89 protein-coding genes and 1 tRNA gene are annotated in these 83,969 nt (G+C 65.5%); 47 read left to right on the forward strand and 43 right to left on the reverse strand.

The features are described 5' to 3' along the window. The coding region (locus tag G3572_RS21925) for a hypothetical protein (RefSeq protein WP_205518809.1) at nt 1-283 on the forward strand (283 nt) is incomplete at its 5' end. A gap of 191 nt (nt 284-474) precedes the next feature. Here the strand turns inward: G3572_RS21925 and G3572_RS19055 are convergent. Then, complete coding sequence (locus tag G3572_RS19055) at nt 475-1,446, reverse strand: agmatinase (protein ID WP_164614886.1); 972 nt, start codon at nt 1,444-1,446, stop codon at nt 475-477. A gap of 180 nt (nt 1,447-1,626) precedes the next feature. On the opposite strand from G3572_RS19055, the gene G3572_RS19060 reads away from it, so the two are divergent. Further along, entirely contained in the window at nt 1,627-2,001 is a 375-nt protein-coding gene (locus tag G3572_RS19060) for a bactofilin family protein (RefSeq protein WP_164614888.1), read from the forward strand. 53 nt (nt 2,002-2,054) lie between these two features. Here the strand turns inward: G3572_RS19060 and G3572_RS19065 are convergent, their stop codons facing one another. Next, entirely contained in the window at nt 2,055-2,474 is a 420-nt protein-coding gene (locus tag G3572_RS19065; RefSeq protein WP_164614890.1) for a PaaI family thioesterase, read from the reverse strand. Nucleotides 2,475-2,530: 56 nt separating this feature from the next. Between G3572_RS19065 and G3572_RS19070 the strand changes: the two genes are divergently transcribed. Next, complete coding sequence (locus tag G3572_RS19070) at nt 2,531-3,328, forward strand: enoyl-CoA hydratase (protein WP_164614893.1); 798 nt, start codon at nt 2,531-2,533, stop codon at nt 3,326-3,328. 79 nt (nt 3,329-3,407) lie between these two features. Here G3572_RS19070 and G3572_RS19075 read toward each other — a convergent pair whose 3' ends face one another. From G3572_RS19075 to G3572_RS19100, 6 genes are all read right to left on the reverse strand, one after another. Continuing rightward, nucleotides 3,408-4,589, reverse strand: coding sequence for an MFS transporter (locus tag G3572_RS19075; protein WP_164614895.1), 1,182 nt, complete (start codon nt 4,587-4,589; stop codon nt 3,408-3,410). Further along, nucleotides 4,589-6,073 carry a carboxypeptidase M32 gene (locus tag G3572_RS19080; protein WP_164614897.1) on the reverse strand — a complete coding sequence of 495 codons (1,485 nt, stop codon included), beginning with the start codon at nt 6,071-6,073 and terminating at the stop codon, nt 4,589-4,591. Before G3572_RS19080 ends, G3572_RS19075 begins: the two co-directional genes overlap by 1 nt. After that, nucleotides 6,070-7,236 (reverse strand): heme A synthase, encoded by a 1,167-nt coding sequence (ctaA, locus tag G3572_RS19085; protein WP_164614899.1) that lies wholly within the window; start codon nt 7,234-7,236, stop codon nt 6,070-6,072. Before ctaA ends, G3572_RS19080 begins: the two co-directional genes overlap by 4 nt. A 250-nt stretch (nt 7,237-7,486) precedes the next feature. Next, the gene (locus G3572_RS19090; RefSeq protein ID WP_164614901.1) at nt 7,487-8,176 is read right to left on the reverse strand and encodes an AbiV family abortive infection protein; all 690 of its coding nucleotides are present in this window, start codon (nt 8,174-8,176) and stop codon (nt 7,487-7,489) included. Nucleotides 8,177-8,381: 205 nt separating this feature from the next. Then, nucleotides 8,382-8,855, reverse strand: a complete 474-nt coding sequence (locus G3572_RS19095) for a hypothetical protein (RefSeq protein WP_164614903.1) — start codon at nt 8,853-8,855, stop codon at nt 8,382-8,384. A gap of 113 nt (nt 8,856-8,968) precedes the next feature. Then, the gene (locus G3572_RS19100) at nt 8,969-9,706 is read right to left on the reverse strand and encodes an RNA methyltransferase (RefSeq protein WP_164614905.1); all 738 of its coding nucleotides are present in this window, start codon (nt 9,704-9,706) and stop codon (nt 8,969-8,971) included. A gap of 116 nt (nt 9,707-9,822) precedes the next feature. Between G3572_RS19100 and G3572_RS19105 the strand changes: the two genes are divergently transcribed. After that, nucleotides 9,823-10,443 (forward strand): thiamine phosphate synthase, encoded by a 621-nt coding sequence (locus tag G3572_RS19105; RefSeq protein WP_164614907.1) that lies wholly within the window; start codon nt 9,823-9,825, stop codon nt 10,441-10,443. An 18-nt stretch (nt 10,444-10,461) separates the two neighbouring features. On the opposite strand, the gene olsA is transcribed toward G3572_RS19105, so the two are convergent. The 3 genes from olsA to G3572_RS19120 all read right to left on the reverse strand — a co-directional run bounded on the left by olsA (nt 10,462) and on the right by G3572_RS19120 (nt 12,383). Next, the gene (gene olsA / locus G3572_RS19110) at nt 10,462-11,280 is read right to left on the reverse strand and encodes a lyso-ornithine lipid O-acyltransferase (protein WP_164614909.1); all 819 of its coding nucleotides are present in this window, start codon (nt 11,278-11,280) and stop codon (nt 10,462-10,464) included. After that, entirely contained in the window at nt 11,277-12,065 is a 789-nt protein-coding gene (gene olsB, locus G3572_RS19115; protein WP_164614911.1) for an L-ornithine N(alpha)-acyltransferase, read from the reverse strand. Before olsB ends, olsA begins: the two co-directional genes overlap by 4 nt. 120 nt (nt 12,066-12,185) lie before the next feature. Further along, nucleotides 12,186-12,383, reverse strand: a complete 198-nt coding sequence (locus tag G3572_RS19120; protein ID WP_164614913.1) for a DUF3553 domain-containing protein — start codon at nt 12,381-12,383, stop codon at nt 12,186-12,188. Nucleotides 12,384-12,414: 31 nt separating this feature from the next. Between G3572_RS19120 and G3572_RS19125 the strand changes: the two genes are divergently transcribed. Further along, nucleotides 12,415-13,014, forward strand: coding sequence for a histidine phosphotransferase family protein (locus G3572_RS19125; protein WP_164614915.1), 600 nt, complete (start codon nt 12,415-12,417; stop codon nt 13,012-13,014). 9 nt (nt 13,015-13,023) lie between these two features. Here the strand turns inward: G3572_RS19125 and G3572_RS19130 are convergent, their stop codons facing one another. From G3572_RS19130 to G3572_RS19165, 8 genes are all read right to left on the reverse strand, one after another. Further along, nucleotides 13,024-14,283: a glutamate-5-semialdehyde dehydrogenase gene (locus G3572_RS19130; RefSeq protein WP_164614917.1), complete on the reverse strand. Its 1,260-nt coding sequence runs from the start codon at nt 14,281-14,283 to the stop codon at nt 13,024-13,026. Between the two features lie 74 nt (nt 14,284-14,357). Then, nucleotides 14,358-15,485: a glutamate 5-kinase gene (gene proB, locus G3572_RS19135; protein ID WP_164614919.1), complete on the reverse strand. Its 1,128-nt coding sequence runs from the start codon at nt 15,483-15,485 to the stop codon at nt 14,358-14,360. Beyond that, nucleotides 15,473-16,495, reverse strand: a complete 1,023-nt coding sequence (gene obgE / locus G3572_RS19140) for a GTPase ObgE (protein ID WP_164614922.1) — start codon at nt 16,493-16,495, stop codon at nt 15,473-15,475. Before obgE ends, proB begins: the two co-directional genes overlap by 13 nt. 130 nt (nt 16,496-16,625) lie before the next feature. Continuing rightward, nucleotides 16,626-17,165: a GNAT family N-acetyltransferase gene (locus G3572_RS19145; RefSeq protein WP_164614924.1), complete on the reverse strand. Its 540-nt coding sequence runs from the start codon at nt 17,163-17,165 to the stop codon at nt 16,626-16,628. Between the two features lie 4 nt (nt 17,166-17,169). Further along, entirely contained in the window at nt 17,170-17,733 is a 564-nt protein-coding gene (locus G3572_RS19150; RefSeq protein ID WP_164614926.1) for a GNAT family N-acetyltransferase, read from the reverse strand. Between the two features lie 239 nt (nt 17,734-17,972). After that, nucleotides 17,973-18,242: a 50S ribosomal protein L27 gene (gene rpmA / locus G3572_RS19155; protein WP_164614927.1), complete on the reverse strand. Its 270-nt coding sequence runs from the start codon at nt 18,240-18,242 to the stop codon at nt 17,973-17,975. 12 nt (nt 18,243-18,254) lie between these two features. After that, nucleotides 18,255-18,710 (reverse strand): 50S ribosomal protein L21, encoded by a 456-nt coding sequence (gene rplU, locus G3572_RS19160; RefSeq protein ID WP_164614929.1) that lies wholly within the window; start codon nt 18,708-18,710, stop codon nt 18,255-18,257. 209 nt (nt 18,711-18,919) lie between these two features. After that, on the reverse strand, nt 18,920-19,816 hold the full coding sequence (locus G3572_RS19165; protein WP_164614931.1) for a DUF2059 domain-containing protein: 897 nt from the start codon (nt 19,814-19,816) through the stop codon (nt 18,920-18,922). Between the two features lie 184 nt (nt 19,817-20,000). Here G3572_RS19165 and G3572_RS19170 point away from each other — a divergent pair. Beyond that, nucleotides 20,001-20,090, forward strand: a tRNA-Ser gene (locus G3572_RS19170). A gap of 383 nt (nt 20,091-20,473) precedes the next feature. Continuing rightward, nucleotides 20,474-21,586, forward strand: a complete 1,113-nt coding sequence (locus G3572_RS19175; RefSeq protein WP_164614933.1) for a tetratricopeptide repeat protein — start codon at nt 20,474-20,476, stop codon at nt 21,584-21,586. A 57-nt stretch (nt 21,587-21,643) separates the two neighbouring features. On the opposite strand, the gene G3572_RS19180 is transcribed toward G3572_RS19175, so the two are convergent. The 7 genes from G3572_RS19180 to G3572_RS19210 form a co-directional block, all read right to left on the reverse strand. Then, the gene (locus G3572_RS19180) at nt 21,644-22,024 is read right to left on the reverse strand and encodes a hypothetical protein (protein WP_164614935.1); all 381 of its coding nucleotides are present in this window, start codon (nt 22,022-22,024) and stop codon (nt 21,644-21,646) included. Then, nucleotides 22,024-23,346 (reverse strand): recombinase family protein, encoded by a 1,323-nt coding sequence (locus G3572_RS19185; protein WP_164614937.1) that lies wholly within the window; start codon nt 23,344-23,346, stop codon nt 22,024-22,026. Before G3572_RS19185 ends, G3572_RS19180 begins: the two co-directional genes overlap by 1 nt. Then, nucleotides 23,343-23,843: a DUF2924 domain-containing protein gene (locus tag G3572_RS19190; protein WP_164614940.1), complete on the reverse strand. Its 501-nt coding sequence runs from the start codon at nt 23,841-23,843 to the stop codon at nt 23,343-23,345. Before G3572_RS19190 ends, G3572_RS19185 begins: the two co-directional genes overlap by 4 nt. Continuing rightward, complete coding sequence (locus G3572_RS19195; RefSeq protein ID WP_164614942.1) at nt 23,840-24,058, reverse strand: hypothetical protein; 219 nt, start codon at nt 24,056-24,058, stop codon at nt 23,840-23,842. The genes G3572_RS19190 and G3572_RS19195 overlap by 4 nt, the downstream gene beginning before the upstream one ends. A 219-nt stretch (nt 24,059-24,277) precedes the next feature. After that, the gene (locus G3572_RS19200) at nt 24,278-26,068 is read right to left on the reverse strand and encodes a hypothetical protein (RefSeq protein WP_164614943.1); all 1,791 of its coding nucleotides are present in this window, start codon (nt 26,066-26,068) and stop codon (nt 24,278-24,280) included. 113 nt (nt 26,069-26,181) lie between these two features. Next, nucleotides 26,182-26,913: a hypothetical protein gene (locus tag G3572_RS19205; RefSeq protein WP_164614945.1), complete on the reverse strand. Its 732-nt coding sequence runs from the start codon at nt 26,911-26,913 to the stop codon at nt 26,182-26,184. A gap of 1 nt (nt 26,914) precedes the next feature. Continuing rightward, nucleotides 26,915-27,592, reverse strand: coding sequence for an XRE family transcriptional regulator (locus tag G3572_RS19210; RefSeq protein WP_164614947.1), 678 nt, complete (start codon nt 27,590-27,592; stop codon nt 26,915-26,917). Nucleotides 27,593-27,701: 109 nt separating this feature from the next. Here G3572_RS19210 and G3572_RS19215 point away from each other — a divergent pair, with 109 nt between their 5' ends. From G3572_RS19215 to G3572_RS19290, 16 genes are all read left to right on the forward strand, one after another. Beyond that, nucleotides 27,702-28,385 carry a hypothetical protein gene (locus G3572_RS19215; protein WP_164614884.1) on the forward strand — a complete coding sequence of 228 codons (684 nt, stop codon included), beginning with the start codon at nt 27,702-27,704 and terminating at the stop codon, nt 28,383-28,385. A 211-nt stretch (nt 28,386-28,596) separates the two neighbouring features. Then, a complete protein-coding gene (locus G3572_RS19220) occupies nt 28,597-28,803 on the forward strand; it encodes a helix-turn-helix transcriptional regulator (RefSeq protein ID WP_007425318.1) in 207 nt (68 codons plus the stop codon). Next, on the forward strand, nt 28,800-29,165 hold the full coding sequence (locus tag G3572_RS19225; protein WP_205518810.1) for a hypothetical protein: 366 nt from the start codon (nt 28,800-28,802) through the stop codon (nt 29,163-29,165). The genes G3572_RS19220 and G3572_RS19225 overlap by 4 nt, the downstream gene beginning before the upstream one ends. A gap of 27 nt (nt 29,166-29,192) precedes the next feature. Continuing rightward, entirely contained in the window at nt 29,193-29,681 is a 489-nt protein-coding gene (locus G3572_RS19230) for a hypothetical protein (protein ID WP_164614949.1), read from the forward strand. Beyond that, complete coding sequence (locus G3572_RS19235) at nt 29,678-30,568, forward strand: AAA family ATPase (protein WP_164614950.1); 891 nt, start codon at nt 29,678-29,680, stop codon at nt 30,566-30,568. The genes G3572_RS19230 and G3572_RS19235 overlap by 4 nt, the downstream gene beginning before the upstream one ends. Nucleotides 30,569-30,581: 13 nt before the next feature. Beyond that, complete coding sequence (locus G3572_RS19240) at nt 30,582-31,184, forward strand: hypothetical protein (RefSeq protein ID WP_164614952.1); 603 nt, start codon at nt 30,582-30,584, stop codon at nt 31,182-31,184. Between the two features lie 7 nt (nt 31,185-31,191). Continuing rightward, nucleotides 31,192-32,859: a DEAD/DEAH box helicase gene (locus tag G3572_RS19245; RefSeq protein WP_164614953.1), complete on the forward strand. Its 1,668-nt coding sequence runs from the start codon at nt 31,192-31,194 to the stop codon at nt 32,857-32,859. Nucleotides 32,860-33,083: 224 nt separating this feature from the next. Beyond that, nucleotides 33,084-33,284 (forward strand): DUF6511 domain-containing protein, encoded by a 201-nt coding sequence (locus tag G3572_RS19250; RefSeq protein ID WP_164614955.1) that lies wholly within the window; start codon nt 33,084-33,086, stop codon nt 33,282-33,284. Further along, nucleotides 33,284-34,042 carry a PD-(D/E)XK nuclease family protein gene (locus tag G3572_RS19255; protein ID WP_164614957.1) on the forward strand — a complete coding sequence of 253 codons (759 nt, stop codon included), beginning with the start codon at nt 33,284-33,286 and terminating at the stop codon, nt 34,040-34,042. Before G3572_RS19250 ends, G3572_RS19255 begins: the two co-directional genes overlap by 1 nt. Next, the gene (locus G3572_RS19260) at nt 34,039-36,336 is read left to right on the forward strand and encodes an AAA family ATPase (RefSeq protein WP_164614959.1); all 2,298 of its coding nucleotides are present in this window, start codon (nt 34,039-34,041) and stop codon (nt 36,334-36,336) included. The genes G3572_RS19255 and G3572_RS19260 overlap by 4 nt, the downstream gene beginning before the upstream one ends. Nucleotides 36,337-36,803: 467 nt before the next feature. Next, nucleotides 36,804-37,340, forward strand: coding sequence for a hypothetical protein (locus tag G3572_RS19265; protein ID WP_164614961.1), 537 nt, complete (start codon nt 36,804-36,806; stop codon nt 37,338-37,340). Next, nucleotides 37,337-37,543, forward strand: coding sequence for a hypothetical protein (locus tag G3572_RS19270; protein ID WP_164614963.1), 207 nt, complete (start codon nt 37,337-37,339; stop codon nt 37,541-37,543). Before G3572_RS19265 ends, G3572_RS19270 begins: the two co-directional genes overlap by 4 nt. Continuing rightward, nucleotides 37,540-37,968 (forward strand): DUF6362 family protein, encoded by a 429-nt coding sequence (locus G3572_RS19275; RefSeq protein WP_164614965.1) that lies wholly within the window; start codon nt 37,540-37,542, stop codon nt 37,966-37,968. The genes G3572_RS19270 and G3572_RS19275 overlap by 4 nt, the downstream gene beginning before the upstream one ends. Nucleotides 37,969-38,380: 412 nt before the next feature. After that, entirely contained in the window at nt 38,381-39,700 is a 1,320-nt protein-coding gene (locus G3572_RS19280; RefSeq protein WP_164614967.1) for a site-specific DNA-methyltransferase, read from the forward strand. Continuing rightward, entirely contained in the window at nt 39,700-40,689 is a 990-nt protein-coding gene (locus G3572_RS19285) for a DNA cytosine methyltransferase (protein ID WP_164614969.1), read from the forward strand. The genes G3572_RS19280 and G3572_RS19285 overlap by 1 nt, the downstream gene beginning before the upstream one ends. Further along, the gene (locus G3572_RS19290) at nt 40,686-40,910 is read left to right on the forward strand and encodes a DUF7220 family protein (protein WP_164614971.1); all 225 of its coding nucleotides are present in this window, start codon (nt 40,686-40,688) and stop codon (nt 40,908-40,910) included. Before G3572_RS19285 ends, G3572_RS19290 begins: the two co-directional genes overlap by 4 nt. 54 nt (nt 40,911-40,964) lie before the next feature. Here the strand turns inward: G3572_RS19290 and G3572_RS19295 are convergent, their stop codons facing one another. Beyond that, nucleotides 40,965-41,537: a DUF3489 domain-containing protein gene (locus tag G3572_RS19295; protein WP_164614973.1), complete on the reverse strand. Its 573-nt coding sequence runs from the start codon at nt 41,535-41,537 to the stop codon at nt 40,965-40,967. Nucleotides 41,538-41,627: 90 nt separating this feature from the next. Then, entirely contained in the window at nt 41,628-41,852 is a 225-nt protein-coding gene (locus G3572_RS19300) for a hypothetical protein (protein ID WP_164614975.1), read from the reverse strand. Between the two features lie 111 nt (nt 41,853-41,963). Here G3572_RS19300 and G3572_RS19305 point away from each other — a divergent pair, with 111 nt between their 5' ends. The 8 genes from G3572_RS19305 to G3572_RS19340 all read left to right on the forward strand — a co-directional run bounded on the left by G3572_RS19305 (nt 41,964) and on the right by G3572_RS19340 (nt 49,681). Continuing rightward, on the forward strand, nt 41,964-42,560 hold the full coding sequence (locus G3572_RS19305; protein WP_164614977.1) for a hypothetical protein: 597 nt from the start codon (nt 41,964-41,966) through the stop codon (nt 42,558-42,560). Beyond that, nucleotides 42,508-44,514, forward strand: coding sequence for a phage terminase large subunit family protein (locus G3572_RS19310; RefSeq protein WP_205518811.1), 2,007 nt, complete (start codon nt 42,508-42,510; stop codon nt 44,512-44,514). The genes G3572_RS19305 and G3572_RS19310 overlap by 53 nt, the downstream gene beginning before the upstream one ends. A 2-nt stretch (nt 44,515-44,516) precedes the next feature. After that, complete coding sequence (locus tag G3572_RS19315) at nt 44,517-44,726, forward strand: phage head-tail joining protein (RefSeq protein ID WP_164614979.1); 210 nt, start codon at nt 44,517-44,519, stop codon at nt 44,724-44,726. Beyond that, nucleotides 44,726-46,270, forward strand: coding sequence for a phage portal protein (locus G3572_RS19320; RefSeq protein WP_164614981.1), 1,545 nt, complete (start codon nt 44,726-44,728; stop codon nt 46,268-46,270). The genes G3572_RS19315 and G3572_RS19320 overlap by 1 nt, the downstream gene beginning before the upstream one ends. Before the next feature lie 4 nt (nt 46,271-46,274). Next, on the forward strand, nt 46,275-48,329 hold the full coding sequence (locus tag G3572_RS19325; RefSeq protein ID WP_164614983.1) for a prohead protease/major capsid protein fusion protein: 2,055 nt from the start codon (nt 46,275-46,277) through the stop codon (nt 48,327-48,329). 76 nt (nt 48,330-48,405) lie between these two features. Beyond that, nucleotides 48,406-48,741 (forward strand): DUF2190 family protein, encoded by a 336-nt coding sequence (locus G3572_RS19330; protein ID WP_164614985.1) that lies wholly within the window; start codon nt 48,406-48,408, stop codon nt 48,739-48,741. Beyond that, complete coding sequence (locus G3572_RS19335; RefSeq protein WP_164614987.1) at nt 48,741-49,052, forward strand: head-tail joining protein; 312 nt, start codon at nt 48,741-48,743, stop codon at nt 49,050-49,052. Before G3572_RS19330 ends, G3572_RS19335 begins: the two co-directional genes overlap by 1 nt. Next, a complete protein-coding gene (locus G3572_RS19340; RefSeq protein WP_164614989.1) occupies nt 49,049-49,681 on the forward strand; it encodes a DUF6441 family protein in 633 nt (210 codons plus the stop codon). Before G3572_RS19335 ends, G3572_RS19340 begins: the two co-directional genes overlap by 4 nt. On the opposite strand, the gene G3572_RS19345 is transcribed toward G3572_RS19340, so the two are convergent. Both G3572_RS19345 and G3572_RS19350 read right to left on the reverse strand, forming a co-directional pair. Then, nucleotides 49,682-50,065 carry a helix-turn-helix domain-containing protein gene (locus G3572_RS19345; protein ID WP_164614991.1) on the reverse strand — a complete coding sequence of 128 codons (384 nt, stop codon included), beginning with the start codon at nt 50,063-50,065 and terminating at the stop codon, nt 49,682-49,684. It lies immediately after the preceding gene. Beyond that, nucleotides 50,062-50,415 carry a type II toxin-antitoxin system RelE/ParE family toxin gene (locus G3572_RS19350; RefSeq protein ID WP_164614993.1) on the reverse strand — a complete coding sequence of 118 codons (354 nt, stop codon included), beginning with the start codon at nt 50,413-50,415 and terminating at the stop codon, nt 50,062-50,064. Before G3572_RS19350 ends, G3572_RS19345 begins: the two co-directional genes overlap by 4 nt. A gap of 75 nt (nt 50,416-50,490) precedes the next feature. Here G3572_RS19350 and G3572_RS19355 point away from each other — a divergent pair, with 75 nt between their 5' ends. The 4 genes from G3572_RS19355 to G3572_RS22190 all read left to right on the forward strand — a co-directional run bounded on the left by G3572_RS19355 (nt 50,491) and on the right by G3572_RS22190 (nt 52,573). Next, a complete protein-coding gene (locus G3572_RS19355) occupies nt 50,491-50,910 on the forward strand; it encodes an acyl-CoA transferase (protein ID WP_164614995.1) in 420 nt (139 codons plus the stop codon). A gap of 24 nt (nt 50,911-50,934) precedes the next feature. Then, nucleotides 50,935-51,876 carry a phage tail tube protein gene (locus tag G3572_RS19360; protein WP_164614997.1) on the forward strand — a complete coding sequence of 314 codons (942 nt, stop codon included), beginning with the start codon at nt 50,935-50,937 and terminating at the stop codon, nt 51,874-51,876. Continuing rightward, nucleotides 51,876-52,331, forward strand: coding sequence for a phage-derived protein YdaY family protein (locus G3572_RS19365; RefSeq protein ID WP_164615000.1), 456 nt, complete (start codon nt 51,876-51,878; stop codon nt 52,329-52,331). Before G3572_RS19360 ends, G3572_RS19365 begins: the two co-directional genes overlap by 1 nt. 71 nt (nt 52,332-52,402) lie before the next feature. Then, nucleotides 52,403-52,573: a DUF7697 family protein gene (locus tag G3572_RS22190; protein WP_435530992.1), complete on the forward strand. Its 171-nt coding sequence runs from the start codon at nt 52,403-52,405 to the stop codon at nt 52,571-52,573. Here the strand turns inward: G3572_RS22190 and G3572_RS19375 are convergent. Beyond that, nucleotides 52,563-52,943, reverse strand: coding sequence for a type II toxin-antitoxin system VapC family toxin (locus tag G3572_RS19375; RefSeq protein ID WP_164615002.1), 381 nt, complete (start codon nt 52,941-52,943; stop codon nt 52,563-52,565). The two genes, G3572_RS22190 and G3572_RS19375, sit on opposite strands and share 11 nt — an antisense overlap. After that, nucleotides 52,943-53,155: an AbrB/MazE/SpoVT family DNA-binding domain-containing protein gene (locus G3572_RS19380; RefSeq protein WP_164615004.1), complete on the reverse strand. Its 213-nt coding sequence runs from the start codon at nt 53,153-53,155 to the stop codon at nt 52,943-52,945. The genes G3572_RS19375 and G3572_RS19380 overlap by 1 nt, the downstream gene beginning before the upstream one ends. A 70-nt stretch (nt 53,156-53,225) precedes the next feature. Here G3572_RS19380 and G3572_RS19385 point away from each other — a divergent pair, with 70 nt between their 5' ends. The 11 genes from G3572_RS19385 (at nt 53,226) to G3572_RS19435 (ending at nt 64,513) form a co-directional block, all read left to right on the forward strand. Further along, the gene (locus G3572_RS19385; protein WP_164615006.1) at nt 53,226-55,643 is read left to right on the forward strand and encodes a phage tail tape measure C-terminal domain-containing protein; all 2,418 of its coding nucleotides are present in this window, start codon (nt 53,226-53,228) and stop codon (nt 55,641-55,643) included. Further along, nucleotides 55,643-56,269 carry a DUF2460 domain-containing protein gene (locus G3572_RS19390; protein WP_164615008.1) on the forward strand — a complete coding sequence of 209 codons (627 nt, stop codon included), beginning with the start codon at nt 55,643-55,645 and terminating at the stop codon, nt 56,267-56,269. Before G3572_RS19385 ends, G3572_RS19390 begins: the two co-directional genes overlap by 1 nt. Further along, on the forward strand, nt 56,266-56,616 hold the full coding sequence (locus tag G3572_RS19395; protein ID WP_099649433.1) for a hypothetical protein: 351 nt from the start codon (nt 56,266-56,268) through the stop codon (nt 56,614-56,616). The genes G3572_RS19390 and G3572_RS19395 overlap by 4 nt, the downstream gene beginning before the upstream one ends. A gap of 128 nt (nt 56,617-56,744) precedes the next feature. Continuing rightward, on the forward strand, nt 56,745-57,401 hold the full coding sequence (locus G3572_RS19400; RefSeq protein ID WP_164615010.1) for a lysozyme: 657 nt from the start codon (nt 56,745-56,747) through the stop codon (nt 57,399-57,401). Nucleotides 57,402-57,455: 54 nt separating this feature from the next. Further along, on the forward strand, nt 57,456-57,635 hold the full coding sequence (locus tag G3572_RS19405; protein WP_058864046.1) for a hypothetical protein: 180 nt from the start codon (nt 57,456-57,458) through the stop codon (nt 57,633-57,635). Then, nucleotides 57,628-57,729, forward strand: coding sequence for a DUF3789 domain-containing protein (locus G3572_RS19410; protein WP_164615012.1), 102 nt, complete (start codon nt 57,628-57,630; stop codon nt 57,727-57,729). The genes G3572_RS19405 and G3572_RS19410 overlap by 8 nt, the downstream gene beginning before the upstream one ends. 110 nt (nt 57,730-57,839) lie before the next feature. Then, nucleotides 57,840-58,082, forward strand: coding sequence for a hypothetical protein (locus G3572_RS19415; protein ID WP_164615014.1), 243 nt, complete (start codon nt 57,840-57,842; stop codon nt 58,080-58,082). Continuing rightward, entirely contained in the window at nt 58,079-58,963 is an 885-nt protein-coding gene (locus tag G3572_RS19420; protein WP_164615015.1) for a phage/gene transfer agent baseplate hub protein, read from the forward strand. Before G3572_RS19415 ends, G3572_RS19420 begins: the two co-directional genes overlap by 4 nt. Continuing rightward, a complete protein-coding gene (locus G3572_RS19425; protein WP_164615017.1) occupies nt 58,960-59,394 on the forward strand; it encodes an NlpC/P60 family protein in 435 nt (144 codons plus the stop codon). The genes G3572_RS19420 and G3572_RS19425 overlap by 4 nt, the downstream gene beginning before the upstream one ends. A gap of 33 nt (nt 59,395-59,427) precedes the next feature. Then, complete coding sequence (locus G3572_RS19430; protein WP_164615020.1) at nt 59,428-63,426, forward strand: baseplate multidomain protein megatron; 3,999 nt, start codon at nt 59,428-59,430, stop codon at nt 63,424-63,426. Nucleotides 63,427-63,436: 10 nt separating this feature from the next. After that, the gene (locus G3572_RS19435; protein WP_164615022.1) at nt 63,437-64,513 is read left to right on the forward strand and encodes a DUF2793 domain-containing protein; all 1,077 of its coding nucleotides are present in this window, start codon (nt 63,437-63,439) and stop codon (nt 64,511-64,513) included. A 42-nt stretch (nt 64,514-64,555) separates the two neighbouring features. Here G3572_RS19435 and mcrC read toward each other — a convergent pair whose 3' ends face one another. From mcrC to G3572_RS19485, 10 genes are all read right to left on the reverse strand, one after another. Then, a complete protein-coding gene (gene mcrC, locus G3572_RS19440; RefSeq protein ID WP_164615023.1) occupies nt 64,556-65,707 on the reverse strand; it encodes a 5-methylcytosine-specific restriction endonuclease system specificity protein McrC in 1,152 nt (383 codons plus the stop codon). Then, on the reverse strand, nt 65,701-67,905 hold the full coding sequence (locus tag G3572_RS19445; RefSeq protein WP_164615025.1) for an McrB family protein: 2,205 nt from the start codon (nt 67,903-67,905) through the stop codon (nt 65,701-65,703). Before G3572_RS19445 ends, mcrC begins: the two co-directional genes overlap by 7 nt. A gap of 17 nt (nt 67,906-67,922) precedes the next feature. Then, entirely contained in the window at nt 67,923-71,177 is a 3,255-nt protein-coding gene (locus tag G3572_RS19450) for a DEAD/DEAH box helicase family protein (protein WP_164615027.1), read from the reverse strand. Between the two features lie 3 nt (nt 71,178-71,180). Then, complete coding sequence (locus tag G3572_RS19455) at nt 71,181-74,414, reverse strand: site-specific DNA-methyltransferase (protein WP_164615029.1); 3,234 nt, start codon at nt 74,412-74,414, stop codon at nt 71,181-71,183. 29 nt (nt 74,415-74,443) lie between these two features. Then, entirely contained in the window at nt 74,444-77,293 is a 2,850-nt protein-coding gene (locus tag G3572_RS19460) for an SNF2-related protein (protein ID WP_164615031.1), read from the reverse strand. 1 nt (nt 77,294) lies between these two features. After that, entirely contained in the window at nt 77,295-78,200 is a 906-nt protein-coding gene (locus G3572_RS19465) for a BrxR family helix-turn-helix transcriptional regulator (protein WP_164615032.1), read from the reverse strand. Between the two features lie 157 nt (nt 78,201-78,357). Then, complete coding sequence (locus G3572_RS19470; RefSeq protein ID WP_240335644.1) at nt 78,358-78,546, reverse strand: helix-turn-helix transcriptional regulator; 189 nt, start codon at nt 78,544-78,546, stop codon at nt 78,358-78,360. Between the two features lie 711 nt (nt 78,547-79,257). After that, nucleotides 79,258-80,166 carry a plasmid partitioning protein RepB C-terminal domain-containing protein gene (locus G3572_RS19475; protein WP_164615036.1) on the reverse strand — a complete coding sequence of 303 codons (909 nt, stop codon included), beginning with the start codon at nt 80,164-80,166 and terminating at the stop codon, nt 79,258-79,260. Further along, nucleotides 80,163-81,071 carry a plasmid partitioning protein RepB C-terminal domain-containing protein gene (locus G3572_RS19480; RefSeq protein WP_164615038.1) on the reverse strand — a complete coding sequence of 303 codons (909 nt, stop codon included), beginning with the start codon at nt 81,069-81,071 and terminating at the stop codon, nt 80,163-80,165. Before G3572_RS19480 ends, G3572_RS19475 begins: the two co-directional genes overlap by 4 nt. Next, nucleotides 81,071-82,588: a recombinase family protein gene (locus G3572_RS19485; protein ID WP_164615048.1), complete on the reverse strand. Its 1,518-nt coding sequence runs from the start codon at nt 82,586-82,588 to the stop codon at nt 81,071-81,073. The genes G3572_RS19480 and G3572_RS19485 overlap by 1 nt, the downstream gene beginning before the upstream one ends. A gap of 151 nt (nt 82,589-82,739) precedes the next feature. Between G3572_RS19485 and G3572_RS19490 the strand changes: the two genes are divergently transcribed. Beyond that, nucleotides 82,740-83,126, forward strand: coding sequence for a hypothetical protein (locus G3572_RS19490; RefSeq protein WP_164615040.1), 387 nt, complete (start codon nt 82,740-82,742; stop codon nt 83,124-83,126). Between the two features lie 444 nt (nt 83,127-83,570). On the opposite strand, the gene G3572_RS19495 is transcribed toward G3572_RS19490, so the two are convergent. Continuing rightward, nucleotides 83,571-83,840 carry a type I restriction enzyme endonuclease domain-containing protein gene (locus G3572_RS19495; RefSeq protein ID WP_354004071.1) on the reverse strand — a complete coding sequence of 90 codons (270 nt, stop codon included), beginning with the start codon at nt 83,838-83,840 and terminating at the stop codon, nt 83,571-83,573. Nucleotides 83,841-83,969 lie beyond the last annotated feature (129 nt).

The following is an 83,969-nucleotide window of genomic DNA, read 5'->3' on the forward strand; positions in this document are numbered from 1 at the left end:
ACAAACCGTGAAGCTTTCACCAGGATCATCGGGCAAAAACCCTACCTGGCCGATATGCAAACAGTCAGACGCCGATGCGCCCAAACCGCCCACATATCCCTTCATTCATCAAATTTTCAAAGATCATGAAGACAAAAATTTCAGGACCACCAATCTCTTGGTGCTTCCTGCAACCCTACCTTCAGATGTCAACAGCAGCTTCCGCCACCGCACCAACCGCTTCGTTCCGCGTTCCCGCATCACTTCCGCTTCGGTGAGGCGCTGTTTAGGTCCAAGAAAATAAACACGCAAGCAGAAAAGTTCCCGCTCATGTCGATTTTTTCGCGGACCCCTTATTTCCTTGGGCGAAATGCCCGAATTTTCTGCAACGCACCCCCTGCTGCGGGCCCGGTCGTCCCCCCTTTGACGCGCAGCGCCCCCGATTTGGGGTCCGAATCCCCGCGACTCGGGCGCCGCGCGGCCCCTTCCGGCGACTCAAACCCCGTCGCGCAGGGCTCCGGCCATCACGCAGAGCAGCTCGAACATCACCGTCGCGCCCAGATAGGCGGTGGCGCCGTTCACATCGAAGGGCGGCGAGACCTCCACCACGTCCGCCCCCGCGATCCGCACGCCAGCCAGTTCGCGCACCACCTGCAGCGCCTGAAAGCTGTTGGGTCCGCCGATTTCCGGCGTGCCGGTGCCGGGGGCGAAGGCGGGGTCGATGAAGTCGATGTCATAGGAGACATAGGTCTCCCCCTGCCCCGCCCGCCCGCGCGCCTCGGCCATCACATCGGCCACACCGCGCGCATGGAATTCCTCGATGGCAATCACCCGGATGCCCACCGCTTCGGCGAAGTCGCGATCCTCGCGGTCATAGGCAGTGCCGCGGATGCCGATCATCGTCACCCGATGCGGGTCGAGCAGCCCCTCCTCGACCGCGCGCCGGAACGGGGTGCCGTGGGTATACATGGAGCCGTTGAAGTAGCTGTGGAACAGGTCGGTGTGGCTGTCGAAATGGATCATGCCCAAAGGACGCCCCTTGGCCAGCGCCCGCAGGATCGGCAGGCTGCACAGATGGTCGCCCCCCGCCGTCAGCGGCACGATGCCAGCGGCGCGGACGTTTGTGTAAAACGCCTCCATCCGCGCCATGCTGTCCATCAGATCGGCGGGGTTCGGCCCCACATCGCCCAGATCGGCGCAGCGCACCGCCTCGAAGGGGCGCACGCCCGTTGCACCATTCTCGGCGCGGATCATGGTAGAGGCGTCGCGCAGCGCGCGCGGCCCATGGCGGGGGCCGGGGCGGTTGGTGGTGCCGCCATCCCACGGCGCGCCCACCAGCCCGATCTGCACCTCGGCAAAGCGCGGATGGTCGGGCGTGACCAGCGGAAGGCGCATGAAACTGGCAACGCCCGCGAATCGCGGCAGCTCGAAACCGGAAACCGGCACGAAAAACGGGTCTTGGGGCATGGGCGGCTGTCCTTCTGTCTGATCGTCCCGGCGATCAAACCACCCCCGACCCCGGCTGTCAGGCCCAGCCGCGACACCATTCCGGCCAATGCGCGCCCGTTTGCCGATCGGGATCAGCCCGGCCCTTGACCGATCGGGCGCCATCCTCCCTTATCAGGAAAAGCCACCAATGGATGGATCATGTTCAACAAGACCTCAGACCAGACCGCTGCCCCCGGCGGGGTTCCCGCCGCACGGCCCTCGAACACCAAATCGGTGTTCGCCAGCGACCTGAAGATCACCGGCGAGATCTCGTCGATCGGCGATATCGAGATGATGGGGGATATCGATGGCAACATCACCGCCCGCAGCCTGAGCGTCGGGGCCGAGGGCCGGATGAACGGCACCATCACCGCCGAGTCGGTCGATGTGCGCGGCACTGTCGACGGGCAGATCAGCGCAAGCACCTTCACCTTGCGCGCGGCGGCCCATGTGGCGGCCGATGTCACCTACAAGACGCTGGTCATCGAAAGCGGTGCGCAGATCGAAGGGCGCTTCGCCCGGCACAAGGGCTAGGCCCGCCCCCTGCCACAGGCGGCCCCCCTCGGGGGCCGTTTGCGGCTGGCGGGCTATTTCGGCGGGATCGCATAGGTCAGGCTCGCCCGCGCCACCGGATCGGCACCGCCTTCGGAAAACAGCAGCACATCGCCCACCGCCAGCGACCGCCCCAGCTTGAGCAGCCGCGCCTCGGCCAGAAGGTCCACACCCGCCCGCGGCTTGCGCATGAAGTCGATCGCGCAATTCGTCGTCACCGCAAGGGCCACCGGACCGATCCGGCTCAGGATCGCCAGATACATCGCCACATCCGCCAGCCCGAACATCGCCGGCCCCGAAACCGTGCCGCCGGGGCGCAGGTGGCGCTCTGCCACCCGCAGGCGCAGGGTCACCCCCGCGGCCCCGACCCGTTCCACCACGAAATCCCCGGCCACCTGACCGAAATCACGCTGCAAAAACTCTTGTAGCGCTGCCGCATCCATCACAACCGTCATGCCTTCCCCCCGCGTCCTGCCGCGCCTAAGCTGCCCGCAAAGAGGAGGAAGATGCAATGCAAGACAGCCCCCTGCTGCGCCAAGACAGCGGCGGCATCGCCACGCTGACGCTGAACGCGCCGGGCAGCCTCAACGCGCTGTCCAATGCCATGCTGGCGGCGCTGTCCGGCCAGCTGGCCGCCCTCGCCGCCGACCGCAGCATCCGTGTGGTGATCCTGCGGGCCGAGGGCCGCGCCTTTTGCGCAGGCCATGACCTGCGCGAGATGCAGGCCGCGCGCGCCGCCCCCGATCAGGGCAAGCGCGCCTTTGCCGACCTGTTCGCCACCTGCGCGCAGGTGATGCGGGCCATCACCGCCCTGCCCCAGCCTGTGATCGCCCAGGTGCATGGCATTGCCGCCGCCGCCGGATGCCAGCTTGTCGCCTCTTGCGACATGGTGGTCGCCTCGGATCAGGCGCGCTTTGGCGTCAACGGGGTGAACATCGGCCTGTTCTGCTCGACCCCGATGGTGGCGCTGACCCGCAAGGTGCCGCCCGCCATCGCCTTCGAGATGCTGACGACGGGGGCCTTCCTTGATGCGGCCCGCGCGGCGCAGGTGGGGCTTGTCAACCTTGTCACCCCGCCCGAAACGCTGGGCGCGCAAACCCGCGCCCTTGCCGAGACGGTGGCGGGCAAGCTGGATGCCGCCGTCAAGATCGGCAAGCGCGCCTTTTACGACCAGATCGGCCTGCCGCTGGAAGCGGCCTATGCGCAGACCGGAGAGGCGATGGTGGAAAACATGCTCTGGCGCGACACCGACGAAGGCATCCGCGCCTTTCTGGAAAAGCGCCCGCCCGACTGGGCCGACAAGGGCTGAAACCGGCGCGCCGGTGGCAAGGGCGGATGCCTCCGGCGGGAGTATTTGGGAAAGCAGCAAGCCATAGGCGCCTCGCGACCTAGCGCGCCGCCCGTCGCCGCAAGGCCAGCACCAGAACCAGCGCCGCCAGCGCCAGACCAAAGCACAGGCCGACCAGCGCATGGGGCCCGCCCTGCCCCATGATCCATGTGCCAAGGAGCGGGGCCACGGCGGTGGAAACCATCGCCGGCAAGGAGATGGCGGCTGCCGAGGCGGCGTAATCGGCAGGCCCGTTCACCTCTGCGATCAGCAGCGGCCGCAGGATGGTGAGGATTCCCATCGCCGCGCCCTGCGCCAGCGCAAAGCCGAAGACCAAGGGCGCGCCACCGCCCGAAAGCAGCAACAGCACCGGCCCCGCCAGCATGGCCAGCACCGTGAGCCGCGCCGCAAGCGCGGTATCCAGCCGCGCCCCCGCCGCCATCAGCGCCATCCGCCCCAGCACCTGCGCCGGACCGATCAGCGCCGCCGCCACGACCGCGCGGGCGTCATCCATGCCAAGTTCGGCAAGGATCGGCCGGATCAGGCTGACCAGCATCCAGTGATCGAGGTTCAGAAGCGCGAACAGCGCCATCAGCCCCACCACCCCCGGCCGCGCCAGAATGCTGCGCCACGAGGCGGCGGCGACGGGGTTCGGTGCGCCCTTGCCGCTCCCGCCGCCCAGGACCTGCGCGCCCCAGACCTGCAGCGGCAGCATCAGCCCGATGACCGCCGCCACCGCAACCCAGACGGCCGTCTGCCAGCCATAGGCCGCCGCCAGCGCCGCCCCCGCCGGAAAGGCCAGCGTCGAGGCAAGGCCCGCCACCAGCGTCACCCGCGTGATCGGCCCGCGCGCCTGCGATCCGAAGCGGCGGATCAGCAGGGCAAAGCACACTTCGTAAAGCGTGGCCGAAGCCGCCGCCCCCAGCCCCGCGAACGCCAGCAGGTAAAGCGCCGGATGAAAGGCCAGCGCCAGCAGCACCAGCGAGAGCGCGCCGAGCAAGGTGCCAAAGCCCATCAGCCGCAAGGCATGGCCGCGGTCGACCCAGCGCCCCACCTGCGGCGACAGCACGGCGGTCACCCCGATGGCCAGAAACGGGCCCAGCGCCAGCACGCCGTTGCCCCAGGGCAATTCGCGCTGCCACACCAGCACCAGCGCCGCGAAGATATAGAAAAAGCACGCATAGCCCAGCGTCTGCCCCAGCGCCAAGGCCCAGACCGCAAGGGTCTCGCGCCGCGACGGCATCACAATCTGTAAAGCGCCGTGAACTTGCCTTCCAGATAATCGAGCAAGGGCGCCTCGCTCGGCTCGAAGCCGCAGGCCCGCCGCACCACCTCGCGCGGTTCGTAAAGCCCGCCGTGGCGTTGCAGGTTCTCGCGCAACCAGTCCGTCGCCGGGCGCGCGTCGCCCCGCGCCAGATGGTCGTCAAGGTCCGGAACCGCGCGGCGCAGGGCAAGGTTCAGACAGCCGGCATAGACGTTGCCGAGGGAATAGGTGGGGAAATAGCCGAACAGCCCGCAGGACCAATGCACATCCTGCAGCATCCCCAGACTGGCGCGCGGCACCTCGACGCCGAAATCGGCGCGGAAGCGGTCGTTCCACGCCGCCTCCAGATCGGCCACCGCCAGATCACCGCGGATCAGCGCGCGTTCCAGATCGAAGCGCATCATCACATGCAGGTTGTAATGCACTTCGTCCGCCTCGGTGCGGATGAAGCCCGACTGCACCCGGTTGACCGCGCCATAGAAGGCATCGGCGTCGGCGATGCCAAAGGCGTCGAACCGGCCCTGCATCTGGCCGAACATCCAGCCCGTGAACGCGCGCCCGCGCCCGAGCTGGTTTTCATAGATCCGGCTCTGGCTTTCATGCACCCCCATGCTGACGCCCGATCCGAGCGGGGTCAGCCGGTAATCGGGGTCGATCCCCAGCTCGTAGCAGGCGTGGCCCACCTCGTGGATGGTCGAATAGAAGCAGTTGAACGGATCGCTCTCCACCACCCGCGTGGTGATGCGCGCATCATCGCCGGAGCCCGAGCTGAACGGATGCACCGCCAGATCCAGCCGCCCGCGCGCCCAGTCATAGCCGAAGGCCGCCGCCAGATCGCGCGCCATGCGCATCTGCGCCTCCTGCCCGAAATGCCCCTCCAGCCGTGCAGGCTGGTGCGCCGCCCCCAGCACCGCCGCGCGCAGGGCCACCAGACGCGGGCGCATCGCATCGAACATCGCGCCCAGACTGGCCGCCGTCGCCCCCGGCTCGTAATCGTCGATCAGCGCATCGTAAAGATCGCCCCCCCCGGCCAGACAGGCCGCCTCCTCGCGCCGCAGCCGGATCACCTCGGCCAGCACGGGCAGGAAGGCCGCCACATCGTCCTTCGCCCGCGCGTCCGCCCAGATCCCCTGCGCCCGGCTGGTCACCCGCGCCAGCTCTTGCGCCAAGGCCCCCGGCACCTTCACCTGCCGTGCGTAAGACCGGCGGATGTGGCGCAGGTTCGCCTCGGCCACCGCATCCGGCGCCTCGGCCTGTGCCAGCCATTCCGCAAGGCGCGGATCGGTGCGCCGCGCATGCAGCACGCCCTCCATCGCCGACATCTCCTCGGCCCGCTGCTCGGCGGCCCCGCGCGGCATCATCGTCTCCTGATCCCAGCCCAGACGGCCTGCGACCTGCGCCAAGGCCTCCGTCTCGCGCTGGAACGCCATCAGCTCCGCATAGGCGGTGTTGTTCGCAGTCATGCCGTGCCCTTCCGGATCGACCCGGCCAGCGGGTATTGTGACAGATAGCGGGCGCGCAGGATCAGCACCCAGAGAATGACCGCGCCCAGCTGATGGGTGATCGCCACATGCAGCTGCGCCGCCGTGACCACCGCAAGGATGCCCAGCAGCACCTGCGCCACCAGCATCGCCATCACCATGTGGAAGGCAAAGCGCGTCGCCCGATGCGCCGATTTGCGCCCGCGCAGCCAGACCACCACGCCAAAGGCAAACAGGGCATAGCCCGCCATCCGGTGCATGAACTGCACCAGACCGGGGTTCTCGAAGAACGCATGCCAGATCGGCAAGGCCCCGCCCTGCCCGTCCGACACATAAAACGCATCCGCCGGAAAGAACTGCCCGTTCATGTCAGGCCATGTCGGAAAGGCGCGGCCCGCGTCGATCCCCGCCACCAGGGCCCCCAGCACGATCTGCAGGAAGGCGAAATGCAGCAGCCCCGTCGACAGGCCGAACAGCTTGCCCTCCCGCGCCCGCCGCGCCTGCAAGAGCGCCGCCTCGCTGCGCTCCAGCAAGAACACATACCAGGCGATGAAGCCGAGGATCACGAAGGCCAGCCCCAGATGGGTCGCCAGACGGTAAGACGCGACCGAAGTCATCGTCCCCGTCAGACCCGAGGCCACCATCCACCAGCCGATCGCGCCCTGCAAACCGCCCAAGGCCCCCAGCAACACCAGCCGCCCCGTCCAGCCCGGCGGAATCCGCTTCGTCGCCCAGAAGAACAAAAAGCCCACCGCCCAGACCAGCCCCACCGCGCGGCCAAGCTGCCGATGCCCCCATTCCCACCAGTAAATCACCTTGAAGGCCGACATCTCCATGCCCGCATTCATGTGCAGGTATTGCGGACTGGCCCGGTATTTGTCGAATTCCGCCTGCCAGTCGGCCTCGTTCATCGGCGGCAAGGCCCCGGTTACCGGCCGCCATTCGGTGATGGAAAGGCCAGAGTCGGTCAGCCGCGTCAGCCCGCCGACCACGATCATCGCCATCACCATCAGGAACAGCATGATCAGCCAGCCCCGCACCGCCCCGCGCGCGCCCTTGGGGGCGGCATCGATCAAGCCGCCCTGCGCCTTGGGGGCCGCGCCCGCGCTGCCCACCTCCTCGAAAATGCTGCGTTTTCCAGCCATAGCCGCCTCATATCTTGCTGGCCCGGACACTAGGCCCCCGCCGATGCCGCTTCAAGGGGGGTGCGGCGATGGCGCGCCCCTCGCCCACATTCCCCGCAAGCGGTGCGTTGACCCGCTCGCAAGCGAGCAGAACACTCCACGCTAGGACTCCATTCTTCATTCAACCCTGTATCGTCCGGAGCGAGAACGAAGACCTGCGTAAAGAGCCCTATAGCAGCCGCTCAGGACGAGCGCATAAGTACGGCGCTCGTTACGGCGCAGCACAAAACGGCATGCCAGTTTTGATGTGATCTTGTTCGTATCCGAGCACCGCTTCCGCAAGGTCTTGTTGGCCAGCTTCCATTCGCCAAATGTAATACCACCAGAAGTCTTCGATTTTCAGTAACTCTTGAAACCTGGCCGACTTCATCGAGAAGAGCCTATCCTGAGCAGTCGTGAACGTCGCTGGCGTTTTCTCGACACCGTGGCGGTGCGCATACGCGAGGCAATCCTTTGCGAGCCTGACACAATCCCGTGCGGCACTATCGCGGACAACTTCGCGCGGCGTCTGCACTCGATCCGGATCTGTGCGTAGGTCGCTGTACATCGAGGGTTCGCGCCCATGCTTAATGTCAACTATTATAATTGAAGCCACCTTAATCGATTCACGCTGATCCGGGCTACTCAAGGCCCACACGCTTAAAGCGTGGCTTTCCATTACCTTCTTCAGCTTAGTGCAGACTGCTGGGTCGGAAAGGTTCCGGTTCTGTGAGTCGAAAGCGAACAGCGCTTTACCCGCTTCCTCAATACACGCCACGGCCAAAAAGTAAGCCCGGGCAATATGGCCATATTCACATAAGAGCGAAGCTTCAGCGAGCAGTTCATCGGCGTTGCGGAGGGCGGCTTCACTATATGAGAGCAGAAGCGCTGCCGTCAGAGTGGGCAGATTAGGTGAACCCATGGGTACTCCTGAAGTGTCGTGGAATCAGAACTGTACCTTAAGCGCGAACGGCAGCTATGTCCCGCAAAGCCACCTCCCGCACCCAAAGCTGCCACCGCCCTCCTGCCAAGGCACATGTTGTCCCACGACCTTCCCCCATTCATCTGTTCCCAAATATCCCGGGGGTCCGGGGGCTGGCCCCCGGCGGGTGGCCGCAGGGGCCGCGTCAGGACGGCTCGCCAAAGCCCTCCGGCACCAGCCGCCCCGCCGCCGCCGCCATACCGGCGTCCTCCAGCAGATCGGCCAGCATCGCCTCCACATTCTGCCCGGCGGCGGAAAGATGCGCCCAGATCTCGCGCACGGGCGGTGCGATGCGCGGCTCGGCCACCGCCCGCGCCGTGTGCAGCCAGACGGCCAGCCCGTCGCTGCTCACATAGTCCCGCGCCTTGCGCAGGGCGGCGATCCTGGTCTGCGCGCCGCGCACGAACCGCGTGACCTCCGCCGCTTTCCATGACGCCAGCGAGGTCAGGTCCACCCCTTCGGCCAGATGGACCTGCGCCCAGAACTGGGCCGCCGCCGCGTGCTGCTCTACCGCATGCGGCTTGCCGCCGGCCAGCCGGTCGGCCACCGCCTGCGCCTCGTCCACCAGCGCCTGAACCGCCTTTTCCTTTTGCCACTTGCCGAAATCGGTGCCAGCCATCAGCGTCTCCTTATCCAGTCAAAGCGCGGCAAAAGCGTTAAGGTTCCGTAAATCCCGCAAGCCAAGCCATTGAGATCACATGCCCCCCCGCCCTGTAACACAGGGGGCGCCCCTCATTCCCCCTGCTGGCGCAGCTTGTAGGCAATCTGCTTGAGCATGCCGTGAAAGGTCTGCACCTCGGCCCGCGTCAGGTTCAGCCGGGCCCACATGTTGCGCAGATTGAGGCGCATGTTGGCGGCCTTGGTCTCGGGAAAGAAGAAGCCCGCCGCCTCCAGCCGCTCCTCGAAGTGGTCGGCCAGCCGCTCCACCTCGACGCGCGCGGCAAACTCGGTGCGGGCCAGCGCCATCACCTCGGGCGCGACAGCCTCGGTCTGCCGCCGCCATTCATAGCCCATCAGCAGCGCACATTGGCCGAGGTTCAGGCTGGGAAAGTCCGGGTTGACCGGCACCGTCACGATGGCATTGGCCAGCGCCACGTCGTCATTCTCCAGCCCCGCCCGTTCCGGCCCGAACAGCACACCCACCTTCTTGCCCTCGGCCGCCATCGCGCGCGCCATCTCCATCGCCCGCTCCGGCGTCACCACCGGCTTCACAAGTTCGCGCGGGCGGGCGGTGGTGGCGAAGACATAGTCGCAGTCCGCGATGGCCCCCGCCACATCGTCAAACAGCCCGGCATGGTCGAGCAGCCGCCCCGCCCCCGAGGCCATCGCCACCGCCTTCGGGTTGGGCCAGCCATCACGCGGGGCCACGATGCGCATGCGCGTCAGGCCGAAGTTCAGCATCGCCCGCGCGGCGGCGCCGATGTTCTCGCCCATCTGCGGGCGCACGAGAATGAAGGCAGGTTCGATCATGCGAGGGGCACCCCTGTGTTTACTGGCCTGTTACGCCAGCCCACCCCTGCGGGCAAGACATGGTCAAGCCAGAAAAAGGCTGGTAAGCCAGCCAAAACCCGACGCGAGGATTTGTCATGGCCGCCGAAGACCGCCCGCAACTCACCCTGATCACCCCGCCCAGCTTTGACCTTGACGTCTTCCCGGCGCAACTTTCCCGCGTGCTCGACGCGGTCGAGGTGGCCTGCCTGCGCATCGCGCTGGCCAGCCGGGAAGAGGACAACCTGCTGCGCGCAGGAGACGTGCTGCGCGAGCTCGCCCATGCCCGCGACGTGGCGGTGGTGATGGACAGCCACCTGCTGCTGGTGGACCGTCTTGGGCTGGACGGCGTGCACCTGACCGACGGCGCCCGCACCGTCCGCAAGGCCCGCAAGGATCTGGGGGCGGATGCGATTGTGGGGGCCTATTGCGGCAACACGCGGCATGAGGGCATCAACGCGGGCGAAGGTGGCGCCGATTATGTGGCCTTTGGCCCGATGGGCACCTCGGCGCTGGGTCAGGGGACACAAGCCGACTTCGAACTCTTCGAGTGGTGGTCCGAGATGATCGAGGTTCCGGTGATCGCCGAGGGCGCGTTGACGGTGGAACTGGTCGAACGCTTTGGCCCGGTGACCGATTTCTTTGCGGTCGGCTCTGAGATCTGGGGCAGCGATGATCCTCTTGCCGCGCTCAAGGCGCTGCTCGCGCCGCTGGGCTGACGCGAGGCTTGCCCTGCGTCAGCCATCGGGAGCCGGATGGCTTGCCGCGACGACGCGCTGGCAATAGCCTGACAGGTCCTTGCGTCCGTCGAAGGCCTGCACGGGAACCGGGGCGTGAAAGATCACCTCTGCCTGCCCCTGCCGCCGTGCGGACAGCACCAGCCCGAAATGGCTGGCAAAGTCCATATCGCCCCACCAGCCGTAAAATCTCGGGTCGGTCCCCTCGGGCGCGCGGTAGATGACGGTGACCGGCTGGATATGCAGCCCTTCTTGCAGGCCCGGCGCGAAGAAGGCGGCGAACAGGGTCGATTTGAAGGGCAAGACCCGCAGGCTGTCGGTGGAGGTGCCTTCGGGAAAGAACATCAGCCGGTGTCCCGCGCGCAGGCGATCTTCAAACACGGTTTGCTGACGCTTCGCCTCGGTGCCTTTGCGGGTGATGAAAACGGTGCCGGTGGCCCGCGCCAGCCAGCCGATGCCTGCCCAGCCCGACACTTCCGATTTCGCGACGAAATACATCGGGGCGCAGGCATTCAGCACAAAAATGTCGAGCCATGAGGCATGGTTGGCGACCATGGCGCCCTGCTGGGTCATCGGCGTTCCGCGCACCGACAGGCCAAGGCCCATGATGGCCAGCGACAGGCGGCAGACGCGCCGGGTGATATGCGGTGTCCAGGGCCGCGCCGCGCCGAACAGCGGTCGTTCGACACAGCGCACGAGCAGCAAAAGCACCAGCCCGCCATAGGTGACGCCGCCCATGACCAGCCCTCGCCAGACGAGCCGAAGCCACCCCGCCCCGGTGATCGCCATTGGCAGCGGACGGTCACTGCGCCAAGTCATGCGGATTCGCCCTTACGGACATAAAAATCCTTGTGTTTCCGGCTCATGGCGGCGGTATCCATCACAAGGCAGACATCGGTGGTGTTGAAGGCGTGATCGACGAAGACGCCATCGCCGACGTAGCCGCCCAGTCGCAGATAGGCTTTTATCAGCGCCGGGGTCTGCGCAAGGGCAAGGCGGCGGTCGACCTGCGCGGCGGGCAGCAGATGCTGGCGTGCCGGATCATCGCCAAGCGCGCGGACCCGCAGGGCGGGCGGTGCCAAATGGGCGTGATGCAGTAAGGACAGGGGGGCCGCCAGACGGGCCAGATCGGTGCCGGGAAAGCTGGCCGCGCCAAAAAGGATCTCGATCTCGCGTTCGATCACATAGCGCGCGAGGGCGTTCCACAAATGGAACATGCCCGTGCCGCCGCGATGATCGGCGTGGATGCACGAGCGGCCGAGTTCCAGCAACCTGCGCCCGGAAGCAAGGAGCGGGGCAAGATCGAACTCGCTTGCCGAATAGAAGCGCCCGATCTGGCGCATCCGGTCGCAGGGCAGCAGGCGGTAGACGCCGACCACATGCTCGCCCTGCGCCGGATCGGCCCAGCGGTCTACCAGCACCAGATGGTCAAAGACCGCGTCGAATTCATCCCGCTCCACCTGAAGGACATGGTCAACACCCGGGCCATCGGCCCCCAGTTCGGTGACAAAGACGCGGTAGCGCAGACGAAGCGCAGAGGCGATATCCGCCTCATCCGTGGCAAGGCGTGCTGTATAGCGGTCTTCGGCCTGCCGTTTTGTCACGGTTTCGTCTCCACCTGTCGCGTTAACCAGCGGTTAATCATGACGGGAATAAAAGCGGGGGAAGCGCAAGGCAACCGGAATGGGACGCGAGACAGCTTATGATTGAACCAAGCTCGCCTGTTACAGGCTGCCCGGGCGGTCTTGCACATCGCCGAACACCGGCAAAAGCTCGATCTGCCGCCCGTCAATCACGACCTTGCCAACATGTTCAAAATTCACCGTTATACGCGTGCCGATGTTAGACTGAACCTGCCCAAGCCCCCAGTCGGCCCGCTCGGGGTGGCGCACCATCATTCCCGGCTCCAGAAGTGCGTTCATCGTCAAACCTTTCGTTCTCAGGATTTCGCCCATGTCCGACAAGCCTGATCTGACCGCCCTTCTGGGTTCGCGTATCTGCCATGACCTTATCAGCCCGATCGGTGCCATCGGCAATGGGGTAGAACTGCTGATGATGGATGGCATGGCGGCCAGCCCCGAACTGGCGCTGATCGTCGACAGTGTCGCCAATGCGAATGCGCGCATCCGGTTTTTCCGCATCGCCTTTGGCGGGGCCGGCGCGAATGAACAGCGTATCGGCAGGGCAGAGGTGGTCAGCATCCTTGGCGATCTGACGCGGGGCGGGCGGATGACGATGGATTGGAGCTCGCCCGCCGATCTGTCGCGGCGCGAGGTGAAGCTTGCCTTTCTCGCCATCCTTTGTCTTGAAAGCGCGATGCCGCATGGGGGCACACTCGGGATCGAACGCGGCGAAAGCCGGTGGACGCTGCGCGGCACCGCTGCCCGCCTGCGGGTGGACCCGTCGATGTGGGAACTCCTCTCGAACCCCGCCATCAACGTCGAACTTGGCCCCAATCAGGTGCATTTCGCCCTTCTGCGTGACGAGATTGCCCGCCAGCACCGCCGGTTGACCGTGGAACTGGGGGAGGCCGCGCTGCGCCTGTCTTATTGACGCGCCGTTTCAGGGGCGGCAGGTGCCATCGCCGCGCACCAGATACTTGAAGCTGCACAATTGCTCGGCCCCCACGGGACCGCGCGCATGCATCTTGCCCGTGGCGATGCCGATCTCGGCCCCCATGCCGAACTCGCCGCCATCGGCAAACTGGGTCGAGGCGTTGCGCATCAAAATCGCGCTGTCCAGCCGCTGGAAGAACCGCTCGGCAGCGGCATCGTTTTCGGTCAGGATGCTTTCGGTATGGCTGGAGCCATAGCGCCGGATATGGGCGATCGCGTCGTCGACCCCGTCCACCAGTTTGGCGGCGATGATCATGTCCAGGAACTCGCGTCCGAAATCCTCGGGCGCGGCCTGCACCGTGCCCGGCACCTTGAGCAACTCGCCTTCGGTGCGCACCTCGACCCCGGCGGCCAGCAGATCCTCGATCAGCACCGCGCCGTGGCGGGTATAGAACTGCCAGTCGATCAGCAGACATTCCGCCGCCCCGCAAATGCCCGTGCGCCGCGTCTTGGCGTTCAGCACCACCGCGCGGGCCTTTTCCAGATCGGCATCCTTGTCGGCATAGACGTGGCAGATCCCTTCCAGATGCGCGAACACCGGCACCCGCGCCTCGCGTTGCACAAGACCGACCAGCCCCTTCCCCCCGCGCGGCACGATCACGTCGATATGCTCGACAGCCTGCAACATCGCCGAGACCATCACCCGGTCGCGTGTCGGCACCAGCTGGATAGCGGTTTCGGGCAGACCTGCGCCGCGCAAGCCTGCAACCATGCAAGCGTGGATGGCAGAGGAGGAGTGAAAGCTTTCGGACCCGCCCCGCAAGATGACCGCATTTCCGGCCTTGAGGCACAAGGCCCCTGCATCGGCAGTCACGTTCGGGCGCGATTCATAGATCACCCCGACCACGCCCAAGGGCGTTGACACCCGCTGGATGTTCAGCCCGTTCGGGCGGTCCCATTCCGCCAGCACCCGCCCGACCGGATCGGCCTGCTCGGCAACCGCGCGCAGCCCATCGACAATGGCGCGGATGCGGCCCTCATCCAGCCGCAGGCGGTCCATCATCGCGGCGGACAGTCCCTTTTGCGTGCCGAATTCAAGGTCCAGCGTGTTGTCATCCAGAATTTGCTGACGCGCGGCCCAAACCGCCTCTGCGGCGCCGATCAGCGCCGCATGTTTGCGCTCGGCGCTGGCACAGGCCAAGTCTGCCGCCGCCGCCCGCGCTGCCGCCCCGATCTCGGCCATCAAGCTGATGCTTTGCCCATCCATCGCCAAGCCCTTTCATCTGTTCAAAAACATCCGCAGAGGGGCCGGAGGGGCAAACGCCCTGCGGCAGCTGCGGATCAGATCACCATATCGTCGCGGTGCACCAAGGCGGCGCGCCCCTGATACCCCAGTATTCCTGCAATATCGCCCGAGCGATGCCCCGCAATTGCCTTGGCCTCGGCGGCGGTATAGCGCACCAGACCCTTGCCCAGCACCACACCTTCTGGGGAAAGGATCGACACCGGCTCTCCCCTGCCAAAGCTGCCTGTCACCCGCGTAACCCCCGCAGGAAGCAGCGACTTTCCCGCCTGCAGCGCCGTGACCGCACCGGCATCGAGCACCAGCTCCCCTCGCGGCTTCATCGCGTTGATCCAGCGTTTGCGGGCCAGTTGCGGATCGGCCTGCGCCACGAACCATGTGCGCTGCGCACCATTGGCAAGGGCCGTGAGTGGCCGCAGCACCGACCCTTCCATGATCGCCATGGCGCAGCCGCCCGCAATCGCGGTTTTTGCAGCCAGCAATTTTGTCTTCATGCCGCCCTTGGACATGCCCGAAATGGGATCACCCGCCATCGCCTCGATCTCGGGGGTGATCTGTTCCACCAGATCAAAGCGTTGCGCGGTCGGGTCTTCCTTGGGGTTGGCGGAATAGAAGCCATCGACATCCGACAGCAGGATCAGCTGGTCGGCCCCCACCGTCACCGCGATCTGCGCGGCCAGACGGTCGTTGTCGCCAAAGCGGATTTCATCGGTGGCCACCGTGTCATTCTCGTTCACGATCGGCACGACGCCGAGGCCCAGAAGGGTTTCCATCGTGGCGCGGCTGTTCAGATAGCGGCGGCGGTCGGTCGTGTCTTCCAGCGTGACCAGCACCTGCGCAGTGGTGATGCCATGCGGGGCCAGCACTTCTTCATAGGCGCGGGCCAGCCGGATTTGTCCGACCGCCGCCGCCGCCTGACTCTGCTCCAGCGTCAGGACACCATTGCCAAGGCCAAGCACCTTACGGCCAAGCGCGATGGAGCCGGAGGAGACCAGCACCACATCGGTGCCGCGCACCTTTGCCTCGGCCACATCCATCGCAAGGGCCGACAGCCAGCCCTGCTTCAATCCGGTAGTGCGGTCAACCAGCAGGGCAGAGCCGATCTTGACGACGAGCCGCTTTGCCGCGCGCACATCGGGCGCGGTCAGGGGTTTCAGGGCTGCCACGGGCCAGCCTCCTCTTGCGGAGCCTCACCCTGAACCGTGCCGTAGATCGCGCGCAACACGTCCTGCAGGCCCTTGCCGGCGACGCCAGAGATCACATGCACGGGACCACCGCTTGCCTTTTCCAAAGCGCGGCGGCGGTCGGAAATCTGCTTGGGGTCCATCGCATCGCATTTGTTAAGAGCGACGATCCGCGGCTTGTCGCCCAGAATCTCGGAATAGGCCTCCAGTTCGGTGACGATGGTCTTGTAGTCCTTGGTGATGGTGCTGGAGGTGCCATCGACCAGATGCAGCAAGACCTTGCAGCGTTCGACATGGGCCAGAAACTGCATACCAAGGCCGCGCCCTTCGGAAGCGCCTTCGATCAGACCGGGGATATCGGCCATCACGAATTCGGCGCCATCAATGCCCACGACACCAAGGTTGGGGATCAGCGTGGTGAAGGGGTAATCGGCGATCTTGGGCCGCGCGTTGGACACAGCAGCCAGAAAGGTGGATTTGCCCGCATTGGGCAGGCCGACCAGACCGGCATCGGCGATGAGTTTCAGGCGCAGCCAGATTGTCCGTTCCACCCCTTCCTGGCCCGGATTGGCCCGCGCGGGGGAACGGTTGGTCGAAGATTTGAAGCGCAGATTGCCCCAGCCACCGTTGCCGCCTTGGGCGAGGATGACCTTTTGGCCCACCTCGGTCAGATCGGCGATGACGGTTTCTTCATCCTCGTCCAGAATCTCGGTGCCAACCGGCACGCGCAGCACGATATCGTCTCCGGTCTTGCCGGTGCGCTGAGAGCCCATGCCGGGCTGACCCGACTTGGCAAAGAAATGCTGCTGGTAGCGAAAGTCGATCAGGGTGTTCAGCCCCTCCACCGCCTCGACCCAGACCGAGCCGCCATTGCCGCCGTCGCCGCCGTCGGGGCCGCCGAATTCGATGAACTTCTCGCGCCGGAACGACACGCAGCCGCCGCCGCCGCCGCCCGAACGGATATAGACTTTGGCGAGGTCGAGGAATTTCATGGCAGCGGGCTTTCGGAAAAAACGGTGATCTGCGCAAGGCGCGGGTGATTGTGCGATACAGGATTGGGGCCCACACCTCAAGCGCGCGTGGCGCAGGGGCCAAAGGCAGGTGAAAACGCGCCGCGGCGCCTCAGCCTGCCGGGCCGGTCTCGGACGGTCGCGGATGAAGCGTGCGAAAGGCAACGCGCGACAGCGTCATGTCGACATGGTCCATGTCCTGCCCCAAGGGGCGGCAGAACTTGCGGCTGCGCGCCACCTCGACAAAGCCGAGCCGGTGCAGAACACGCGCCGAGGCGGCGTTCCCGAGGAAATAGCCCGAGGTGACCGGACCGGGGTAGAATTCGAACACCGCGTGCAAAAGGCCCACCGCCGCTTCGGACGCATAGCCGCGCCCCTGCGCGCGGCGGGCGATCCAGAACCCCAGCTCCGCCCCGCCCCCGATCAGCCCCGCGAAGCCGGTAGCGTCGTGAATGGCAAAGGTTTCACCCTCGGGCGCGGTGGCGACGTAGTCGCGGAAGTGCTGCGGCGGGTAGGGAAAGGGCGTGGTGGCCAGCCATGTGGCGATCTCAGGGTCATTCAGCCCCGCCAGAACGCCCGCCTCATCGGCGAGCGTCAGGGGGCGCAGGCGCAGGCGCGCTGTCTGAAGCCAGATGCCCGCGCCCTGCCCCATCGCCCTAGCCCAGCTTGCGGATATAGGTCCAGGTCGGAACCTGTGCGCCGCGCGCCACGCTGAAGGTTTCGGCATCGCCCAGATACTGGAAGCCTGCATTGGTCAGCACGCGGGCAGAGCCGGGATTATCCTGAAACACTTCGGCAAACATCGTGCGGTTGGCCTGCGGATTGGCATCGACCAGCGCCTGCACAGCAGCCGAGGCGATGCCGAGGTTCCAGAACGCAGGCGCGACCCAATAGCCGACTTCGGACTGGTCGCGATTGTATTTGGCCACGTCCATGCGCTTGAGGCTGATCACGCCCAGCACTTCGGGCAGCGCCGATTGGCTGCCGTCCATCACCCAGATGTCTTCATCCGCCGGACGTTTGATCGCGCGGGCAACGAAACCTTCGGCCGCGCCGGGCGGCAGCGGATGCGGGATCGAGCGGGTGGCTTCGGCGACCCGCCGATCACCGGCATAAAGCGCAAAAAGACCCGCATCGGATTTTCGCACCGGACGCAATACAAAGCGCCCTGCGTCTATCACTGCCTGTGCCGCCGTTGTGGCGATTACGTCCAACGTCATGGCTTCCCTCCTTCGAAGCGCATGAAGGGCCTTACTGGCCCCACAAGAAAACCCCCTGCCCACCAATCGGCTGCGTGCGCTGCCCCATCGCCCAGTTGGGCCGTTGCAATCACCATGCTAAGGCTTGATGGCAAAAGAGTGAACATTCTCCTGCAAATCCCGGCAATTGCCACGGAAATGCAAAAGGGACCGGCCGTTTGGCCGATCCCCTGTTTACATCTGGAATGTAAAGGTTCGGCTTACTCGGCTGCCTCCGCGACCGGGAGAACCGAAATGAAGGTGCGGCCTTTGAGGCCCTTCTTGAAGGTCACCTTGCCTTCGACGGTCGCAAACAGGGTGTGGTCAACGCCCATGCCGACGCCCTGACCCGGAAACCAGGTGGTGCCGCGCTGACGGACGATGATGTTGCCCGGAATGGCGTGCTGACCGCCAAAAAGCTTCACGCCCAGACGACGGCCCGCAGAGTCGCGGCCGTTGCGGGATGAGCCGCCTGCTTTCTTGTGTGCCATGGATATTACTCCTTATTCAGCAACAGCTTCAGCGGCCTTGGCGGCGCGCTTGGGCTTGGCGGGGGCTTCGGCTGCCGGAGCGGCCGCAGCATTATGGGCAGCGCGACGCGCATCGGCGGTGCCGGTGGCGGCTGCGACGCCCGACTTCTCTGCGCCCGAGGCGAGAACCTCGGTCACGCGAACCAGCGTCAGTTGCTGACGGTGGCCCTTGGTGCGCTGCGACGAATGCTTCCGGCGGCGCTTCACGAAGTGAATGACCTTCTCGCCCTTGATCTGGGCGATCACTTCGGCCTGAACCGCGGCGCCTGCCACGAACGGCACGCCAACGGTCACCGACTCACCGCCGACCATCAGGATGTCATTGAACTGGATCTTGTCACCAGCATTGGCAGCCAGCTTTTCAACGCGCAGAACGTCACCCGCCTGCACCTTGTATTGCTTGCCACCGGTCTTGAGGACCGCGAACATGGGTCTTTCCTTTTCTTAACCCGCGTCCTGCGGCCCCCGTTTCCGGAAGTTGTCTGGGGCAAGCCCCGCCTTCGGACAGCGCGCCCCGGAGGGGCGTCATTGCAAATATAGAACCCGGCCAAGATTCGCATCTTTGCCGAGATGCGCGCTTATCAGGGGAAAACAGGGACGAGTCAAGCCATCCCTGCCCACGAGAGTGCCGCCGGACGCTAGATATCTTCGCCCATCATCTGTGCGGCTGCGGCGCGGCCCAGATCATAGGAAATCTGACTGAACACCGCATCATAGGCCGAAAACAGCGCCGCGTTCAGCTTTTGCCCGGCAGGCGTTTCGGAGAAGCCGATATAGGCGTCCAGATCCTGTTCGGACAGGGGCTGATAGGCCAGCATGAGGAAGGGGAACAGCCAATCGGTCGTCTCGGTCCGCACATCGGGTTCTTGCGCCCAGACATCGGCCAGCATCTGATCTTCCGTCATCGCCTGCGGGAAGGCCCCGCTTTCGGAAAGGCCGCGATAGAAAGCCAGATTCGCGTTCATCGCGCCCATCACGTTCGATTCGACCAGATCATTGACGCTGGCAAAGCGCATCAGCCGATCCACCCTGTCACCGCCCGAAGCCTGCATGTCTTGCCATGCCAACTTCGCAGCATCCTCGATGTCATCATCGAGCATGGCGCGGCGGGCCTCGATCTCGAGCTGCAAGATGGCCTGCCCCTGCGCTGATCCGAAAAACCCTTCCATCGCCGCAAGCTCTGGCTCCGAGGTCGCAAGCGCTTCGGTCAGGGCGGCAGAAAAGCGGCTGCGCATGGTCTCGGCATCATAGATCTTGGAGACCGTCGCCTGCCATTGCGCGCCGCCGTTGCCGGGAAACATCTCGTCGGCGAGGGTCTGCCCATATTCCAGCCCCTCTTCGCGCATCACGGCAAAGATGGCATCCATCTTGAGCGTCTGGGCCAGCGCCGCGACACGCGCCGCGTCCACCGCCGGCGCAACCTGCCCCGCAACGGTTTCGGCCCGCGCGGAGAAGGAGCCAGCCGGAATCACGGCAAGGCCGAAGCCGAGCGCGAGTGACAGTCCGAAGGCGGAAACGGCTTTGGGCAAGGACATGGCGGGCCTGTCTGACAAACATTCTCTTCCCGAACAGCTAGTGGTTTCAGACCCGCTTGCCAAGCCAAGCCACCGCACGCCCGCGTGATGGGCAATGACTGGCCGAGTCATTTTACGCGAATGGGGGCTTGCAAGCGCCGGAAAGCGAAGATAGGAACCACGCCACGAAGACCACACCAAATGCGGAGAGGTGCCGGAGTGGTCGATCGGGGCGGTCTCGAAAACCGTTGTGGGTTTGCGCCCACCGTGGGTTCGAATCCCACCCTCTCCGCCACTATCCCTGTTGCGAACACGGTCAGGCGCCCCACGCGGCGCGGAAATAGTCGTGTTTTCAAAGGGCATTGCTTCCCCCATGCGAACCTTCGAGACTGCGCGCCAGGCCCGTTCCGGGCTCTGAACGGCGCTCCGTCTCTGTTCGGGCGAACCTCGCCAAATTCGGTTCGGTCGGATTTTTCCTCGTCATTCCAATGCCGTGAGTTTCAACTCCGCCAAAACTTCGGGCCGTGTGTCAATCACCTTCGAGGGGAACAGAGCCGCAACACGCAAGAGGCGCAGCCGCTGGGTGCGCTGGCCGAATGGCGCGTAGCGATGGCGGTGAGGTTGGGCCTGATCTCTCTGATTTCTTGAGTTTTTTGGATTGCCTTCCGACCAGCCACCGTGCTTGGCTCCAGCGGTATATTTGAAGGCGTAGGTTGTCTGATGCCCGGATCGTCTCAGACCGGTTTGGCGGAAAAGTATCTTGTCGATGACCTGCCGGGCGCCGCGCTCGTCGGGGCGCGGTTGAACGGAATTCTGCAGAAGATCGAGGCAGGCGAGACGCTGACCTCCTTGGCGCAGGCGTTTCTGACCTCCGGCGGGCTCAACTCTCTTCTGGCGCTGGCAACCGGTCAGATCGATCGCCCTGCCTTCGAGGAGGCTGCGGCGCGCGAGCGATCAACCCGTATCCAAAGCGCGAAGGACGAAGCCGACAGGGTGGCAGCCGAACAGGCCCGAAAGGCCGAGGCGATTGATGCCGCGGTCAAGGCGCGCTTCGCTGCAATGGAGAATGACCCCGTGCTGCGCCGGAAGCGCGAAGCCCGCGAGTTGCGGGATCGGTTCGGGATCGGCTTCATCGAGACCGAGCACTACCCGCGTGCAATGCGGCTGCTGAAGCAGGTGGCAAGCGGTAACCGCCTGGCGCCCGAAGATGTCGCCTGGCTGTCGACCGAGGCGGTGGACTGCTGGACCGATGCGTTGCAGCAAGCGTGGCATCGGCTGGAAGCCGAAGAGCTCACCAAGGCATGGGAAGAAAGCCGCGATCCGTGGGATGCCGTAAATGCCAGTGCGCATTGGCGGAAGGCTGATGAACCCCAGCAGGCGTTGGAGGTAACGGAGGCGGCGCTCGGCAAGGCGGGACGGAGCCCGAAACCGAGATCGGCGCTCTTGACCACGCGCGGAGGCGCGATGCGCGATGCTGGCCGCCTCACCGAAGCCAGGACACTCGGGCTGGAGGCGCACGAACTGACCCCGGCCGACTTCAGGCCGTGCACGCTGCTTGGCGCTGTCTCGATGGGGCTTGGGGATCTCGCAGCCGGTTACGAGTGGTATGCGAAAGCCGAGGCACTGGGCGCCGAGCGCCGGGCCATTGACCAGGATCTGCGGGCGCTGCTGATCCGTTCGGAACCCGATGCGCGAGATCGTATCCGGCACTATCTGCTCGAGCAGGATTCAGAGCGTTTCGCGTGGCTGCGAAATTGGAACCACAAGATCGCCGCGACGCATCGACGATAACCTGTGCAGGCGCCAGTTCATCGCTCGACCCCCGGTCGAGCGGCGAAGGCCACTCGATCAGTCGAACACCCGGCCTGGCTGCTCGTCCCACGGCAGGGACGCCACGAAGCACAGGTCGTAGATACTGATCGTGCTCGGCTCGCGGTGGACGACCATGCGCTCGAGCACATCGGGCGCGAGCCAGGCGAGGCGCAGGAGGCGGCTGACATAGCGGTCGGACAGGCCCTCGTCGGCGGCGAGGTCGGCGAGCGTGGCGACGTCGCCGCGTTCCAGCCGCTGCCGCCAGCCCCATGCGCGGCCGATGGCGCGCAGAAGGTGAGGATCCTGCCCGCGACCCATGGCGGCCTCGACATGCTTCGGCGGCAGGATCCGGGGGCGGCCGCCGCGACGGCGCAGTTCGAGCGGGATGTGGATGCGCAGGGTCTCGGGCGCGGGCATCAGGCGACCTCCTTCTTCGGCGGGGCCATAAGGGCGGCGATGGCGCCGAGGCCATCATGGCGCAGGTCAATGGCGAGGCCCGCCTCGCTTACCGTGATGCGCGCGACCAGCAGTTGGACGATGCGCGCCTGCTCGGCCGGGATGAGCGCCTTCCACAGGTCGTCGAACTGCGCCAGCGCGGCGACAACGGTGGTCTCATCGAGATCGGGGCGGTCCTTCCGCACCGCCCGCGCGGTGCGCGCCGCGACCTCGGGCGTGCGTAGCATCCGGCGGATTTCGCCGATGACGGCCTCCTCGACCATGGCACCCGGCAACCGCTGGGGCCCGCGCAGCTCGGCCGCTGGGCGCTTCCGGATCACGTCCATCGAGGTGTAGTAGCAGTACCGCTTGCCCTTCCGCTTGGTGTGGTGGGGCGTCATGGCGGCGCCCGTCTCGGTGAAGATCAGCCCGCGCAGGAGCGCCGGTTGCGCCGTGCGTGCCACCGCCGCCCGGGCGACACGATTGTTAGCCATGACCTCGTGGACCTCGTCCCACAGCTTCTGGTCGATGATCGCCATGTGCTCGCCGGGATGGACTTCGTCCTTGTGCACGGCGAGGCCAAGATAGACCTTGTTGTGCAGGAACTTCAGCAGGTAGCCCCGGTCGAACACCGCGCCGCGCTTGGTGCGGATCCCGCGGGCATGCAGTTCCTTCAGCACCTGCGCGGTAGAGCTGGACCGGGCATAAAGGCGGAAGATCGTCCGGACCTGTTCCGCCTCGGCGGGCTCGATCACCAGCTTGCGGTCCTTCACCACGTAGCCGAGCGGCACCGGACCGCCCATCCACATCCCCTTCCGGCGCGAGGCCGCGAACTTGTCGCGGATGCGCTCGCCGATCACCTCGCGCTCGAACTGCGCGAAGCTGAGCAGGATGTTCAGGGTCAGCCGCCCCATCGACGTCGTGGTGTTGAAGGACTGGGTGACCGACACGAAGGTGACGCCGTGACGGTCGAAGATCTCGACCAGCTTCGAGAAGTCCATCAGCGCGCGGCTGAGGCGGTCGATCTTGTAGACCACGACCACGTCGATCAGCCCGGCCTCGATGTCAGCGATCAGCTGCGTCAGCGCGGGACGGTCCAGCGTGCCGCCAGAGAAGCCGCCATCGTCGTAGCGGTCGCGGAGCGCCACCCAGCCTTCGGCGCGCTGCGAGGCGATGTAGGCTTCGCAGGCCTCGCGCTGCGCGTCGAGGCTGTTGAACTCCATGTCGAGCCCTTCCTCGCTCGACTTGCGGGTGTAGATGGCGCAGCGCAGGCGGCGGACGGGTTCGGGCTTGGCGCGGCTCATGGGCGGGCTTCCGCGCCATGGGCCAGCCCGAAGAACTTCCACCCGTTCCAGTGACTTCCGGTGATCGCGCGCACCGCGGCCGAGAGCGACTTGAAGCGCCGCCCCTGCCATTCGAAGCCGTCGGTCAGCACCGTGACGACCTGCTCCTCACCCTGCCACTCGCGCACCAGCTTGGTGCCGGGGATCGGGCGGCGGGGATCCGCGATCAGCCGACCCGGCGCGCCCGTGGCGACCTCGGCTGCCAGCGCGTCCAGCGTGCGCCGCGTCGCGGGCTTGATGCCGCCATGGGCCAGTTCCTGGATGCGATAGCCGATCCGCAGCTCCAGGTTCCCGCGGCTGGCGTTCGGCGCGGGCTCGCCGAACATGACCCGCCAATTGGCCTGCAGCTCGGGCACCGTCATCGCCTTCAGCGCCGCCAGTTCAGCCAAGACGTCGATCCCATCAGCCTGGCGCGCAAGCGCGGCCTCTTCGCCTGATTTCCTTGTGTTTTTCCTCATGCCTCGTCTCCAACTCGGTTTTGCACCTGTCTCCGACGACGGCGTCTGAGGGCGAGAATGTCCAGCGAACTGACTCCGTCGAGCGGAGAATTCTCGTTCGTTTCCCGTGCGTTGGTGCGCGCGATAGCGCTGGCGAGGATGGCGGCCAATTCCGCAAGCCGCTCATCAGTCGTGAGCGTCTCGGCAGGCGGCGCGAAGGCGATGTCGTCTTGCATGGGGAGTGAACCTCCTGAGGCGGTTTGCTCCGTGTTGGCCGGTCGCGGCGAGGGAATTCAAGTCAAAACAAGGGGTTGTCGTAGGAGCGCGTAAGCAGGCGAAATCGACAGCGCACGAGCACATCGCTCGTCGAGAGATCCGGATCACTATGCGGGTCGCCAAGAAAGAATCTCCGATATGCCCGGTATTCAGAAATGCGACGTGCTATGCCTCATCAGCTATCTGGATAGAGCGTCGGGCTCTGGGACGTGTTTCCTCAAGTCGCCACCCGTCACCCCAATGGCTTCGGCTACGTTCTCAATCATCTGCGCTGCCTGCTGAATATGCGGCACTGTTCGGTCAATCCCGATCCTAACGTAGCAGTCTTCGATGTCTGAACTAGAGAGGTGCGCGTCTGCACCGCGCAGATCATAAATGCCAAAGAGGGGGCTCATTCTGCGATACGCATAGCCTTCTTCTGTGTATTTTGCGAGTAAGCGCTGCAAAAGTTTGAGCGTGCCCAAATCGGATTTTCCCCCATCGATCGCCCTAACGAGACTGGCCTTATTGATCCGCTCAATGGAATATTTCACAATATCTTTCGCCAGAGAGCGAAGCCCATGTTCGTCAAGCCCGCGAAACCTATGAATTCTTTCTGAAAGATCAGATACTTCATGGTGGTCTCGTAACAGTGACTCACCGAATTTCTTCATAAAGACGTGGTCTAGCCATGATACGGCGCTCTGGATAAGGAATTCGGGTGACTTCGTGTTAGCCGGCTTGCATGCCATCTGTGCTTCCAGGAGCTCCGAGGCTACACCCCCATCTGGTCTGCAGTTGTGGGCAACCCATATCCGCCGTTCCCATAGCGGCTTGCGCGCAACATCGTATGCATAAGCATTAACCAAACCAAGTTTATTGACGCCAAAATGAAGCGGCGTACTTGGAGAAGGCGATACGCCACCTGTGTCTCTCGTGTACCACCTTAGATTACCCCCACGCCTCGAGAGCAGTGCAGTGACTACATCGGGTTTGAACCACAGGTACTTCCCCACCTCTTCAACATTCAACGTTTCGAGATCAACACGTCCTCCGTCACCGTCAGGCTGAACCATAAGCGTCTCTTTAGGCTCATTGAATCCTACTCGGCAGGACGCCGCTGCGGGCTCGATCCATTCTCCGCGCCACATCTCGCCGCTTACCAGGAAGCGGCCTCCTTCGACACCACGCACGCCGCTGGTTGACTCAGTTGCCGTGGCTTCGTCATCATTACCAGAAAAGTCCGGAACCTCTTCATCGGGGTCGACATCCGTTCGCCAAGCCTTGAAGACGGCCCAAGTTGTCCCGGGGAAATCGCCTGACGCATCGATTTCGTGGCATCTAACCTCGCACGAATAATTCTTCTCTGAGACAAGCGAGAAATCGCTCGGCCATCCAAATTGGGGGTCCTTGTCGAGTATCGCGCGACGTTGTCGATAATAGTAAAGCCGGAGGGCGGCTTTCCGCGCAGCCAAATAATCCTTCAAGTACTCTGCGCGAACTTCGACGAACTTTATCTCGGCACTACCGTCCCTTTTGACCTTGATGACCTCTTCATAACCCTCACTCGGACGAAGCCAAGAATCTCCTTCTTCGATAAGACCATAGGCCATGATGAAGTCTTGATTAATGGAAACTTGCCTTGGGTGCATAGCATTAATGTATTGACTGAGCACGAGCCGGAACCCGAGCCTCCCGGCTGGTCCATCGTGAAACGCTTCTGCTTCACAGTAAGTCCCATCATCGGTTAGGTATGGAATCGTGTTGTCTTGCGACCAATAGTGCCATTCCAGATCGTCTGCTTCATTTCGTCTATCATTGAAAATTACCGCAGAGCCCACTGCAAACGTCTCTTCGATGTGGCCTATCTCTGGATATTCCAGATGCTTTTTTGGAAAGATAATTCCGTAGATGGGGATCCAGACCGCACGAGAGAACTGCCGCCGCCTATGGTCGCGCAATTCGAACCATTCTTTGCTCAGTTCTTCCATTCCACCACCTCAAGCGCCATTCTGATTCTGATAGCATGCAGGAACTCTTCAAAGCAGATCAAACGCAAGTTCGCGCCTCCTGGAAGAGCCATCCGAGCGAGCACGCCACTTGATCAATGCCGCGTCGCCCCACGAACCATTACATCCGTCTCCAGTTGCAGTGCCGCCCGCCAGAGCGGGGTTTTCATGAACACGGCCTCCTCGAAGCGATAGTTGGCCGTGCCGCGTCCCTGCTGCAGCAGCCCCGCCCAGCAGAGCGGGCGCAGCACCTGGATGTAGAGCTGGCCCATCACCTCGTCGTAGCACGGGAGCGGCCCCCTCTCGGGCTCGCCGAAGAGCACGCGGCGGAGGTGGGCGCCGGTGGCGCCGTCCTCGGTTTCGACGTTCAGCACGTTCAGGAACACGTCCCAGTTGCCAAGGATCGGCGCGTCGTCGAAGCGCGACATGCTGGCGTGGTTGTTCCGGAACAGGAAGAACGGGACGACCGTGCCGAAGATCCGACCGGGATGGCCGACCAGCGCCTGGCCTGCCTTGGTCAGGCGGAACTCTCCCTTGTAGTGCCGGCCGAGCTTCATCGCGATCATCAGGTCGTGCAGCACCATGAGCGGGGCGAAGTCAGGCTCGTTCAGCACCTTGTTGACGGCGAAGAGGTCCGCCTCGGTGTGGCCGGGCCAGTCGAACTCGGCCGCGGCCCAGTGCACGAAGACCCGCTTGAATGCTTTGGACGGCGTCAGGGGGATGCCGCCATGCCCGCCGATCCAGGCGAAGGTCTTCTCGATCCCTCGCACCAGCGGTGAGTGCTCCAGCGCCGGATCCGTATCGTCGAGCTCCCGAAACGCAATCACCTCAGATCTCCCGCGCGAACCAACGGATGCGGCCGACGATGTGGATCTCGTCGGCCGTTCTTTCGTATTCGGGGTAGTGCTTGTTGTCGGAGATGACGCGCACCGCGGGCGGGTCGCTGTTCGGGATGTGCTCGAGCCGCTTGGCCACCAGCCCCATCCCGTCGTCCAGAACGAAGATGCCGGGCGGGTTGGGGGCGCGGCGGGTCATGTCGACCAGCACCGCGTCGCCGCTCAGCAGTGTCGGCGCCATGCTGTCGCCCTCCACATGCATGATGCGCAGCTGCGACGGGCTGGCCTTCAGGCTGTTCCGGATCCAGGAGCGGCGGAAGTGATAGACGCGGCCGGGGGTGTCGCCGTCCTCGGTGACGACCGCGCCGCCGCCCATCGCGGGGCGCGGGGTGGCGTGCGCGATGGCCACGAAGGCATCGTCGGGATTGTTCACGAAGGGGGGCGTGCCCTCGACCTCGCCGATGCCGTGGATCAGCCAGTCGCGCTCCACCTTCAGCACGCGGGCGACCTCGGCCAGCCGGTCGATGCCGGGGCGGGTGGAGCGGCCGCGCAGGATGTCGTAGACGAAGGAACGGTTCACGCCGGCCATCTCGGCGACATGGGCAGGCGTCAGGCCGAGCTGATGGGCGCGGGCCCGCAGGCGGTCGGCCAGGGTATGCTGCTCGGTCATGTTTTCCCCAAGGATATGTGGATGAAATAGGATAAAACAGGATTGATGCGGACCCGTCAAGCGATTAGAACAAAACCTAAACAATCGCGCATGGGAATCGGGGGTCCGGATGGAGATCGAGAAGTCGTATTTCACCCTGCCGGAGATCCTCGAGCGCTGGTCCATGTCCGAGGCGGACCTCGTCTACCTCGCCGAGAACGACCAGCTGCGACTGTCGATCCGGGTGTTCAACCTGGCCGTCGAGCTCGGCGATTACGAGGAGACGCCGGAGGGGGAGCGATTCTCCGTGCCCTTCGAGCGCGGCCCGTTCAATGGGCTGCTCGACCTCCACGCCCATGACGTCTTCCAGCTTTTCCGGCATGGCGAGGTGAAGCTCAGCAGCTTCCGCTCGCACAAGGCCGACTATGCCTGCCTGAGAGGGGAGCGAGAGCTCATCACCGTGCGGCAGCGCGATCTTTTCCTTCGGCGCGAAGAGCGCGATCGCTTTGAAGCAGAAACAGGATTTGCCGGTGCGGCCACCGGTCCGCGTCCAGGCGCGTTCCATGCCTCGGCCGACTACCAGGACGTCCGCTGCAACGGACAGCACTTCCGACTGGGTGCGATCCAGGCGCAGGTCGTGCGCGCGCTGCACGAGGCTGCTGGGCGAGGCGAGCCCTGGCAGAGCGGTAAGGCGATCCTCGCCGCCGCGGGCTCGCGCAGCCTCAAGATGTCCGATGTCTTCAAGTCGAAGAAGAACTGGCGCTTGCTGATCGAGTCGGACGGCCGCGGCGCCTATCGCCTGCTCGGGCTCTGAGCCCGCGTCATCCCGCCCCTCCGCGCGCCCTCCCGATCCCTGCGGTGGGATGCGCCGGGGGATGAGTGGGGGATGACGATCCCCCACAGAGCCGTTCTCCCTTGGATTGAAAGGCTCCTTACGATCCCCCTCCGTATCCCACTCCAATCCTGACGACATCCCCTCGCGGGATTTCGCATCGTCTCCTGGCAAACGACACCGGGAGACGACGATGCAGCAGAAGACCTGCCTCACACAGAAGGAGCTCGCGCGGCGCTGGACGATCTCGCACCGCACGCTCGAGCGCTGGCGATGGGCCGGGGAAGGCCCCGCCTACATGAAACTCGGCGGCCGGGTGGTCTACCGGCTCGAGGACATCCTGGCCTTCGAGAAAGACCAGCTTACGCACACCGCCGACAGCGCGCGGGGGGCGGCATGATGGAGCGCCGGTCCACCATTCACGGCAGCCGCGTCGTGTCGATCTTCGGCGCCGCCGGTCCCGCGCTCGACGAGGTGGGGCTGTCTGCCTGGATCGCGCAGGCTGCCCCGGGCGAGGCGCTGGTCTATCACCGCGGGTTCCTCGCCGTCGACGCCACCGGCGCCGTCTCGAACCTCACGCCGGAGCGGCAGCGCACCCTGCGCTGTGTCGCCGCCGCGGCCCTGCGCGCCGCCGAGCAGCGGCTCGTCCACCTCGTGCAGGCTCGGCTCGGCCCCGACCACTTCGCCTACATCGCCGTCGCCCGGCCGAAGCCCGGTCCCGCCGGCGCTGCCCTTTCGATGCGCCTCCTCGAGGCCGCCTGACCGCATCCCCCCATCACGGAGACCCCCATGCCATTCCCTGAGAACACCCCCAGCATCGACGAGCTGATCAACCTGCCCGCGGGCGAGATCGCCCAGCTGCCGGTTGAGCTCCTGGCCGCAATGCAGCGCGAGATCGATGTAGCCGCGAAGCAGATGAAGGCTGTCACCGCGCGTTTTTCCACCGCGCTCGAGGTGCGCTACGCCACCCGCGCAGCCGAGGCCCGCCGCGCCTGCGGCAAGGACACCGGCACCGTCCGCCTTGCCGATGGCGATTTCACCGTGGTCGCCGATCTGCCGAAGCGGGTCGAATGGGACCAGACCCAGCTCGCCGCCATGGTCGAGCGGATCCGTGCCGCGGGCGACGATCCGTCCGAATACGTCGAGATCAGCTTCAAGGTGCCCGAACGCGCCTATGCCGCCTGGCCCGAGGCGATCCGCCAGGGCTTCGAGCCCGCCCGCACCGTGAAGACCGGCGCGCTGAAGATCGCGATCCTGCCGCAGGAGGATCGCGCGTGAGCCTCCCCATCATCACCGCCGATCAGCGGCTGGCCGAGACTCGTGGCGTCAAGGGCGTGATCTTCGGTCCGTCCGGGATCGGCAAGACCAGCCTGCTCTGGACGCTCGAATCCTCGACCACTCTGTTCTTCGACCTCGAGGCGGGCGACCTTGCCATCGAGGGAATGCTCATCGACGTGGTCCGGCCGCGCACATGGAAGGAGTGTCGGGACTTCGCGGTCTTCATCGGCGGCCCGAACCCGGCGCTCCGGCCCGAACAGCCCTACAGTCAGGCGCATTTCGACGAGGTGTGCGGGCGGTTCGGAGATCCGCGCGTCCTCGCGAAATACGACACGGTCTTCATCGACTCGATCACCGTGGCCGGGCGGCTCTGCTTCCAATGGTGTCGCGGTCAGCCGGAGGCGCATTCAGAGAAGACCGGCAAGCCGGACGTGCGCGGCGCCTACGGGCTTCACGGGCGCGAAATGATCGGCTGGCTGACCCACCTCCAGCACACGCGCGGCAAGAATGTCTGGTTCGTCGGGATCCTCGACGAGAAGCTCGACGACTTCAATCGCAAGGTCTTCGTCCCGCAGATCGATGGCTCGAAAACCGGGCTCGAGCTGCCCGGCATCGTCGATCAGGTCATCACCATGGCCAGCCTGCCGGACGAGATGAACCGGCCCCAGCGCGCTTTCGTCTGCCAGACGCTGAACCCGTGGGGCTACCCGGCGAAGGACCGGTCCGGTCGTCTCGACCTGGTCGAAGAGCCTCATCTCGGCCGGCTGATGGAGAAGATCCGCGGCCCGCTGATCCCTGCGGAACGGCGGCTGACCTATTCGCCGCCGCAGCTGCCCCCGCCGCCCGGTGCGCCAGCGCCCGACACCCAATCCGCTCCCACCAACTGAAAGGACCCGAGCCATGTCCGGTCTCTGGAACGACTTCAACGATGCGCAATCCAACACGAACCTCATCCCCAAGGGGACGCTCGCCAAGGTGCGGCTGACCATCCGCCCCGGCGGCTTCGACGACCCGTCGCAGGGCTGGACCGGTGGCTATGCCACCCGTGGCTCGACCGGGGCTGTCTACCTCAACGGCGAGTTCACGGTCACCGAGGGCCAATACGCCCGGCGCAAGATCTTCACGCTGATCGGTCTCTACAGCCCCAAGGGCCCGGACTGGGCAAACATGGGCCGCAGCCTGATCCGCGGGATGCTGAACTCGGCGCGCGGGATCTCCGACAAGGATCAGTCCCCGCAGGCGCAGGCGGCGCGGCGGATCGGCGGATTCGCCGATCTCGACGGGATCGAGTTCGTCGCCCGCATCGACGTCGGCAGCGACGCCATGGGCGAGGAGGAGAACGAGATCCGCGCCGCGGTCACGCCCGACCACCGCGACTATGCGCAGGTCATGGGACTGGCGGCGCAGCACGGGTATCAGCCGCCAGTTCAACCCGCGCCGCAGCAGCCGGTCCAGCAGCCTGCGGCATCGCCGGTGCCGGGCCGTCCCGCCTGGGCACAGTGAGGGCGCGATGCTCCTCCGTCCCCGCCAGAAACTCTTCGTGGAGCGCAGCCTCGCTGCGCTCTCGACCCGCGCCAACACGCTGGGCGTTGCGCCCACCGGCGCGGGCAAGACGATCATGCTCTCGGCCGTTACCGGCAGGATGACCGGGGACGGCGCCAAGGCTTGCGTGCTCGCCCATCGCGACGAGCTGACCCGCCAGAACCGGGCGAAGTTCGCCCGGGTCAATCCCGGCACGGAGACATCGGTCGTCGATGCCACGACCAAGTCCTGGAACGGACAGGTCACCTTCGCCATGGCGCCGACGCTATCGCGGGCGTCAAATCTCGCTGCGATGCCGAAGCTCGACCTGTTGGTGATCGACGAGGCGCATCACGCGGTGGCCGAGAGCTATCGCCGCATCATCGACCGCGTGCGCGATGCCAACCCCGAGGCTCGCGTCTTCGGCGTCACGGCGACGCCGAACCGGGGCGACAGGAAGGGCCTTCGCGAGGTCTTCGACAACGTCGCCGACCAGGTCCGACTGGGCGAGCTGATCGCGTCCGGTCACCTCGTGCCGCCGCGGACCTTCGTGATCGATGTCGGCGTGCAGGACCAGCTGCGCGCCGTCCGCAAGACCGCCGACGATTACGACATGGGTGCGGTTGCGGCGATCATGAACCGCGCGCCCATCACCGAGGAAGTGATCCGGCACTGGGAGGAGAAGGCCGGGAACCGCCAGACCGTCGTATTCTGCTCGACCGTCGCGCACGCCATGGACGTTGCGGCCGCCTTCAACGAGGCCGGAAACCCGGCCGCCGTCGTCCTTGGCGACATGGGCTCCACTGAGCGGAAGATGGTGCTCGAAGCCTATGCGTCCGGGGAGGTACAGGTCATCGTCAATGTCGCGGTGCTGACCGAGGGCTGGGACCACCCGCCGACCTCCTGCGTCGTCCTGCTGCGCCCCAGCTCCTACAAATCGACCATGATCCAGATGGTCGGGCGCGGCCTGCGCACCGTCGATCCCGCCGAGCATCCCGGCGTCATCAAGACCGACTGCATCGTGCTGGATTTCGGGATCTCGAGCCTGACCCACGGCACGCTGGAACAGGACGTCGATCTAGACGGTCGCGATCCGACACCGGGCGAAGCCCCGACGAAGACCTGTCCGGAATGCGAGGCGGAGATCCCGCTCGCGTCGCGGCAGTGCCCGATCTGCGGCTACGAATTCCAAGGCAGGTCCGTGACGATGCCGCTCGAGAACGTCGTGATGTCCGAGATCGACCTGCTCAAACGGTCGAGCTTCGTCTGGGAAGACCTCTTCGGCGACGACGCCGCGCTGATGGCCAGCGGTTTCAGCACCTGGGGCGGCGTGTTCTTTCTGGAAGGCCGCTGGCATGCCGTGGGCGGCGCGAGGGGGCAGACGACCTGCCTTCTCGGCGTGGGGGATCGGACTGTCTGCCTCGCGCGGGCCGACGATTGGCTGAACGAACACGAGAGCGACGAGAGCGCCTTCAAGTCCAAGCGCTGGCTGAGCCAGGCGCCGACCGAGAAGCAGCTGCAATACCTCTCGCCCGCGCAGCGGCAGGATTACGGGCTGACCCGCTATCGGGCCTCCGCGCTCATCACCTTCCAGTTCAACCGGCGCGACATTCGCCGGCTCGTGATGTCGGCCGCGCCCGAGCGGAGGGCGGCTTGAACCATGTCGCGCAAGTCCCATCCCCGCCCGCAGCGACTCCGGATCGACCGGGCTTTGATCGCCTCTGGCATCCGCGCCCGGTGCTCTGCGCGGTCTGCACCGCCCGCACCCGCGGCTTCGGCTGGTTCGATCCCCACCGGCCGCGGCCTCACCGAACCCGCCGCTGGTTCTGTTCCATGGGCTGCCAGGCGGCCTTCACCCGCAAAGCGAAAAGAGGACTGAGCATGGTCGATTTCACCGAAGAGGAAACCCAGGCGCTGCCCGCCGTCATGCGCGCACTCGCGCCCGAGATGGAGCGGATCGGCTGGGACCGGACGCTGGGCCAGCTGACGCAGAACGACATGCACCGGCTGATCGTCACCACCGTCGAGGCGTTCCGCGCCGAGATGGCGGAGATCGCCAGCCAGTCGGAGATCCCGTTCTGATGCTGGATTACAACCACCGCCCCGGCATCGCGGAGCGCATCAACGCCGCCGTGGATGCCGCGCTCGAGGCTGAACGCGCTGCCACGCCGCCGCGCGACTATCTCGGGGCGTCCCGGCTCGGCCTTGCCTGCGAGCGCGCGCTGCAGTTCGAGTACGCGGGCGCGCCGAAGGATGAGGGCCAGGACTTTTCCGGCCGCTCGCTCCGGATCTTCGCGATCGGGCATGAGCTCGAGGATCTCGCCATCCGCTGGCTGCGGGCGGCGGGGCTCGATCTGGTCACCCAGAAACGCGACGGCGGCCAGTTCGGCTTCTCCGTCGCGGGCGGGCGGATCCGCGGCCACGTCGACGGGATCGTCGCCGAGGCCCCGGCGGCGCTGGGGCTGCGCACCCCGGCACTCTGGGAATGCAAGACCATGAACGCGAAGAACTGGCGTGAGACTGTGGCCAAGGGCGTGACCGTCTCGAAGCCGGTCTATACCGCGCAGATCGCGCTCTACCAGGCCTACATGGAAGCGACGGTGCCGGGCATCAGCGCCACCCCCGCGCTCTTCACCGCGATCAACAAGGACACGGCCGAGCTGCACCACGAGTTCGTGCCCTTCGACGCAGGGCTCGCGCAGCGCATGTCGGACCGGGGCGTCCGGATCCTGCAGGCGACCGATGCGGGCGAGCTGCTTCCCCGCGTCGCCACCAATCGTGACTTCTTCGAATGCCGCTTCTGCCCATGGGCCGCGCGCTGCTGGGGGCTGCCCGGATGAGCGACGACAAGATCATCCACTTCAACCCCTGGCAGGATTTCAACGACGCCCCGGCGGCCGAGGATCCGTTTGGGGTGGAGCCTGACCCGGTCCAGATCGCGACGTTCCTCGATGTCGTGTTCGGCTGGTGCGAAGGCCAGATCCCGGTCCGAGGCTTTGTCGACATGGGGCAGGGCAAGGAGGGCCGGCCGCACAACGTCTGGATCGACGCCGACGCCACGGCACCGGGCAAGCTCGCCACATTCGCCAACTGGGCCTGGCGCGAAGGGGCCGCCGTCTACGTGATCCCCGGCACGGTCGCCGGGGCAGGACAGGCCAAAGCCGCCGAAGTCCTGCAAATGCAGGCACTGGTCGTCGATCTCGACGCGGGCGACATCCCTGCCAAGCTCGCCCATCTGCTGCGCCATCTGGGTCAACCCACCCTGATCATCGAGAGCGGCGGGCGGACGCCCGAAGGTGCCAGCAAGCTCCATGTCTGGTGGAAGATGACCGAACCCGCCGAGGAGGCGGCGCTGGCCAGTCTTTGCCGCCTGCGGGGCGAGATTGCCCTGAAGGTCGGCGGCGACACGCATTTTCGGTCTGCGCATCAGCCGATCAGGGTGGCAGGCACCGTCTATCACAAGCATGGCAACCAGCGCCTGGTGCAAATCCGCGAGCACCACTCCGTCGAGGTCGATCTCGACGAGTTCACAGAGCGCGTGTCCGAAATGCCGCCCTTGCCGGGGGCCGGGATGGTCGCCAGCGGCAGTGTCACCCCGGAAAAGCCCCGCCTCGAAGACGTGCTGGTGACCCCGGTGCGCGAGGGCGGGCGGGACGACTGGTCCCGTTTCGAGGGGGCATCGGCCGCGATCGGCCATTTCATCCGCCTGGTTCACGAGGGCCGGATGTCGAAGGAGGAGGGCTGGCAGGCGATCTGCGGCTACAACGCCGCCATGTTGCGGCCCTCCTGGCCGATCGAGCGCCTGCAGCGCGAGTCCGAGCGGCTCTGGGATCTGCATGTCCAGAAGAACGGGCCGCCGCTGGTCCGCCTCGACAGCGCGGCCCCCGCGCCCAGCGAAATGCCCACCTTCACGCTCGGCGCGCTGCTGGATGATGAGAGCCCGATGCCCGAGGACATCATAGCGCCCCGTGTGCTCACGCCGGGCGGGCTTTTGGTGCTGGGTGGTGCGCCGAAGGTCGGCAAGAGCGATCTAACCATCAGCTGGCTCGTGCACATGGCCGCCGGTCAGCCTTTCCTGGGCTTCACCCCGCCGCGCCCGCTGCGCGTGTTCTACCTTCAGGCGGAGATCCAGTATCACTACCTGCGCGAGCGGCTGGGGCAGATCTCGCTGCCTGCCAAGGTTCTGGCCGCCGCGCGCGACACCTTCGTGGCAACGCCCAAGCTGAAGCTGCTGCTCGATGCCGAGGGCAGCATTCGGGTGGCGCGCGCCATCCAGGCGGCGTTTCCGGATGCGGGCCCGGACATCATCTGCATCGACCCGATCCGCAACCTCTTCGACGGCGGCCCGGATGGCGGCGGCGAAAACGATAACACCGCCATGATGTTCTTCCTCAAGGACCGGGTCGAGGTGCTGCGGGATTACATCAACCCGGCCTGCGGGTTGATCCTGGTCCATCACACGCGAAAGCTGTCGAAGCAGCAGCTGAAGGATGATCCATTCCTCGCCCTGTCGGGGGCCAGCGCGCTCCGGGGCTTCTACACCTCCGGCCTGATCCTGCACCGGCCGGACGAGGACGCACCGGAGCGCAAGCTCGAGATCGAGCTCAGGAATGGCCCAGCGCTGCCCTCGAAGCTGATCGACAAGGTTGGCGGCCAGTGGGTCGAGATCAACCCGATGAATGAGCGCCTGGTCCGCGCCGAGGTTGGCGCGAAATACGACGCCGAGCGCGTGCGCAAGCAGGAGGTGATCCTCTCCATCCTGCTCGAGGAAGCCGCCGAGGGTCGGCTCTACACCGTCAACCAGTTCGCCGAGGCCTTCGAGAACAAGGGCGGTCTGGGCGGCAAGGATGCCATTCGCGACCGGATCGCCGTGCAGGCCACCAAGGGCGCGGTCAAGTTCGTCCGCAACGCGGCCCCCTATGGCCTTGGGCCCTCACGCTCGCGCTTTGGCTACCTCTGCGTCGAGGGAATGGTCATGCCCACGGGCGGCGAGGAGGTCGATCCGGAGACCGGCGAAGTGTGCCCCGTCCGCGTTGCGGTGCTGCCGACCCATTACAAGTCGCCGCAGACCGGCGCGCTTCTCGAGGTCGAAAACCCGCATGTCTGGGTCTATCCCGAGGGGGAACGGCCATGATCACCCCCGATACCTGCTTTGCGTTGAATTGCGCAAAGGCCAGTTTGAACCAGATTGGCCGTGCTGCCGAAACTGCCTTGCTATTCTCACGCAGAACCACGCAGGCGCCAGTTGTAACCAGTTTCGGCCCGCTTCCGAAACTGCCCCTGCAGATTTGCGCGGATGCCGCAATCGCTACGCTGCAACCAGTTTCGGCAGGATCGACCGAAACCCACCTCCCGAAACTGGAATTCCTGTTTCCTGTCAGTGCCTTGTCTCGCTCTCCAAGTTTCGGGGGTGAAACCACCCCCTACGGGGGTGGGGGAGAACGCCGCAGGCGGGTTCTCCCTCGTCCACCCCCAGGGGTTTCGCGCGCGTGGCCTGTCAAGGGCCCGATCACTCGATCCGGCAACGGCAGCCCAGACCTTCCGCAGCTTTCACCCGATGTCGCCTTCCACCGAGCAGCCAACCAGAAGAGGAGACCCCCCATGGCTGACCTGACACCCGCCACCCGACCCCATGTGGCCATCCCCGATCTAACGCAATCGATCCGGTCTGGTCGCGCCCTGCTGGCCCTTGATCTCGGCACCACGACGGGATGGGCGCTGCACGGCCTTGATGGGCTGATCACCAGTGGCACCGTCTCCTTCCGTCCCGGTCGCTTCGACGGCGGTGGCATGCGCTATCTGCGGTTCACCAACTGGCTGGGCGAGCTGGACCGTCTCTCGGGGCCCATCGCGTCCATCTGGTTCGAAGAGGTCCGCCGCCACGCCGCAACCGACGCCGCCCATGTCTATGGCGGGCTGATGGCCACACTGACCGCATGGGCGGAATTGCGGGGCGTGCCTTACGAGGGCGTCCCGGTCGGCACCATCAAGCGCCACGCCACCGGCAAGGGCAACGCCGACAAGGCGGCAATGATCGCTGCGGCCCGGGCGCGGGGGTTCAGCCCGGCCGATGACAACGAGGCTGATGCCATCGCGATCCTGTTCTGGGCACTCGAGACCAAGGGTGGCCTGCAATGACCGGGATGCGTTTTGCGCCGAAAGGCTATGGCGGCCGCCGTCGGAACCCTGATGAGGTCAAGCGTGATGGCTGGCGTGAGCAGCGGGTGTTGGCCGTCGCCCTCGACGATCACCGCCTGACCTGGGCCGAACGGGAACTGGTGCGCCAGCTGGGCGAGAAGCTTTATGGCCCGGCCGCGACTGGGCGGGAGGTGCAGCGATGACCGTCTGGACCCCCGCGCTGGTCGAGGAACGGCTGGCCGAAGCCGCCTTCGTCCTGAAGCGTCTGCCCGAGCCCCGCAGGCAAGGTTACTTCAGCACCTGGCCTGCGGTCCTGCACAGCTTCGCCGACAAGGTCGGGCAGGAACCCAAACCGATGCGCGTGCTTCCCTCGCCGCAGGCAATCAGCCGCATGGAGGAAACGCTGACTTGGACTGCCTGCCTCGAGCCGGTGGACGGTCGCATCGTCTGGATGAAAGCCCATGGCGAGCGGTGGAAGGAGATCTGCTGGTCCGCGGGGTTGCACCGATCCGCCGCGCATCAGCACTGGCAATTCGGCCTCGCGGTGATCGCGCTCACCCTCAACAAGCGGCGGTTCAACCGCAACCTGTCGAAGCAGCGCGTGATCGAACTGGCGAGTGGCGCGTAACCCCGCGCGCCAGATGGAAAATTGTCCGCCGGACAGTTTTCGAAGGGACAGAAAGCCCTCTCCCGGGCTAGAAAGTTGTTATGCTCGGGAGAGGAGCGCGCGGGGCAGGGGGCCACTGGCTTCCGGTATCCAGCGCGAGTCCGGTCGGGGTCCAGCCCCGGCGAGTTGGCGGTTCCTTCCTGGCCATATTCGTATGCTGGCGGGCGAAGCGCGGGACTTCGCCAGTGTCAGGGCCGGATTTTTGGGAAGCCATCTGGAATCCGGATCCACTCTCCCCCCGCACCAACCCCAATGAACGCTGGCCTTCAGGCCGGATACCCCGGACACCGCCGGACCCCTCGTGGAGTCCAGCGCGGCATCCGGAGTCCGGAGTCCGGCCTGCATCCACCTCATCGACGGAAACCACCCGCCCATGACACTGAGCTTCGCCCCCGAGCGGATCGAGATGTGGCCGCTGGCCAAGCTCCAACCCTACGCGAAGAACGCGAAGGCGCACGGGCCGGACCAGGTCGCGAAGATCGCCGCCAGTATGGCCGAGTTCGGCTGGACCGTGCCCTGCCTCGTGAGCGAGGACGGCGAGCTGATTGCGGGCCATGGCCGCGTGCTGGCCGCGACGCAGCTCGGGCTGACCGAAGCGCCGGTGATCGTGCTCGGGCATCTGACCGAGGCGCAGCGGCGGGCGTACCGCATCGCGGACAACAAGCTGACCGAACTCGGCACCTGGGACGAGGCGCTGCTGTCGGCCGAATTGAACGACCTTCTGGCCGAGGATTTCGACCTCTCGCTGGTCGGGTTTTCCGATGGCGAACTCGACAAGCTGCTGGCCTACGTCGCGGAAGACGACGGTGAAGAAGGTGGCGCCGGGGGCTCCGTGCCGCCGGTGACCATCCCCGAACCGCCGCGCAATCCTGCGTCGCGCACCGGCGATCTGTGGATCCTTGGCGATCACCGCCTGCTGTGCGGTGACAGCACCAGCGCGACCGACGTGCGCCGCCTGATGAATGGCGAGCGGGCGATCCTGTTCGCGACCGATCCGCCGTATCTCGTCGATTACGACGGCTCGAACCACCCGACGCGGAACAAGGACTGGTCTCAGTCCTACGGCGTCACCTGGGACGACAGCTCGCAGGGCGCGGAGCTCTACGACGGCTTCATCGCCGCCGCCGTAGCCGAGGCAATCACCGAGGACGCCGCTTGGTACTGCTGGCACGCCTCGCGCCGCCAGGCGATGCTGGAGGCCTGCTGGGAAAAGGCCGGGGCCTTTGTTCACCAGCAGATCATCTGGGTGAAGGACCGGGGGGTTCTGACCCGGTCGCACTACCTCTGGAAGCACGAGCCCTGCTTCATGGGCTGGCGCCGCCCGAACCGCCCGCCGAAGGTGGCCGAGCAGACGCTGCCCTCGACCTGGGAAATGCCGTCCTTCGCGAAGGACGAGCGCCCCGACCACCCGACGCCGAAACCACTCGACGCCTTCGGCATCCCGATGCGCCAGCATGTGGCGCGCGGTGGCCTCTGCTACGAGCCGTTCTCGGGCTCGGGCTCGCAGATCATGGCGGGCGAGGCCAACGGCCGCCGCGTCTTCGCGATGGAGATCAGCCCAGCCTATGTCGATGTCGCCGTCGAACGCTGGCAGGCGGAGACCGGGCGCGAGGCGATCCTCGACAGCGATGGTCGGACCTTCGCAGCGGTGAAGGCCGAGCGGCTGGGCGACTCTGCCGACGCTGCTGCCTGATGGCTGTCTACTACAACGATGCCGATCCCGCGGCCTGCGCCTGGTTGCGGGAGCTGATCGCGGCCGGGCTCCTGCCTGCCGGCGATGTGGACGAGCGCTCTATCCTCGAGGTGGAGCCCGCCGACCTGCGCGGCTTCGCGCAATGCCATTTCTTCGCCGGGATCGGTGGCTGGCCTTATGCGCTCCGCCTTGCTGGCGTGGCCGAGGATCTGCCCGTCTGGACTGGCTCGCCGCCCTGCCAGCCCTTCAGCCAGGCCGGGCAGCTCAAGGGACAAGACGATGACCGCCACCTCGCCCCGGTATTCCTGCGACTCGTCGCAGCCTGCCGACCGGAGCTCGTCTTCGGCGAGCAGGTCGCGAGCGCGGCAGTGCTCGGACCGGTTGGCGGCGCGGCTGGAACAGCGGCTGAGGGCGCGGCTTGCTGGGCGTGGTTCGACGCTCTGGCAGCTGACCTGGAAGCGGCATCATACGCCGTCGCGGCGGCCGATCTGCCGGCTGCGGGCATCGGCGCGCCGCACATCCGCCAGCGGCTGTTCTTCGGAGCCGTCGCCGCGGACACAGTCACTCGCGGGTTGGGCTACGGCCTCGGCGCGGGATCACAAGGACGGATCGGAATGCTCGGCGGTGCCAATCAATGCGCTGCTCGGCCGGCAGGTCTGGCTGGCGGGCTGGCCGACGGCGATGGCAGGCTCGCCAGCGACAGAAAGCTACAATGCGGCCGGCAACACGGATGCGAGCCGCAGGACGGTGAAGCTGGTGAACTGGTCGAAGTCGCCGACCCCGCCGGGACCTGCGCGACGGACGGCGTCTGGCGAGATCCGGACTGGCTCCTCTGCCGCGATGGCGGCTGGCGGCCCGTTGAGTCCGGAACATTCCCGCTGGCTGATGGGATACCCGGCCGCATGGGGCTGCTGCGGGGCTACGGCAATGCGATCGTACCGCCGCTCGCGGCGGAGTTCGTGATGGCGTTTCTGGAGAGCCTGCGATGAAGCAGAGCCGGACCATGTCGATGGTCGAGGCCGCGGCAAACGTTGTCGTCGGCTACGTTTTGGCCATCGCCACGCAGATCGTCGTGTTCCCGTGGTTCGGGATCGAGACGGGCCTCGCGGAGCATCTGTCCATCGGCCTCGCCTTCGTGGGCGTGTCGCTGGCGCGGGGCTATCTGCTGCGCAGGCTGTTCGAGGCGATCCGGATGCGGAGCGTGGAATAAGGGACCGCCGCCCCATGCGGGACGGCGGCATCGGGACCGTCGTGATATGCGGTGTCAGTCCTCGGCGATCATGTACGCCCTGCCGCGCCCCTCGATCTTGTCAGAGGTGATCGTCAGGCCGAGTTTCTTTTTCAACGCGCCGGCAAGCGCACCCCTCACCGTGTGCGGTCTCCAGTCCAAGGCGGTGACGATCTCGTCGATGGTTGCGCCACCCTCGGCGCGGAGCATCTCGATCAACTTCGCCTGCTTCGTTCCCTCGCGCGGCTTGCGCGTCTTGGGCGCGGCCTCAGGTTCTTTGGGAGTGTCCGGCGCGGGCTCCTCGGTCGGCGCGTCCGTCGCGCCCGCAGGCGCGGGGTTCGCGTCCTTGAGCTCGATGCCGATGGCGGCGAGGCCGGCGTCGGTGGCGACCAGCGTGACGCCGTGGCCGTCGCCGGTCTCGCGCCAGATGGGCTCGCGGTTGCGCTTGTCGGCGTCGACCTCCTGCAGGAACCCCTTGGCGAGCATCGTGCCGACCACCTTGGCAGCGGCGCCGCCCCGCAGGCTCTCGGGCAACGGCAGGGCGATGTGCTCGGGCCGCTGGGCGGCCGCGCTCAGGATCAGGGCTTGGGTGTCGGAAAGCTTGGTCATCGTCGTCTCCCGTATCAGGGCGCGCGGAATGCGGGCCCTTCTACGAGGCCGAGCCCGCCAGTCGGCGGGCGGGACCGGGAGCGGGTCGTCTCACTCGGCGTGTTCGCCTTCGCTGAAGGCCATGTCGGTGATTTCGCGCAGCTTGGCGCGGTAGTGGTTCAGGGTGCCGACATGGCCCCAGTTGATCTCGTCGGGGCTGGTCTCGAAATGGTCGGCGCTAAGCGCGGCGAGCCGCTCCAGCATCGCGTCGATCTCGGACTTGGCGGCGATGAAGGCGTCGAGGGCTTTCGTGTTGTCGGTCGCGCGGGTGGTCATCGTGGTGGCTCCGTGCTGAGTTGCATCGCTTCGTTGGAGACACGCTCCCTCTGTCCGCCGCGCTTATCAACTCCATAAGCAAATGATTTCGAATGATAATCGGAGCTGTCGATGCAGGGCATGAGCGAGCGCCAGTACGCCGCCCATGTCGGGCTGTCGCGCGGCGCGATCCAGAAGGCCAAGACGGCCGAGCGCCTGGTTCTCTATCCCGACGGCAGCATCAACGCGGCCGCCAGCGACGCCCGGCGCGCCGAGACGACGGACCCGTCCAAGACCCGAAAGCCGCCCGAGCCGAAGCTGAAGCCCGTCCCCGAGGCGGCGGTCGCCGCCGTTGGCGACACGCTGCGCGAACAGGGGCTGGCGGTCCCGGCGGTCGGCGGCAGCACGACCTTCCTGCAGGCGAAGACCGCGAACGAGGTGCTGAAGGCGCAGGAACGGCGCATCCGGCTCCAGAAGCTGAAGGGGGAATTGATCGAGCGGGCGCGCGCGCTGGCGCTGGTGTTCCGCCTGGCGCGCGAGGAACGGGACGCATGGGTGACCTGGCCTGCACGTGCGGCGGCGCTGATGGCGGCCGAGCTCTCGGCCTCGTGCAGCGACGCGACGGGCCAGCAGATCACCGTGGAGCCAGCCTCAATGCAGAAGGTCTTGGAGAAACATGTACGCGCCCACCTCGACGAACTCGCCGAGGTCCGGCCCGACTTCCGATGAGAGCGGCGATGGCCTGACGGACTTCGACGGCGCGGGCGAGATCCGGCGCGCCTGGGGCAACGGGCTGCGGCCCGACCCGGACCTGACCGTTTCGGAATGGGCGGACCGGCACCGCATGCTCTCGGGTCGCGCCTCGGCCGAGCCGGGGCGGTATCGGACGGTGCGCACGCCCTACATGCGCGAGATCATGGACCGTCTGTCGCCGGGAGATCCCACGCAGCGGATCGTGTTCATGAAGGCCGCGCAGGTCGGGGCGACCGAGGCCGGCAACAACTGGATCGGGTTCGCCATCCACCAGGCGCCGGGGCCGATGCTGGCTGTCCAGCCGACGGTGGAACTGGCAAAGCGCAACTCGCGCCAGCGGATCGATCCGCTGATCGACGAAAGCCCGGAGCTGCGGGAGCGGGTCAAACCGGCCCGGTCCCGCGATGCGGGCAACACCATGCTGTCCAAGGAGTTCGCGGGCGGCATCCTGATCATGACCGGGGCCAACTCGGCGGTCGGGCTGCGCTCGACCCCGGCGCGCTACATCTTCCTCGACGAGGTCGATGCCTATCCGGCCTCGGCCGACGAGGAAGGCGACCCGGTCACGCTGGCTGAAGCGCGATCGCTGACCTTCGCCCATCGGCGCAAGGTTCTGCTGGTCTCGACGCCGACGATCCGGGGGCTAAGCCGGATCGAACGCGAGTACGAGGCGAGCGATCAGCGGCGGTTCTACGTGCCGTGCCCGCATTGCGGCACGATGCAGTGGCTGAAGTTCGACCGGCTGCGCTGGCAGAAGGGCCGTCCGGAGACGGCGGAATATCACTGCGAGGGCTGCGACGCGGCAATCGCGGAACACCACAAGACGGCGATGCTGGAGGGCGGCGAATGGCGGGCGACCGCCACGGCCGCTGACCCGACCACGGTCGGGTATCACCTCTCGGCGCTCTACTCGCCGATCGGCTGGCTGAGCTGGGAGCGGATCGTGCGGGCATGGGACGCGGCCCAAGGGTCGGACGAGGCAATCAAGGCGTTCCGCAACACGATCCTCGGCGAGACATGGGTCGAGAGTGGCGAAGCGCCGGACTGGCAGCGGCTCTACGACCGTCGCGAAGCATGGCGCCCCGGCACGGTGCCCGCGGGTGGGCTGTTCCTGACCGCCGGGGCCGACGTGCAGAAGGACCGGATCGAGGTCGATGTCTGGGCATGGGGCCGCGGCCTGGAAAGCTGGCTCGTCGACCACGTCGTGATCGAGGGCGGGCCCGACCGGCATGACGCATGGTCTGATCTGACCGCGATGCTCGACCGAAGCTGGCCGCACGAACGCGGCGCGCACCTTCGCATCGCGCGGCTTGCCATCGACACCGGCTACGAGGCCCCGGCGGTTTATGCCTGGTCGCGGCAGGTCGGCTTCGCGCAGGTGGCCCCGGTGAAAGGTGTCGAGGGGTTCAATCGCTCGAGCCCGGTGTCGGGGCCGACCTTCGTCGACGCCACCGAGGGCGGGAAGCGCCTGCGCCGCGGTGCCCGGCTCTGGACGGTGGCGGTGTCGACCTTCAAGGCCGAAACCTATCGCTTCCTGCGGCTTGAACGGCCGACCGAGGAGGACATGGCCGAGGGGGCGGCGTTCCCACCCGGCTCGGTGCATCTGCCGAGTTGGGTCGAGAACGAATGGCTGAAGCAGTTCGTGGCCGAACAATTGGTCACGGTGCGCACCAAGCGCGGCTTCGCCCGGCTCGAATGGCAGAAGCTGCGCGAGCGGAACGAGGCGCTGGACTGCCGGGTCTATGCCCGCGCCGCTGCCTGGATCGCCGGTGCCGACCGGTGGACCGACGAGAAATGGCGCGACCTCGAGGATCAGCTTGGGGCTGTTCCCGAGGGGAACGCCCCGGCAGGCGAAATTCGCAGGGACGGACAGGCCCCGCAAGGCAAGCGGCGTTCCGATTGGCTCGGGCGGCGTGGAGGGTGGTTTTGAACATGACGGACTGGACGGAAACCGAGCTCTCGGCGCTTCGCCGCGCCTATGCCAGCGGCACGACCCGGGTCAGCTATGACGGGAAGTCGGTGGATTACGGCTCGGCCGAGGATCTGCTCGCCCGCATCCGCACCATTGAGCGCGCCATCGCAGGCGTCGACCGGCCACTGCCGATTGCCGGGCTCGCCGGCTTCTCGCGCGGGGATCGCTGATGTCGGCAAACTGGTTCGACCACGCCATCGCGACGGTGGCCCCGCGCATGGCCGCCCGCCGCGTGATGGCGCGGCAGGCGTTCGAGACCCTGACGCGGGGATACGACGGGGCCGCGCGCGGGCGTCGGACGGAAGGCTGGCGCGCGCCGGGATCCTCGGCCGACAGCGAGATCGGCGTGGCGGGTGCGCTGCTGCGCGACCGGATGCGCGATTTGGTGCGCAACAACCCGCATGCGGCCAAGGCCGTGGCGGTGCTTGTGAACAACATCATCGGCGCGGGGATCATGCCGCGCGCCGCGAGCGGCGACGACAAGCTCGACCGCAAAGTCGATGCGCTGTTCGAGCGCTGGACGGCTGAATGTGACGCCGACGGCCAGCTCGACTTCTACGGACTGCAGACGCTGATCTGCCGGGAGATGGTGGAGGCGGGCGAGGTCCTGGTGCGCCGCCGCCTGCGTCGCGCAAGCGACGGTCTACCGGTGCCGCTGCAATTGCAGGTGCTGGAGGCCGACTTCCTCGACGCCACCAAATCCGGCGTCCTCGGCGCGGGGCGGCTGGTGCAGGGGATCGAGTTCGACCCGGTCGGCAAGCGCCGGGCCTACTGGCTGCATGCGGAGCACCCGGGCGACGCCTATGGCGCCTTGCAGAACGGTCTGCAGAGCCGCCCGGTCCCGGCGACCGAGATCGCCCATGTCTACGAGAAGCAGCGCACACAGGCTCGCGGCGTTCCCTGGGGCGCGCCGGTAATCCGCAGCTTGCGCGATCTCGACGATTACGAGGTGGCGGAGCTGGTCCGGAAGAAGACCGAGGCCTGCGTCACCGCCATCGTCTTCGGCGACGACGAGGCACAGCAGGGCATCGCGCCCTCCGTGGTCGATGCCGATGGCAACCGGGTGGAGCAGTTCGAGCCGGGGCTGATCGCCTATGCCCGTGGCGGCAAGGACATCCGGTTCAACCAGCCCTCGGCCACCGGCGGCTACGGCGAATACAAGCGGGCGAGCCTCCACACGATCTCGGCCGGGTTCCGGGTGCCCTACGAGTTGCTGACCGGGGACCTCAGCCAGGTCAACTATTCCTCGATCCGCGCGGGCCTCGTCGAGTTCCGCCGCCAGATCGACGCGGTGCAATGGCAGCTGTTCATTCCGATGCTCTGCGCGCCGGTCTGGCGCTGGTTCACCGAGGCCGCATGGGCGGCGGGCCAGATCCCGTCGCCGACCGTGCCGGTGGAATGGTCGCCGCCGAAGTTTGAGGCGGTCGATCCGCAGAAGGACGCGATGGCGAACCTGCTGTCGATCCGCTCCGGCACCATGACGCTGGCCGAGGTGATCGCGAGACAGGGACGCAACCCCGATGCAGTGCTGGCCGAGATCGCGGCGACCAACGCCAAGCTCGACGCGCTGGGACTGGTGCTCGACACCGACCCGCGGCGCGTCACCAAGACCGGCAGCGCGCAGACGAACGATCCCGCCGCTGACGACACCACCGCCGACGACCCGACCGCCGACGCGGAAACCGACCCGGCGCAGGCCGACCAACAGGACTGACCCCATGGATACGATGATCGAACTGCCGGCCATGCGCCGGTCGGCGGAGCTTGCGCCGAACACGGCCGATGCCGACAGCCGCACCGTCGAGGTGGTCTGGTCGGCCGGGGCGCGCGTCCGCCGCGCGACCTTCTTCGGGGAGCCCTACGACGAGGAACTGAGCCTCGATCCGGCCCATGTCCGGCTCGACCGGCTGAACGCGGGTGCGCCCTTCCTGAAGGTGCACGAGCTCGACGCGCTCGACGCGGTGATCGGATCGGTCGTGCCGGGCTCGGCGCGGATCGAGAAGGGCCGCGGCATCGCGCTCGTGCGGATCAGCGAGCGCGCCGATGTCGAGCCGATCTGGCGCGACATTCAGGCCGGGCACATCCGCGCGGTGTCCATCGGTTACCAGGTCCACCGCTTCGATGTCTCGAAGCCCGATGGCGGGCGCGAGTTGTGGCGGGCGGTGGACTGGACGCCCTTCGAGGTCTCTGCCGTCCCGGTCGGGGCCGATCCCGCTGCCGGTTTCCGCGCCAAGGGCGAACATAACGATTGCGTCCTCCATCGCCGGGACGCCCCCATTCAGCAAGGAGCATCCCCGATGACCGAACAGACCAACCCTGCGGCGGGTGATGCCGCGAACCCCATTGCCACCCAGCCGACCGAGCCGAATGATACCGAGGACACCGCCATGACCGAGCCGAAACCGGCTGCGCCCGACGCGAAGGCCGCCGCCAGCGAGACGCGCAGCCAGCCGAAGACGCAGGCCACTCCCGCGCCCGATACCGAAGCGGTCGCGACCCGCGCCCGCGAGGCCGAGCGCGACCGCGTCTCCACCATCTACGATCTGGCCGCGCGGCTGAACCTCGAGCGCGGCTTCGCCGAGGATCTGGTCAAGCGCGGCGTCAGCGTCGACGAGTCCCGCCGCCTGATCCTCGACCAGGTCGCGGCGAAATCCGACGAGACCCGGACCTTCCCGCATGTCTCCGTGCCCCTCGGCGGCCGGGATGAACGCATCACCCGCCGCGACGCCGTGGCGAACGCGCTCTTGCACCGCTACAGCCCGACGCTGTTCCCGCTGGAAGACGCCGCGCGCCAGTATCGCGGCATGACGCTGCTGGAACTGGCCCGCGAAAGCCTTGGGCTTTCCGGGGTGAACACGCGCGGCCTGTCGCGCGACGAGGTGGCGACGCGGGCGCTGCACTCGACCTCGGACTTTCCCGAGATCCTCTCGGCCGTCACCAACAAGACGCTGCGGCAGGCCTACGAGGCCTATCCCCGTACCTTCATGCTGTTCTGCCGCCAGGTGCTGGCCACCGACTTCAAATCCATGCATCGCGTCCAGCTCGGCGAAGCGCCGCAGCTGCTGGAAGTCGGCGAGAGCGGCGAGTTCAAGCGCGGGACGCTCGGCGAGAGCAAGGAGAGCTACAAGGTCAAGACCTATGGCCGGGTGGTCGCGATCACGCGCCAGACGCTGATCAACGACGATCTCGACGCCTTCACCCGGATCCCGGCGATGTACGGCAACTCCATTGCGCAACTGGAGTCGGACGTCGTCTGGGGCATCATCACCGCAAACCCGGCGATGGCGGACGGCAACGCGCTGTTCCACACCACCCACAAGAACCTCGCCGGGACCGGCGCGGCGCTCGATGTCAGCAGCGTCGGTGCGGCGCGCGCTGCGATGGCCAAGCAGACGGGGCTCGACAAGAAGACGGTGCTGAACGTCCGGCCCGCCTTCCTGATCGTGCCCGCCTCGCTGGAACTGAAGGCCGAGCAGCTGGTCGCCCAGAACCTCGTGCCCGCCGCGACGTCCAGCGTGGTGCCGCAGTCGATCCGCACCCTCTCGCCGATCAGCGAGCCCCGGCTCGACGCCGCCAGTGAGACCGCATGGTATCTGGCGGCCAGCCCGAACCAGATCGACACCATCGAGTACGCCTATCTCGAGGGCCAGCAGGGCGCCTACATCGAGACGCGCAACGGCTTCGACGTCGACGGCGTCGAGATCAAGTGCCGCCTCGACTTCGGCGCCAAGGCCATCGACTGGCGCGGCCTCTACAAGAACCCGGGCGCGTAACCCGCACCCATGCCGAACCCTGACATGCGGGCGGTCCTGACGGGCCGCCCGTCGTCTTTCCACGAGGATCACCCCCATGAAAAACTACGTCCAGCCCGGCAACACCATCACCCTGACCGCGCCCTATGCAGTCGCCTCCGGCGATGGCCTGCTCGTCGGCTCCATCTTCGGCATCGCCGCCGGAGACGCCGCCCTCGGCGAGAGCGTCGAGACCACTCTCGTCGGCGTCTTCGACATCACAAAGGTCGGGTCTCAGGCCTGGACCGTCGGGGCCAAGGTCTATTGGGACGACACCAACAAGTGCTGCACGACGGTCGCCACCGACAACACCCTCATCGGCGTGGCCGTCGAGGCGGTGGCGAGCGGCGCGGGCGACATCATCGGTCGGGTGCGCCTGAACGCGGCGTTCTAATGAGCGCCTTCGCCGCCGCCGTCGGCGCGCTCTTCGCCGATCCGAACGTCGGACGGGACGCGGTCTACATCGCCGACGGCGGCGCGCCCGTTCTGGTGCGCGTCGTCGCCCGGCGTGCGGATGTCGTCTCCGACTTCGGCGATGCGCGGCTCTGGTCGGAGACCACGAGGATCGACCTGCGCGTGGCCGAGGTGGCAAACCCGCGTCCCGGCGACCGCATCGAGATCGACGGCGAGGCCTTCCTCATCCAGGGCGAGCCCGTCCGCGACCGCGAGCGGCTCGTCTGGACCGTCGATCTGAGGCCCGCGTGAAACTGAAGCTCGACATCGATCCCGACATCGTCGCGATGATGGCGGCCGAGGTCGCGGCGGGCGAACGCGCCGTCACCGCAGCCATGCGCGAGGCCGGTACCGGGCTGAAGACCGCGTGGAGGCTGCAGATCACCGGCGCGGGGCTCGGGCCCCGGCTGGCCAACTCGATCCGGAGCCAGAATTTCCCGAGGTCGGGCGAGAGCCTCGACGCGGCGGCGCTGGTCTGGTCGAAAGCGCCGGTCATCGTCGGCGCGCATGACACCGGCCCGCTGATCCGCTCGAAAGACGGGTTCTGGCTGGCGATCCCGCTGCCAGCTGCTGGCAAATCCCTGCGGGGGGGCAGGATCACGCCCGGCGAATGGGAGCGGCGACGCGGGCTGCGCCTGCGCTTCGTCTATCGCCGCACGGGGCCAAGCCTGCTGGTGGCGGAGGGGCGGCTAAACACGAAGGGTCAGGCGGTGGTGTCGCGATCGAAGACCGGGCGCGGCAAGGTCACCGCGCCGATTTTCCTGCTGGTGCCTCAGGTCAAGCTGCCGAAGCGGCTGGACCTCGCGCGTGACGCGGACAGGGCGTTGGACAGCGTGCCGGGGCTGATCGTGACGAACTGGGTGGAGGTAAGGGTTCGATGATCAGGTGCGCGCCTCGCCCCCTCGCTCTTCTCGCGCCGCGCGGCGCCGACGACGGGGTTCCTCCGTGTCTCCGAGCCCCTCGAGGGCGACAGGGGCCTTGCCCGGGAATTCGACCATCAGCTTGAGGTTGCCACCCATCGCCCGCACGTAGCTCGTGAGCGTCGAGAGGAGCAGATCGCTCTGGCGCTCGTATTTCGCCACCGTCGCCTGCTGGATGCCGAGGGTTTCGGCAAGCTGGACCTGCGTCATCTCCTTGGCTTTCCGCAGTTCCTGCAGCGTGAGGTATTCAGTGTGGAGCCGGTCGGCCTCGGCCTCGATGCCCGCGCGACGGGCCGGTTCGAGTGCTGCCAGCTTGTCCTTCAGAGTCCGAGCCATGATCGTCATCCTTTCCGTCTCTCGAGATGGCGGTCGAACCGTTCGTCGGCCCGGGCGATCAGCTGCTTGTAGAAGCGCTTCTCGCTGCCACCTGACTTGTCCCCGCCGACAAGCAGGATCGCCTGCCGGTCGGGATCGAATGCGAAGGCGATGCGCCATACGCCGTCAGCAGCGTTGCAGCGCAATTCCTTCATGTTCGCGTGCTTCGACCCTGTCAGGGTGTCGGCATGCGGTCGACCGAGCGATGGCCCCTCGCGTTCCAGCAGGAGCGCGCGTGCGAGGATCGCGTCCTGAACCTCTTGCGGGAGTTCGTCGAACTCCGGCTCGAACTCCTCTGCGAACGAAACGGTCCACGGCATCCGGTCCTCATGTCTTGAAGGATATATAGCCTTGAAGCACTAATTTTGCAATAACGACTCCCAGAGCGTCCGTACATGCCCAGCCCACGCGAAACCATCCTCGCCGCGTTGCACACGCGGCTCTCGGCGCTGCCCGCCGCCGCCCTTCGCGGCGAGGTGCTGCCCGAGCGCGTGCCGGCCAATGGCCTGCTGATCCTACGCGACGGCGAGCCAGGCGAACCCGAAGTGACGCTGTCGCCACTGCGTTACCACTACCAGCACCGTGCCGAGATCGAGGCGGTCGTTCAGGGCGCCGCCCGTGACGCCGCCTTCGACACGCTGATCGCCAGCATCGGCGCGGCACTCGCCGCCGACCGCACGCTGGGCGGGCTCTGCGACTGGGTCGAGGCGGAAGCGCCGCGCCCAGTCGATCTGCCGGTCGAGGGCGCGGCAAGCCTCAAGGCGGCCGTGATCCCGGTGGTGCTGCACTACACCACGGCCGATCCGCTGGCCTGACCCCGACAACCCGAGGAGAACACCATGGCACGAGCCCAGGGGGCGCGGGCGCTGATGGCGCTTGCGTTCGAGACGACCTACGGAACGCCGCCCGCCAGCGGCTTCACGAAGATGCCCTTCGCCAGCACCTCGCTCGGGGCGGAGCAGCCGCTGCTGAACTCGGAGTTGCTGGGCTATGGCCGCGATCCGTTGGCGCCGATCAAGGACGCGGTCACGGCCGATGGCGATGTCGTTGTCCCGCTCGATGCCGAGGCCTTCGGCTTCTGGCTGAAGGCGGCTTTCGGCGCGCCGACGACCACCGGCGCGGAGGCCCCGTACAGCCACGAGTTCCAGTCGGGATCCTGGACGCTGCCCAGCATGTCGATCGAGACCGGCATGCCGGAGGTCCCGCGGTACGCCATGTATTCCGGCTGCGTGCTCGACCAGATCACTTGGCAAATGCAGCGATCGGGCCTTCTGACCGCCACCGCGCGTCTGGTGGCGCAGGGCGAAACGGTGGGCACGACCACCAGCGCCGGCACGCCTGCCGCGCTGGAGCTGAAGCGCTTCGGGCATTTCAACGGGGCGATCACCCGAAATGGCACCGCCCTTGGCAACGTGGTCTCGGCCGAGATCACCTACGCCAACAACCTCGACCGGATCGAGACCATCCGCTCGGACGGCCGCATCGACGGCGCGGACCCGTCCATCGCGGCGCTGACCGGCCGGATCGAGGTGCGCTTCGCCGACCAGACGCTGGTGACGCAAGCGATCAACGGCGAGGCCTGCGAGATGGAATTCGGCTACGTACTCCCCTCGGGCGAGAGATTCACCTTCACGGTGCACGCCGTCTACCTGCCGCGTCCCCGGATCGAGATTTCCGGGCCGCAGGGCGTGCAGGCGACCTTCGACTGGCAGGCCGCCCGCGACAGCGTCGTCGGCCGGATGTGCACCGCCACCCTCGTGAACGACGTGGAGACCTATTGATGCTGACGCTCGATCTGACGAACGCGCCGCGCTGGCATGACCTCGCGCCCGGCGTCCGGGTGCAACTCCGCCCGCTGACCACGGCGCTGATGGTGGCGACGCGCAGCGACCCGGCCGTGGAAGCCGTGCCCGACGATGCTTCCGACGAGGAGCGCGCGGTCGCCTTCGCCAAGGCTCTGGCCCGCCGCGCCGTGCTCGCCTGGGACGGCATCGGCGATGTGGACGGCAACCCAATCGAGCCAAGCCCGGAGGCCATCGACGCGCTGCTCGACGTCTGGCCGATCTTCGAGGCCTTCCAGCTGACCTACGTCTCGAAGGGCCTGCTGCTGGAACAGGAAAAAAACGCCTCCGCGCTCTCGCCGAATGGTCCTTCGGCGGGGGCGAGCGGTACTGCGAAGCCTGCGCACCCTACGAGGGCCGCGAGCAAGCCTGCCCGGACTGCCCGGCGCGGCTGAACCGCCCGCAGACCCATGAGGGTTGGCAGGTCTGGGACATCGTCGGCCGCCTCGGTGGCCAGCTGCGGGTCCTGCCCGGCGCGGTGATCGGCTGGGACATGTCGGCGGCGCTGGCGCTCGGTGTCGCGCTCGGCGTGCCGCCGCTGGCCGTGGCCGAACTGGTGCCCGTCATCGAGGCGGTGATGGTGCGGAAGCTGAACGAGGAACTGGCGGCGAACGACGGCCCGGGTGTCAGGCCTTGATCTTCTCGATCAGGGTGACGCCGGGCAGTCCCTCGAAATGCGCGTCGCAGGTCAGGAGCGTCGCGCCCTGTGCGCGGGCGGTTGCGAAGATGATCGCGTCGGCAGTCGCGAGCTTGTGCTCCCGGCACGACTCCGCCGCCGCCAGCGCGATCTCGGTGTCGAGCGGCACGACCTGGCAGACCTGCGTGAAGGCGATCACCTGATCCGCCTTGTCCTCGCCGACCTCGCGGGTCAGCCATTTCGCCAGCTCCAGCTGGACCATGGTCGGCACGAGCCATTCGGCCTGTTCGGGCAGCTGCTCGGCTAGCTTCTCGCCGGTCGGCGAGCCGATGAGCCACTCGATCCACGCCGACGTGTCGACGAGGATCATCAGAACCGATCCGTCCGGTCGCGATAATCGGCGGCGGACGCGCCGTGCGCGAGGCCCTTCAGCGTCTCCCGCTTCGGCACCGGCACCAGCAGGACGCCCGTGCCCTTCGGGATGAAGGCGAAGGTCAGCCCGGCTTCCCAGTGCTGTGCAGCTCGGATCGCCTTGGGGATCGAGATCTGGAATTTCGAGGACAGCGTCGCGGTCTCGGCCATGGTCATACTCTCACTTGATCGATGGGCAAAACGTAAGACGCCGATGCGGCGAAAGCAAGGACTCTGAGCAATGGCGGATAAACGGGTCAGCGTCCGCCTCGCGGCCGTGGGCGGACGGCAGGTGCGCGCCGAGCTGGAAGGCGTGGGCGAGGCCGGCGCCCGCGGCTTCGGACGGCTCAGCCGCGAGATGGAGGCCGCGAACGCCCGGCTCGCGGCCTTCTCGCGGCGGGTCCGGGTCGCTGCCGCTGCTGCCGTGGCGGCGGCCGCCGCCGCTGGCGTGGCGATGATCCGGTCCGGGCTGCAGACGGTCGATGCGCAGGCCAAGCTCGCGCAGTCCCTCGGCACCACGGTCGCCTCGATCCAGACGCTCGAGCGGGCGGGCGAACTGGCGGGCGTGTCGATGTCCGGCATCGAGCAGGCCACCAAGGATCTGACGCGTCGGCTCAGCCAGGCGGCCGCCGGGACCGGCCCTGCCGCCGACGCGCTGGACCGGCTGGGGCTGTCCGCCAACGACCTGATCGCGCTGCCGCTGGATCAGCGTGTCGGCGCGATCAACGCCGCCATCGAGAACTTCGTGCCCGCTGCAGAGCGCGCGGCGGTGGCAGGCCAGCTTTTCGGCGAGGAAGGTTCCATCGCCATGTCGCGGATCGACACGGCAACGCTGCGCCAGGCGACGGAGGACGTCCTCGCCTTCGGGGTAGTCGTCTCGGAGCAGGATGCCGACCAGATCGAACGCACGAACGACGCGATCTCCCGGCTCGGGCTGATCTGGCGCGGGCTGTCGAACCAGCTGGCCGTCGCCGCGGCGCCTGCACTGGAAGCCGTCGCCAACGCCATGGCGGCGGTCGCCACCCGCACCGGCCCGCTGGGCATCGCGATCCGCGGGCTGTTCGACAACATCGGCCGCCTGACGACCTACGCCGCCACCTTCGCGGCCTTCCTCGCCGGTCGCTGGGTCGCCGGCATGGCCGCCGCCGCTCTCTCCGTCCGTGGCCTCGCCACGGCGCTCGTCGTGCTCCGCGGCGCGCTGATCCGGACCGGCATCGGCGCGCTGATCGTCGGCGCGGGCGAGCTCGTCTACCAGTTCACACGCCTCGTCTCCGGCGCGGGCGGTTTCGGCGAGGCGATGTCGCTCCTGAAAGATGTCGCCGTCGAGGTCTGGGAGCGGATCCGCATGGGCGCCGCTGCGGCCGGGGCCGCGGCCACGGCGATGTTCTTCGACCTGAAGGCCGACGCCGCCTCGGGCATGCAGAGCGCAATCGAGAGCTTCGTGGGTTTCGGCAACACGGCGGCGAATACGTTCGAGGGCGCCTACGAGGCGATCAAGGCGATCTGGGGCCTGCTGCCCGCCGCCATCGGCGATCTGGCATTCCAGGCGGCCAACAGCCTGGTCGACGGCGTCGAGGCGATGCTGAACGGCGTGGTCTCGCGCATCAACGGCTTCATCGGCGGGATCAACCAAGGGCTGGAAGCGCTCGGGTCGGAGCGCCGAATCTCGCTGGTGCCCAACCTCGATCTCGGCGAGATCGAGAACCGCTTCGAGGGCGCAGCCAGCGCTGCCACGACAGCGGCGCAGTCGGCGTTCGATCGGGCGTTCGAGGACAACCCGCTCACCGCGCCCGATCTCGGTCTGACCGACGCGGCGAACCGCGCGCTCGAGTCCGCGAACCTTTACCGTGGGGCCGCACGCGATCTGGCCGAAGGAGCCCGGGCCCCGCTCGAGAGCTGGCAGGCGCTGCGCGACGCCGTGCGCGGCACCGACGAGGACGGGGCCGATGCTCTGGCCGAGGCCACGGCGGCGGCGGAGCGCTTCGAGACCGCGCTCGACGGCGCCGGACAGGCCGCGACCGATGCCGGTGCCGCCGCAGGCGCCGCTGCTGCCGCAGCCGAGCCCAATGTGGAGACCGCGGTCACCGGCTGGCAGGCGGTTACGGCCGCGCTCTCCGACTACGCCAGCAAGGCGCGCGAGATCGGCGGCGACATCGGCCAGAGCCTTGTCGGCGCCTTCCAGTCTGCCGAGAACGCGGTGGGCCAGTTCGTGCGGACCGGCAAGCTGAACTTCCGTGATCTGGTGACCTCGCTGATCGCCGATCTGGCGAAACTGGCGGCGCGGCGATTCATCCTCGGTCCCATCGCCAACGCGCTCTCGGGCGCGCTCTCCGGGGCGGGCGGGATCTTCGCCAACGTCCTGCACGCGGGGGGGATCGTCGGATCGGCCGGGCCCTCGCGTAAGGTCCCGGCCATGACCTTCGCCGCCGCGCCACGGATGCATTCCGGCGGCATGGCTGGGCTTCGCCACGACGAGGTGCCCGCGATCCTGCAGCGCGGCGAGCGCGTGCTGTCGCGGCGGGAAGCCCAGAGTTACGGCACGGGCGGCGGGGTCAACGTCACCATCATGGCCCGCGACGCAGAGAGCTTCCGGCAGTCCCGCACCCAGGTCGCGGCCGACATCGCACGGGCCGTGTCGCTCGGGCGGAGGGGCATGTGATGGCGTTTCACGAGGTCCGCTTCCCAGACAATATCAGCCGCGGCGCGCGGGGCGGGCCGGAGCGGCGCACGCAGATCGTCGAGCTCGCCTCTGGCGACGAGGAGCGCAACGCCAGCTGGGCCAACTCGCGCCGCCGCTACGATGTCGCCTACGGCATCCGCCGCGCTGACGATCTCGCCGCCGTTGTCGCCTTCTTCGAGGCGCGGAACGGCCGCCTGCATGGCTTCCGGTTCAAGGATTGGGGCGACCACAAGTCCTGTCTGCCTTCGGGCACACCGGCGCCGACTGACCAGCTCATTGGCACCGGCGACGGCGCGACGACCGCCTTCCAGCTGGTGAAGCGCTACGCCTCGGGCAGCCAGACATGGGTGCGGACGATCACCAAGCCGGTCGCTGCCACTGTGCGCGTCGCCCTCGATGGCGCGGAGCAGCTCAGTGGGTGGTCCGTCGACACGACCACCGGCGTCGTCACATTCGGCGCCGCCCCGGGCTCCGGCGTCGCCATCACCGCGGGCTTCGAGTTCGACGTGCCGGTCCGCTTCGACACCGACGCGCTCGACGTGACGCTCGACCTCGAGCGGCTCGGCTCGATCACCTCCATTCCGCTTCTGGAGATCCGGCGATGAACGACACCGGCAGCTTCGTCGCAGCCGTCCTACGCGAGCTCGCGGCCTCGACCGCCGTGATCCTCGCCGCCTGGGGCGCGCTCGGCGGCGCCACGAACGCACTGACCACGAAGATGCGGCTGCGCGATGCGCTGCGGCACATCCTGCTCGGCGGGCTGATCGCCGCCGGGATGGGCAGCCTCTCCATGGCCGTGATCACCGCCTGGCTCAGTCTGCCGCCCGAGGCGATCCCCGCAGGCGGAGCGGCGGGTTCGGCGGCCTATCTCGTCGGGGTCTTCGGACCGGCCTTCATCGAGATGCTGCTCGCCCGCCTCCGCCGCGCCAACGAAGGCCGCGGCGATGAATGAGCTCATTCGCCTCGCGCGCTCCCTCCGCTGCGAGCCTTCCGATCCACGGCAGGCTTTCGCCCATCGCCTGCGCATTGGCCTTGCCGTCGCGGCACTGATCCTCGTCCTTTCGCTTCTCCGGTAATCCCATGCACATGACCGACCGGGGCCTTCTGGCCCTCGTCCGGCACGAAGGACTCGTGCCCGGACCCTATCTCGATGTGAAACAGGTCTGGACCTTCGGCATCGGCCACACGGCTGCCGCCGGGGAGCCCGATACGTCCACGATGCCGCGCGGCATGCCCGCCGATCTCGACGCCGGGATCCGCGAGGCGTTCCGGGTCTTCCATGCCGACCTCGCCCGCTACGAGGCCGCTGTCCTGCGCGCCGTGAAGGTGCCGCTGGCGCCGCACGAGTTCGATGCGCTGGTTAGCTTCCACTACAACACCGGCGGCATCGCCAAGGCTGCACTGACCCGGCACCTCAATGCCGGCAATCGCGTTGCGGCCGCCGACGCGTTTCTCAACTGGCGGCGACCGGCATCGATCATTCCGCGCCGGGAGGCGGAGCGCGACCTGTTCCGCCATGGTCGCTATCCCGGCGGAACCATCCCGGTCTGGTCCGTGGATCGCACGGGCCGGGTGGACTTCTCGCGACCGATCCGTCGCCTGACCGAGGATGAGGCTCTGGCCTTGGCTCGCGGGCCGTCGCCGACGCCTCCGGTCCTCGCTCCTTCACCCACCGCGCCGAACGGCTGGCTCGCCCGGTTGGCCGCCTTCTTCTCCACCCTGATCCGGAGGGCCTGACTCATGCGCTACGTCCGACCCAACTCGCTCACCTGGTGGGCGGGACTTCTCGCCATGCTCACCGGCATCGCCTCCCTCGCATTGCCTTCCACCGGGCCGCTCGGGGAACTCTCCCGTCTCGTCGCGCTGCTCGCCGGTTCGGGCGATGCCTCGCCCGCGGGGCTCATGTTCCTCGGGCTCGGCCTGATCGGCCTGCGCGACCGGATCGAGCGGGGGTTCCGCGGCGATGCTTGAGTTCCTCGCAGGTCTGCTCGTGGGCGGCTTTCTCGGCGTCTTCGTCGTCGCCCTCTGCGTCGCCGCCGCGCGCGGGGAGCGGGACGATGGCTGAACTCCTCATCTGGCTGGTCGCGGCTCTGGGCGCAGTCGGGGGCGTCGTCCTCGGCCGGGTCTGGGGGCGCGTGGAAGGAAAGCACGCTGGCAAACGGGAGGCGGAAAGCGATGCGATGGAAGACAAGAACAAGCGTGTCGAGCGCGGGCGGGATGCGGTTCGCGATGGCCGCGGCGCTGGCGATCCTGCTGACCGGCTGCGCCGCAATGATGGGCGCTGGTGACGCCGGCTGCGCCTCCTACGCCGAGGCGCGGCTCGCCCGGCCTGCTGCAGAGACCGCCGAGGAGGTTCCGCCGGACTGGGCCGACTGGATCGCCGATCTCGACGACCGTATGACGGGAACCTGCCGATGAAATCCCTCTCGCCCGAGCTTCAGGCGCATCTCGACGAGGGCACGACGACGCTCGCCTGGTGCTGGCGCATCACCCGTGCCGACGGCGTCACTTTCGGCTTCACCGACCATGACCGGACGCTCAGCTTCGACGGCACCGACTTCGAGCCGGAAAGCGGGCTCACGGCGTCCGAGGTCCGCTCGGGCTCGGACCTGTCCGTCGATGCGCAGGACGCGGAGGGGGTGCTGACCTCGGACCGGATCACCGAGACCGACATCCTCGACGGCCGCTGGGACAACGCCGACATCGAAGTCTGGCGGGTGAACTGGGCCGATACGAGCCAGCGCGTGCTGGTGCGCCGGGGCGCCATCGGGCAGATCCGGCGTGGGCGGCTGGCCTTTGTGGCCGAGGTGCGTTCGCTGGCGCATGTCCTCGGCCAGACGGTCGGGCGGACGTTTCAGGGGACCTGTGACGCTGCGCTTGGCGACGCGCGCTGCGGCGTCGATCTGGAGGACCCCGCCTTCAAGGGCGCGGGTGCCGTCATCGACCTGCTGCGTGACCGTGCGTTCACCGCCTCGGGCCTTGGCGGCTTCGCCTCCGGCTGGTTCACCTTTGGCACGCTGGACTGGACGAGTGGCGCGAATGCGGGGCGGCGGACCGAGGTGCTGGGCCATGACGTCACGGACGGCGTCGCGATCCTGACACTGCTCGAGGCGCCGGTGCGCGCGATCGCCGAGGGCGACGCCTTCACCATCCGCGCGGGCTGCGACAAGCGCATGGAGACCTGCGGGGCGAAGTTCGCCAACACCGCCAACTTCAGGGGCTTCCCGCACATTCCCGGCCAGGATGCGGTCCTGCGCTACGCCACGAAGGATGGCGGGCACGAGGGGTCTGTGCTGTGACCTCCGCCGATCCCACCCGCGTCATCGCCATCGCGCGGTCCTGGCTGGGCACGCCGTATCACGACCAGGCGAGCCTGCGCGGTGTCGGCTGCGATTGCCTCGGCCTCGCGCGCGGTGTCTGGCGCGAAGTTGTGGGGCCGGAGCCGTTCCCTATCCCGCCCTACAGCCGGGACTGGGGCGAGACCGGCCCGCGCGAGGTGCTGGCGGACGGGGCGCGGGCGATGATGCCCGAAGTTTCGCTGCAATCAGCTGAACCGGGCGCCCTTGTTCTGTTCCGGATGGTGCCACGCGCCATCGCCAAGCATGTCGGTATCCTGACCGGACCCGACACTTTCCTCCACGCCTACGAACGCCTCGGCGTGATCGAGGAACCGCTGACTCCGACATGGCGACGGCGCATCGCCTTCGCCTTCCTTTTCCCCGCACGCTGATCACCACAACCCTTCGAACCCTGAGTTTTCGCAATGGCCACGCTCGTCCTCGGCGCCGTCGGTTCCGCCATTGGTGGGGCCTTCGGCGGCGCAATCCTCGGCTTTTCTGGCGCTGCCATCGGCGGCTTCATCGGGTCTACCATCGGTTCGGTGGTCGACAGCTGGATCGTATCTTCGCTGGCTCCGGCGCAGAAGATCGAGGGCCAGCGCCTCGACAGCCTGCGGATCACCTCCGCGACCGAGGGCGCAATCATTCCCCGCCTTTACGGCCGCATGCGTATCGGCGGCAACATTATCTGGGCCACCGATTTCCGCGAGGAGACCAAGACCACGACGCAGGGCGGCGGCAAGGGTGGCGGGGGCGGTCGGGTCCAGACGACGGAATACCTCTACTATGCCAGCTTCGCCGTGGCGCTGTGCGAGGGGCCGATCACCGGCATCGGCCGCATCTGGGCCGATGGCAAGCCGCTCGACATGACCGGCATTACCTGGCGCTGGTATCCGGGGAACGAGACCCAGGGGGCCGACCCGTTCATTTCGGCGAAGATGGGGTCGGCCAACACGCCCGCCTATCGCGGCACCGCCTATGTCGTCTTCGAGGAACTGGCGCTTTCCACCTACGGCAACCGCCTGCCGCAGCTTTCGTTCGAGGTGTTCCGGCCGCTCGCAGATCCCGATACCGCCGAAGGGCTGGTGAAGGCCGTGACCATGATCCCCGCCTCGGGCGAGTTCACCTATGCGACCGAGGCCGTGCGCAAGACGGTCGGGGCATCCACCACGGTTTTCGGCCAGACCACAGGCGGGACGACATCATCCGAGAACCTAAACGCACTGCCGGATGAGGCCGACATCGTCGTGGCCCTCGATCGGCTTCAGGCCATGGCCCCGACCGTCGAGAGCGTCAGCCTCGTCGTCGCATGGATCGGCGACGATCTGCGCGCGGGCTCCTGCAAGGTGCGGCCCGGTGTCGAGGTGTCGGCCAAATCGACCACGCCCGCCAGCTGGTCGGTCAATGGCGTCAGCCGCGCCAGCGCCTTCCTCGTCAGCCGCGACGAAGAGGGCCGCCCGGTCTATGGCGGCACGCCGTCCGACTTCGCGGTGGTTCAGGCCATCCAGGAGATGAAGGCGCGCGGACTGCGCGTCACTTTCTATCCCTTCATCCTGATGGACGTGTCGCCCGGCAACACGCTGCCGAACCCGTATTCCGACAGCGCCGCGGAGACGGGTCAGCCCGCGTTCCCCTGGCGCGGCCGGATCACCTGTTCTCCCGCCGCCGGTTTCGCCGGGACCGTGGACAAGACCGCCACGGCCGCAAGCCAGGTCGCGGCGCTCTTCGGCGCGGCGACGCCTGCGAGCTTCAGCGTCTCGGGTCAGTCGGTTTCGTGGACCGGGCTATCGGGCGACTGGGGCCTGCGCCGCATGGTGCTGCACTACGCCCATCTCTGCGCGGCGGCGGGCGGGGTAGACGCCTTCCTGATCGGCACCGAGATGCCAGGGCTGACGACGATCCGCTCGGGCGCCAGCACCTATCCGGCGGTGCAGGCCTATCGGGACCTGCTCGCGGATGTGCGCTCGATCCTCGGGTCGGGGACGAAGATTGGCTATGCGGCGGACTGGAGCGAGTATTTCGGTCACCAGCCGGGCGACGGCAGCGGCGACGTGTTCTTCCACCTCGATCCGCTCTGGGCCGATCCGGAGATCGATTTCGTCGGGATCGACAACTACATGCCGCTATCGGACTGGCGGGACGGGTTCGAGCATCTCGATGCAGCCGAGGGCTGGCCCGCGATCCACGACCGCGCCTACCTGCAGGGGAACATCACGGGCGGCGAAGGCTTCCACTGGTTCTACGCCAGCGCGGCGGACCGATCCGCGCAGGTCCGCACGCCGATCACCGACGGTGCCGCCAGCAAGCCGTGGGTCTTCCGCTACAAGGATCTGCGCGCCTGGTGGTCGAACGAACACTACAACCGCCCGGGCGGGGTGGAAAGCGGCACGCCGACGGCGTGGGCGCCGCAGTCCAAGCCGATCTGGTTCACCGAGCTCGGCTGTCCCGCCATCGACCGAGGGACGAACCAGCCGAACGTCTTCTTCGACCCGAAGTCCTCGGAAAGCTTCACGCCGCATTTCTCGCGGGGCTGGCGCGACGACGCGATCCAGCGCGCCTATCTCGAGGCGACGTACCTCTGGTGGGGCGAGGCCGCGAACAACCCGGTGTCCTCGGTCTACGGCGGCCGGATGGTGCGTGTGCCGGAATGCGCCGCCTGGACCTGGGACGCGCGACCCTATCCGTTCTTCCCGGCGCTGACCGACGTCTGGACGGACGGAGCGAACTGGCGGCTTGGGCATTGGCTGACCGGGCGGCTCGGGGCGGTGTCGCTGGCGGCGCTCGTCCGCCATCTCTGTCTGCGCGCCGGGCTGCCCGAGTCCCGGATCGACGTCTCCGGCCTCTGGGGCGCGGTCGAAGGCTACGCGATCACGGCGCTCGAAAGCCCGCGCGCATCGATCACGACGCTGTCGCGGCATTTCGGCTTCGACGCTGTCGAGACCGAGGGGGTGATCCGCTTCATCATGCGCGGCCGGGCCTCCGTCGCCAACCTAGCGCCCGACGATCTGGTGGCCGCCCGCGAGGGCGACATCCTCGAACTGACCCGCGGCCAAGAGACCGAACTGCCGCAGGCGCTGAAGTGGCAGGTCGCACGGGCGGACGAGGATTACGACGCGGCCCTCGTCGAGGCGCGGCGCATCACCGTGGACACGACGCGGATCGCCTCCGAGTCCTTCCCGATGGCGGTGCCGCCCGAGGAAGCCGAGCGCCGCTGCCGCCGCGCGCTGATGGAGGCGTGGGTCGGGCGCGAGTCGGCGGCATTCCGTTTGCCGCCCTCGCGGCTCGCGCTCGATCCGGCTGATGCGATCCGGTTCGCGCATGACGGACGGCTGGTCGATCTGCGGCTCGTCTCCATCGCCGATGCGGAAGCGCGCGGCATCGAGGCGGTCCGCCAGGACCGCGCGACGTACGACCTGCCGCCCGGCGATCCCCGCCCGGCGTCGCTGACGCGGGCCGTGGTGTTCGGCGCGCCGGATGCGGTGCTGATGGACCTGCCGCAGCTGACCGAGGACCAGCCCGCGCATCGGCCGATGGTAGCGGCGCATGCCGTGCCGTGGCCGGGCGAGATGGCGGTGTTTCGCAGTCCTTCGACGGATGGGTTCGAGCTGCTGACCACGTTCGGCAGTCGCGCCCGGATCGGGGCTCTTGTCTCCGACTTCTTCGCAGGCCCCACCTCGCGCTTCGATCTCGGCAATGCGCTGGTGGTCGACTTGCTGACTGGCACGCTGGAGAGCGTCACCGACCTGACCCTGTTCGGCGGCGCCAATGCGCTGGCTATCGAGGGCGCGCCGGGCGTCTGGGAGATCGTGCAGGCGGGTGCGGCCGAGCTGCTGGCGCCCGGCCGGTATCGGCTGACCCGCTTGCTGCGGGGTCAGCGAGGGACCGAGGGTGCCATGGGCAATCCGGCTCCGGCAGGCGCGCGGGTCGTCGTACTGGACACCGCGCTGGCGTCTCTGCCGATCGCCGAGGCCGACCTCGGCATCCCGTGGAACTGGCGCGTCGGCCCGGCGAGCCGTTCGGTCAGCGACGAGACCTATGTCGCGCAGGCATTCACGCCGGTGGGCGTGGGGCTGCGGCCGTTCTCCGTCGCCCATGTCGAGCAGCCGTGGCGCACGCCGCGTACGCCCGGCGATCTGACGATCCGCTGGAAACGCCGGTCCCGCGCGCTGTCCGCCGACAGCTGGGGCGGGCTCGAGGCTCCGCTGGCCGAGGAACTGGAGGCCTACGAGGTCGAGATCCTCGACGGTGCCGCCGTGAAGCGCGTGCTGCCTGCGAGCACCACCAGCGCGGTCTACGCCTCGGCCCAGCAGACCGCCGACTGGGGCGCGCCGCTCGCCCCCGGCGACACGCTCGACGTCCGCATCTACCAGCTCTCCGCCCTCGTCGGGCGGGGCGCGTCCAAGACCGTCACCCTCACGTTCTGAAGGCCATCACATGTCCGATGCCACGACCCATCTGCTGCTGCCCTTCATCCTGGCGGCGCAGGCCCAGAAGCATGTCACCCACAACGAGGCGCTGCGGTTCCTCGACGGGATCGTCCAGCTCTCCGTCCTCGACCGGGACCTGACAGCGCCGCCTGCCAGCCCGGCCGATGGCGACCGTTACATCGTGGGATCGGGCGCGACGGGCGACTGGGCGGGCTGGGACCTGAACCTCGCGCTCTGGACCGACGGCGCATGGCTGCGTCTGCCGCCGCGTACTGGCTGGCGGGCGTGGGTCGAGGACGAAGGATTGCTGCTGGTCTATGACGGCGCGGGCTGGGTCGGGACCACGCCGGCCGCGCTACAGAACCTTGCGCTGCTGGGGCTCGGCACGACGGCGGATGCGTCTAACCCGTTCTCGGCCAAGCTGAACGCCGCGCTCTGGACGGCGAAAACCTTGGCCGAGGGCGGGACCGGCGATCTGTTCTACACCATGAACAAGGAGGCTGCGGGCGACGATCTGGGCCTGACGCTGCAGACCGGGTTCGTGACCAAGGCGCTGGTGGGGCTCTTCGGCTCCGACCGCTTCCGCCTCGCGGTCTCGGCCGACGGCAGCACCTTCTTCGACGGTCTGAACGTTGACAACGCCACCGGCATCGTCGACCAGCCGCGCCTGCCTCGGTTCAAGGCGTACACCAACTACGACAACTATGTCGGCGTCGGGAGTTGGACGAAGATCGGCCTGAACAACACCGACTACAACGATCAGGGCGCCTTCGACGCCGCGAACAATTGGTTCGTGGTGCCGGTGGACGGCACCTATCTCTTCGGCGCGACGCTTATGTACAAGGTCAATGCCAGCACGACCGCGCGCATGCGCGGGCGGCTCGTGCTGAACGGAACGACGGAAATCCGCGGCTCCCTCGGCGAAATCTCCGCCACCCATGTCTCTCTCGCTACCGCGATCTGGCTGCAGACCATGGTGCCGCTGACCGCGGGCGATACCGTCGAGCTGCAGGGGTATTTCCGGGTCGCAGACGGCTACTTCGCCGCCGATCACACGTCCTTCTGGGGCTGCAAGATCGGCTGAGAGAGGCAGCTGACTTTGTACTCTCCGGCAAGCTGCACGCCGCTAGCGTGCTGGCGTTTCATCAGGGGGCGTCTGGCCCTCGAACTGACCAGTAAGCTTGAGAAGTTGCCGACGAAAGGCCGCGCCGTCTGCTGCGAGATCGACTGTGGCGAAACGAATGAGATGTCCGTGCACAGAAATGGCTTCGTCCATCGCTTCTCCGATCGTTGGGTGCAGCAGCACGCCCTCGGCGTGGTCCGCCAGCGCATCGCCCCGACCTGTTTGCGAGCGGAGATAGGCGTAGACTTGGTAAAGGTATCCGCTGCGCAGCGTCGCCTCGCGCCGCCAGCCCGCCGTTACGATCCCGGTGAACTTGGTATCGATTACGATGCGCCGCGCCGCCACCTCATCGTCGAGCACTATATCGGTCTGCATGCCCGGCAGGATTTCCCGCGCGCCCTCGCTGCACCAATCGAGCGGCCAGTCGAGGCAGCTGCCAGTTCGTACATGCCATCGCACTGGCGGCAAGACAGTCCGGTAGAACCCGCCGACTGCACGCTCGAACAGTCGCCGCGCCCACTGCTCCTCTCGATCCGGCATCGGCAGGGGCCGTGGCCCCGCCCGTTCAGTCGGCAAAACAAGGTCCATAGCCAGGATCGCGGCCGCCAGCATCTGTTGATCCGCGGCGTCATGGCGGCCGATGCGGTCCGCGCTGAGCTCGGCTCGCGACGGCATCGCTCCAGCGACGCCGAGCGCCTGCATGTCCGCCGCCAGCCGTCGGCAGCGATGGCGGAGCTCGGGGCGTGCGACCAGTCGCGCCACCGCCTCCAGCGCGCCGCGGACGAAGCGGTTTCGGGGCGTGTCGACGCTGAGCTCCATGAAACGGCACGCCACGGCGCCGCGCGCGAGCAGCTGTCGGCGCTCCGTGCGCAGGACGTCGATCCGGCCCCGTACCCGGGAGAGGTCGGCACTGCGCGGACGGTAACCGAGGCTCAGTTGTCGGCGCTGGCGTTCCTCAACCGCTTGCGCCAGAAGCTCGGCGACGAGATCGGCGATCTCGTCCGGGTTGTGCTCCGCGTCGACGCGCGTGCGGCCCGAGGTCCGGAACAGGTCCGAAGCGTAGAGCATCAGGAGCCAGATGTTGCGCACCGGGATGCGGCCGATGAAGCCCGCCGCAGCGGTCTCGTTCGCCAACCCGGCGTCGGCGATCACCATCCCTGCAACAGGCGGTCGAGAGCCTCGCGCGCCGATTTCGGGGCGTCGAACCAGTATTCGTCGAGGAGCGGCCCGATCTCTGTCTCGGCGACCTGACGGAACCATTCGCGCGTGGCGCCGGGTTCGAGCCTGGCTGTCGGCGTGACGTAGCTGTGCCCGATCTCGAACTGGCGGCCAAATGCCTCCGCAACCTGCGCGTTCAGTGCGAGGATGCGCCGCTCAATGTCGTCGACGAGGGCTGGATCGACACCACCCTTATCCGTCACCCACCGCCGCCAGGCAGGTCCGAGCCTCGGCTCAAGTCCGACGAAGGCGAAGCGTCTGCGGAACGCGAGGTCGACCAGCGCCAGCGAACGGTCTGCGATGTTCATCGTGCCAATGACAAAGAGATTCTCGGGCACATGAACCGGGCGGCGTTTGCCGTCAGCATCGGGATAGCAGAGTTCGAGCGCCTCGCGCGGCGTGCGTTTTCCAGCCTCGAGAAGGGTAAGCAGTTCGCCGAAAATCTGTGCGGGGTTACCGCGGTTGATCTCTTCGATGATTACGACGAAGCGGGCTTCTGGCCGGCTCAGCGCCGCACGGATCGCCTCCATGAAGACGCCGTCGGCAAGGGTCAGCTTGCCATCGCCGCTCGGACGCCAGCCTCGCACGAAATCCTCGTAGGAGAGGTTTGGGTGGAACTGGACCGCACGGACGCGCGCCTCGTCGCGTTCCCCCATCAGTGCGAACGCGAGGCGCTTGGCCATCCAAGTCTTGCCCGTTCCCGGCGGTCCCTGCAGGATCAGGTTCTTGCGCGTGCGCAAGCGCTCCAGCAGGCGGTCGATCTCCCCGCGCTCCAGAAAACATCCCTCGCGCAGGATGTCGTCAACATCGTATGGCACAGCTGGCGCTGGCGTCTGGACCGGATCGACAACAGCCGCATCTTCTTCGTCCTCATTGGGCGCGGCGCCTCCTTGGTCGGCCTCGGCCTGAGACTCTTCGGGCCCTTTATAGTGCCATGCGGCCAGCGACAGTTCGGGGAAGCTGTGGACCGGGTAGCTTTCCTCAGAAAAGCGCGCCTTCAGATCGTCCACCAGCTTGAGATAGGTCGCGCCACTGCATGGCTTCTGCGGCCCTATCGTCGGGACCCGCATCTGTAACCGGCTAGTGAGGAACGAGCGCGAGTTGCTATCAAGGGTCGGGAACTCCCACGGATGCGACCAGTAAAGCCCGGTCGAGAGGTTCCATGAGGCGCCCCAAACGCCGATGGCCGCGTCGTAGTCGGCGATGAATTGGTCTCGCTGATCGGGTTGATCAGAATCCACCAGCGCTGCAGCGGCAGCGAACAGGTCCCATAGCTTGTCGATGTCGCCTTCGCCGCGCTTGTCGCCGTATCGAAAGAACCAGGATCGCTGGTTGTTGAGGACCGGAATTCCCTCGAAGGTGCTCGGAGGCTCCTCCTCCACGCCGATCAGCTTGGCAAGCGCTCCCGCGATTGCGCTCCGATTGGAGTCGGTCATGGATCGGTTGAACGTGCCCATCGCCGTAAAGGGGCAGATGTCGCGCAGTGGGCCAGTACCGCCTTCCGGGTAGCGGTCCTGCAAATACCCGAGCCCCGCCATCTCTTGCGCGATTGCATGGATGCCGTCGATCAGGGGCTTGCGGTCTGCCCGGTAGTCCAGGAGCTTTGCCGCAACGGCGCTGTAGAAGGATGTCCAGCGGAAACGCTGCTCGCCGTCCGCGTCGCCGAACCGCTCCCGCCAGAACGGTTCATTCCGGAACCGGTCGAGGTCCTGCTGCTGGCCGTCGAATGTGAAGGCGAGGAGGCCATCCTCCATCCAGCCGCCCGGCGCGACCCGCCAAACCGTGGCGCGGTTTGTGTAGAAGTACCATTCGCGGGGCGGCGATACGGGCGTCCAGTTGACCTGAACACGCTTGCCATCGTCCAGATTGGCAGTGATCGTGCCGACCGCCTTTATGGCCATCACTGAGACAGTGGCACCGCGGTTGTCGAACGGCAGTTCCCGCTTGCGAGTATAGGATGACTTGATCGCGATCCTGTCCCCCGGGCGCATTGAGCGCACGAGATCGCCATACTTGCCGTCTTCGTAGCCGTTCTCCCAGATGCCTTCAGCGAGAAATCTGGGCGTCTGGTCCTCGGTGCGATTATACGCGGCACCGACGAACCAGCTTGGCCTGGTGTTTGAAATTTCCGACATTCGCCAAAAAACCCCGTCTATGCCGCCATTCGATTTATTATTGAGGCGACATAGGTGTCTTTTTGATCCTCCATGAATAGGACATGCATATCCTCCAATTCATGGATCGTCTTGCCCCAGTTCAGTTTGCCGAACCGTGTCGGTGTGACGATAAAGCTGTTCAGTACGACGTCTTCGCTGGCGAGCCTTGCCTGGATGCCCTTGATGACCTGATGGAACTCAATCTTCTTGTGGCCAGGGCCTTCATGCTGGAGGCCATGAGGCTCGACGAAAGCCAAGTGCTGTCTGCCGTCCTTCACGAGCCATAGAAGGAAGTCGGGATAGAAATTTCCTGCCTCAAAAAAGCCCACCCCGCGCCCGCGGCTCTCGTTGCGAAGCAAGAAGAGTTCAATTCCCTCCGCCGCCAGCCGTGCTTGATCCTTTTCGATGAAAAGGCGCAGATCATCCAAGAACTGGAATTCGCTCTCATTCAATGAAACCGGTGCGATCTGGATTTTGCTTCCCTTGGCCGCATGAAGCACGGGCTCGTAGAGATGCGCGCCAAACAGGCAGCCTTTCAAGTCGCCAGCACGCAACACCCCGGCTTTTCGAGCCGATATCTCGCCGGTGAGGTTCTGGATGTCGTTGATGAGCGCGGTTTCGCTGGCATCGACGATTAGCTGGTATTCGTCCGCTTCGGGCAGGCTTCCGTTGCCGGCCTCGATCTCACGGAGCTCAAGGCGTGGCTCGATAAAGGCCGCCTTGCAGTAGTTGTAGTATTCTTCCGAGAACCTCTGCAGGAGTTCCGCCGCCATCTCCTGCCAAAGCGCAACGTTCCCAAAATCCGAGAACTCCATCTTCCCAGAAGGCACGACGACCTTGTACCAGGTCCGGTCAGTGAGCAGCGCCCTGATCATGGACTTGGAAATATTGAGATTGTGCCAGGTGCGCTCACGCTTGAATTTCTCAAGCCGGAAGAACAGGTCATCGTAGTCAAGGAAGTCCAGGTGACCATCCTCGAAAACGGTCTCCTCCTTGGTGCCCAGCTTGGTGCCCTTCTTGGACTCGAGAGACTGGATACGAGGATACCAATCTATCGCGACGCCCTTTTGGCGTATCTTTTCTGGGATCAGCGTCAGGGCCGGCACAGCGCCATCCCTCTTGAAATCGTACTCGCGACCGTCACCGCGCTTCTTTCGGGGCCGCAGCACCTTGAGGCGTTGCCCGAAGTCGTATGTGACTGTCAGCGGAACTGTGAAGACCTGCTTCTGATCGTTGCGGGGCAGCTCTTCCTCTTCGAGGAACTTCCGGAATCGCTCCATGAAGTCAGCCTCGATCCCGAAGACATTCAGGGTCTCGACGTACTGGATGAGTTCCGGTTGATGGGTAGGGGTGGCGAAGCCGCTGCGCTGGAGCGACCAGTCATACCCCTTTAGCCGGACGCCGCGCCCGAAAAGCTGGATGATCTGCGCGCCTTCGCTCTTGCCGACATGCATGAGACCAAGGGTGCTGACGCGCCAGCAATCCCAGCCCTCGACAAAGCGCTTGGAACCGATGAGCAGATTGACCGGGGAGCTGGAGAGGTTGATCTGCCCGAACATCGTCTCGGCAAACTCGGATTCCAGGACCGCGACGTTATCGAACTCCTGCTCAGCAATATGGGTCGCCAAGCCAGATGCGTCGCCGACGTTGATGAGCCCGAACGGCTTCTCGGCCTGTCCGACGCGTAGCATGATCTCGTTCTCGTCGCCCTTGATCCGGGCAATCGACAACTCACCACCGGCCCTGTTCTGAAAGAGCTTTTCGAGGATGTCGCGGAACAGGTCGCCGGGCTTCCAGCCCTCCCGAAGCATGAGCTGCTGCAGGTAGACGAAACCGCCGGCGAATATGTCGCCGCCATTCTCATCGAGGAGACCGGTCTCCTGAGCGTTACCGGTGAGGATCCGCTCGATTTCGGCAGCCGATGTACCCTCGCTCTTCAGGAACTTCGCGATGAAGGCGAGGATCTTGCCTACGTCAGAAACCGTGGCCTTCTCCGCCTTGGATCCGGTGGCCTTGGTCACGCTGGAACCGACGAAAACCCAGAGCGGCTTTTCGATGTTGTAGGGGGTATAGAGTGTCTGCTTGTCCTCGTAGAGCTTCAGCTGCTGGTAGAAACTCAGAAGACACGCAGTTAGGTACGAGAACTCAAGCTGGGAGAAGGTCCGCGGAAGGTTGAAGATGCGGTAGTCCTTGCCGTAGCCGTCCTCGTAAAAGTACCGGTACGAATAGTCAAACAGGATCGTCTTCGCGTAGGATGCTTCGATTTCGGGACGCTTTGCGGCAGTGACAGCCTCCTTCAGCGTCGCCGAATACTCGAAGACGAAACCCTTCTCCGACAGGCGGGCGCGGCTTCGGAACCAGCCGCGCTCTTCCTGGCTTCCCATGCCACGATGGGCCTCGTCGACGAGCAGCAGGTTCTGGTCGCCGAGATTCCGCGTCGCGATGACGTTGGGCCCGTCGGTGTCTCCGAGCTTGGTCACCTCGGTGAAGTCCACCTGGCGCAGCCCGTTCTTTCCCGAGGACAGCAGGTCGCCGCTGTCCGTCAGCAGGCGTGACGCGACAATGTTGCTGCCCTTCATCTCACGCGCGTGCTGCAGGGAAAGTTGCTCGTTCGGCGTGATCAGCACGGTCCGCGTCAGGTCGTGCTTGAGTGGCGACTTCGAGGCGTAGTGCCGGAATTGCAGGAAGTTGACGTGCATCAGCAACGTCTTCCCCGAGCCGGTGGCGTTCTGCAGGCAGAGCTTGTTCAGGTCATCGAGCTCGTAGGGCGTGATCCCCGTCTCGTAGCCCTCATCGGTCCAGTACTTGTCGAAGGCATCGACATAGGCGTTCAGCGCGTCCAGCAGCGCGGCGCGATCTGCGAAGAACCGGTCGAGATAGATCTCGGCGAACAGCAGCGAGAGCCACTGGTAGTACTTCCAGACGATCGGCCGGTCGCGCTTCTCGTTGATCGCGAGCGTGTGGCTGACGATGTTGTGCTCATAGCGCAGCAGATCGGCCCGCGTGATCTGGGCGCCCGCCTGCAGATGGACGTCCAGCGCCTTGTAGAAGTGGTGCAGGTTCTCGGCCGTCATGCCCTCGGGTGCATCCTTCACCGTCTTGGCCAGCGGCTGCACCGGCCGCAGGGTGCGCTTGCCGTCCTTGTGGTCCTTAAGCGGATCGAAGCCGAACAGGCTGACGATCCACTGGTTCAGCACCAGCTTGTGGCCGAAGGGGAGCGGCTTGACCTTGGATTTGGGCTTTCTCGCCATCGATCAGCCCTCCACGTCCCACATCGCCTGGTGGAAGGCTTCCTCGATCAGGCGCACCTTCCAAGTCTCCTCGTCCTTGCGGAGGTTGGGCAGGTTGTTGGAGCCGTTCACGTAGATCACGTCGAACTCGGTGTCCTGCGCGGAGAGGCGGTACTTCCGGAACCACTCGTCCAGCATTAGGTTGTCCTGCTCGAGATCGCCGGTCAGCTTGCGCCAGACAACCAGCGCCTTCTCCCGGTCGTTGTGATCGCCGGGGGTGCGCAGGGTGTAGCCCTCGACCTTGCGGAAGCGCCAGGCGCCGTCGTCGGTCTCCTTCAGCGCGCCGTCCAGCATCAGCCGGGTGTTCGTGTCGCCCGGTAGCTCGGGATCGACCTCGCGCTTGAAGGCTGCTTCATAGCCGCGCCAACGGTCCAGATGCTCGACATTCAGGCCGATCAGCCAGTTGAACGTCTCGACCAGGTCCACGGCCTTCTCGATATACTCGTCCGTGCCGGGCTTCTTGATCTTCAGCTTGTAGGCGGTGGGATCGTCGAACCATTCGATGTTCAGGAGCGACGGGCTGCCCTTGGTCTCGAAGTCGAGCCAGTAGCGGAGCATGTAGTCGCGTGCGAATTCGTCGTCCGCATGAGCGGCCTTTGAAGAATTTCTAAGAGCCAGATTGTTCAGGCTAGCATCATACGACTCCAAGCGAAGGATTTTGATTGCGTGCGATATTGCATCGCGAGTGACAGGCTTTCCTTCCTTCCAATCAGAAGAGTAGCAGACTTTCTTAATTCTTTGCAGCATCAGAGAGTCAAAGTGACTTCCTGCCTCAATGACTATGTAACGCTCGTCGGAGTCATCTTCACGTTTGGCGGCAATCACCGCGTGTGCAGTGGTGCCTGTTCCTGCGAAGGGATCAAGGACAGTAGAATACGTATCACCGGATGCAGCCAAGGCGCGGCGGATCAACCGGGTTGGTTTGACTGTCTGAAAGCCATGTCCCGGGATCAAGCGCTTTAACTCTTCAGCGGACTCGTGAGTAGAGCCTACGTCTTCGTACTGCCAAAGTGTTTCGACGGGCCTCCAATTGCTCTTGTCGGCATACTGACGAAGATAAGGTTGCAAACCATTACCTTTATCGAGCCAGTCCAACTCGTCGAATCTTTCTTCCACCGTGGACTTCTGCCACCTCCAGCAGCCTTCTGTCCCATCCGGCTTAATAGGCCAGACTTCTTTTCCACATGGAGATGTTATCGGGTACCAGAGCTTTGGGCGATCTGTTCGAAGTGAGTTTTTTCCCCACTTTCGAAGTGGATCGCTCCGATATCTGCGACCTTCATCATCAGTGAATGGGAATTGCTCAAGATTTGGCTCAATGACTAGATGTCTTGGCGTCCAATTTGGCTGCCCAGAGAATACGTGAATGAAGTCGATTGAAGACGAGAACTGCTTCGCATCCATTCTTGGGCTATAGACTTTTTCCCATGCTATAACATCGGTCCACCCAATTGTATCGACAAAGCAGTCTTCCGAGAAAACTGCCGCTGCAACTTTCTGAAAGTTGTGAGATTCATTGTTGTCGAGAACGGTCCAGCACGCGCCATCATCACGCAAGAGCGCCTTGGCGCGCTGAAGTCTGTTCTCCATCATCGTCGCCCAAGATGAATGTCTGTACCGGTCTTTGTAGAGAAAATCACCAAGTCCAGTATTGTATGGTGGGTCGCTGAATATGCACTCAATAGACTTGTGGTATTTTCTTGCCATCAGTCCCAATGCGCCGAAGTTATCTGAGTTGATGGCGAGGCATGGTATAGACGTTTCAAGGTCATCGATCGAGGCGATTATTCGGTCGCGGAGTTCGCCGTCAAACGCATCGGTCGATAGGATTAGGCCCTTATTGACCTTCAGGAAATCGACCGTTAGCGGCTCTGAATAGCCTGTGATACGATCGATAGCAAAAAGCCGAACCCACTCTTCCCGCTGGACTTCATTCGCCGCGATCTCCTGATAGAACTCCTCCCCGATACGATCGAGCGTGATGCAGTACTGGGTGTCTACGACGAATTTCTTCTTCAGCCACAACCTCTTCTGGAAGTCTTCGAGCTGGGCGAGGAAGTCGATCAGGTGCTGCGCGATGCGGCGCAGCACCTTGACCTTGGCCAGGTAGGATTCCACCCGCGGCGCATCGGCAGACTCGATGTCGTCCAGCCGCATGACCTCGTTCTTGATGTAGAAATCCAGCTCGCGCCGCAGGAACCCGCCCAGATCCTTGTGAATGAAGTAGTCCATCGTGTTCCGGCCCGTGTACTGGGCCAGGTACTTCTCCATCAGCGTCCGGTCCTTCTCGGCTTCGGTCGGCGCCTGGGTCATCAGGGCGGTCACATAGTCGCCCGCGCCCTCCAGCTCTGGCAGCAGTGCCTTAACCTTGTCCGCCGCCTCGCCAAGGCGCTTCTTGCGCCAGGTGCCTTCCTGTCCGGTCTTCTCGGGGTCCGGGCGGTACTGGAACTGGATCACCAGCTCCGGCTCGCCGGTGTCGCCCGTCTCGATCTTCACCGGCTCGGGCTCGTGGATGATGAAGTAGCGTTCGGTCTGCTCCGACGCCTTGACGTTGTTGTGCTCGCCCTCGGACGCCGAGACGATCCGGCAATGGACCTTCAACGGCTTCTGTTCGAACAGCGCGCCGTGCTTGTCCTTGAACTCCTTCGCCTGCGTCGGATCGAAAGTGAAGTTGGTCAGGTACTCGGATGTCTTGATGTAGTACTGGTCGCGGTTGGCCCAGTGCAGATAGACCTCGCGCCCGTCATAGGGGACGGCGTAGGGGGCCGCCTTGCCGTCCGTCTCGCGCGCGAAGTAGCGGCGGCTCATGAAATCGCCGTTGTCGTAGTAGCGCTCGAAGAATCGGTAGAGGTGGTCGTAGACGTCGCCCTCGTTGCTTCCACTGTCCTTGGCTGCATCCCAGGCTGCCTTAGCTTCCCTCACTTTCGGAGCGGCATCCGGATCGGGTGCGCCAAACTCCTCGGCTTGCTTGCGCGCGGCTTCATAGGCGGATTTCGCATGCTCGATTCGCGCGCCATCCGCCTCGCCGAATGCATCCCGGATGATTCCCAGCAGGTCTTCCTCGAGAAACTTGGTCACCTGGCCGGCCTTCGCATGCATGATGCGATAGAAGCCGAAGTCCAGGTCGGGCTGGTCGAGCTGGAACAGCTCCTTCAGCAGGCTGATCAGGCGTTCTCGTTGTTTCTCGACGTTCGGCATCTGGCGGGTTTCTCCTACGTTCTGTTGGCTCACACGACCGCCCAGCGGACGGCGAAGAGCTCTTGTTTGCTGATATCCTGTTGGAGGCGGGCTTCCAGGTCCGAGATCATCTGATCACGCTCGTCGATGATCTCGTCCTCCACCTCAAAGATGCGTTGGCGAAGCCGACGCTTGGATTTCTCCAGGTCCTGAATCTGCATCTGGATCCGGTGCTGATCCTCGGGGGACTCAGCCGTTCGCGCCTCGCGCTTGAGTTCAAGGATCCGCGCCTTCGCGTCCTTCAATTCCTTCTCGGCAGCGAAGACCTTGTCTTCGGCCCACCTTTCGAGCTTCTGGCTCTCGGCCGAGAACCACTCCGCGTTCTGGCGCTTCAGAGCGTCGGTCACAGCTTGTTCGCGTGCAGCGAGCGGGGCCTCCAATCGGGAGTTCTCGATGGTCGCGCCCCCGTCTGTGATGCGGCAGGGCATGTCGAAAAGGCGTCGAACGACATCTTCTTCGATCAGCTCGCCCTCATCGGTCATCGCCGCGAACAGGATGTGGTCCTGCGCATCGAAACCGGAGAAGCTGAGGCACCGTGCCGCGAGGATGCCGCCGCGTCCCACAAGCGGTTCGATGCTGACGGCCTTGGCCGGCCAGGCCGAATAATCGAACGCCAACGTGGCGCCATCGAGCGTTCGGCGCTTGGCGCGCTCGATGACGTGCTGCGCCAGCGGGTGACCCAAACGGTATCTGTGTTCGCTCAGACCGTTCTTGGCGATCCCGTAGCCTCCAGCGGGCACAGCAAGCCCACCCGGCGGCTCCTTCAGGGTGAAGGTGAGGTGTTCGTCATCGAACTGAGCTCGGTCGCGGAGCTCATGCCGCGTCACCGCCCAGAGCATCCTCTCGTATCGCCCGACATACTCCTTGCTCTTGTCGAGATTGATCTTCAGGCGGTCATGCACCTCGGCGTCGAAGTTCTCCAGCAGCTTCCGCCGAGTGTCCTCCATCGCGACGCTAATATTCTCGTCCATCTCGCCCCGAAGCCGAGAGAACTCGGTCTCGATCTCTTCTGTTGTTCTGCACGTCTGGTAGATGGTGACGATCCGCTTTTCGAATTCGACACCGGACTCGATTGACCCCAAAACCTCGTCGGAAGCGCCGAATACCCCGGAGAATAGCTGAAACTTTTCGGCCAGAAGCTCGTAAACGCGTTGGTCTGCAGCATTGTTTTTGTTCAGGAAATTGACAACCACAACGTCATAAAGCTGGCCGTAGCGGTGGCAACGACCAATCCGTTGCTCGATTCGCTGGGGGTTCCAAGGCAGATCATAGTTCACCACGATAGAGCAGAATTGCAGGTTTATGCCTTCTGCAGCGGCCTCTGTTGCGATCATGATCGACGCATTCTCGCGGAAGTGCTCGACCAATGCGGAGCGCATGTCGGCTGTCCGTGAGCCAGTAATGCGATCGCTGCCTTTGTGCTTCTCAAGCCAGACATCATAGATCTGCTTGGATTGCGCGTCGGTGTTGGAACCGTTGAAAAGAACGAGCTGATCGCCGTAGCCGTTTTCGGACAGAAGGCGGACAAGATACTCTTGCGTGCGGCGCGACTCTGTGAAGATGATGGCTTTCTGCGCGGCGCCAAGTTCTTGGGTCTTGGCAAAACCAGCACTCAACGCGCTGAGAAGTGCTTGCCCCTTCGCGTTCTCAGAAATCGAAACGGCGAGGTCGCGGAATTCGCGTAGGTCGGAGATTTCCTTCTTGATCGCGCTCACATCTTCCGGGGATAGTAATTCGGGCTGGTCATTGCCTTCTGGCCACTCGTCTGCCAGCTCATCGAACTCCTCGTAGTCTTCCGCTAGTTCCTCCTCGAGCTTGCTCCGCAGGTCAGTGTCTTGCTTGAGTTGCCGCTCAAGCTTCCGCGCAAGGGAGTCGAGAGCGCCTGCGATGGCGAAAGTCGAGGATGCGAGCAGCTTCCGCATGATCAGCGTCATTAGGGTTCGCTGCGATGACGGCAACGCGTGAAGAGAGGGCCTCCGCAGGTAGTCTGAAACCATCTCGTAAAGAGCCTGTTCGGCCTCAGTCGGCACAAACTCCTGCGTGATGGGAATTCGATTCGTATAGCGGATGTATTCGAGCACCTGGCGACGGAGCGTGCGATGGCAGACCGCTTGTAGTCGCTGCTTCAGCTCGTCGAACTGATCATCACCCGTCAGCCGCGCGTACTTGGCTCTAAAGCTCTTGGCGTCACCGAAGGTGAAGTCATCGATTAGACTGACGAGCCCGTACAGTTCCATCAGCGAGTTCTGCAGGGGCGTAGCTGTCAACAGGATCTTGGGCGCGTTCACAAGTGCGCCCTTCAGAGTGCGTCCGATCCGATTGTCTGGCCGGTACACGTTTCTCAGGCGATGCGCCTCGTCGATTACCACCAAATCCCAAGGAATGACCATCAAAGCCTCGGCGTGCCGAGCCGCAAATTGAAAAGAGCAGATCACAAGGCGCTTCTGATCGAATGGACTACGCACCCCATCCTTCGACATCTTGTTGTAGTTCTTCGCCTCGAGGATAAGAGTCGGAAGGAAGAACTTTTCCTCGACCTCTTGCGACCACTGCTTCCGCAAGTTGGCTGGCGTGATGATCAGAATGCGACGTTTCCCTTCGGCCCATTTCTGAGCAAGGACCAATCCAGCCTCGATTGTTTTGCCAAGGCCCACTTCGTCAGCCAGAATCGCCCCTTTCGAGAGCGGTGACTTGAACGCAAACAGTGCGGCTTCAACTTGGTGAGGGTTGAGGTCCACCTGCGCGTCCAACAGTGCTCCGGCGAGTTTTTCTTTGTCGGCGACGGAATGCCGCTTCCTCAGTTCGTGCGCAAATAGCTTGGCGTGATATTCCGTGATCAACTCAGCACTCCGGAACCTGGTTTGCGGGACCGAAGTCATTGCCGGCTGAAGAGATGTGGCAATCAATGTGTTCTCGATTGAGGAGCACGATCTGCTGATCCTGCGGCCTCCTGGCGGCTGGATCGGTATCGAGCCCAAGCCGCCTGAGAGCGTAGTGGAGAAGCGCGCGCCGGACCCTGATCTTCGCCTTACCGCCTCGCATCCCGTAGTCGAGTGCGATGACCTTGGCCTGCGTCTCCGAGAGTTCAGGGTGGGGGCCGACTTCCAAAGTGACCTCGGAAAGCCAGTCGCTATCGTCGCTGGCCGATACTTCGCTCTCGCGCGACCCGCGGATGTCAAGGATCCGGGAGAGAAGGAAGTCCTTGAAACAGTCATCGGTCAGGCAGAACGCCCGCGTGTGCCAGCGGAACCCGTCGAACGCGATGGCGTGGGGCGCAATCCAGCGCCAGCGGGGCTCGGGGCTGGAGAGGGACTGATATCTCACCTCGACCGCCTCGGAACGGCGGATGGCGCCGACGACTGACCGGAGCTTTACCGGACTGACACCGCGCACGGGCGTTGGCGCAGAGGCGTAGGGCGGGAGATCGGCGATCCACGAGTCCTCGCGGTCGAGGATACCGTCCGCAACTGACCGCAGTTGTGCGAGGTAGCGGCTCGCGTCGGGCTCGAGGAACTGCGGCTTGAACTCGGAGCCGCGGACATAGGTCCGCGCGCTCTTGTCGTAGACCATGTTGTCCGGCGCGAAGCCGATGTAGCGGTTCAGGTCGGTGGACGCCTGGTTCACCGAGACCCCGAACTGGTCCATCAGGTCGCTGCGGTTCACATGTCCCTCCCAGAACAGGCGGAACTCTATGAACTCGAGGCGCTGCTCGACTCCCCAGCGAAGTTCCGACCTGTCGTTCGCCATCACGCTCTCCCGGCTCGGGCGATGCGCACGATAACTATGCGCGCCCATTTACTGGGCCTGACCCGAGGCTAGCCGAGCCGGGAAGGTGGCGCAATCGAAATGCGCCGCAAATCAGAGCTTTGGCGCGTGACTTGCGGCGGGAGGGTCGGGAATGGCGTCAGGACGCCGAGATCTGCTGTTCAGCCGTGGATTGAATGACCGCCTGTTCGAATGCCTCGATGTCGCTGACGCGGTACACGACGCGTCCGCCAAGCTTCATGTACGCCGGGCCTTCGCCAGCCCACCGCCACCGCTCTAGGGTGCGGTGCGAGATGGTCCAGCGGTCGGCAAGTTCCTTCTGGGTCATGCAGTTCCGTTTCATGTTGTCCTCCATCTTGAGCAACTCGACGTGGTTGCGTCCAAACGAAGGCGTGAAGGAAAATGCGAGGCAGTCAGTTTGTTGCGCAACTCCGCGCATCGCGTCTGGTTTGGCGACGGCGGGGGCTCCATGCGGCGATCGGCGCCCCGGTTTTGGGAAGTTCCGAACGGAAGCAACCGAGAGAAAACGATTAACAATCGCTCGGAGACGAGCGCGCTCGCGCAGTGCTGCCAGCACATGACTGCGGGACTCTGAGCCGAGATTTTCGATGACTCACCCCCTCCGAAATGCGCAGAGACCCCAAAGGCTACGCAGACCTCACACATTCTTACGATGCACAATGGAATCAATAGCATAAAAACTAGCATGGATGAATTTCGATTCTTTTGTGCCTGTTTCGTTTTTAGATGTTCTCTTTTCGCAGAGAACCGCAACGCACTACCTCAGGACGTCGCGGATTCACCATGTTTTTCGAGTGGGCAAATGGGCGTGCCGGAGTGGCCCGGTCTCCGACACGCCCCGAATGGAACGCAGCCGCATGCGCGACCGCGCGGCCGGCGAAAACTCGAGCCGGCCTGGTGGGCTCCGAGCGGGTTCGCCGCCATCCCCACCGCCGCGCTTGATCCGGCCCACAGTCCGGCGTCTCCTGCGGTCCCCGCGCTTTTTGGGTCCGGGTCCCCGTCGTTGACCTACAGGCCGCTACTCGGCCTCGGCCGGCGTGATCTCGGTGATGGTCTGGAACTCGCCGAGGAACTCGGGATGGTTCTGCGCCAGATAGCGCACGACCCGCGCGTTCCCGAGCAACTTGCCGACATAGCCCTTGATCACGGTCAGATGCAGGTGGTCCTCGCCGTAGGTGTCCTGGATCGAGGCGATCCCCTCCTGCAGCCGGGCGAGTTCCTGCTCCATGCGCGCCATCGCCTCCGGCGTGATGCCTTTAACCTTCTTCGGCTTGGACGACTCGACCAGCTGGGCCTGCGGCGTCCCCGCGAGGATCGCGTTCACGTAGGCGACGGAATAGTTGTTCGCGTTGACCAGCAGTTCGGCCGCCTCGATTTGGCGCATGGTCTTCATCTTGCGCAGCGCGTCGAACACCGCGCCGGTCGCGGGCTTGTCTTTCAGGATCCCGACCGCTTCCTCGCAGATGCCGTCCAGAAGGCGCACCTTGCGCCGGATGCTGCTCATGTTGAGATCGAGCGCGAGCGCGATCTTCTCCTCGGGCACGCCGCGCTCGATCGCCTTTCGGATCATCTTGTGTTCCTGGATCGGCGCAAGGCGGCTGACCTGGCGGTTGTAGGTGAAGGCCTCATCGTCGGTGGAGACCAGACACTCCACTTCCTGTTCGCCAGCATCCTTTAGCGCCTCGATCCGAAGATGGCCGTCGAGCAGCAACCAAGTGGCGGACTTGTCGGGGTTCCGAACCACGACGGGCGGCTCGACGATCCCGATCTGGGCGATGGAAGCCACGATCTGCCGATACTTCCGGCTGGATTTTGCGGACTTGCCGAGGGCGCGGAGCGGCAGGATCGCATCGATGGGGAGCGTGACGCAGTCGTCCTCGAACCCGAGCGTGACGCTCTTCAGGGTGTCGCGTGCTTCGCGCTTCATGTCGGAGCCCCGTCGGTCACGGGCCGCGCAAGGTCGGCAGGCATTGTCTCGAGCCCCTCCGCCCTGAGCAGGGTCATGAAATGCTCGTCCGCGCAGAGCTTCCGGAACGCCTCGCGCACGAACATCAGCCGACTCTGGGTGAGCTCGGCCTTTTTGATAAGCAGCTTCTGGCGCGTCGCCTCCTGCTGATACGCCCGCACAAGGCCCTCGCTCGTGAGCGCCCGTTTCGGAGGCTTGCGTCCGAGTTGGTTGCTGTGGATCTGCGGGCCCCGCAGTTCGCGCTGCTGGATCAGGCGGCGCACGAGCGCCAGCTTCCGGCCTCGCAGCTTGTTCTGAGTGTAGGCGTCCATCAGTGCCTTCTGCGCGCCCTTGGCGTCCGTCTTGGAAATCTGGATGGCCAGATTCAGCGGAAGCACCCCGGTTTCCACGGCCGAGACCAAGCGCTCCTCGCCTTTCTCCAGCAGCCCGGCGATCATGTTCACATATTCGGTGGAAACGCCGATCTTCTCGCCGATCTGACGGTCGTTGTAGCCGCGCTGGCGGAGCGCGCCGATCTCGCGCATAAGGTCGATGGGGTTGTGCTGCCGCCGCGCACAGTTCTCGACGAGGCTCATCACGAGGCAATCGCTCTCGTCAGCGTCGATCACAATGGCGGGGATGTGGTCCTGCTTCAGTTCGACGAAGGCCTCGAGGCGGCCCTGACCGCAGACGAGGTCGTACTCCTGCGGATCGGTCCCGGGGCGCGGTGCCACGGTGATCGGGCGCTTCAGGCCGATGCGCGCGATGTTCTCCACCATCGCCTCGAAGGTGCGCCGATTTCGGACGCGGGGGTTGAGGACCCTAACCCTGTCGGTCGGGATCAGGGTTACCTGCTTCTGGCTCGTTGGCTCCAAGTCGTCGGGCATCACGCCACCTCCGCGATCCTCGCCCGCGAGGCGAGCGCGTAGAAGAAATCGAGCGTGTCGAACCGGTACGCATCGAGCGCGAGCCCGTTCTGCTCGGCGATTTTCAGTTTCCCGAAGGTCATGTCGATGCTGGGCAGCACGTAGTAGTCGCGCGGCGCCTCGTTCGCCTCGTCCATGCGCACGGCGATTGTGATGTCGGGCACCAGTCCGGTGTCGAGACGGATGCGCCAGCGCAGCGACCCGGCTGCCGTGGCGCTGCATCGGGCCAGCACGATGGACACGGTGAACTCGTCGTTGACGCGAACCAGATCAGTGTCGGGGTCTTGCACGGCCGACCCGCCGTGCCGGGTGACGCCAGCGATGATTTCGGCCACGACCTGCGGATGGGCCTGCCGCAAGGCGCGGTTGACCTCGATGTAGCTGTAGTCGCGGTCCGGCTCGTAGCCGATCAGCCGGTAGGCGCGCAGCAGGCTGCCGAAGCGACTGCGATAGGCGCTGGAGGACGGCAGATCATCCTCCTCGTCGATGATCAACCCCGACAGCATGCCCTGCCGCTTGAGGATCGCGCGCAGTGCGTCGAGCAGTTCCTCATCCGAGAAATGGCGGCTGCGGGCGTCCACGATCTCCCGGGCGCGCAGGAACAGCGCCTCGTCAACAATGGCAGGATAGGCGCCCTCAGCCCGGATCCACATTTCGCGCGGGTTTACCACCCGACGCTGCTTCAGCTTGAAGGACACCTTGTTGAAGACGTTGTTCCCGATGTACTTTTCGTTGGTCAGCACCTGATGGACGGTCGCCCGGGTCCACGGCCGGTCGAGATCGGTGCGGTGACCTTCGGCGTTCAGAACTTCCGCGATATCCCGCTCGGGACGCCCCTCGCGCACGAACATCTCGTACATGCGCTGGACGACCCGCTGCTCCTCCTCGGGGCCGGGGACGAGGATGACGCGGTCGGTCTGAAGGCTCTTCTGCTCGCCACGCGACAGTTCGCCCTTCGGGTTGCCGTGCTCGTCGATCAGCACCCGCCGCAGCCCGTATCCGGCCGCGCCGCCCTGACGATAGCCGAGCTCCACCAGGCGGCATTGCCCGGCAAAGACCTTCACCGAAAGCTCTCGGCTGTACTCGCCGGCCATCACGCGCTTCACGGTCTTCAGGAGGTTCGAGCCGATGCTGCCGTCGTTCTCGAACTGCTCGCCGCAGTAATGGACCCGGATCCCCGCGCGGGAGCAGACATGTTCGTGGTAGGCACCCTCGTCAGCGTCCTGAAACCGACCCCAACGGCTGACGTCATAGACGAGGATCGCCTTGAAATCGGCGTGGCCGGAACGGACCTCGGCCATGAGGTTCTGCAAGGCCTCGCGACCATCGAGCCGCAGCCCGGATCGCCCGGAGTCCTCGAACACGCGCAGGATCTGAAGGCCCCGCGCGGCGGCATAGTTCCGAATGACGTCCAGCTGGTTCTCGGTCGAGTATTTCTGGTGATCCGTCGACATCCGGACGTAGGCGACGGCGGGCACGTCCGGCTCGACCGCACCGTCGCTCTTGCCCGAATTGGCCACCAAACGACCGCTCACACATGCATCTCCTCGGTAGTGCTGGCCAATCCATCCGAACCGCCTGAATCCAGGGCTGAATCCCTCTCGTCCATCTACAGCGAGGGAGGCCGGAATGTCGTTTCCGAAAAAGGGCAAGTTCTTTCCGAAACAAAACGGATATGGTCGGAGTGATCCGGAGAACGGGTTCGCCAACGAAATCGCAGCTGCACTGCGCCGGTCGCACGAGGACAGCAGGGCGGGCGCCAAGATCGTTGCGTCCTGGACGGGGGCGAACGAGAAGACGGTGAAGAACTGGTTTGCCGGCCGATACGGCCCGAGTGGCGAGCATCTGGTGGCGCTGGCCCGGCATTCCGACGAGGTGCTGGGAACGTTCCTTGCGCTGGCAGGGCGTCAGGACCTGATGGTGGCGATGAAACTCACGGCGGCCGAACAGGCGATCGAGGAGTTGCTCGCGGCGGTGCGCGAGATGCGCTCCGATGGCCAGAACCGCGAGGGGTGATTTTCACTTACCCGATTGGTAAAAAATGCAAAAATCATGTCGGCGAAGGATCTAGAATCGCCTTCGGTGTAGATGAGGCCGCCATTTGAATCCTCGGACCGAAGGCGATTCTTGGAAGCCTTCTGAGCCGAGATTCCTCGCGGTTCCGACCCTCCGCCACTTGCCCCCGCGAAAGCGTTCTCCCGATCCGGCTGCGGCCGGATTTTTCCGTTGTTTTCGAGGGTTGTGCGGGGGAGGCTGAGCACTGGGCTCTGCTCAAGGTGGCCCGGAAGCGGTCTCTCAGGGCGGATATTCTCCGGACCTGATGACCGCGCCGATTTGGTGAATTGTCTGTAAGGCGATGGAAAGTAACGCTTTCTACTTCCGCGCGGGCTGTTAGTTTCGAACAGTTCAACTGAGTGCCGATCGGAACCCAGATCGAAATGCCCTCAGCTAATGAACGGATCACACTGCCCACTGCGATGAGAGCGCTTCGGCCTGCCGCAGAACAGTTTGCACAGCAGCATCCTGTAGGTCAGGCGGGAAGCCGTGCTTGCGCAATATTCGTTTCACCAGCACGCGCATTCGTGCCCTGGCACTCTCGCGATGTGACCAATCCACGGAAACGCTACCCTTGAGGCTGACGAGGAGTTCGTGCGCGATCACCTTGAGGGAATCGTTGCCCATCAGTTCGACGGCGCTCTCGCTTTCGGCCAAGGCGTCATAGAAAGCGATTTCGTCCGGTAATCCTCCCCGTTTTAACGGGGCGCGACCGTAGAACTCACGCGGCCATTTTCAGCTTCATGGCGGGTGTGACGCCGCCGATGCCCATGTTGGGGCGTTCGTTGTTGTAGGTCCACAGCC

The organism is Pseudotabrizicola algicola, from assembly GCF_010915705.1.
Classification (GTDB): domain Bacteria; phylum Pseudomonadota; class Alphaproteobacteria; order Rhodobacterales; family Rhodobacteraceae; genus Pseudotabrizicola; species Pseudotabrizicola algicola.

Coding starts and splice junctions, on each gene's coding strand:
- G3572_RS19055 (WP_164614886.1), bottom strand. CDS start 1,446: ATGCCCCAAGACCCGTTTTTCGTGCCGGTTTCCGGTTTCGAGCTGCCG.
- G3572_RS19060 (WP_164614888.1), top strand. CDS start 1,627: ATGTTCAACAAGACCTCAGACCAGACCGCTGCCCCCGGCGGGGTTCCC.
- G3572_RS19065 (WP_164614890.1), bottom strand. CDS start 2,474: ATGACGGTTGTGATGGATGCGGCAGCGCTACAAGAGTTTTTGCAGCGT.
- G3572_RS19070 (WP_164614893.1), top strand. CDS start 2,531: ATGCAAGACAGCCCCCTGCTGCGCCAAGACAGCGGCGGCATCGCCACG.
- G3572_RS19075 (WP_164614895.1), bottom strand. CDS start 4,589: ATGCCGTCGCGGCGCGAGACCCTTGCGGTCTGGGCCTTGGCGCTGGGG.
- G3572_RS19080 (WP_164614897.1), bottom strand. CDS start 6,073: ATGACTGCGAACAACACCGCCTATGCGGAGCTGATGGCGTTCCAGCGC.
- ctaA (WP_164614899.1), bottom strand. CDS start 7,236: ATGGCTGGAAAACGCAGCATTTTCGAGGAGGTGGGCAGCGCGGGCGCG.
- G3572_RS19090 (WP_164614901.1), bottom strand. CDS start 8,176: ATGGGTTCACCTAATCTGCCCACTCTGACGGCAGCGCTTCTGCTCTCA.
- G3572_RS19095 (WP_164614903.1), bottom strand. CDS start 8,855: ATGGCTGGCACCGATTTCGGCAAGTGGCAAAAGGAAAAGGCGGTTCAG.
- G3572_RS19100 (WP_164614905.1), bottom strand. CDS start 9,706: ATGATCGAACCTGCCTTCATTCTCGTGCGCCCGCAGATGGGCGAGAAC.
- G3572_RS19105 (WP_164614907.1), top strand. CDS start 9,823: ATGGCCGCCGAAGACCGCCCGCAACTCACCCTGATCACCCCGCCCAGC.
- olsA (WP_164614909.1), bottom strand. CDS start 11,280: ATGACTTGGCGCAGTGACCGTCCGCTGCCAATGGCGATCACCGGGGCG.
- G3572_RS19120 (WP_164614913.1), bottom strand. CDS start 12,383: ATGAACGCACTTCTGGAGCCGGGAATGATGGTGCGCCACCCCGAGCGG.
- G3572_RS19125 (WP_164614915.1), top strand. CDS start 12,415: ATGTCCGACAAGCCTGATCTGACCGCCCTTCTGGGTTCGCGTATCTGC.
- G3572_RS19130 (WP_164614917.1), bottom strand. CDS start 14,283: ATGGATGGGCAAAGCATCAGCTTGATGGCCGAGATCGGGGCGGCAGCG.
- obgE (WP_164614922.1), bottom strand. CDS start 16,495: ATGAAATTCCTCGACCTCGCCAAAGTCTATATCCGTTCGGGCGGCGGC.
- G3572_RS19145 (WP_164614924.1), bottom strand. CDS start 17,165: ATGGGGCAGGGCGCGGGCATCTGGCTTCAGACAGCGCGCCTGCGCCTG.
- G3572_RS19150 (WP_164614926.1), bottom strand. CDS start 17,733: ATGACGTTGGACGTAATCGCCACAACGGCGGCACAGGCAGTGATAGAC.
- rpmA (WP_164614927.1), bottom strand. CDS start 18,242: ATGGCACACAAGAAAGCAGGCGGCTCATCCCGCAACGGCCGCGACTCT.
- rplU (WP_164614929.1), bottom strand. CDS start 18,710: ATGTTCGCGGTCCTCAAGACCGGTGGCAAGCAATACAAGGTGCAGGCG.
- G3572_RS19165 (WP_164614931.1), bottom strand. CDS start 19,816: ATGTCCTTGCCCAAAGCCGTTTCCGCCTTCGGACTGTCACTCGCGCTC.
- G3572_RS19180 (WP_164614935.1), bottom strand. CDS start 22,024: ATGCCCGCGCCCGAGACCCTGCGCATCCACATCCCGCTCGAACTGCGC.
- G3572_RS19185 (WP_164614937.1), bottom strand. CDS start 23,346: ATGAGCCGCGCCAAGCCCGAACCCGTCCGCCGCCTGCGCTGCGCCATC.
- G3572_RS19190 (WP_164614940.1), bottom strand. CDS start 23,843: ATGAGGAAAAACACAAGGAAATCAGGCGAAGAGGCCGCGCTTGCGCGC.
- G3572_RS19195 (WP_164614942.1), bottom strand. CDS start 24,058: ATGCAAGACGACATCGCCTTCGCGCCGCCTGCCGAGACGCTCACGACT.
- G3572_RS19200 (WP_164614943.1), bottom strand. CDS start 26,068: ATGGAAGAACTGAGCAAAGAATGGTTCGAATTGCGCGACCATAGGCGG.
- G3572_RS19210 (WP_164614947.1), bottom strand. CDS start 27,592: ATGACCGAGCAGCATACCCTGGCCGACCGCCTGCGGGCCCGCGCCCAT.
- G3572_RS19215 (WP_164614884.1), top strand. CDS start 27,702: ATGGAGATCGAGAAGTCGTATTTCACCCTGCCGGAGATCCTCGAGCGC.
- G3572_RS19220 (WP_007425318.1), top strand. CDS start 28,597: ATGCAGCAGAAGACCTGCCTCACACAGAAGGAGCTCGCGCGGCGCTGG.
- G3572_RS19225 (WP_205518810.1), top strand. CDS start 28,800: ATGATGGAGCGCCGGTCCACCATTCACGGCAGCCGCGTCGTGTCGATC.
- G3572_RS19230 (WP_164614949.1), top strand. CDS start 29,193: ATGCCATTCCCTGAGAACACCCCCAGCATCGACGAGCTGATCAACCTG.
- G3572_RS19240 (WP_164614952.1), top strand. CDS start 30,582: ATGTCCGGTCTCTGGAACGACTTCAACGATGCGCAATCCAACACGAAC.
- G3572_RS19245 (WP_164614953.1), top strand. CDS start 31,192: ATGCTCCTCCGTCCCCGCCAGAAACTCTTCGTGGAGCGCAGCCTCGCT.
- G3572_RS19250 (WP_164614955.1), top strand. CDS start 33,084: ATGGTCGATTTCACCGAAGAGGAAACCCAGGCGCTGCCCGCCGTCATG.
- G3572_RS19255 (WP_164614957.1), top strand. CDS start 33,284: ATGCTGGATTACAACCACCGCCCCGGCATCGCGGAGCGCATCAACGCC.
- G3572_RS19260 (WP_164614959.1), top strand. CDS start 34,039: ATGAGCGACGACAAGATCATCCACTTCAACCCCTGGCAGGATTTCAAC.
- G3572_RS19265 (WP_164614961.1), top strand. CDS start 36,804: ATGGCTGACCTGACACCCGCCACCCGACCCCATGTGGCCATCCCCGAT.
- G3572_RS19270 (WP_164614963.1), top strand. CDS start 37,337: ATGACCGGGATGCGTTTTGCGCCGAAAGGCTATGGCGGCCGCCGTCGG.
- G3572_RS19275 (WP_164614965.1), top strand. CDS start 37,540: ATGACCGTCTGGACCCCCGCGCTGGTCGAGGAACGGCTGGCCGAAGCC.
- G3572_RS19280 (WP_164614967.1), top strand. CDS start 38,381: ATGACACTGAGCTTCGCCCCCGAGCGGATCGAGATGTGGCCGCTGGCC.
- G3572_RS19285 (WP_164614969.1), top strand. CDS start 39,700: ATGGCTGTCTACTACAACGATGCCGATCCCGCGGCCTGCGCCTGGTTG.
- G3572_RS19290 (WP_164614971.1), top strand. CDS start 40,686: ATGAAGCAGAGCCGGACCATGTCGATGGTCGAGGCCGCGGCAAACGTT.
- G3572_RS19295 (WP_164614973.1), bottom strand. CDS start 41,537: ATGACCAAGCTTTCCGACACCCAAGCCCTGATCCTGAGCGCGGCCGCC.
- G3572_RS19300 (WP_164614975.1), bottom strand. CDS start 41,852: ATGACCACCCGCGCGACCGACAACACGAAAGCCCTCGACGCCTTCATC.
- G3572_RS19305 (WP_164614977.1), top strand. CDS start 41,964: ATGCAGGGCATGAGCGAGCGCCAGTACGCCGCCCATGTCGGGCTGTCG.
- G3572_RS19310 (WP_205518811.1), top strand. CDS start 42,508: ATGTACGCGCCCACCTCGACGAACTCGCCGAGGTCCGGCCCGACTTCC.
- G3572_RS19315 (WP_164614979.1), top strand. CDS start 44,517: ATGACGGACTGGACGGAAACCGAGCTCTCGGCGCTTCGCCGCGCCTAT.
- G3572_RS19320 (WP_164614981.1), top strand. CDS start 44,726: ATGTCGGCAAACTGGTTCGACCACGCCATCGCGACGGTGGCCCCGCGC.
- G3572_RS19325 (WP_164614983.1), top strand. CDS start 46,275: ATGGATACGATGATCGAACTGCCGGCCATGCGCCGGTCGGCGGAGCTT.
- G3572_RS19330 (WP_164614985.1), top strand. CDS start 48,406: ATGAAAAACTACGTCCAGCCCGGCAACACCATCACCCTGACCGCGCCC.
- G3572_RS19335 (WP_164614987.1), top strand. CDS start 48,741: ATGAGCGCCTTCGCCGCCGCCGTCGGCGCGCTCTTCGCCGATCCGAAC.
- G3572_RS19345 (WP_164614991.1), bottom strand. CDS start 50,065: ATGACGATCATGGCTCGGACTCTGAAGGACAAGCTGGCAGCACTCGAA.
- G3572_RS19350 (WP_164614993.1), bottom strand. CDS start 50,415: ATGCCGTGGACCGTTTCGTTCGCAGAGGAGTTCGAGCCGGAGTTCGAC.
- G3572_RS19355 (WP_164614995.1), top strand. CDS start 50,491: ATGCCCAGCCCACGCGAAACCATCCTCGCCGCGTTGCACACGCGGCTC.
- G3572_RS19360 (WP_164614997.1), top strand. CDS start 50,935: ATGGCACGAGCCCAGGGGGCGCGGGCGCTGATGGCGCTTGCGTTCGAG.
- G3572_RS19365 (WP_164615000.1), top strand. CDS start 51,876: ATGCTGACGCTCGATCTGACGAACGCGCCGCGCTGGCATGACCTCGCG.
- G3572_RS19375 (WP_164615002.1), bottom strand. CDS start 52,943: ATGATCCTCGTCGACACGTCGGCGTGGATCGAGTGGCTCATCGGCTCG.
- G3572_RS19380 (WP_164615004.1), bottom strand. CDS start 53,155: ATGGCCGAGACCGCGACGCTGTCCTCGAAATTCCAGATCTCGATCCCC.
- G3572_RS19385 (WP_164615006.1), top strand. CDS start 53,226: ATGGCGGATAAACGGGTCAGCGTCCGCCTCGCGGCCGTGGGCGGACGG.
- G3572_RS19390 (WP_164615008.1), top strand. CDS start 55,643: ATGGCGTTTCACGAGGTCCGCTTCCCAGACAATATCAGCCGCGGCGCG.
- G3572_RS19395 (WP_099649433.1), top strand. CDS start 56,266: ATGAACGACACCGGCAGCTTCGTCGCAGCCGTCCTACGCGAGCTCGCG.
- G3572_RS19400 (WP_164615010.1), top strand. CDS start 56,745: ATGCACATGACCGACCGGGGCCTTCTGGCCCTCGTCCGGCACGAAGGA.
- G3572_RS19405 (WP_058864046.1), top strand. CDS start 57,456: ATGCTCACCGGCATCGCCTCCCTCGCATTGCCTTCCACCGGGCCGCTC.
- G3572_RS19410 (WP_164615012.1), top strand. CDS start 57,628: ATGCTTGAGTTCCTCGCAGGTCTGCTCGTGGGCGGCTTTCTCGGCGTC.
- G3572_RS19415 (WP_164615014.1), top strand. CDS start 57,840: ATGCGATGGAAGACAAGAACAAGCGTGTCGAGCGCGGGCGGGATGCGG.
- G3572_RS19420 (WP_164615015.1), top strand. CDS start 58,079: ATGAAATCCCTCTCGCCCGAGCTTCAGGCGCATCTCGACGAGGGCACG.
- G3572_RS19430 (WP_164615020.1), top strand. CDS start 59,428: ATGGCCACGCTCGTCCTCGGCGCCGTCGGTTCCGCCATTGGTGGGGCC.
- G3572_RS19435 (WP_164615022.1), top strand. CDS start 63,437: ATGTCCGATGCCACGACCCATCTGCTGCTGCCCTTCATCCTGGCGGCG.
- mcrC (WP_164615023.1), bottom strand. CDS start 65,707: ATGGTGATCGCCGACGCCGGGTTGGCGAACGAGACCGCTGCGGCGGGC.
- G3572_RS19445 (WP_164615025.1), bottom strand. CDS start 67,905: ATGTCGGAAATTTCAAACACCAGGCCAAGCTGGTTCGTCGGTGCCGCG.
- G3572_RS19450 (WP_164615027.1), bottom strand. CDS start 71,177: ATGGCGAGAAAGCCCAAATCCAAGGTCAAGCCGCTCCCCTTCGGCCAC.
- G3572_RS19455 (WP_164615029.1), bottom strand. CDS start 74,414: ATGCCGAACGTCGAGAAACAACGAGAACGCCTGATCAGCCTGCTGAAG.
- G3572_RS19465 (WP_164615032.1), bottom strand. CDS start 78,200: ATGGCGAACGACAGGTCGGAACTTCGCTGGGGAGTCGAGCAGCGCCTC.
- G3572_RS19470 (WP_240335644.1), bottom strand. CDS start 78,546: ATGACCCAGAAGGAACTTGCCGACCGCTGGACCATCTCGCACCGCACC.
- G3572_RS19475 (WP_164615036.1), bottom strand. CDS start 80,166: ATGAAGCGCGAAGCACGCGACACCCTGAAGAGCGTCACGCTCGGGTTC.
- G3572_RS19480 (WP_164615038.1), bottom strand. CDS start 81,071: ATGCCCGACGACTTGGAGCCAACGAGCCAGAAGCAGGTAACCCTGATC.
- G3572_RS19490 (WP_164615040.1), top strand. CDS start 82,740: ATGTCGTTTCCGAAAAAGGGCAAGTTCTTTCCGAAACAAAACGGATAT.